Raw genomic sequence first — 115,343 nt, 5'->3', positions numbered from 1 at the left:
TTATAAACCAAGTATCGTTACTCACTCTTCGTCTCATGTGCGCGATCATAATGACATGAAGCGTATTATGATCCTGGTGTGGATGGCGGCATTGTTACCCATGGTGGTAGGAATGTTTAACCTCGGTTATCAGGCCAATAGTGCCATTGCTGCTGGTTTGCCCGTTGGTGATGGGTGGCGTGAAGCATTGATCGGGCTGTTTGCCGGGAACGATCCGACCAGTGGTTGGGATAACTTTTGGTACGGTTTCTGGTATTACATGCCTATCTATATCACTATCTTTATGGTCGGTGGTATTTGGGAAGCGATTTTCGCAGGTGTACGTGGCCACGAAATCAATGAAGGCTTTTTTGTAACATCCATTCTGTTTGCCCTTGCTTGCCCACCAAGCATTCCACTTTGGGCTGCCGCCCTTGGTATTTCTTTTGGTGTTGTATTTGGCAAGGAAGTGTTTGGGGGAACCGGTAAAAACTTCCTGAACCCCGCACTTTCAGGACGAGCCTTTCTGTTTTTCGCATATCCCATGTTTATGTCTGGTGATTCCGTCTGGGTTGCAGTGGACGGCTTTTCCGGTGCGACTGCACTCAGTGTGGCAGCTTCACAGGGCTTGGATGCTCAGGGAACTTTGAACGGATTGACTTGGATACAGGCATTTCTTGGAAATATGGCCGGTTCGGTTGGTGAGACATCTACGCTCGCTATTCTGATATCCGGTGCATTTCTGATGATTACCGGTGTTGCTTCATGGCGCATTGTCTCTGGTGTAATGATCGGAATGGTGGCAACGGCATTATTATTTAATGCAATTAGCTCAGATACTAATCCCATGTTTAGTTTGCCTCCGCAGTGGCATCTGGTGCTGGGTGGTTATGCCTTTGGTATGATTTTCATGGCGACAGATCCGGTTTCTGCCTCTATGACGAATAAGGGTAAATGGATCTTTGGTGCACTGATTGGTTTTATGGTAGTAACCATTCGGGTTGCTAATCCGGCGTTTCCGGAAGGCATGATGCTGGCTATTCTGTTTGCTAATTTGTTTGCTCCAATCATCGACCACTTTGTTGTTCAAGCAAACGTCAAGAGGAGGGCGGCTCGTGTCTGATAAGAACTCCATAGGCAATACCATAAAAATTGCTTTCCTAACCTGTTTGGCATGTTCCATTGTTGTATCTATGGCGGCAGTGTCATTAAAGCCCATACAGGAAGCTAACAAAGCAAACCAGGTTCGTCGGAGTGTTTTGGAAGCGGCTGGTATTTATAAATCCGGTCAACCCGTTGCCAAACAGTTTGAATCGGTAACCACTCATATTGTTGATTTGCGCACAGGTGAGTACACCGATGCAGTGGATGCTGGCAGTTATGATCAGAAAGTGGCAGCTAAAGATCCATCAATGAGTGAGGCTTTACCGCCGTCTGAAGATACCGCCTCTATCAAACGCCAGGAGTATTACTCCAAAGTTTATACCGTTGAAAAAAGTGGGCAGCTGCAGACAGTGATTCTCCCTGTTCGGGGATATGGTCTCTGGTCAACTATGTATGGCTTTATTGCCCTGGACAAAGATCTGAATACTGTAGTTGGTTTCGGATTTTATGAGCAGGGTGAAACTCCGGGACTGGGTGGTGAAGTAGATAATCCAAAATGGAAAGCATTGTGGCCAGGTAAAAAAATCTTTGCTGATGATGGCTCTCTGGCTATAGCGGTAAAAAAAGGAAATATAGACCCCAGCAACCAATATCAAGTAGATCATGTGGTTGATGGTTTGTCTGGCGCAACCCTGACAACACGCGGTGTTGATAACCTGGTCCATTTTTGGATGGGTAAAAATGGGTATGGGCCTTTCCTGAAGAACTTGGCAAAAGGGGAGGTGTAAGGTATGTCTTCAGCAATTAAGAAAACTCTACTGGGACCCATTCTGACTAATAACCCGATCGCATTACAGATTTTGGGAATTTGTTCAGCTCTTGCGGTTACATCCAGTATGCGTGTGGCATTTGTAATGAGTGTCGCGCTGACGCTGGTAACGGCTTTTTCCAATTTGTTTATCTCACTGATACGGAATCAGATTCCTTCCAGTATCCGTATTATTGTGCAGATGACGATCATTGCTTCCTTGGTTATTGTGGTTGATCAGATACTCAAAGCGTATGCCTTTGAAATCTCCAAACAGTTATCTGTGTTTGTAGGACTGATTATTACCAACTGTATCGTGATGGGACGTGCTGAAGCATTTGCTATGGCAAACCCGCCTGTACCAAGCTTTCTTGATGGTATTGGGAATGGTCTGGGTTACTCGGCGATGTTGATGGTGCTGGGCTTTATTCGTGAGCTTCTGGGTTCCGGAAAATTGTTTGGGTTTACCATACTTCCGGTTGTAAATGATGGTGGTTGGTATATCCCTAATGGCTTGCTGTTACTGCCCCCAAGTGCTTTCTTTCTCATTGGTCTGATTATTTGGGGTATTCGTACCTACAAGAAGGATCAGGTTGAGAAAGCAGAGTTCAAGATGACCAAACATGTTAATAAGGAGGCGATGTAATGGAAGGTTTGATTAGCCTTTTTGTCAGAACAGTCTTCGTTGAAAACATGGCTCTGGCGTTCTTCCTTGGGATGTGTACCTTTTTGGCACTTTCTAAGAAAGTTGAGACTGCGATTGGTCTTGGGATTGCGGTTATTGTCGTGCAAACCATTACTGTACCTATTAACAATCTGCTTTATAACTATGTACTGCGTGATGGTGCATTGGCATGGGCAGGCTTTCCTAATGCAGACCTTAGCTTTTTGGGGCTGTTGAGTTATATCGGCGTAATTGCTGCTATGGTTCAAATATTGGAAATGTTCCTCGATAAGTATGTTCCAGCACTCTATAACGCATTGGGGGTGTTTTTGCCTTTGATCACGGTGAACTGCGCTATTATGGGTGGTTCGTTGTTAATGGTTGAGCGCGATTATACTTTTGCTGAAAGTGCTGTATATGGCGTGGGATCTGGCTTTGGCTGGGCGCTGGCCATTGCAGCTCTTGCCGGTATTCGTGAAAAACTCAAGTACAGTGACGTGCCTGCTGGTCTGCAGGGCCTAGGCATCACCTTCATAACTGTTGGGCTGATGTCTCTTGGTTTTATGTCATTCTCTGGTATCAGCCTTTAAAAGGGAGTGATCGTATAATATGAGTACAGAAATTATTCTTGGCGTAGTGATGTTTGTGGTGATCGTGTTTGCACTGGTTGCTGTCATCCTCGCCGCCCGCTCACAATTAGTGAGTTCGGGAAATGTTAAAATTATGATTAATGATGATTCCGGTAAAACTTTAGACGTTTCTGCTGGTGGCAAACTGCTTCAGACATTGGCTAACTCCAATGTGTTCCTGTCGTCTGCGTGTGGCGGTGGCGGTACCTGTGCACAGTGTAAATGTAAGGTTCTCGAAGGTGGTGGCTCTATGTTGCCAACTGAAGAGGGCCACTTTACCAAAGGTCAGGCTCGCGAAGGTTTTCGCCTTGCTTGTCAGGTATCCGTTAAACAGGATATGAAAATCGAAGTGCCCGCCGAAGTGTTTGGTGTCAAAAAGTGGGAGTGTACGGTTGAGTCTAACCCCAATGTTGCAACCTTTATTAAAGAACTGACGCTGAAGCTGCCAGAAGGGGAAAGTGTCGATTTCCGCGCTGGTGGATATGTGCAGCTTGAGGCGCCTCCTTCGCATATCAAATTTTCAAACTTTGATATTGAAGAGCAGTTTCGTGGCGATTGGGAGCGTTTTGGTTTCTTTAACCTCGAGACCAAAATTGAAGAGCCCGTCATTCGTGCTTATTCAATGGCGAACTATCCTGAAGAAAAAGGTGTGGTTAAATTCAATATCCGTATTGCCACCCCTCCTCCAGGAAGTAGTGGGGTCCAGCCAGGTCTGATGTCATCTTTTGTGTTTAACCTGAAACCAGGTGATAAGATGACAGTGTACGGACCCTTTGGTGAATTTTTCGCTAAAGATACAGATGCTGAAATGGTATTCATCGGTGGTGGTGCGGGTATGGCACCAATGCGTTCTCATATCTTTGATCAGCTTAAGCGTCTTCATACCAAGCGTAAAATGAGCTTCTGGTATGGTGCGCGTTCGTTGAAAGAAGTTTTCTACAATGATGAGTATGACATGCTGGCTGCCGAAAATGAGAATTTTGATTGGCACCTGGCTTTGTCTGACCCACAGCCAGAAGATGACTGGAATGGCCTGACTGGATTCATCCATAACGTTTTGTATGAAAACTATCTTAAGGACCATGAGGCACCAGAAGATTGCGAGTACTACATGTGTGGTCCTCCAATGATGAACGCCGCAGTTATTAAAATGCTGAAAGATCTGGGTGTAGAAGACGAAAACATTCTGCTGGATGATTTTGGCGGATAAGAGTCTGGGAGTATTCGTGCAGATACGTTCTGTGTTAAAGCCCGTGTATGTTGTGATGGCATTTTTTGCCATCATGGCAGCCACGGGCTGTTCTGTTTCTGGCCAGGATGAAATTCAAACGTTTTATGGTCAAGCCTTGGGAACCAGCTATTCTATCAAGTACGTTGGTGGAAAAAGTAAAGTAGGCAAATATCAACATGGCGTGAATAGTGTGCTTGATCGTATTGATCAGTCGATGTCTACATATTTGAAACAATCTGAGCTTAACCGGTTTAATGACGCCGCTGTCGGTGCGCCTTTTCATATGTCTGATGATTTATTCTACGTTGTTTCACAAGCCCAGATCATCAGCGAAAAAAGTTCCGGCTCATTTGACATTACCGTGGAACCACTGGTGGACTTATGGGGGTTCGGGCCAAGTGATCGACCGGATATCGTCCCGGATAAGGCGGAGCTGAACAAAGCATTTGGTATGGTGGGCTATTCAGCATTACAGCTGGATCCGGCCACTCAAACAGTCACTAAAACAGCACCAAGAGAGATTGATTTGTCTGCAATTGCCAAAGGTTATGCAGTTGACAAGGTTGCAGAATACCTGGACAGCCTCAATATTTCTGCATATCTGGTGGAAGTTGGCGGTGAAATGCGCCTAAAGGGCAAGAAACCTAACGGCGACAGTTGGCGGGTAGCTATAGAGACCCCGGAAAGCGGTGCCCGAGGAATATATCGGATTTTACCCTTATCTGATCGGGCTATTGCGACGTCTGGGGATTATCGCAACTATTTTGAGGTCAACGGGAAAAGATATTCCCATACGATTGATCCCAAAACCGGCTTTCCGATTGATCACCCGTTGGTTTCGGTGAGTGTGATTGCGGATAGCTGTGCTATTGCTGATGGATGGGCTACAGCGATGATGGTTCTAGGTACCAAGTCTGCTCTTGAGTTAGCTGAGAAAGAGCATTTGGCTGTGTTTTTGATTGAGAAAACAGCCGATGGATTTAAAGAATATAAAAGTTCGTTGTTTGATAACTACGAGTTTAAGAGGTGATTATGAGTACATTTATTGTTGTATTTTTTGCCATGGTTATATTTACCGCATTGATGGCTGTTGGTGTAATGATGGGTAGAAAACCCATTACTGGGAGCTGTGGTGGCATGGCTGCGCTGGGTATGGACGTAGCCTGTGATATCTGTGGTGGGGATAAAAGTATTTGCGAGGATGAGGTTGAAAAAGCCAAAAGGATCAGTCAAAAAAGCGCTGGTTTGGCCTATGACGCCGCTGCAAAATAGATCTTTGGGTTTTAATAAAATGTTTTATGTTGTGATTACTATGGCTGGGAGTATCTATGGCTGAATACAGTTACGATGTTGTCGTTATTGGCACTGGGCCTGCAGGAGAGAGTGCCGCCATGAACGCCGGCAAAAAGGGAAAAACTGTTGCACTTGTAGACTCCCGGGCCGAGGTTGGGGGTGGTTGCACCCATAAAGGAACAATTCCTTCCAAGGCGCTCCGTCATGCAGTTCATGCTGTTATGAAATTTAATAGAACTCCCTTGTTCAGAGCTATTGCGGAGCCCACTTTGCTGTCTTTTTCTGAAGTTAATGCCAGTGCCCAACAGGTCATTAACAAGCAGGTAAGTATGCGGCGCCGCTTTTATAGTCGTAATCATTTTAAGATTTTTAATGGCCATGCGCGATTTATGGACCCCCATACCATTGAGGTTCAGACCAGCCAAAGTACCAAGGATATCTTACATGCAGGGCATGTTGTCATTGCGACTGGTTCCCGTCCATACCGTCCTGAAAACGTCGATTTTAATCATCCTATGGTGTTTGACAGTGACACTATACTAACGCTGGACAGAACTCCTCGCCGTATCATTATTTATGGGGCCGGGGTTATTGGTTGTGAGTATGCTTCTATTTTTAATGGTTTGGGCTGCAAGGTTGACTTGGTTAATCCAGGCGAACGATTGTTGGCGTATATGGATGATGAAATTTCAGATGCCTTGAGTTATCACATGCGTGGTCATGGAGTGTTGATCCGTCATAATGAAATGTTTGAGAGTCTTTCTGGTTACGATGATTATGTTGAATTGAAGCTTCAAAGTGGGAAAGTGATTAAAGCGGATGCTTTTTTATGGGCCAATGGTCGAGCCGGTAATACGGATGATCTTGGTCTTGAAAATGCTGGCTTGGAGGCAAATTCCCGTGGTCAGCTTGAGGTTGATCGATTTTATCAAACAAAGGTGGACAATATCTTTGCTGTTGGCGATGTAATCGGTGCGCCAAGCTTGGCCAGTGCTGCGTATGATCAGGGTAGGGCTGCTTCTGGTGCTATCGTAAACGATTCGAGCTATATCTTTTTTGAAAATATACCGAATGGTATTTATACCATTCCAGAGATCAGTTCCGTTGGTAAAAACGAACGCGAACTGACAAAGGCCAAGATTCCTTATGAAGTCGGTAAAGCCTATTTTAAAGATACAGCCAGGGCACAGATCACTGGCGAAGATGTAGGTGTGTTAAAAATTCTGTTTCATCGTGAGACATTAGAGTTATTGGGGATACACTGTTTTGGTGACCAGGCTGCAGAGATTCTTCATATTGGGCAAGCCATTATGGAGCAGAAAAATGGTGGCAATACACTTGAATACTTTGTTACCCATACATTTAACTACCCGACGATGGCAGAAGCTTATCGTGTTGCTGCGCTCAATGGATTAAATCGACTATGAAATATGAAATTGTTCCAGTGACCCCGTTTCAGCAGAATTGTTCCATCCTGTGGTGCGAAAAAACGGGTAAGGCTGCAATTGTCGATCCTGGTGGTGAAGCAGGGAAAATCCTGGCGCGCGTTGAAGCTTTGGCTATTGATGTTGATAAGGTTCTATTGACACACGGACATCTTGACCATGCTGGTGCAGCCAATGCTATCAAGAGTATGCTGAACGTTCCTATTGTTGGACCTCAGCAGGAAGAAGCTTTCTGGCTGAATCAAATAGAGAATCAGGCTTCTATGTTTGGTTTCGGCGAAGCTGAAAACGTGGTGCCGGATATGTGGTTGAGTGATTCCGACATTATTAGTATTGGGGAAGTAGAGCTGTTGGTGTTGCACACCCCTGGTCATACTCCAGGTCATGTTGTGTTTTATTGTGAGTCTTCCAGGGTAGCAGTCGTTGGTGATGTACTATTTGCGGGTAGTATTGGGCGCTCAGATTTTCCACGTGGCAATCACGCTCAATTGATCCAATCTATTCGTGAGAAACTGTTTGGGCTTGGGGATGACATACGTTTTATTCCAGGTCATGGTCCGATGTCGACCTTTGGGCAAGAGCGTCTGACAAATCCTTTTGTTGCTGATCGAAATTTTGGGTGAGTTTCGACCGGCTCTCAGCTCACTGATTCGCGTCCAGGCCGATATCGATATACTCGAATACTCGGAGCAATGGGGTCTTCCTCTAATTGATTGTCGTTTCTGATTTTGCGTTGGCGTTTTTCAGGAGGAAGAGAGTTTGGGATCGAAAAAGCAGGCATTCCTTGCTCTTTAGGGAAGAAAATCGGTAAAGCCACATTAAAAGCTGTTCGCTCTCCATTTCCATATAGTATGTTTGCTCGCATTATCGGGCTAAGATTTTGCACTAGTGCCAAAACTTCTGTGTCAGGCAGACTCCCCAGGCGATCATACTGAGCCTTGATGTGTGGAGCTAACACATCAAAGCGCATTAGTTTTTTGAGTGCGTCCTGTTTTGAAATCCTTTGAATGCTTTTTCCACTTTTGTACCAGTTAAAGCTTATTTTTGCGGGATGTTGTCGCAAGATAGGTATCGCTCGTGTGACTTGTTTGAGGTTAAGTCGGGCCAATCCCTTGGCTGCAAGCTCATTGGCCAAGTTTGGATGTCTGGAGATTAATTCGTATTTGTATCTGTTCAGGTCATTTGGAGAATCTTCTCTGATCTTTTTGATGCAGTCTGCGAAATTCGCTTTTAGTTGGTTGATCTCAGTAACCTGGTTCAGTATTTTTTCATCGCTTGCAACCAATCCGTAGTAAGAGATGGTTTCGCGACCGTCCATCCCATCCCGATACCAGAAATCAGTGATTGCTTCATGAATTCCTTGCGCAGCAGTTTGGTAGCCATGACACCAGCAGGTAACTTGGTGGTGTTGTAAATGCTGTCTGAGGGATTGAGTTAAAGACAGAAGAGTGTCGAAAATATGTTCTAGCTGCTGCATAGATACCAATGTGTTTCAATAGTTATATATCAAATTCTATTTGTGTTCTGTTGGGCTAATTGTCTTGCGATATAATTTTATTATATTCATTGTTAGGATGATCTATATTTGCTGCCAATGATAGGGTTGTGGTCATCGTTATACCGGTTTGTTTCGTACTATAGGCCTTTATTGAGATGGTGGTTAAAAAAATCGATTGTTCTTGACCATGCCAATTCAGCATTCTGTTCATCATAACGGGCTGTAGAGTCATTATGAAACCCATGGTTTACGCCAGAGTACATATAGGTTTCATAAGGTACCTTATTTTTCTTTAGTATCTCTTCATACGACGGCCAGGTTGCATTAACGCGCTTGTCTAGTTCTGCGAAATGCAACAATAAAGGGCCTTTAACCCGATCTATAATATCCTCATGAGCGGGAGTTCCGTAGAACGGTGATATTGCGTCCATTGTATCTGGAATTGTTGCGGCAAGCATATTGCAGATATATCCGCCAAAACAAAAGCCAACCGCACCGACTTTTCCGTTACCTTTTTCATATTGTTTTAAGAATTGCGCAGCAGCTATAAAATCCTGTTCGATTTTTATTTTATTCATAGAGCTCTGCATACTTCGTCCGTCATCATCGTTGCCGGGATAACCACCCAGAGGGAATAGCGCGTCTGGAGCAAGGGCAATAAAGCCTTTTTTAGCCAGTCTTCGAGCAACGTCTTTTATGTAAGGGTTAAGCCCCCGATTCTCATGTATAACCAAAACCGTCGGAGTAGGCTGCTCAAGCATAGAGGGTAGAACCAGGTAGCCGCGACCAGTTCCATGCCCTTTGGGGGACTCAAAATTCAGATAGCTTGCGGTGATATCCGGATCGTTAAAGGATATTTGTTCGGCGTGTGCATAATTGGGTAGTAATGCTGCTGTAATGGTATTTGCAGTCAAACCTGCTATGGCCAGCGTTGCAACTCTGGATACAAATGTACGGCGGTCAATGTCTCCGTGAGCGTATTCGTCGTACCAGTCAAAAGCTATTTGTGGAATCTTTGAGTTCATTATTCTTCCCTCCAGTGTCCTTATCTTGAAATATCAGATAAGAACTCATCTTAGGGTAAGAAAAGTTTCTACCACAAGTGTATGACGTCTTCAAAAAGGTCAGAGGGATGTAAATTAAAAAGGGCTGCAAGAAAGCAGCCCTTTGGGCGGAGTTACTGTTCCTGATTATCAGGCTCGGTGGCTTTTTTCTTCTCTTCGAGCATTCTCCGCTTTATTTCTCTTGGATCATTGAATGCCCGTTTGGGGGTTGAAGACTCATTATCTGGTTCTTGAGGCTTCTCGGCTTCCGATTTATTGGCTTGTATTTCTTGTGCCGGTTTTGGTTGAGCTGGCTCCTGGTTGGAGGGCGGTGTCTCGACCTTTGTGATAGAAAGGGCTTTTGTTTCCGGTGCTTTTGTTTCCGGTGCTTTGGTTTCTGAAGCATCCTGCTGCTTAACAGTATTCTCGGTGTCTCCGCTAACTGCTTTAGCAACTGGTGCTTTGGTTTCTGTTTCAGCTTTTACGTCAGGAGTTGAGGTATCAGCGTTGTTTTTCGTAGCTTTGAAATCAAAAGTTTCCGGTACGGCAACTGCATCCTGAGAAGAGGTCTGAGGATTTTGAGCTGGTGTGTCGGGACTTTGTTTGTTCTCATTGGTGTTAGGCTGTTGTCTCTGCCGGCGTGGAGCTTTATTCGATGAATTGCGCTTTTTGCGGTTAGAGCCTTTTTCTTCATTGCTAACGGTGCCGCGATTGTCGCGTTCAGGCCTGCGGTTACCCGTTTCTTTTTTGGGAGTGTTTTTCGCAGTCGAGGCTGGTTGTTGCTCCGCGTTATTGCTAGGGGCAGCCTTTGAGCGACGTTCATCATCTCTGCTTTTTGTGGTGCGTTCGGGTCTGGGCTTGTTCGTGCGTGGTTTGTTTTTGCTTGCACTGTTGTTATTGCCCTGACTACGCTGAGATGGTGTTTTTCTGGCGTCTTTTTCTGGTCTGGATCTACCAGTATTTTTGGGCTCAGGCTGAACTGGTTCTATGGTTTTTGAAGTACCACCAAATATCCCGGCAATACTGCCGATCAGGCTGCCAAGTAAGCTTTTCTTCTGCTCATCGCTCTGCGGTTGTATCTCGCGAGATGTTGGTTGAGGAGCTGGTGAGCTTGGTGTGGCAATTGTACTGATGGCCGGTTTTTCAGCAGGTTTGTGTGAATGCTCCTCTTTATCAGTGTCTCCAGTGTCAACTTCAGTAAGATGAATGGCAAAACTGGGTTCAGCAGATGAAATCAGTTCGCTGTCGTCTCTAACTCTGATGACTTCATAATGAGGAGTTTCCAGTGCGGCACTGGGAATGATCAATACCTGCGCTTTTGTACGGGCTTCGATATCTCCAATAGCTTGTCTTTTCTCATTCAGTAGAAATGTTGCAACTGAAATCGGTAATATGGCACGTATCTGAGCAGTTCTTTCTTTCAGGCTTTCTTCTTCGACGAGACGTAAAATAGCCAGGGCCAAAGATTTAACATCCCGTATGACACCCTGTCCATTACAGCGAGGGCAGACATGGCCACTTGTTTCCTCTAACGATGGTCTGAGTCGTTGACGCGACATTTCTAGCAAGCCGAATCTCGAAATACGACCAACCTGTACCCTGGCGCGGTCTGATTCCGTGGCGTCTTTCAGTTTGTTTTCGACTTCCCTTTGGTTTTTAGGGTTATTCATGTCGATAAAGTCGATAACAATCAATCCGCCCATGTCGCGCAGGCGCAGTTGTCTGGCAATTTCCTCAGCAGCTTCGATATTCGTGTTCAGGGCAGTTTCTTCAATATCTACCCCTTTAGTTGCTCTGGAGGAGTTGATATCGATAGATACCAGCGCTTCAGTTGGGTCAATGACAATGGAACCACCGGAAGGGAGCTTCACTTCCCGCTGGAAAGCCGTTTCTATCTGGGTTTCAATTTGATAACGATTGAACAAAGGGACAGATTCTGAATAGAGTTTGATTTTGGGGAGATAAGAAGGCATTACCTTCTGAACAAAGTCTATTGCATAATCATAAACGGCTTTGTTATCGATCAATACTTCGCCAATATCCTGGCGTAGGTAATCTCTAATGGCGCGGATAATGACATTGGATTCCTGAAGAATCAGAAAGGGGGCTTCACGTTCTTTGGAAACACCCGTGATACTTTCCCAAAGCTGTAGTAAATAATCCAGGTCCCATTGAAGTTCTTCAGAACTGCGCCCAATTCCGGCTGTACGAACAATGATCCCCATGCCTTCCGGCACATTAACACTTTGCAGGGCTTCGCGGAGCTGAGCGCGGTCTTCACCTTCTATGCGCCTGGATATTCCGCCAGCTTTTGGATTGTTAGGCATCAATACGAGATAACGACCAGCCAGACTGATCATCGATGTCAGGGCTGCTCCTTTGTTACCTCTTTCTTCCTTGTCAACTTGAACAATGATTTCTGTACCTTCCTTCAAAACATCTTTTATGTTGATGCGTCCGGAAACGTTTGGATCAATGAAGTATTCTCGGGAGATTTCTTTGAGAGGGAGAAATCCATGTCTCTCTGAGCCATAATCTACAAAAGCTGCTTCAAGACTGGGCTCTATTCTGGTTATTTTTCCTTTGTATATATTGGCTTTTTTTTGTTCGCGGAATCCGCTTTCTATATCGAGGTCATATAATTTCTGGCCATCCACCAGTGCAACTCGGATTTCCTCGGATTGAGTTGCGTTAATCAACATTCTTTTCATGCTGTTGATATGCTCTTAATCATGTCAAAGTCATGAAAAGCAAGAAACCAGATAGCTTTATTACCTGCTCTTGTACTACAAAATTGTCTCTGAGAGGGGGTATATGTTAAATCCCCCTCTATTTTGGCTTCGTATTATATAACTAGCCGTGCAAACAGAAGCAGTTGGCTTCCATTCTTATTGTAATACCGGGCAGTCATATGGACTACCAGCATCTAATAATCTGGTTTAGTGCTTTTCTTCTAAGTTAGCTGGTAAGCATCTGATCTACTGTGTTCAGATACTATCAATCCGTTTTTTCGTACAGTCAGCCTTCGGTAGTCTTGAGTTCTTCTCTAATGATTTCAGGATAGGCCTGTGATCAAGTTTAGGCTAAATCGTGTGCTGTACGTTTGATTTGCGATGTTTAAAAAAAGCGCCGTGTTCTTTATGGCGACTCATCTGCTAAACCTTATAAGGATGTTCGGTCATGTAGGACCAGATGCTCTCCTCAGCATATTTGCCCTATATGGGCTAAATGAATATAGCAGTTAAGTTACAGTGCTTCAATCAATGAAGAAATGTTAATATTCGCGCGCATAATTTGTAACGGAGCATACTCATTGTCAGGAGTTCAGTTTATTACTGTTCAGGAGGACCGGGCTGGTCAGAGGCTCGACAATTTTTTGTTATCACAGTTAAAAGGAGTTCCTAAAAGTTGGGTTTATCGTGTTATTAGAAAAGGTGAGGTCAGGGTTAACCGCAAACGCTGCAAGCCCCTGCAAACCCTGATGGCAGGTGATTTGATTAGGATTCCTCCGGTCAGAACTTCAGAAGCAAAGGCTCCTGTGGTTATAAAGCCAGAATTTGCCAGTTCCCTGGAGTCCCGGGTTTTGTTTGAAGATGATGGAATGTTAATTATCAATAAACCCTATGGTATGGCCGTACATGGCGGAAGCGGTGTATCTCTGGGGTTGATCGAAGCTCTGAGGGCTGCCAGGCCTGACGCACATTTTTTGGAGTTGGTTCATAGGTTGGACAAAGATACCTCCGGTTGTTTGATGGTTGCAAAGAAAAGAAGTTTTTTAAAATCGCTTCAGCAGGCAATTAAAGACAAAACGGTTGCCAAGATTTATCAGTGTCTGGTGGTTGGGGAATGGCAGGATAATATAACTAAAGTCACTGCGCCTTTGTTGAAGCTGAGCCGTCAGTCAGGAGAGCGTTATGTTAAAGTCAGTCCTGAGGGAAAGTCTTGTTTGACGACGTTTGAGGTGTTGCAGCGTTATCGTGGTTATACCTTGTTGAAGGCATCACCGGTGACTGGTCGTACGCATCAGATACGGGTGCATTGTCAGTTTAGCCGCTGCCCTATCGTTGGAGATGATAAGTATTGCTCTGAAGCTGACCTGGAATTGGCTCGCGTGATTGGGTTGGATCGTTTGTTTCTGCATGCTATTAGGTTGGAGTTGATCCACCCGTTGTCGAATGAACGAATTGTTGTTGAAGCCGATCCGGGTGAGAAATGGCATGCAGGGGTGGGGACGCTGGAGCGGCTCTGAAATATTTGATGGCGACTTAATATTGTTTAAGGGGAAATGGTTTGAATCAATGGGATGAAGCGGACACCGCAGAAGGTAGAGGTATGCAAAAGCAGCAGGAATCGGAGCGAAAGAATTGGGAGCTCTTGGAGAAAGCGGTTCTGGCTAGTACCAAAGAGGCTCGTAAAAATAGAATATGGGGAATCTTTTTTAAATTGCTGACTTTTGGGTACTTGATTGCAGTTCTGGCTATTTATTTGCAGCAGAGCAATATAAATAGTGTTTCTGCTAGTACTGGCGGGCATGTGGCGGTAGTTCAGGTCAGAGGAGAGATTGCATCCGACTCTGAGGCTTCCGCCGACAACATTATTTCTGGGTTGCGGGCGGCCTTTGATCACCCAGATTCTAAGGTTGTTGTACTAAAAATAAATAGTCCAGGGGGGAGTCCTGTTCAATCAGGGTATGTTTATGATGAGATTATGCGCCTGAAAGAGCTGCACTCTGATATCCCAGTATATGCGGTTATTTCCGATACGGGGGCCAGCGGGGCGTATTACATTGCAGCTGCGGCTGATTATATATATGCGGATAAGGCGAGTATCGTCGGTTCCATTGGTGTTACCGCTGTCAGTTTCGGTTTCCCAGAAGCAATGCAGAAGCTTGGTATTGAGCGTCGTCAGTTTACTTCCGGAGAGCATAAAGCTTTTCTTGATGCGTTTGCCCCACTTAAAGAGGATGAAAAAAAGCTGTTTGAGGCATTACTAGATAATGTGCATCAGCAGTTTATTGCAGCCGTTAAGCAAGGGCGTGGCGAGCGCTTGAAAGATGATCCAAATATGTTTTCGGGGCTATTTTGGAGTGGCGAGCAGGCTCTTGAGCTTGGGTTGATCGATGGGCTGAAGACAACCAGTCAGGTGGCCAGGGAGGCTGGTTATGAAAAGATTATCGATTTTTCACCCAAGCCTAACCCTTTTGACCAGTTTGCTGAGAAGTTTGGTGTCTCCATTGGTAAAGGGGCGGCTCAGGTGCTTGGTATGAATTCAGGTTTTGCTTTGAAATAGTAGTGGATTGGAGTTTTGAAAACTCAGGAATTCGACCAGCTTGATCATGGGTAAACCGATCAGGCTGGTTGGATCATCAGAATGAATGGCCTCTGTCAGACATATCCCCAGGCTTTCGCTCATGAAGCTTCCAGCGCATTGTGAAGGGTCTTCCATGTTCAGATAGTTTTCAATCATTGTGTCTGAGAGGTGTCTGAAACGCACTGTTGTGGTCACGATATCGCTGTAGCTAATACCGGTTGCACTGTTCAATACACAAAGGCCGGTGTAAAAAAAGACGGTTTTGCCCGATTGTTGTTTCAGTTGCCGGGCTGCATTTGCAAGATTGCCAGGTTTGCCAATAGGGTTTATTTGATCAATCGTGGCTACTTGATCGCTGCCGATGATTAAATGATTTGCAAATTCAGAGGTCAGGCTTTTGGCTTTTTCTTCCGCCAGTCTTAGGGCCAGATGGTTGGGGGATTCCCTGGAGAGTTGTGTTTCGTCGCATGAGGGAGCGGCCTGAATGAATGCTATGTTGATTCGTTTCAAAAGCTCAGCCCGATAGCTAGAGGTAGAGGCAAGAATTATATTGGTCATATTTTTTGCTTAAATAATGCTCTTTTAGGTGATAAAGGCTTTGACACTACACGGGTGCATCAATATTATACCGCGCCTATGTCAAGACCGGTGCTTCCAAAGTTGTATGAACCTTATCGTTTAGCTGATAAAGATGTCAGTTACGAAGGTTTTGTCGCCTTAGATTCTTTCGAAAGATTCACGAAGATGTTGGAGTCTAGTGAGGGAGTTCTCTCCGTCAAGCTTCATTTTTTTGTGGACGAGGAAGGAATCAGGTCATTAGAAGGCTGTGCTCAAGCCACGGTCACGCTTGTTTGTCAGCGATGCCTGGAGCCTATGGACTATAGCGTAGAGGCTGATTTTGCTATCAGTTTTGCGTTCCATGAGGATATGGCTCGCAGTATGACGGGACGGTACGATCCAATTGTATTGAGTCCCGATAAGCGAATGAGTTTGGTGGAGCTGATTGAGGATGACTTATTGTTAAGTCTGCCAATGTTCTCCAGTCATTCTGATGGTGAGTGCCAGGTTAAAACCGTATATGAAGATCAGGGTCCTGCTGTAGAAGCTGGTGATGATCAGAAAAAAAGTAACCCTTTCAGTATTCTGGCTAATCTAAAAAAACCAGAATGATATAACAGGAGACTTGTTAAAATGGCTGTTCAACAGAACAAAAAAACTCGTTCTCGTCGTGACATGCGTCGTTCTCATGATGCATTAACCGCAAGAGCGCTGTCTGTAGATTCCACAACTGGTGAAACTCATCTGCGTCATCATGTATCGCCTGAAGGTTTTTACCGTGGGCGCAAGGTGATTGCTGACAAGAGCGAAGCGTAAGGCTCGCACGCCTGTTGGAATAAAGTGAACAAACAATAGAAAGGGAGCGTTGGCTCCCTTTTTTATTTGTTCGGTATATTTTTAACTTTTATTCATGACTGGATATTATTAAGTCTTCGATCTCATAAATGTTTCAACTTCACCTTGGTTTATCGAAGAAAACTTTTAACAATAATGGCTGAGCAACAATATAAGATTTTAAAAATATGACCAATATAGCATTCGTATTCCCCGGACAGGGTTCCCAGCACACTGGTATGCTGGCTCAATTGGCTGAATCGGAAGGTCTGATTCATTCAACTTATAATGAAGCTTCAGCAGTGTTGGGGTATGACTTGTGGGAGCTGGTGCAAAGCGGCCCCGAAGAGTTGTTGAATCAGACAGACAAGACTCAGCCTGCTTTACTGGTGGCAAGTGTTGCTCTGTGGAGAATCTGGCAGGCCAGAAATGGTGCTGTACCTTTGTTTATGAGTGGTCACAGTTTGGGAGAGTATAGTGCTCTGGTGTGTGCGGGTGCTTTAAATTTTGCTGATGCTGTAAGTTTGGTTGAACTTAGAGGTCAGTTTATGCAGTCTGCCGTTCCAGTGGGTGTGGGTGCGATGGCGGCAATTATTGGGCTGGATGATAATGTTATTCTGGATGCGTGTGTCGAAGCTTCAGAGGGGCTCGTGGTTGAGGCTGTTAACTTTAATTCGCCGGGCCAGGTCGTTATTGCAGGTCAGAAAGAAGCGGTCGATCGTGCAATGCTGATTTGTAAGGATCGTGGAGCAAAAAGAGCTTTGCCTTTGTCTGTCAGTGCTCCTTCTCATTGTCAGTTAATGAAGCCGGCAGCTGAGCAGTTGGCTGAAAAGTTGGAATCTATTTCAATCTCTGTTCCTGAGATTCCAGTGGTGCAAAATGTGTGTGCTGCTGTGGAGAGTGATCCGGAAAAAATAAAGGCCAATCTGGTTGAGCAATTATTCAAGCCAGTATTGTGGGTCGACTGTGTGACTTATATGGTCTCACAGGGGGTCGAAGCCACCATTGAATGTGGACCAGGAAAAGTTCTTTCTGGACTAAACAAAAGAATTCATAAGCCGCTGCAGACTTTGGCAATTAATGATGTCACTGGTATTGAAACAGCTTTAAAGCTTGGGGAATGATATGAGTCTTAAGGGTAAGATCGCTTTAGTCACTGGTGCCAGTCGCGGTATTGGTAAGGCTATAGCCTTAAACCTTGGTAGCAAAGGTGCTGTAGTATTGGGTACTGCTACCAGCGAAGTGGGAGCGGAAAATATATCTGCTTATCTGCAAGAATCTGGAATTCAAGGTAAAGGGTATTGTCTGGATGTTGCTGATCAGGAATCTGTGAATGCTGTTTTTAAACAGATAAAAGAAGAATTTGGTGATGTTACTGTTTTGGTGAATAATGCCGGCATTACCAAAGATAATCTGATGCTCAGAATGAAGGCCGATGAGTGGGATCAGGTTATCAATACTAATTTATCCAGCATCTTCCGAACTAGTAAGGCTGCTTTGAAAGGCATGACCAAGGCTCGTTGGGGAAGAATTATTAATATCAGCTCGGTCATTGGTTCAATGGGAAATGCCGGTCAGGCCAACTATGGAGCGGCAAAAGCAGGGGTTGAGGGATTTACCCGTTCGTTGGCAAAAGAGGTTGGTTCCAGGGCAATTACTGTGAATGCTATTGCTCCTGGTTTTATCCAGACTGATATGACTCATGAGCTACCTGAAGAGCAAAAACAGGCACTCCTACAGCAGCTGCCACTGGCCCGTTTGGGAGAGGCTTCAGAGATTGCTGAAGTCGTTGGTTTTCTGGCCAGCGATGGTGCTTCATACGTCACCGGTGAGACGATACACGTCAACGGTGGCATGTACATGGGATAACGATTTATTGAGGCGGGATACAGTTCTTGCTTAATCGAAGTTCCTTTTAATAAACTAGCATGCACTTTTAACCAGTGCTAACAAGACACACACTTAGGGAGTGGAAACATGAGCTCAGTAGAAGAACGCGTAAAGAAGATTGTTTGCGAGCAGTTAGGGGCTAAAGAAGAAGATGTAGTACCACAGGCTTCTTTTGTAGACGATCTGGGCGCTGACTCTCTGGATACAGTCGAACTGGTAATGGCTTTGGAAGAAGAATTTGAAACTGAAATTCCTGATGAAGAAGCAGAAAAATTGACGACTGTTCAAGACGCTATCGATTACGTACTAGCCAATCAGTAATCGTTAGTTTTCTTTTCGGATATTAAAAAGCCGTATAACAGGATTCTGTCATACGGCTTTTTTGTTGTAGGCTTTTGGGAGATTAGTTGAATGAGTCAAAGACGAGTAGTTGTCACTGGACTGGGAATGCTTACTCCATTGGGTAATACAGTAAAAGATTCCTGGGATGGTATTTTGGCTGGTAAAAGTGGAATCAATACGATTGAACACTTTGATGCTTCCGGGTTTTCAACTCAGTTTTGTGGCGTAGTTAAAGATTTTGATCCAGTTGAATACATTGATAAGAAAGACATCAAAAAAATGGATGTCTTTGTGCAGTACGGTATGGCTGCTGCAATTCAGGCAATTACTGATTCCGGCTTGGAAGTAACCGATACTAATGCGCATCGAATCGGTATGGCATTAGGTAGTGGTATTGGTGGTTTGGCAGGCATCGAAGCCAGTCACCAAACCTTGGTGGATAAAGGGCCAAAACGGGTTTCGCCTTTTTTTATTCCATCTTCCATCATTAATATGATGTCCGGCAATGTGTCTATTCGTTATGGAATGAAAGGGCCAAATATTGCAATTGTAACAGCATGTACAACTGGAACTCATAACATTGGCTATGCCGCTAGAACGATTGCTTATGGCGATGCTGATGTCATGATTGCTGGTGGTGCAGAGAATGCCTCTACCCCGTTGGGGATTGGTGGGTTTGCTGCCTCAAGAGCCTTGTCTCAGCGCAATGATGATCCTCAGGCAGCCAGTCGCCCTTGGGATAAAGACCGTGATGGTTTTGTATTATCAGATGGTGCAGGTGTTCTGGTTCTTGAAGAGTATGAGCATGCAAAAGCCCGTGGTGCGAATATTTATGCTGAGTTGAGTGGCTTTGGTATGAGTGGGGATGCCTATCATATGACTTCACCTCCAGAGGATGGTGCCGGAGCTGCAATGTCGATGCGTAATGCGATGATGGATGCAAAACTGAATCCAGCAGATGTTCAGTACATCAATGCACACGGTACATCTACCAGTGTGGGAGATGCTGCAGAGTCTAGAGCGGCGAAGTCAATCTATGGAGCGGATTCAGATAAGATTCTGATGAGTTCGACTAAGTCAATGATTGGTCATTTATTGGGAGCGGCTGGTGCTGTTGAAGCAATTTTCAGCGTACTGGCGATTCGGGATCAGGTTGCGCCGCCGACAATTAATTTGGATAACCCTGGAGAAGGGTGTGATCTGGATTATGTTGCCAATGAGGCCCGGAATGTGAAAATTTCCCATGCGTTGTCTAACTCCTTTGGTTTTGGTGGAACGAATGGAAGTTTGATATTCAGCAAAATATAATTATCTCTAAGCCGGTGCCAGCCGGCTTTTTTTATGCAAATTTTCATTAACTACAATATTCACAATTCTCTGAACCTGCCTTCGCGCATGGCATATGGAGACGGAATTTTTGAAACCATTCGAGTAGATGGTGGACGGGTTGCGTTTCTGCAGTCTCATTTGACTCGTTTGCAGGAAAGTGCGGTTTTTTTTGAGCTTTTGCCGAAAAAATTCGATTGGACGGAGTTTTATTGTGAGCTTGATAACGTTGTTGATAAGCTCCATGACGGCGTCCTGAAAATTCTATTGGTCAGAAAATATCGGGGTCGTGGCTATCGTTATACGGCTGATTCTGGTAGTGAGATTATTATGGAATGTTACGACGGAAATATTCCATACGGATGGCAAACTGGCCCTGCTAATATAGGCGTTTGTTCTATTCCTTGTTCCATAAACTCAGTGTTGGCCGGACATAAACACCTGAATAGAATGGACTCGGTTTTGGCCGCAAGAGAGGTTCAAAAAAAAGGATGGGATGATGGGGTTATGTGTTGTCAGGAACAGGTGATTGAGACAACATCTGCCAATGTGTTTGTCGTACAACAAGGCAGTATTTTAACTCCAGAAATATCAGTGGCTGGCGTGAATGGTGTTATTCGCAGGATCTTATTGAGTGAGACGAGTTTGCCAATCAGAGTGATTCCCCGATTGACGCTCTCTGATTGTCAGAATGCCCAAGCCTTGTTTTTGACCAATGCAGCCAAAATAGTATGGCCAGTGAACTCATTAACGGTTAACGAACGGATTATTCGTTACGATCTGACCAATCCATTATTGGAGCGTGTTCTCAGCGACTTTAGAAATAGGTTGTCATGTTGAAAAAAGTTTTGTTGTCTTTTGTTGCGTTGTTGATTACCGGATCAGTTTTTTTGGCTGGTGCGGTCATTTATTTTGCAAATGAACTGAATCTGCCCATTCAGCTCCAACAAGAGCGAGTGGTTCAGGTTGCTCGTGGGAGTAGTTTATCAAAGGTCATTTATCAATTGGCAGCGGACGACATTGTCGTTCACCCCAAACCGCTTATTTTGTATGCGCGTTACAATCATCTCACCAATATCAAGGCTGGAGAATTCCTGGTGAGTCCGGGCATGACTAATGTTGAATTATTACATCATTTTGTAGGTGGTGATGTTATTAATTATCGGGTTACGTTAGTAGAAGGCAAAACCTTCAAGGATTATCTGAGTTTATTGCAGGCTCAAGATAAACTAGAGCATAAAACAGCTGGATTGACTCCAGAGGAAGTCGCGAAAAAGCTAGAGCTGGGTCAGTTTTATGAAGGCTGGTTTGCGCCGGAGACCTATACTTATCAACATGGTATGTCGGATCTGGATATTCTCCAGCTGGCATATGAGCGTCAGAAAAAACTGCTGGCTGAGGCCTGGGCGCAAAAGCAAGATGGCATTCCTGTGAAGTCTCCTTATGAAGCACTGATAATGGCCTCGTTGATAGAAAAAGAGACTGGAGCAGTTCATGAGCGGCCACTGATATCTGGTGTGTTGTCACGCCGTTTGCTGAAAGGTATGCGTCTGCAGTCTGATCCCACAACGATTTATGGTATGGGGGATCGATACAATGGCAATTTACGGCTTAAGGATTTGCAAGAGGATAATCCTTATAACACCTATAGGATCAAAGGGTTGCCACCTACTCCTATCGCCAATCCCGGTTGGGATGCAATTTTGTCGGCTGTCCAGCCGGCAGGTGGTAAGGCTCTTTATTTTGTTGCTAAAGGTGATGGCACTCATCAGTTTTCTGATACATTGGTTGAACACAATGAAGCTGTGCGCAAATATCAGATATTTAAGCGACGCAAAGACTACCAATCAGCACCGGGCCAGAATTAATGACAACAGCACAGTTTATTACGCTGGAAGGCGTCGAAGGGGTTGGTAAAAGTACTAACCTGGAGTTTATCTGTCAGTGGCTGGCTGCTCATAACGTTGACTATGTTGTTACCCGGGAGCCTGGTGGTACCCCATTAGCTGAAGAGCTTAGAAATATGGTTTTGTCACATCGTGATGAAATGGTTGATGCTCAGGCCGAATTATTGATGGTATTTGCAGCCAGAGCCCAGCATTTGAACACGTTTATCAAACCACATCTGGCTAAGGGAACTTGGGTAATATCCGATCGTTTCACAGACGCGTCTTTTGCTTATCAGGGAGCCGGTCGGGGGATATCTATTCAGGATATTCTCGCTCTTGAGCAGTTGGTGCAGAGGGGATTTCAACCTGATTTAACGGTTTATTTGGATTGCCCTCCTGAGATTGGGCTCGCGAGGGCTTGTCAGCGCGCTGAGCTTGATAGAATAGAGCGAGAGGATATTGCTTTCTTTGAACGTGTCCGGGCTGCCTATCTGGAAAGAGCGGCAGGTTTTCCGGGCCGCTTCGAAATAATCGATGCATCTGTAGATTTGCCTGGGGTTCAGGAGCAGATTGGGCAAATGCTGCAAAGCAGATACGGTTCGCATTGATGACATTCCCCATATGGTTTGAGCCTGTTTATCGGGCCCAGTTACAGAGATTCACGCAGCAAAAATTGCCTCATGCGATACTTTTGAGTGGTGGGCGTGAAAGTGGAGCTGAAATACTGGCAGACCGGCTAGCTGAAAGAATATTGTGCCAACGGGATAATCAGTTTTCCTGTGGCCAGTGCAAGGCTTGTCTGTTAGTGGGGGCTGGGAGCCACCCTGACTACCTTTCTGTCAGAGTGGATGGTGGAGCCTCACAGATAAAGGTTGACCGAATCCGGGCGCTGATTGAGTTTTCCCAGGCAACAGCTCAGGTAGGGCATTATAAGGTCATTGTGATCCATGAATGCCATAAAATGAATCTGGCTTCTGCAAATGCACTGCTTAAAGTGCTGGAAGAGCCGCCATCGAACACTTTTCTGATACTGCAGACTGATTCTGCGGAAATGTTATTGCCAACTATTCGTAGTCGCTGCTCCGTGGTGCCTGTGCCCGTGGCTAGCAAAGAGCAGGCTGCAGAATGGTTGCGCTACAGTAGCTTTGCTGACGATCGTGTGGAGTTGCTGCTGGAAATTTGCTCGCATAATCCATTTAGGGTTTTACGATTACAGCAACTGGATGCATTTACTGTCCGTGATACGATGGTCAATGGCTTTAATCAGTTAGCTAAGGGGGTGGTATCACCCGTGGAGTTGGCTCGTAGTTGGTCAAAATTCAATGGTGAAGTGCTTTATGGCTGGCTTAATCTTTGGGTTGTCCAATTAAGCTGCTTTGTTGGTTCTGGCGGTCATCGTCCAATTAGTGACCCGGACATGGCGAAGTTTCTTAAATATACGGCAAAAAAAGCGCATGCTCCAAGCATCTTTGCATTTGCAGACTATATTTTAGAATGTGTTTCTGTATTTAGATCACAACAAAACCTTAACCTGCAATTGATGGTTGAGAATACTCTTATACGGTGGCACGATCTTTTAACTGCTTGATTATATGGTAAGAATTGAATGAATATTCCGGGTGCGCGAAGTGGTATTTTGTCTCTGACAATGAAAGATAAGGCGGTTTTGTACGCAGCCTATATGCCTTTTATTATCGGAGGAGGGTTATTCATTGCCACGAACAAGAAGTTTGGTCTGGGAGATGATGTTTTTCTGTTGCTCAATCTGATGGAGGAGCCGGAAAAAATACCTGTTGCAGGTAAAGTAATCTGGATTACCCCGCGTGGAGCTCAGGGAAATAGGGCGACAGGGATTGGAGTTCAGTTTGATAAGAAAAGTTCGTTGGCGAAAGATAAGATTGAAACTTACCTCGCGGGCGCGTTAAGCTCAGAGAAGCCAACTCATACGATGTAAGCAAGAGCGTGCAATCTTATTGGTTTCCGAAAGAGTTTTGCGATCAGTTCATGAAAGACGGTTGCCTTGTTGAAGGATGATGGCGGTCGCTATCCGTAGTGTTGGCTGGTGGTAAGTGCACTCATAGCTAGCGTGGAAAGAGGACATGCTAACACCTAATGTAAAAGCCCAGACCAACGACCCCAGAGAGTTCCAGCTTCTAAATACAGCTCTCAATCTGTTTATTCGTGTTGGAATTGAAAAAGTGAATCTCCAGCACATCATTAAATCTGCAGCCCAAAGTAAAAGTACTTTCTACCGTTTTTTTGAGTCAAAAAATGATCTGATGGCCAGTATATTGCTGGCGAATGAAATGGAGCTGTCAGACCTTCTAAATACTCATTCTGATCCGAAAAAGCTCGTTGATGCTTATATTCGCTTCCGGCTCCAAAGTTTTGATAAATACATTGTCATCACCGAGATCGAGCGGTTACTGGAGGAGCAGGGGTGTCAGTTGGAGAAGTTTTTAGCCTGGAAGAGGCTTCGTGGTGTTCAGGTCGACATGATCAGCCGAACATTGTCGAGTCAGAAAATGGATAAGCGGGGAGGCGAGAGTCCGCGTTATTATTATGCTCTGATATGGGCTCTAATTCATGGTACTTCACACCTATCCCATAATACTTTCTTCCATCAGCTGGTTGAGGACCGTCGTGGGTTCACCAAGTTTTTGTCAGATGCTACGAACGGAATGTTTGGTAATTTATGAAACTTGACGATATCGCCACGCATCTTGTTGATCATAAGGTGCCTCCCGTGCACTTATGGCATCCCAGGCATTGTGGTGAAATCGACATTCGTATTGATCGCAATGGGCGTTGGTTTCATGAGGGTGAAGAAATACGGCGTACGGCTTTGGTCAGGTTATTTTCGTCTGTTCTATGGAGCGAGAATGGGGAGTTTTATCTTAAAACCCCAGTAGAACAGATGAAAATCCAGGTTGAGCTGGAACCCATTCTCGTTGTTGATGCCGAAGAACGCGTAGATGGCTGGCATTTCCGGACTCAGTTTGATGAGGATATTCGACTTGGGGCTGAGCACCCTTTGGAAATGTGTGAGTGTAACGGGGAGCAATATCCGCGGATCAAGGTTCGATATGATCTGTGGGGGATGTTGGAACGCAATCTGTTTTATCAGTTGATTGATCTTGCGCTATCCATTGATTCAGAGGATGGTCATCTCACTGAATTGTTTTTGGTCCATGATGACGATAAGTGGAGTTTGGGCTCTTTCGAAAACCCCTGATAATTTGTGTCATACCTTTTGATAAAGATGGATTCTGCGTTTGGGATTATTATTAATCCATGATTGACTGAGAGAGTGTGCTGATCGGGCAGTCTGGGCTTAGGTATATAGGCTCTCTATTTGAATCTTCGCAGTACTAGAGGCTTACCATGATCGCTAGTTTAGAGCAGAGTCAGCAGCATCGCAGGGACGTTTTGAGGTTGCTTTTATGGATTACTTTTATTGGCGGATGTCTGTTTAGTGTTGTTAATACTATCCGGGGGTTGTGGTGGCTGGCTGGCCTGGAGATTGTCTACGGCTTGTTTTCACTGGCATTGATTAGAATTATCCGAACGACGACTTATATTCAGATATGGACGTTGGCTTATCTGATTCCCTTCTTCAGTATCATGATGTATGCGCTGTACATTCCCAATACATCATCAAGCACATTTGTCTGGGTTTTGACGATACCAGTGCTCAGTTATCTCTTGTTGGGACGCAAAGTTGGATTCTGGTCTTCGCTGGTCTTTGTCGTTGCAGGTATTGTGATATATCACTTTCGATTTATGACTGGTAATTTCCCTTTGAATGTGGCGACGACTCTGAATATTACGTTGAGCTCAATCGCGATGATGAGTTTTGCTCACATATATGAACGTAATCGGGAAATGAATGAGGAGCGATTGCTTGAATTGGCTGGAACGGACCGGTTGACCGGTCTGGCTAACCGAATGAAACTGGTGGAATCATTTGCCCGGCTAAGTGCTCTTGCCAGTCGCAATCAAGTCCCGCTGGCAGTTGCATTGGTTGATCTTGATTTCTTTAAAATGATAAATGACAAGTATGGTCACGGGGTTGGGGATGAAGCACTTTGTCATTCGGCTGAGCTGCTTAGGTCCAAAACCAGAACAACCGATATGTTAGCCAGAGTCGGCGGCGAGGAGTTTGCTCTGATTATGTTGTCTGCCACCAGATCGGATGCTGTCGGTCATCTTGAAGAAATCCGAAAATTGTTTCATAAGTCTCCAATATGGGTGGGTAGTCAGAAGGTTCCAGTTACGTTTAGTGCAGGTGTTGCAGAACTCAATGCGGATGGGGTTGATCTCGATACCCTGCTGTCTAAGGCCGATGGTCGCTTATATCAGGCTAAGCGTAGTGGCCGGGATCGCGTTATCTCGGTTGATGACGTTCAGGCGGCAGTTGAATAGGTTGCAGCCATCCGTTCTGTTTATGTCCAGATGCCCAGGGCCTGTCTACACTTATTTCTTTGAACCTGTTATTGGCTAAAAAGATCGCAATTAAGTGATGTGGTATTCCGACGGTAAACGTGAAGCTTCGTCATTCTAAGTGAACGTTGACCAACGCAATGTGCGGCCTTTTTAGCCATAACCCCTCGGGCTGAGGCCAGTGTCACTCAACTCGGCGTTGCTCGTCACTCATTTAGACCTGCTACTAAAACGTCAGGAACGTTTTAGCGTGTGGGTAAAGCTCATGGATGAGCTTTACAGCATCACTCCTCGTGCCTGGATTTGAGTGAAACTGGCTCTCAGCAGGCCGATGAAATGAGTGTAGACAGGCCCTAGTCTCTTCTCAAACTTTCCTTGACTGCAATTGGATTCGGGAAGTTAAAGATTACTATGTAGCTCGAAAGCGCGAATGTGATGATTGCAGTTGCCTGGACCAGTAAAGAAGCCTTTTCGCCGATCAACAAAGAGGTGGTGGCAATATAGGCGATCAGGATCGAAAATTCACTGTTCTGCCCTAATCTGAACCCAACATCCCAGGCCAGTTTGGAGCTTTCACTTTGTTTTCCAAGTAATAACCGGAAAGCAACAGGTTTTAAACCCAGGTAAAGCAAGGCCAGTGTCATAGCGGGAATGATGACATCGCTCAGCAGAGAAAAATCAAATGAAGCGCCGATGGAGAAGAAGAACAGGATGAGGAAAAAATCCCGCAGTGGTTTTAGGCTGGAGGCAATGTATAAGCTGATTGGGCTACTGGCTATGCTGACCCCTGCAACAAAGGCACCTATTTCACTCGACAGGCCAACGGCTTCGGAGGCAGAAGCCAGGCCCAGGCACCAACCGATAGACAATAAAAAGATGTATTCCTGAAAACGATCAAATTTTTGCAGCAGCGGCAGAAAAATAAATCGGACTATCAACCATGCCCCCGCAATCAAAAGCGGTAGAGATATCAATGTAATCAGATAATCAAAAACATCCTGATTGCCTTTGCTCACACCTCCCAGTCCCAGCAATACGATAATGGCAATCATATCCTGCAATAACAGTAATCCCACCATCAGTTCTCCGGTATGACGATGATGCAATACGGTAGTCGGCAATAATTTGATCCCGATAATGGTACTGGAGAACATCATGGCCAACCCGACAATCAGGCTTTCAGTGGTTGAAAACCCGAACATATAGGTAGCAGCAAAGCCACAGGCAGCAAAAATGATACTGGAGGCAAGCGCCACGGTAACGGCTTTTTTTAGCGTATGTAGTAGATTAACCGGCTGCATATCCAAGCCGATTAAAAACAACAGAAAGATAATGCCTATTTGAGATATCTGGGAAATTGATTCTGAGGTTTCTATCCATCCGGTTCCAAATGGCCCGATGACTGCACCGAGAACGATATATGCAATGAGTAATGGTTGCCGGGTGAACAATGCAATCGTTGCAAACAGTGCCGCTCCAGTGAATATCAGGAAAAAAGAAAATACCAGCGTACCTTCATGCATGTGGATGATCCATTAACTTGAATTGTAACAAGAGTGCCAAAGGCACTCTCGATAGACAAGGAGTTTAAGTGACGGGGTAGAGAAGAGATTAATTCCGATTGGGAAGGATGTCTTTCAGTTTGTCATGCATCTCGAGAATCATGTTTTCAGTTGTTTGCCAATCGATGCAGCCATCTGTTACAGATACGCCATATTTGAGCTGGGACAGGTCGGATGGAATATTCTGATTACCAAAATTAATATGGCTTTCAATCATCAATCCAACGATAGACCGATTGCCTTCGAGGATTTGATTAACGACATTAGCTGCCACCAAGGGTTGCAGGCTGGCGTCCTTGTTGGAGTTTGCATGACTGCAGTCCACCATAATATTGGGGGCTAGCTTTGCTTTCTCCAGCGTGGCTTCGCACTGAGCTATACTGACAGAATCGTAGTTGGGTTTGCCATTGCCTCCACGAAGTACGACATGGCCATATCCGTTACCTTTGGTTTTGATAATTGATACCTGACCTTCGCCATTGATGCCAAGAAAGCTATGTGGGCTTGAAACACTTTTCAGTGCATTCACTGCCACATCAAGGCCACCATCTGTGCCGTTTTTAAAGCCAACTGCACAGGACAAACCGCTGGCCATTTCCCTGTGAGTCTGAGATTCGGTGGTCCGGGCACCAATCGCAGACCATGAAATCAGGTCCTGAAGGTACTGAGGTGAAATCGGATCCAGTGCTTCCGTCGAAGTGGGAATATCCATCTCGGCGAGATCAAGCAGTAATTTTCTGCCAATATGCAGCCCGTCCTGTATTTTGAAAGAATCATCCATATAAGGATCATTAATGAGTCCTTTCCAGCCGACGGTGGTTCTGGGTTTTTCGAAATACACGCGCATAACCAGATAAATGGTATCTGAAACCTGCTCTGATAAGCGCTTGAGTCTTTTGGCATAATCGAGAGCGGCGTCAACATCATGAATAGAGCAGGGGCCAATGACCACGAATATCCGGTGGTCTTTGCGGTCCAGGATGTTTCTGATTGTTTCGCGGCCGGTTTCGACTGTGTGGCGTGCTGTCGTAGTAAGCGGCATTTCTTTATGCAGATCAGAGGGTGTAATCAGCACTTCCTGTGATTCGACATTTAAGTTATTGATCTTAGTCGGCATGAGGGGTCCTAAATAGGCTAGTGTTAAACAATGTACGTTTGATTATTTGACAATTATTGCATTTCTCTTTGTCAATAAAAACATAAAATTAAAGTTTAGTTTTTCTTGTAAACATTGCATTACAGAGGTGTACATGACCAGAAATGCGAACAAGAGTAAAGGTTCTGATACAGTTCGCGCGATCGCTATAGTTGTAGGGGTGTTTGTTGTGATCGTTTTCTTGGTAGTACTTTTTGGTCAAGGGATAATTAGTAGCCCGGACAAGACAGTCAGTACTTCCGAAGGATCATCTATGGGGTTGGATAGCCAGGGAGCCAGTAACATCAATATTCAATATGCTCATAATATTTGTCAGGCAGAGATTCGCCGCAAATATAAAGATGAGCTGCAACATCTCAGTTTCGACGCGCGGTCGTCGAGATTCAACGAAAAAGTCAGGATGTTCCGGGTTTTTTATTCGATGGATCTGATCTCAAATGGTGTACCCATACGAGACACATGGGCTTACTGTGATGTCTCGGCAGTCACGGGCAAAATCGAAGAAATCCGCCTGAAATCTGAGTCCAACCGGCTGTTTAATATGTTTGGAAACTAACGCCTGCTTTATGTGCCTGCTCCCTTGTCTACCGTTTATAAACTCCGAGAGACAAGGGGCGACTGTGGCATATGTTGAAGGGAATCAGTATAAGCGGGAGTAGTAGCTTGACAGCATGGTATCGACGGAGAATGCTTCGTAGCAGTCGTTAATGCTCGCCTGCATGATACTGATCCAGCGATCACGGTCCTCGTAATAAGTAGGAATGACTTCCTCACTCAGTACTGCAGACAAAAATTCCGCATCCCTTACGTCCTGGTCATCTTTACTGGTTGGGACTTTGTCGTCTCCGATGGCCCACCCGTTTACGCCATGATTGCAGGCTTCCGGCCACCATCCATCCAGAATGGAGACATTGGGAACGCCATTCATTGCAGCCTTCATCCCAGAGGTGCCACAGGCTTCCATAGGGCGTCTGGGGTTATTCAGCCAGATATCGCAGCCACGGGTAAGCATGGCGCCAACCTGCATATCGTAGTTTTCCATAAAAACCACACTGTCTGGAAACTCTTTGGACAGGGCAATCAGGTCTCGGATGATGGCTTTGCCATAATCGTCAGCAGGGTGTGCTTTTCCGGCAAAAACGACCTGATATGTCCCCTCCTGCAACAATTGACGTAGCTTTTCACCGGAGCTGTAAATTAGGTTTGAGCGCTTGTAGGGGGCCGCTCTGCGAGCGAAGCCGATCAACAGTTTGTTTGCATTCAGAGTGACTTCGTTGCGTTCCTTGATGAACTCAATAAGTTCGTTTTTTAGCTGGCAGTGTCGTTCCCACAACAACTTTGGATTTTGACGGTTTTGATATATTGCATCGTCAACCCAGGTGCCATGATGGATACCGTTCGTAATCGCAATGATTTCACTTCTGTCCCCAACATCCTTCCACATTACATTGGCAGTTTCTCCGTGCAGCTGCGCTACGGCATTGGACAACCTGGAGAGATGTAAGGCAGCAACCGTCATATTAAAAGGACGGCCACCGATTTCGACCATTTCTGCCTCACTGAGATGCTGATTGGCACCCAGTCTGATCAGATAGCTTAGGTCATGTTCTTCGTTGCCGGCTTTTACCGGCGTATGTGTCGTGAATACAATTTGCTTCTTAACTGCTTCACGCGCCTGGCTGAAATTAAGCCCATGGTCTTCCATCTGTTCACGCAGTAGTTCTATGCCGGCCAGGATGGCGTGGCCTTCATTAAAATGATATGTCTGGATATCTGCGTTAACTGCGCGCAGGTATTTGATGCCGCCAATTCCCAATACCATTTCCTGTTTCACCCGTTGTACATGATCACCTCCATAGAGGCGGTCAGTAATTAGGGGCTCTTCATTTTCCGGCAGATCCGTATCTAACAGTATGAGTTCTTTAACGCCAATTTCCGGCTTCACTTTCCAGGCTTTGATCATGACCTGTCTGTTTTCAATCGTAATGGGAAATTTAATGCCAGTGTCTTCGAGCATGCTGTAGTCTGCAACTGGGAAAGAATCCATTAGCAGACCATTTTTATCGACCGTTTGGGTGACGTAACCGTATTTCCATTTAATTCCGATGGCAATTAACGGATAGTCGTTATCCTTAACTCCTTTGACATAATCGCCTGCTAATACACCCAGCCCACCTGAGTAGGTTTTTATATCATGTCTGAGTGCATATTCCATACAAAAGTAAGCTACGTTTGGTAAGTCGGACATAATGGGGTTCCCATAAGAAAATGGTAAGAAACACAGTCAGTGTAGCAATAAAAATTACTACGTTTACGATAAAAAGCAAAGCAACAAAAATTTGTAAGTTTCATTGCAACAATTGATGCCAGTGACTGATTTCAGGGAAATACAAGTACATCTTGATAGCTGGGAAATTTTTTGCCATTAAAGCTTTACGATAAATATCCATCTGACTTTGATAAACCTGACTTTCATGTTCAAGAAACTCTTCCAAAGTCTGCCCGGCTTTGGGGCAGCTGGTTTTATAATCGACCAGCCAAGTTGTATTATCGTGCACAACGATGCGATCGATAATCAATGTTCTCATCCTGCCACCTGCTTTAAACACCAGCTGATATTCGCTTCTGGAGTAGTCCGCGCCATCGGCTGTCAGTAGCCACTGTAATCTCTCATCAGCACTAATATTTGTCAGCATGCGACTGGCGCGGGACATAAATGTTGGTTGTTCAACTTGGGGGATGGCATGACGCAGAGCTTCATTTAACAGCCAGTTTTGTATTCTTTCGTTATCTGGGTTCCATCCAGCGGCGTGTTTTTCCAGGAAGCGATGGATAACCGTACCAAGGCGCCGTTCCAATGTATTGAATTCCTGTTCAGGATGGTTGAAAAGGTTTTCTGGAGGTGGCGATGCCAGACGCCAGGGGTCCAGTACTCCAGAGTGCGGCTCAGAATCTGCGGTTGCCCGATGTTTTAGGCGAGTGATTCTGGTGGAAGCAGACAGTTCTGTTGGCGCAGTAGTCAGATCCGCTACGGGGATGACGTCTATTAGGTTCTGGATTTCCGGCCAGATTTCGCCTGCCAGAGAATTTGCTGAGGGTGGTTTGAGCATTTCGGTTTCTGCGTTATATGTTGTGCAGAAACTCAGGTGAAGTGACTGAATGGCCCGTGTGCAGGCAACATAAAGCAGTCGTCCCTGTTCGAATTTCTGTTTGATTTTATTGAACTCATTGAGGTACTTGTACAAGCCTGTTTTGGTACCTCCGCGTGATTCAATGGGAGCGAGTAATAGATTTGCCCTATTATCTGACTGAACCGTTTCCTCCCACAGCAGAAACCCTGGTTCGTCACTGCGCCCCAATTTGTTTAGCCCGACTAAAAACACATGGTCGAACTCCAGGCCTTTTGATTTATGCATTGTCATAATTTGTACCGGAGTCGATTCCTGTACTGTGGTATTAATAAACAACCGTTCCAGGCGTTCATGAACTTCCCGCATTGAACAGGGTTGATCCAATTGACTGATCAATTGCAGGTAGGAATGGACGGCATTATGACTGTTGCTGTCCGGGTAAATTACATATCCTCCTAGCCGCCGCCAGATCATGTCGAGCCATTGTTGTTCAAAATAACGGGCTTTGTATTGATATGCCTGGTTAATTTCTTCGATAAAAAACAAAATCCGGGAAATTTCCGGCAAGATGATCTCTGGTGCGGAAATGTCCTGACGCAGTATGCTGCTGAGTATGCTCAGATGGGTTCTTTTTTCCTCAAGTGCCAACTGATTGATGGCAGCAATCTGATCCAGTTTTAATCCCAGTAGTGGCGAGCGCATCAGGCTCAACCAAACCAGACTATTGCCGGGATATCTTAAGGCTTCATGTAATAAGCAAATGTCATTAATCGCCGGGAGTTTCTTCAGACTGTATATGTCGACTGCCTGAAATGGGATTTTTTGCCGTCGTAACAATTCTATCGTCGGCTGCAGATGATTACGGTTTTTGGCTAGTACGGCAATGGAAGCAGAGGGTGCTTGTTGTTTGATCTGTCTGATTTGCTCGACGACATGAGCTGCCTCGCTATTGTCAGCAAAATCATCCACGGCTACGTGAACGGTGACAGGCAATGGCAGGGCGGATTTTATAGCCGTTGATGGGTGGTAAGATACTGCAGAGTACTGAATATTGTCTTGAGGCGGCAAAACCTGACTGAAAGTGCGGTTGACCCACTCTACAACCTGTTGATGGGAACGAAAATTACTTTGCAGTCGTATGCGTTTGAGTGAGATGTTGCCGATCCCATGATCACGGATATTCATGAACAGACCCACTTTGGCAGCCCGGAATCCATAAATGGATTGCATTGCATCACCCACACAGAACAGCGTTTTTCCGTCGTTTGGATGCCAGTTTTGTGTGAGTTTGTCGATCAGCCTGACCTGAGAAAAGGACGTGTCCTGAAATTCATCGACCATCAGATGCTGAAGCTGATAGTCCAGGGCCAGGGCAAGATCAGTAGGGGCATCATCATGTTCCAGCGCTTGCAAAGCCTTAAGTGATATTTCTGCAAAATCAACCTGATTGTGCTGGCGAAAAACCAGAAACAAGTGTGCCACCAGTTGTGGTAGCAGGACCATCAGGTCGCGGATGATATCCTGATCCTGGCTTTGAGTCGTCAGGTCAGGAAACTCCTGTAACTGTTTTAATAGCATTCTCAATTGATTATTTTCAGATAATTCTACGATGATGCTTTGCATCATTTTTTTATTTTGTTCATTAATGCCTTTTCCTGTGGGAAATCCCGAACGTTTATCGAGTCGTTTTTTCCATTCTCCTTTTTGGGTTAGCAGACTATTTGCCAAGAAGCGGAAAAAAACCATATTTTTGGCGTCAGGTTGAAGACTGAAATCAGTGATTTTCACTTCTGCCAATGAGTCATTTTGTTCCTGTTGTAGGTTGCTGATGCAAAACTGCATCAATGGCTCCAGCTCCGATACATTGTGCGTACCCAGTCCGGAAAATACCTGCACCAGCAGATCGGTGGCATGGACATGCAACATTTGTTGCAGTTGTTGTAAATCTTCATCGCTGGAATTCGCAGGATCAAAAATCAACGGCAGTGCGTGGAGCCATTGATCACGACTGCGCAGCATTTCGATCGCTAGTTTTTCAAAATCCGTCCAGAGGTTGTCGCGATGTGCCAGCATACGTTCAAGTGCCGGTCCCCAGTCTACGTCTGGATTTTGGTCATAGGCATGTAATAACGACCTGACTGCTTCCTGGTAAAGCGGTTGTGGATTCTCTACCGGTTGTACAGATGCACCAAAGGATGTATTCAGTGGCAGGTTTTTGACCAGAAAGGCGCAAAGGGAATCAAAGGTTCGAACACTCAAGCGCCCTGGGTTTTGAATCAGATTCCAGCCATGTCGTTGATCATTGGCCATGGCGGCGTTCGCCAGTTGCCAGTTGTTTTTTTCATGATCAACCAAAGGCTCCGGGTCATTCGCTTTTCTAAGTGAGCGGATTATCCGGTCCCGCATTTCCTGGGCGGCTTTTTTGGTAAAGGTAATGGCCCAGATTTTTTCGGGTTGGTCTACCAGTGCCAGCAATTTTAGAAAGCGTTGGGTCAGTAGTTCGGTTTTACCGCTACCTGCTGGCGCTTCACATAAAATGGATTGCTGAATATTCAAGGCATCAATTCGAGCCTGAGTGTCGATAATGTCAACCATGGTTTGGGTTCTCCAGCTCAATTCGACAAAACGGCTGCTGATCACATTGACGGCAGACAGTCGGGGAGGTGGGGCGCGCGACAATGGGCTGTGAAGGTATCTCTTCGGCCACGCGGGATAATATGGTATGCCATAGTTCGACCAGCTGCTGAAAATTTTCCGGAGATGGAATTTCTTTTGAAAATGCCTGTGTGACAGGTTTGATCGTTTCTATTTCATTAACGTGGTTGTCCTTAACACCGATGAGTTCCATGTGCCCGGTTTTCAGGCTCGCAAATGCGGCTACTTTGACTTCCTGTTGAAACACCAGGCTGTAGATCGGAACCTGGGGGTCATTGACGCGGCCATTATTCAGCCAGGCGTTCACATTGGTTTCCCCGGTTTTATAATCGACAACCATTAATGAGCCATCGGCGAGTTTATCGATGCGATCAAAACGAATGTTCAGTGTGAGTGTTCCAATGTCATACTGCTGGCTGCTTTCGTTAAAAATGACTTTGAACGGAGGGCGTTGCTTCTCTATCTCAAGCCATAACATCAGTATTTTGCACAGACGTTTGACCTCCAGGTCCCGATGGATAGGAGAAATATAGCGTCGGGACAAAACACTGTAGCGGTTGACTCTTCTTCCTATCAAACCAGCAACCAACTGAAACAATTCTTCGGGATCATATTCCAGTAGTGTCTGTTGGTCTCGTATTTGCCGCCATAGCTGTTCCATAATATCGTGTAGCAAAATACCGCGGTCCTGATAATCCAGCCCAATGACCGGGTCAGGCGGCGCTTCTGACTTCATAATATGCTTAGCCCACGCTTTGAAAGGACAGCCGATATAGTCTTTCAGAAAATGAGTTCCACCGGGTAACGGTATGTTCTGGTCCAGATGTATAAGGCTGTGATCAGCGATGGTTTCTGTTTCAATAAGGGGCGCCGAAGGTGTAGAAGAAAGCAGTGAAAGTTGGTTTTCCCCATGCTGGAATAATGGTGACAACAATTGTGTACTGTCGTTATCAGAATGAACGTAACTGACCCAGACCTCACTGCAGTGTGAGAGCCATTCGGCAGTAATCTGGCGGGCATAATTCAGTTCTTTTTCAGCACTGCACTGAGGAATATTTTTTTGCTTCTGCAATGCTACCGGTATGAATGGGTCCGGGTTGGAAGAGGGGGGCCAGTGATTATGATCCATGCCACATATCCAGATCTTATCGAACAACAGGCCGCGTGATTCCAAAACACCCAAGACTTGTAACGGGCTGTCGATGGTTTGCAGGTGAAATTGTGTCTGTTGTGCAGTTTGCTGCAGATATTGTAGAGCTGCTTCCAGGCCAATCGGTTTTTGAATAACCGCTTCCAGGCTGGCGCACTCATTCATGATGTCTTGCCAGAGGGAGGCCTGCTGATATTCATAGGTGTCCAGTTCATGGTTTCCCGGCCACCCTGTTAATGTCAACTGTTGTTGAAACAGATGTAGCCATTCCCAAAGGGTTCGCAGGACTTGGCGCTTGCTGTACTTGGGGACAGTGCTGGACAGTTTTGTCAGTGTATCATGTAGTGCTGTACAACCGGTCTGTTCAGTTATTTCGATCAGTTCCGTTAACCGGATAGTTGGGTTTTTGCGGGCGCGAATATGCCGGTCAATCATACCGGCCTGCAAAAAATCAGTGTGTTTTGGCAACAGAAAATAGGGTGAATGCAGTACCCGGTCAATGGCGTCTACCGGAATGTCCTGATGATTCAGTGCCAACAGGTTCAGCGCATCGCTGATAACCTGAAAAGAGGTTGCGCTATGGCTGGCCGATATATTGTAGCCAGGACTTTGTCGTTGCTGAAATGTGGTCCACATATCTGGGTGAAATGCCTGTTGCAGCAAACTCTCAACCTGAACAAGGTCTTCACTGAGCTGAGGTGCAATGATGGCAATTTTCTGATGACTGTTTTGCTCCAATTGAGTCTTAGCCCAGCTGATGGCGGCCTGATATTGTTCCTGAGCATCGGCGTAGTCGCTGACATACAGGTGCTGATGAGGCTTTTGTTCGACAAAGAAAACGGGGTCAATGCCTTTGAGTGCAACCTCCAAAAAACGCTGTTGCAAGGGCGTGAGTTCAGGAAATTCATAAAGAACAACCAGACGCGATATTTTGATAGGTTGAGTCAGCAGCCAGTTGGCCAGCTCATATTCACAAATACGTCGCTGTTGTTTGAGCAGTCGCTCAAAAGCTTCCAACCAGTCAATAAACTGTTCAGTGCCCTGATGTGCCGTTTGTCTCAGTTCCGCTACCGGGATCTGATAGTGAGTGATCAGGGTGCGGGTTTTTTGCAGTTGACGGGCAAGCCCTCTCGGGTTGAGCAACTGATTGTCGGCTTCTCGCAGAACCTGATTCCAGAGCAACAGCTCCTGCTGCGAACTGAGCAGAATGGGGACATCGCGACCCTTCAGGTCCAGTCGGTTATAGAGTGCATACAGCCATTGATTCCAGGCATAACTGGCTAACGGTTCCCAACAGGATTGATCCTGTAATAGGTTATATGCGGCCGTGACAGTACGGCTGAGCCGCAGGTTCGGGGAGACAAAAACGGGCTGTTCAATCAGCCATTCCGGATGTTGTTCGAATAATGAAGTCATTGGGCCCTGATGACGGTGAAATAATCTCCACTATTCGTAACGTATTCAGAATTTAAAAGAAAGCGTAACGCAAACCTAATACCAATAACATGGTTGCGAGGATGGGATTCATAACTTTGTTTGGTAGCATTCTGGAAACCTTTGCTCCCAGGTGTATTGATGGCACCGAACCCACTAGTAATGCAGCCAGCAGACCCAAATCGACATGGCCGAGCGCAAAGTGAATGCCACCGGCCACAAATGTCAGAGGTACTGCGTGGGCGATATCGGTTCCGACAACACGGGTGCCCGTGAGTTTGGGGAACAACAGCATCAAAACAGCGGTACCGATTGCTCCTGCACCTACCGATGACAGTGTCACCAGCACCCCCAGGATGGCTCCGAAAGCTGTTGCCATGCTATAGCGGTGGGGTGGGTTTTTGGCTTCATAAATTCCACCCGCCAAGCGGCTCAACTGCTTGCGAAAAATCAGTACTACAGCTGTAATCATAAGCATGACACCGAGACTGGAGGTCAGTAATCCCGCGTAATTGTTACCATGACCCAGCATGAACTTTAGCAGCAGCCCTGTTATCAATGCTGAGGGCAGGCTGCCCATGGCAAGACTGCGCATGATTTTCCAATCGACATGGCCCATGCGGCTATGACTGATTGCGCCGCTGGTTTTAGTGAATGCCGCGAACAACAGGTCTGTGCCAATGGCGGTGGTCGGAGGGAAGCCGAACAGCAACAGCAACGGTGTCATGAGGGCGCCTCCACCGACACCGGTCAGGCCTATAATAAAGCCGACTGTTGCTCCTGCTATGACGAGTTGAACGAAGTCCATCGTTATAAAAAACCGCCCTGATATGATTATTGAGTGGTAAATCTAGACATTCGTTACTATTCTGCAAAGTAATATTTGTTTATATTTTTATAACAGAAAGATGAAGTTTAGGTTGAGTACTTTTAATATGCTCTAATAAACGCTCTTCAGAGGAGGGACGGCAATCATGAAGCTTCAGCAATTAAGATACATTTGGGAGGTCGCACACCATGACCTCAATGTCTCCGCGACTGCGCAGGTGTTGTATACCTCCCAGCCTGGAATCAGTAAACAGATCCGATTGCTCGAAGATGAACTGGGTGTGGAGATTTTTGCTCGTAGTGGCAAGCACCTAACCCGGATCACTCCTGCCGGAGAAGCAATATTAAGGGTTGCCGGAGAAATTCTGAAGAAAGTTGAAGGGATTAAACAGGTGGCTCAGGAGTTCAGCGACGAGAAAAAGGGTAGTCTGTCCATTGCTACGACTCATACTCAGGCCCGCTACGCATTACCCGATGTGATTGAGGATTTTATTAAGGATTTCCCCGATGTATCGTTGCATATGCACCAGGGTACTCCCATGCAGATTGCGGAGATGGCAGCCAATGGAACGGTTGATCTTGCCATTGCCACTGAAGCTATGGAGCATTTCGCAGACATCATTATGATGCCTTGCTATCGTTGGAATCGCAGTGTGATTGTGCCCAAGTCACACCCCCTGGCTCATCGGTCAACGCTGACCATTGAAGAGCTGGCCACGTTCCCGCTGGTTACTTACGTATTCGGTTTTACCGGTCGCTCAAAATTGGATGACGCATTCATTTCCCGCGGTTTAAATCCCAAGGTCGTGTTTACGGCAGCCGATACAGATGTGATCAAAACCTATGTACGGCTGGGGCTCGGAGTGGGTATTGTTGCAAGTATGTCGATAGACCCGGAACAGGACCATGACCTGGTGACCATTGATGCCAGCCACTTGTTTGAAGCCTCTATCACCAAGGTTGGTATTCGCAAAGGGACCTTTTTGCGGGCATATATGTATAAATTCATTGAACGTTTTGCCCCACACCTGAGCCGTAGCGTTGTCGATGAGGCTATGTTGCACAACAATAAATCCGAACTCGACAGCCTGTTTGATCATATTGCCTTACCAACATACTGATGACCTGGGCTGCGGTTTATTCCGTACTTGTTTTTGTCGTTATTACTCTGGGTTTGGGTCTCAGGATACTGACACGCAATAAGTCCGTTGGTGTGACGCTGGCGTGGTTGTTTCTGATCATGATCTTCCCCATCGGCGGAGCGGTGCTCTATTTGATCTTTGGAGAGCAGAACCTTGGGTTTATCCGTGCCCGCAGGGCCCGGGAAATGTATCAATTCTATGGAAAGTGGGTATTGGGACTCAGAAGTCACCCCTCCCGTCTGGATCCGGCCCGGCATTATGCAGCCAAACCGCTATGGGATCAGAGTTACGGGGCAATTCGGTTACCTGCTTTTCAGCACAATACTCTTGAGATACTGGATACTCCTGAAGCCATTTTAACGGCTATGCATGCCGACATCGTGCGCGCTCGTTCCAGTATTCTGCTGGAATTCTATATCTGTCAGGCAGATGGTCGCATACTGGCGTTGCTGGAAGAATTGATCATCGCGGTCAAACGGGGAGTGGAGGTCAAAATGCTGCTCGACTCCGTTGGCAGTCGCCAGTTTTTTCGAACTGCTATCTGCAGGCGTTTGCAACAAGCGGGCGTGGAAGTGGCGGAAGCTCTGCACGCCAATCCGCTGCGAATGTTGTTTCAGCGTCAGGATTTGCGCCTGCACCGAAAAATTCTCTCAATTGACGGTGAGATAGCTTATACCGGGTCGATGAACCTGGCCGATCCTGAGACGTTTCAGCGAGAGGCTAATGTCGGAGTCTGGATCGATCTGATGGTTCGGGTTGAAGGGCCGACTGCTGAAATTCTACGCGGCGTGTTTTTGATGGACTGGGAGATGGAAACCGGGCAAAAACCCAGTGCAAGCTTGCGCTATCCAAGTTTTGAGCACAGAGAAAAGCCTAGCATTCCGATTCAGGTGGTGCCTTCCGGTCCGGCTCTGGCCAAGGATAATCTGATTCACCTGTTGCTGACGGCCATCTATCAGGCCCGGAAACGGATTATAATCACTACACCTTATTTTGTGCCGGATGATGCCCTGATACTGGCGCTGAAAGCGGCAGCATTACGGGGACTGGAAGTGACTATTTATCTGCCGTTCCGTAATAACTCGTTTCTGGCAAAACATGCGGGTCGTTCGTTTTTTGAAGAACTGTTGCATGATGGTGTGATTATTCGTCGTTTTACCGGGGGGTTATTACATACAAAATGCGTGCTGATTGATGACGACATCGCACTGGTAGGGTCGGTCAATCTGGATATGCGGAGTATTTGGTTGAACTTTGAGTTGACGCTCGTAGTCAACGATCTTGAAACCACCCAAAAATTATACCGGGTGGTTGCTGATTACCATCAAAAAAGCCAGCCTATCAGCTTTCAGCAGTGGTCCAGTCGTCCTTATTATCGCAAAGTGATTGAGCACTTGGCGCGGCTGATGAGTCCATTACTGTAGTCAGGCTTAATTTAATTGATGAGATTCAAAATAGTCGGCCATAAAATCCACAAACGCCCGACTTTTAGCTGATAGATAGCGGTTTTCAGGATAGACCACATGAATGGTTCTGGTTGGGAACACAACCTCAGGTAGTACGCGTACTACTTTGCCATTCTCCAGGTGAGGCTTAAGCAAATACAGGGGTAATGCTGCAATACCCATATCATTTAACATCGCTTCGCACATGGTATCGAGATCATTCACTGTAAACCGTCGCTCTTTATTCTGTAGCCCGGCTTCTTTGATGAAGCGTTTAATCCATCGGGGCTCCGCATAATCGATCCCAGAAACCATCAGTACGTGAAAATTATTTAAATCATTCAGGTCTTTTGGGTGTCCATGTTCACTCAGATAATCCTGGGTGGCGCATAAGATCACTTTCTGCTTGGCGACCGGGCGGGCTACTAGCCGGGAATCCTGTAACGAGCCGAGGTGAATGGCCAAATCAATGCCTTCGCGTACCAGATCGAGATTCTTGTCTGCCAGTATCAATTCAAAATTCACTTCAGGATATTGCTTCAGAAATGCTGAGAATATTTTCATCAACAGGGAACGGCCAAATGTCGGAGTGGCAGTAATTTTAAGAGTGCCCCGAGGGGAGGTCTCCAGATCCCTGACCATATGTTCCGCTTCTTCAAGATCTTCCATGATGCGGTTACAGCGGTTAAAAAACAGTTGCCCCGCTTCTGTTGGACTGACAGAGCGTGTCGTCCGGTTTAACAGTCGAACCCCCAGGCGATCTTCAAGCAGGGAAATTTGTTTGGAAACTGCGGATGGTGTCAGTCCCAGCGAATGTGCGGCGTTGGTGAAGTTATTGGCTTTAACAACGGTGGTAAAAATAACTAATGAGTCGAGCCTAGCCATACATCAATCCTGAATTTTTTTCATGATTTTTATAATAACGGAGTGATTAGATTGTTGGTGCCAGATAATAAGCCCTTTTACCAAATAAATCGATAATACAGTTGTGAAAAAAAAGATTTAAGTTGTCTGCGTATTGGCCGATGCAGAGGAAATACCCATAAACTTACTGCACAGGACGGGTCCGCTATGGTTTCTCAAGTCAGTTGGCAACAGCAGTATACGCAGTATCACTATTCTCAACGCAGTGCTCAAAGTACCCAACATGAAGCTTCCAGCACAGCGCCCGGCAGCCAGGCACAGGCTGCATCAGAAACTTCCGAGACAAACAGTGCACAATCTATTTTTGATGTAGATGCCGTCGTTAAAAATGTCATGAGTTTCGTCAACGCCCGTATCGCTCAGGAATCTGATCCTGAAAAACGTGATCAGTTGGTTGCTCAAGCCAGAAGTGGAGTAGAGCAGGGGTTTTCTGAGGCACGCGATATTCTGAAAAACTATGGCAAGTTGGATGATGCCATGGCCGGGAATATCGACGCTGCAGAAAGCCATATTTATGATGCGCTAGATCAGTGGTCTTCGAATGAAGACGATATCAGTTCGGCCGTTGGCCAACAGGTGACAGATGCGGTCACAGGTAGCGATGGTGGACGTTCGAATGAGAGCCGTGTTACATCTTCCCAATATACAAGTGCCTATGATGAGCTTCGAGCCAACAAGCAGCAGTTGTCACTGAGCCTGACTACGCGGGATGGTGATCAGGTCACGATTGGTTACAGTGGATTGAATGCCCAATATGGTTCGCTGTCTTCTTCAAGCTCTGGAAGCAGTGTTTCCTGGTCCAGCGTTAGCGGATCGCAGTTTTACCTGGATATTCAGGGTGATCTGGATGAAGAGGAAATGAATGCTATATCCAGCTTGCTGCAGGATGTTGATGCATTGGCTTCGGAATTCTTCGATGGTGATGTCGAGACTGCTTTCCAGATGGCTCAGGCGTTGGAAATTGACCCATCAGAGTTGAGTTCGATGAATCTTTCATTGCGGGAAACGGAGACCTATGCCAGCCGGTTGTACCAGGATAATTCCGGCGAGCAGTCCAGCACACTGCCCAGGGGACTTGAGCCGTTGCGCAACTATGCCCAGCACTTGGTAGAAACCGCCCAAAAAATGCAGCAGCAAACGAGCCTGCATTCTGCTGATTTCCTCGACTTGTTGAACCTTCACCCCGATGCCACTGAATTGCAGCGAGGTATCAACCAATCGCTGTTGGATGGCGCGTCACAAGCCTGATTCAGCACCAAAACGCCGATATGGAGATGCATTTCATATCGGTCAGTCTGATTTCCTCTTTGACCTTCTCGCTCAAATACCTATCATGGCGGCCGATTCAAGCGACAAAGACCTCATATGAATACCTTGTTTTTGTATACCACTGAAGGCTGTCATCTATGTGAGGAGGCAGAAAAAATTCTCCAGCCTCTCGCACTCGAGTTTCATTTTAAAATTGAAAAAGTAGAGATCGCTGACGACGGCTACCTTGTTGATATCTACGGGACCCGGATTCCTGTCATCAAAATGGGCACTGAAAAAGATGATCTGGGCTGGCCATTTGATCACCATGATGTGATTGAATACTTGACGGAATAACGCTGGAGGCAACCATGAAATTATCTTTATTAATGATCACTCTAGTATTAGTAGGTTGTGCCAGTGCGCCAATCACTGAGGAACAGGCCATTGCGAATGCGATCAGTGCCGATGCAACGATGCGGAATCTCGTCAGTACCTGTTATCAAATGGGTGGGCAGGCCAAAAATGTGGCTTATTCTGCCAGGAAAGCCTGGTGGGCTGCTAATGCCCCAATCGTAGAAGCAGCCGATCGCGGTTTTATCAATGCAGTGAACTCAAGTTTCGGACAACGGGAAGCGGCTCCTGTTATCGGCACATTGCGTTTTACCCAGGGGGTGCAGAACACTGCCGTGGCCAAGGTTCAGGCATTATTGGGCAACACCGATCAGGCTGAGAAATGTATCGACGTTCTGGCGCCTTATGTGGCAGGTGAAAAGGATCTGATGAATGATCCAGATTATGCACCCTTGTATAAAGAAATGATGAGTCAGACGCAGCCCGATTTATCCGTGATGGAAACCGCCAGACTGGCCAATGCCAAGCAGCGTAAGTATGGGCGCAGTCTGTATTTGGTGCAGTCAAAAGTTGTGGCGATGGGATGCCAAAATGCCGATATCACGCTGTTACGCAACCAGTGGCCATTGGAAGTCTACGATGCCCAGTGTGCTGATAAAAGCTACCTTCTGGCACGGTGTGAATGGGGTAAATGCGACATATTCTAACTCCTCGGCGGGTAATGGTATGGGCGCTCGTCGCCGTCATTCTGATTGGCCTGATCGCTGTATGGCAAATCCAACGGATATATTTGCGTGAGTTTGATCCGGATGAACGTCTGGTTGGTTTTACGCCAGATGATATCCGTCTGCCGGCTTCCAGCTTTATCCAGATTCTCGACCTGTCATGTCCATGTAATGGATTTTCCCGTGAGCATATCGCTTCTCTGGTGAAAAGTGCGAATCAGAAGGGGCTGGTTAACAGTCAGATATGGGTATTGAACAATGACCATCTGCAACCGGAGCGTCTCAAGGCTATTGCACAAGCCAATCACCTGCCAGAGTCAGCGGTGCGGGTCATTGAGGCCGGAGATTATCCATGGATTCCGGCCACGCCGGCAGCGCTGATCAGCAATGCCGATGGAACGATAGCTTATTTCGGGCCCTTCAGCAGTGGCATTCGATGTAACACCGGCAATAGTTTTATAGACAGCGTGATTCAACGAGTAGAAACAGGAAATCATGTGTTTTCACAGGTGAACGCGATTGTGGACGGCTGTTTTTGTCCCTGGCCGGGTAAAATCTTGAACTGAGCTCACACAAATCCAAATCTCTGTCTAAACTAAACGTATGAAAGAATCATAAGCGTAGGTGCTGTATGTCCAAGGTTTTAGAAAACGTAGACAGTCGAACCAATCTGGTGGGACAGAATCGTCTGGAAATTCTGACATTCAGATTGCATGGGCGTCAGCGTTTTGCCATCAATGTATTCAAAATACAGGAAGTTGTGAGGTTGCCCAAAATCACCATGATGCCACATCAGCATCCGGTCATTATCGGTGCCACATATCTTCGCGGACGCGCCTTGCCGGTCTTTGACCTGTCCAAGGCTATTGGTATGCGGCCACTGAAATATGATGAGAACTCCACCATTATCGTCACGGAATATAACAGCTCTATCCAAGCCTTTCTGATTGGTACGGTTGATCGTATTACCAATCTTACCTGGGAAAGTATTATGTCGCCTCCCAAGGGAGCAGGCAGAAATCATTATCTGACAGCTATTACTCGTCTGGATGAGCAGATAGTGGAGATTATTGATGTTGAAAAAGTCTTGTCTGAAGTAGCTCCGGCACTGACGGAGATTGACCTTAATCTGCTCGATAAAAATGTGGTTGATAAAGCCGTTGGTCGAGAGATATTAATGGTAGACGACTCTCCGACGGCCATTGCTCAGGTACGAAATACTTTTGAAGCGCTCGGCTTAAAAATTCATGAAGCTCACGACGGTCTGAGTGGATTGCGAAAACTGCAGGCATGGGCTGATAGTGGGATTGATGTCAGCAAAAAATTATTGATGCTCGTGACAGATGCAGAAATGCCGGCCATGGATGGTTACCGATTGACGACTGAAATTCGAAATGACCCTCGCCTTAAAGATCTGTTTGTAGTGTTGCATACATCTTTAAGTGGTAGTTTTAACGAAGCCATGGTTAAAAAAGTTGGATGTGACGCGTTCCTGTCTAAATTTAAGCCGAATGATCTTGCGCTATTGGCTCAGGAACGTATTAAGCAGGTAGATGGCGAGTCGTAAACAGCAGATATAACTGTTTGTTTTTCTGCACTACTCGGTTGGCTGGATAATCGGAATTCGGGCAATCAGATTGTCACCATAAACTTTTTCCAATTGAAGTGTTGGTATATGTCGGTAACCAATATAACAATTGCATTCCGTATTGCTGCAAAGCATTGGAGTCAGCATGTCTGACAGTTTGTCCCGATAAATATTGCCAAGATGTTTTGAGATAAAATGGCAGGGACTGGCGTCACCTTTTCCATTGATAAATAACGCTGTTTCGGCAGCAGCACAGGGCTTTCCCAGGGTTTTGTAGCGATTTCGGTTGAGGTGAAAGTAAGGATCTATGGCTTGCCACTGGGCAGCCTGAACGTCACTGTAATAGTCTGGATCGTCATCATATGCGTTGATCCAGAGATACGTATCTGCCGGCAGAACCCGCCTGAGTTCCTGTGCTGCTTCCAGTAGCGAATGTGCCCCTACCATGCCAACACTGTGTTGAATGCCAAGTTCTGACAGTGTGCGGGACTGGTGAATAAATTTCTTCAATGACATCTGCGAGGGGTGGTAGGTCGTCCATAGTTTCAGGGTCTCATTATTGGCTTTTTTTAACCAGTTGAGCGAGGTGCTCAGGTTAGTTTGGATGGCTACCCGATGGATGTGATCAAAATGTGATATGTTGATTAAAGCTTGTCTGTAGTAGGCGCGTACCAGTCCCTCTCCCCAGGGGGTGAACAATACGTCAAACTGATATCCTGACTGCTGTTCAAGCCAGTGGGTAAATCGGTCCAGTGCCTCGGCATCCTGTTGCAGGGTATCCCGGTTGTCGACGGTTTTGGCAAACGGGCAGTAGCTGCAGTCATAGTTGCAGCTGGATAAATAGCCCCGATAACTGATATCGAGTTTCATCGTAATTCAAAACCTTGCATGCGTTGGCGAACGTCTTTGGATATTAACCAGTCTCCAATCATATCCGCGCGTTCCAGACCGGTTTCGGTCAAACGAATATCCAGATCACTTGTCTGGGTCAGACCCAGTTTTGCCAATACTGCCAGTTCTGGTAGGTCGTTGATTACCTGGCTTCTGAACGTTTCCGTGTATTGGCGAAGGGATAGTCCTTCGGCCAATAGTAATGACTGAATAACAAAACGCCGTTGTCGCTCTTTTTCATTGAGTGTCACTCCATAGCCTGCGTAGCGAAAATCATCAGCTGTCATTTGACTATAGTGTTCGATGATGGATTTGATATCGTGGCGTCCCACGGCATATTCGCTGGAATAGTGAACGTTACGGGTGTATGACCGTGCGCCGGCGCCAAGACCAACCATGCCATCCTGCTGACAGGTGTAAATTGGCTGCTCCGCTGAGGTGGAGGTCTGGCGACGAAACATCCTCATTGAGACCTGTTCATAGCCGGCGCTCAATAATTGCTCCCTGGCAAGCCGGTACAGCTTCAGCATATGACTCTGACGATCACTGGCGATGCGATTTTTCTTGATTTTATCCAGGCCTGTCAGCTTGCGTATGTATAAAGGATAAAGATATAGCTCTTCCGGCAGATAATTCAGTGCTGCCTCAATGGAATAGCGCCAGCTTTGTTCGGTCTGACCATCAATTCCATAAATCAGGTCGATATTTAGTTCTGAAGCACTGTGCGTTCGAATGGTTTCCAGTGCAGCATGTGCTTCTGTCGGAGATTGTGGACGCGCCAGATTGCGGGTTTCCTGCTCAATAAAGCTTTGAATACCGATACTGATTCGGCGGGTTCCCAAGCTGTTCAGGTAAGTGACCTTCTCTTGATCAATGGTGCCAGGAGAACATTCAATGGTGGCCGGAGTATCATGCAGATTGAGACCGAAATGATGATACAGGGCTTCCATTAACCGTTGCAGTTGCGGCTGTGTCAGAAATGTAGGGGTTCCGCCTCCAAGCGCAAACCGGGCAAAGCGAACGGGATTCAGGATGGCCGAATATGTCTCAATTTGCCGTAATAGTGCTTCAATATAAACTTCAACCTGCTGATCATTAGGCCGTACCAATGTGAACAGGTTGCAGAAACCACAGCGCATCTGGCAGTACGGAATATGCACGTATAAGAACAATGAATCGCGTTTTTCTGAAGCCCAGAGAGGTTCCAGTTCCGTAGGGTTGGAGAGCGCCCGGTAGGCACTCTTATGAGGATACGAGTAGGCGTAAGCGCGATAGATTTCGCTTCCAAGTACTTCTTCAACAGACGGCATCAGGCTTGGCTCTTCGGTAGTAAAAATTCAATGTAGGGTACAGTCCAGACACTTTCATGAGCCAAACGGTGGCCATGGTAATGATCTTCTCCATAAGCGGTACCATGATCGGAACAAATGATAAAAATTGTGTCTGAGCGTGCTGTGAAAAAAGCAAACAGGTTTTCCAACATGTGGTCTACATATCGTAACGCTGCAGCATGTGAGTCCAGGTCGTCCTGCACTTTATCTGAAAGATAATAATGATTGGGCTGGTGTATGGCTGAGACATTCAAAAATAAAAACACGCGTTGTTGTGGGGAAATAGGCTGGATCTGCTCAATGCAGTAGTCAATCTGATTTCTGGTACTGTCAGGGTTAGTCACTCCAAATTCCGGTTGCCAGTGACTGTGTTCGAACAGGGATGGCATAACTGATCCCAATGGTGTCAGTTTATTGAAAAAGCCGACACCACCGATACACATTGTACGGTATCCAATGGTTTGCAGACCTTGCACAATGTTGGCTGTCCCAAAGGTTAAGGTCTTAACGTTTTGAGTTTCGCTGCCCGGAAACTCCAGAGCCATCAGTCTAGGGGCTTTGGGGTTGTCATAAGGGGTTGGGAAAAAACCGGCAAATATGGCCTGATGGCTGGAGTAAGTGAAACTGCCAGGTGCGTGACGTTTTTCCCAGCAATCAAAAAATTGGCTCATGACCGGCAAATTTCCGATTTTTAATTGCTGCTCAGCAACATCAAAACGGAGTGTATCCAGAGTGATCAGTACAATATCGGTTTTGCCGGCCAGGTTGTTCATATCAAGCATACGTTAACTCCGCTAATGCAGAATCCAGCAGGTTTTCCTGCGTGCTTTTGTGGTTGAAACGGTGATTGGTCAACAGGTCGCCGAAGGCATTCAGTTCCAGTATATAAGGCTGACGCAATCGTTTACTGAGTAAAATGTCGAAACCGATGTTGTCGGCTCCCGGAAATATTTCTGATACCTGTTGCAGTAACGGTTGGCACTGGCTCAGAATGTTTTGGTAATCCGGCAGTGTTGAAATGTCTTTACGATGATTGCCCAGGTGCAGGTTGGTCATTGGGCTGGTAGAGCACCTGAGTATGCCATGAGTGGCCTGGCCGGTGATACTGAGCAGACGAATATCGAACAACAATCCATCTGTCTGAGCCTTGGGCAGCCATTGTTCTGCATAGATGGTTTCGTGTATTAGGATATCCAGAATTCTGGCGATCTGTTTTTCCCGGTAGCGATGAATTTTCAGTGAGTTGTAGAGCTTTACCTCTCCATGCTCCTCCACCAGCTCAATACTGGTGTAAGCCTGGGCGGCTGAACCGTCTGCTTTCAATTGTAGTGCCATGATCCCGGAAGCCGATGAACCGTATGCCGGTTTGATGAAAACCTTGTGGCTTTTTTCATCCATCAGAATGGACTTGATATCACCATAGTCCTGAGCTGATGCAAGCTGTGGGATGGTCTTCGGAACCGGTAAATTGTTATCTGCCAGACGTGTTTGTACCTTAGGTTTGTCAAACAAGATGGCAATGGCATCCGGGGTGTTGACGTAGCGAAGCGTGAGATTGCGGTCGCGGGCCTGTTGGTTAATGTGATTACCAAGATCACTGAGCATCTTGCAAAAGCCCACGTACCATTCTTTGAGAAAACGAATGCGGCCAAAATCCTCTTGCAGACACAACGCATCAGCCGGTGTCAGGCGCTTGCTCTCCACTGCGCCGCGTGCCACCAGACTGCGCTCGATGACGAAATTTTCTCCCGGAGACTCTATTTTGATCAGTACCCGGTTGGAACGCAGCTGCTCGAAGAGTGTTGCGATAATGGTTTTACAACTGGACGAAGATAGAATGGCCGCAAATGATAATGTATGCAGGTCAATGTGTTGCTTCATTTGGGCTGCGGCCAGAAACTCTTTGCATCGGCGACCCTCAAGGTTGCCGATGAGTACAACGCTGACGATTATCGACACAGTTATTCCGAAACGGCTACATACCGATCCCCGTCGTCTTCCTGCTGCGGGTCTGTGAGGTCAACAACAATCGGTAGCTGTGATAACTGATTGCATGTGTCAGCTGAGATGTAATGGAAGTGTAGATCCAGTTTTTGCATGGATTGTATGTAGGGGCTGCTCAACAGCGCTTTGGCTCCCTCATCACCCACGGTTCCCAGGGACAGGTCGAGGGTTTGTAAGCTGGCGGTTTGTTCGGATTCTGCCAGCATTTTGGCCAGAGCATCACCGTCGTCGCTGTCACGCAGTCCAAGATACTGTAGTTTCGGAAAACGGCCTTTCATCAGAATGGGCTGTAGATCGGTCACATTTGAATCCCAACCGTAATTCTCGTCGCCCAGCCATAATTCCAGATGCTGTAGCATAGGTATTTTTGCATCCAGCACACTGGCGAGTGTTGCTTTTGCCAAACCACCGGATTCCAGAATTAAGGTTGTCAGTACATCACTGCGTATGTCACCCAGTGTTGGAGCCGCGCCGCGGATCTGCAGGTGTTTCAGGTTAGGCAAAGCTGACCATATGGCGCTGTAATCACCCTGTTCAATCCACGATATCTCACACTCTTCATAAGTCATCTCGCCGACAAATAATGCTTCCAATGAGGCGAAGTGGTGCGGGTGGGTGCAGATAAAATCGATCACTCCCTGAATACTGTTGCCCTCTGCACAACCTTCCCATTCACCAATCACCAGGGCTTTGATGTCTGAACACTGGGGGAGTCGTGTCAGCTCAGTAAGCTTGTTAATCATTTTTTCTCCCGCCTCATACGCTTCCCAGTCGATACTGAGGCGTATGGCGGTTGCAGGGTTGATTTGACCGGACTCGAACTCCTGAACCGGGAGCTGGTGAAATGATTGAATGTGTGCGGAAATTGTCATCTAGAACTCCTTTTGACAAAAAATGCAATTGCGGTAAAAAACTTCATTCTGGAAATTTTTTTGGGATGATAACGGTTATCCGTTTTTTATCCCAGAGTGAACTGTCTCAGTATTGCTATTGGTTGTGAACAATTGCAATCAGGAATCCATTTAAACCAAACTTGGTTATGCCGCTAAAACAATTCAATATCCTGATCACGTTTACTGATCTGTTCCTGTTCATATTGCAGGTAACTCTGTAACGCGGTGGCAACGGAATGTCCATTCATAACCTGATCGAAAACTATCCGCTCTGATTCACTGGTCAAGGCGCTTCGGAGTTGTAGTAACAGCGCATTTACATCCTGTTGTTCATGTTGCTGATAGTGTTCAACTTTGTCCAGAGTGTCAGTGACATGCTCCAGTCTCTGCGACATGCGGTCAAAAAACTGGAACGCGACAATGCCCTGATGAACTTTGTGATACAGCTCGTGCAGGTCTCTATCCATGTCCATTGCCTCAGACTTATCGGTTTGCCGCAGTTTTTCGATGATCTCGGCGATACCGATAAATGCATCGGTTAATTCGGCAACTGATTGATTGCTGTCAACAACGATGCATTTGATTTGCGCGACAGAAACTTTAATTAATGTTTGGAGTTGATGAGGTTGTGTCATTGTCTGTGTCTTGCCCGTTACTCTTAAACTGAGCATAGTTCACAGATTGATTTCTGTCTTGCCACTCACTGATGCTGGGTACGTCTCCAAACTGGGGGTTAAGACGAAAATCCTCATTAATCTGGTGGCTGTAAATCGCTTTATAGGTGAGTACATTTTTCACATACTCCCGGGTTTCGCTAAATGGAATGGTTTCTATCCATACGTCAAAGGGTTGATTTTCACGACCTTTAAGCCACTTCGAGACTCGATGAGGACCAGCATTATAAGCTGCTGTTGCCAGAATCAGGTTGCCATCGAAACGGTTCAGCAGGTCCTGCAAATAAGTGGCACCAATTTCGATGGATAATTCGGGCTCGAGCAGTTCTTTGGAGCTTTGATAAGGGATCTGGTACTTTTGGGCGACATGTCTGGCGGTGCTTGGCATTACCTGCATCAATCCTCTGGCGCCGGCCGGGGATATCGCCTGATAATTAAATGCACTTTCCTGACGTGTAATGGCCCAGAGCCAGGCGATGGGGACAGAGTGGCGGGTAGCGATTGTTTTAAAAGCGGCTTCATGCCCTCGTGGAAAACGCATATCAACGTAATCCCATAATGCACCAGATGATAGTGTCGAAATTGCCTGATGATACCAGTTCCAGTCCGAGGCCAGTCTGGCAGCTGTTGGTAATGTGTTCATATCAAATTTTTTGGCTGCCAGAGACCAATGATAACGAGCGTCACTGACGCGGTTCAGACTGAACAGTTCCAGAGCTTTCTGGATGTTGTTGTCTTTGAGCAACTGACCGTAGCGAGTGTCGTCTGCTGTATAGCTGATAGGATGATATTGATAGTTTACACCCACTCTATCAGCACTCAGGAAACTGTAATAGTTACGGCTGTCCGTCAATTGCTTATATTTCTCCTTAACCGTTTTGTCTGGTTGCTGGTTCATCAGTTCCGCCAGCCGGATTTTCCAATATTGATGCTGGTAATGAGGAAAGTCTGCCGATTCCAAAAAAGTTGCCGCGCTTTGCCATTGACTTTGTTCCAGCGCAGAACGGAACTGAAATGTTGAGATGGTAGCGTCTGGATTTTCGATCAATTCTAGCCATGAACTGGCCCGAGGATCCAGTGATCGAGCCAGTCTTGTGGCAATGCGATGATCAATGCCGGCGATAACCTGTTTATAGGCTGCCTGATTCAGGCTTAAAAACTGTTTTCGGTACAGTGGCCATACATCCAGGGCAGTATCGGTATCCACTGAAATCAGGCGGTTAATGCCATGAAAAATAATATCCGGATAGAATGGCGTGTTTTTAGGAAGCCAGTTCAGATCTGCCAGCAATTGAGGCTGTTCCTCTACCTTTAAAAAGATATCGGCATAGTCAGAGTAGGGGGGGTGAAAGTCTGAGCGCAGGTACCGGGCTAAGGGGATATGATCATTTTTCAGCGCAAGCACGAAGCGGTTAAATGCGACAGGTGCCGGAACCCCCTGTTTTTTAACCCAAAAGGCAAAAACATTGTCACAAGTTGAACTCTGAGGTTTGCCTACATTCCATAGTTTTTGAACATCCTTAAAATTAATGTTGTCGGGTTGTGTGTGTAGCTTCACATCCAGAGCAATGCAGCGCAGTTCGTCACCCCACAATGGAATATGGGTCTCTGCCAGAACATCCCAGTGTTGTTGTTGATATTCCTTCTTGATCCATGCCACTGTCAGGCGATCTTTCAGTCTACGGTTTTGATAACTGTTTTTGTAGAGTGTCAGGCTCTGCTTATTCAGGGCGTCGTTAGCAGACATCAGATAGTCATAGTCAAGATAGTCAAGTAGCAGATAACCATGCAGCTTTTTTCTTAGTTTATGGTACTGCTGGAGATCATTGCGGTTTAGCGCTGCGGAAGCTTTCTTAAAATACTCCCGTTGTTTGGCATAGGTTTCCGGAGAGTAGGCGATGCTCTGAACAGAACAGAAGAGGCAGTAAAAACCCAGGAGCAACAAACTCAGCCAATATCGTCTTGTCGTTGTCATAATCACTAAAATATCAACAGATTTTAGTGATTCAGCTTATCGGCGGAAAAGTATTGTTCAAGAAGAAACAGCTAAAAATGTGGGTATCGGCGGGAATTTTACAATTCCCGCCAAGAGTGAAGACGGGCTGTTGCTAAAGCTTGCTCGCCTGCTGTTGTTCCAGTCTGTCTCTTTTTCTATCAACCCGGCGCTCTTTGATGACCAGCAGAGCAGGCGTCAAAAACAGCGTCAGAATGGTTGTGAATGTGAGTCCACCGGCGATGGCTGTCGACAGTTGTGACCACATCGCAGAAGATGGGGCGCCAACGGTAAAGTCTCGATTAATGAAATCAATGTTCCATTGAAACACCATCGGCACCAAGCCCAGAATGGTTGTAATGGTGGTCAGCAGGATCGGTCTCAGGCGTTGCGCGCAAGTCAGTAATGCTGCTTCGACTGCAGGAACATTCTGCTCCCGGATAACATTAAACGTATCGATCAGCACGATGTTATTGTTCACCACAATTCCAGCCAGGGCGATGATACCCACTCCGCACATTACAATACCAAACTGTTCGCCAGTCACCAGCAGTCCTAGCAGGACGCCGGCAGTTGAGAAAAACACTGCACTCAGAACCAGAATGGTCTGATACAGGCTGTTAAACTGTGTCACCAGAACAATAATCATCAGGAATAAGGCAATACCAAATGCTTTCAGGAGAAATTGACCGGTTTCGGCCTGGTCTTCCTGGTCGCCAATGAATTTGAACGCAACTGTGGAAGGAATTTCTCCGTTGTCGTACATCTGTTTAAGTTGCGTTCCCAGGTCCGCAATTAACATGTCGACCCTTTGTCCGTTGGCAGCATTAGCATTAACTTTTAAAGACATTTTGCTGTCAGTACGGAATATTTCTCCCTTTTTGTTGCTGGCCTTGCTGACCATAAAGTTGGAAATTGGAACCTGTTGATTATTGACGGTTACCGTCAATGTATCGATTTGGTCGAGATTTCGTCCGTTGTAGGGATAGCGTAGCAGGATATCCAGCTCGTCGTCGGTGTCATCCGGCCGATAGCTGCCGATTACAAGTCCCCCGGTTACCATTTTGATGGAAGAGCCCACCAGTGACAGGCTGGCTCCGTAACGGGAAGCAGCTTCGCGATCCACATCGACCTGCCATTCAATGCCCTCCAGTGGCAGATTATCGGAAACGTCAACAAATCTAGGGTCTTCATTGAGTTTCTGGGTAATCATTGCGGTGGTTTTCTGAAGGTCTGCCAAGTTGTCCGAGACCAGTTCAAGCTGCATATCCACACTGGCAGTTGGTCCCATCTGTGCTTCATGCTTCTCGACTTCGATGCCTGGAATTCTGGATGTTCTGGCGACCATCTCATTCAGTACCTGTACACTGGGCCGGCGTAACTGCCAGTCGATCATTTCGACGTTGATAACACCTATCGTATCCTCTGGGAAATTACGAATGGGTGAGGCTGACGTTTTTGAATAGACTGTTTCGAGTTCAGGCATTCCCAGGATTTCACCCTCTGCTTGTTTGACGAGAGCATCTTTTTCCTCCAGTGACAGATTCCCTCTGGCACGAACTGCCACGGAGCCAAAACTGGAGTCCATTTCCGGGAAGAAGACGATGCCATTGTTATTGCCAACAAAGAAAATAAAAATATTCACCGCAAACAGGCAAACCAGAGCAAACGTGGTGTAAGGCTTGTTCAGAGCGGGCTTTAACAGCGATACATAAAACCGGGTTCCACCGGTGAGTTTGGATAGATCACCGTGGGCCAAGGAATTGCTTTGCGCTTTCTGTTTTTCCGACATGGGCGAAGGTTTGCCCACCAGGAAGCCAAACGTAGGAATAACCAGTAGTGCAACGACCAGAGAGGAAGTCAGCGTAACCAATATGGTTATTGGCAGGTATTTCATAAACTCGCCCATGACCCCAGGCCAGAATAGCAATGGCAGAAATACCACCAGTGTCGTGGCGGTGGAGGATATAATCGGCCACGCCATGCGGACAGCGGCTTCACGGTAGGCGGTTCTGCGCCCAGCACCCTCGTTCATTCTGCGGTCAGCGTACTCTGTGACAACAATAGCTCCGTCTACCAACATACCTACGGTCATGATAAGGCCGAACAGTGCTACCATGTTCAGGGTATAGCCCATGAAATTCAGAATCAGTATTCCGGACAAAAATGATGTAGGGATAGCAAGGCCAACCAGAAAACCTGATCTAAGGCCCAACGCGGATACGCACACAACAAATACCAGAATGGTGGCAAACAGAACGTTGTTGAACAGGTCGCTTAACTGTGATTTGGTTTCGGTAGACTGGTCCTGAAAGAAACTGGCTTTAATGCCGGATGGCCAATAGCTCTGTGTTTCCTCAACGACTTTTTTAACGTCGTCGACTGTGCCAATAATGTTTTGACCCACTCGCTTGACGATCTCAAGGGTAACGGCAGGCTGACCGTTAACTCTGGAGATGGTTTCTCTGTCTTTATAAGAGCGCTGTCCGAAGGCAACATCTCTGAAACGGACCACCGTAGTGCCATCCACCTTGACGGGGAGGTTAAGGATTTCTTCTTCTGTTTCGATCAGACCAGGCACTTTTACGGCAAAACGACCAGCGCCGGTATCCAGGTTTCCGGCAGTGATCAGCTGATTATTCGACGTAATCAGGTTAATGAGTTCCGAATGGGATAGGTTATAGGACGCCATCAGTTGTGGGTCGACGACAATCTCGGCCACCTCTTCCCGGGTACCGTTTATATTTGCCTCCAACACACTCGGCAGGGCTTCCAGCTTTTCCTGCAGATTTTCAGCAATGGTTTTCAGTACCCGTTCGTCGACATTACCGGAAATGGCAATGGACAGGATCGGAAATAGTGCCACATTGATTTCGTGCACCGTTGGATCATCGGCTTCACTCGGCAATTCGCCTTTGACCCTGTCTACTGCTTCACGGGTATCGGAGAGTGCCTGATCGATATCGACATCGGCATCAAATTCCAGTGTGATTGACGCGTGTCCTTCTGATGCAACGGAAGTGTACTTGGACAGCCCTTCAATACTTTTGATCTCTTTTTCCATGGGTGATACCAACATGGCATCAGCGTCTTCAGGTGATACACCTTTCAACGGCATGGAAATGTAAGACACCGGTATGGTGACATCTGGCATGGACTCTTTGGAAATGCTCATGAACGAGAACAGGCCGCTGATGAATAATAAAATCGACAGCAGTACCACCGTTCTTGAGCGTGCGAGCACTGATGAAATTAAGCCGTTCATGGATTCTTATCCCTGTATTTTACTGATAGTGGAATTGTCCTGTTCAGGCTCGGCATCTGCTTCAAACGTCGGATCAACTGTATCACCAACTTTGACAAAACCCTGTCCCACAGTAATCACCTTGGCGGTTGATGGTAGGCCTGTTACCCAGATACCTCGTGGGGTGGTTTCGGCGAGACCGACATTATGAAACTCGACAACGTTCTGTTCATTAATGGTTTTGATACCCAGTTGACCATTATCGTCCAGGATCAGAAGCGCTGGAGAAATAAAGTGTGCCATGGCTGATTTTATGGGTAATTCCACGGTAGCTGATGCACCGGCAACCGGGTGTGCCACTGGTGAGGTGACTTCCATTTCCACCTGAAAAGTGCGAGTGGATGGATTAGAGCTTGCTGATATAAAAGAGATTTTGCCTTCTACTTCAGTATCATCCACCAGCTTGGCTTTTGCGGTCTGTCCTAACTGGATGGCAGCAATATCGTTCTCTGATATTTGTACATTAATCAGCATCGGAGAAAAACTGATCAACTCAACGACTTCTGACCCGGTGGTTACATAGCTGCCCAATTCAATATTACGGCTATTGATATAACCATCGAAAGGTGCCTTTATGACTGTGTCCTGCAATCGAATTCGCAGGCTCTCAGTGGCGGCTTTGGCCTGTTCATAAAGCGTTAGGGTACCGGCCAGCTGAGTGGCATTTTGTAGTCCCTGTTTATTTAACCGAACAGCGCCGTCATACTCCATTTTTCTTTGGCTTTCCAAGGCTTTAGCTGATTTCAGTTGTGAGTTCAGATCGTTGGGGTCCAATTTCATTAAAATGGTACCTGCTTTGACCTGGTCACCTTTTTCGACATTCAGCTCTATTACTTTTCCAGTGGATTCGGCTTTGATACCAACAACCCGTTTGGCAGCTGTTTGTCCGTTTAAGGCCAGTGTTTTTGATATGAGTTTCGCGTTCAGAACAGCAGCCTGTACCCGAGCTGTTTTTTCTGTTTGAGTCAGCTGGTTTTCTTTATCCGCTGGGGGGGAGGTGGATGCAAAAGAGCCTGAGATAATCCATCCGGTCAGGGATAAGGCAATAACCCAGGCGACAACAACACCGACATTAATTTTCATACATACAATCTCAGTAATAGCAGGAGAGTTAGGGTGCAAGCGTCCATACAATATAGTAACAATGCTTATTTTCAAGCGAACTGCCATTTTGCTCGTTCAGGATGAGACTTCGATGGAATCCTAATCCGACGCTAATACATATATAATGGCTATTCGTCTTTTGGAGTGATACATGGCACTGATAACACTAGACCAGGTTTCCCTGGCATATGGCTCTATTCCCTTACTCAATCAAGCGACCCTGAATATTGATTCGGGAGAGCGGCTTTGTATCGTTGGCCGTAATGGCACTGGCAAATCCTCGCTGCTTAAACTGCTCACAGGTGAAAATGTCCCAGACTCCGGTATCATCCGGATTCCCCAAAGTACTCGCATTGGTTACTTGCAACAAACGCTTCCAGAGCGCTTGGACGTCACTGTCCGGACGATGGTTTACAACAGTGACCCGGAATTGATTGAGCTGATGAACGCCTGGAATTTGCTGATTGAACAGGATCCCGGATCTGCTGAAGTTGACAGGCTTCACCATGAAATTGATGTCCGGGGAGGCTGGGCGCTGGATACCAGTGTAAATCAGGTGCTGAGCCGATTGGGACTGGATGGTGATGTTATGGTTAAGGACTTGTCCGGTGGCTGGCGGCGGAGAGTTCTGCTGGCACAGGCATTGTTACGTGATCCTGATGTACTGTTATTAGATGAGCCTACCAACCACCTGGATATCGAAGCTATCTTATGGATGGAACAATTTTTTTCTTCCTATCGGGGGACGGTTGTTTTCATTTCTCACGACCGGCGCTTTATTGATGCACTGGCCACCCGGATAATTGAGCTTGATAGAGGGCAGCTGACCAGCTTCAATGGAAACTATCACGATTATCTGCAATTAAAAGCCAAACTGTTGGAAGAGGAAGAACGGCAAAACCAGCTGTTTGATAAAAAGTTATCTCAAGAAGAGGTCTGGATTCGCCAGGGAATAAAAGCACGAAGGACCCGCAATGAAGGGCGGGTGCGGGCTCTGAAGGCATTGAGAGAGCAGCGTAAACAGCGGATCGAACGCCAGGGTAAAGCCAGCCTGCAGATATCTGCCGCTGACAAGTCCGGCAAAATGGTCTTTGAGGTTGAGCAACTCAGTTTTGCTTATGCCGAGAACAAGGTGGTGGAGAATTTTTCCACGTTGGTGGAGCGCGGGGACAAAATCGCTTTTATTGGCCCAAATGGTGTTGGCAAGTCAACGTTGATCAAGTTATTGCTGGGCGAACTGGTTCCAAATACAGGTCAGGTCAAGCAGGGTACTAAACTGGAAATCGCCTATTTTGATCAGACTCAAGAGCATCTTGATCCTGAAAGAACTGTACTGGACACAGTTGCAGAGGGTAATGATCAGATTGTCGTGAATGGAGTCAGTAAACATATCTATAGCTATTTGCAGGATTTTTTGTTTTCTCCTGACCGGGCTCGTAGCCCGATAAAAGCGTTGTCCGGTGGTGAAAGAAATCGAGTACTGTTGGCCCGGCTGTTCACCCGGCCTGCTAATCTTTTGATTCTCGACGAACCAACCAATGATCTTGATATGGAGACTCTGGAGTTGCTCGAAGAGCTGCTGATTGATTTTCCAGGAACACTGCTGCTGGTCAGCCATGACCGTGAGTTTGTGGATGCTGTGGCTACGCAAACCTGGGTTTTTGAACAACAGGGTAAGATTTCGGAATGGGTGGGGGGATATAGCGATTGGTATCGCGCGCGCGCGGCTAGAAAACCGGCTGAAGTAGCTGACGCAAGTCAAAAAAATGTGCAGAAAAGTGACGCAAGGAAAAAGGCTGGTCCGATAAAAAACAGGAAGTTGAGCTATAAGTTGAAAGTTGAATATGATGAATTACCCAACAAAATCGAACAGCTTGAACAACGCTTGACTATACTTCAGGAGGAAATCAGCCAAAGTGACTTTTATACCCGGCCGCAGGACGAAGTGCAGTCTACTTTGGCGGCGATGGAGGAGACAGAGCAACAGTTGGAAGCAGCCATGGAGAGATGGGTGGAACTGGAAGATATGCAAAGTTAATGAACTATGAGTTTCGCAAGTGAATTTGGCGATTAATTCCACTTTCGAATAAAACGTAAATGTTAGTATTCAATGGCTTAATTCAACATCGGTATTTTGTTGTAACCGAGAACTTAGGGAGAACAAATGGCGATAGAGTATCGTTTTTATTTCCAGGATGACGAAGCGTGTCTGTCGTATATCATTGATCCGGATAACTCTAAAAACAGTACCACCCGAGCCAGTAAACCAGCGAGCTGGACTGAGTTGAAAAACTGTCAGTGCAGCAACTGCCCATTATCCGTGAAAGACCATAAATACTGCCCTGCGGCAGTTGATATGGAGCGGGTCATTGAGGATTTCAGTCGTTTACCAGCGATGCGGAAAGTCGATGTTCATGTGCTTACTCCAGAACGTGAGTATCGAAAAATAACCGGTATTGAAGAAGGCTTGCGATCACTAATGGGATTAATCATGGCGGAAAGTGACTGTCCCATTTTGAGCAAACTCCGGCCCATGGCATATACCCACTTGCCGTTTACCAATCAGAGTGAATTTATTATTCGTTCTGTAGGAACCTACTTATTGCGTCAGTTTTATCATCGGCAGTCCAAAAATCAGGCTGACTGGGATTTAAAAGGGCTGATTGCGCTGAATCAGGAATTGCGTTTGGTGAACCAGGCTTTGTGGCAGCGGGTGAACAACGGTTCCCCTGGAGATTCCAATCTAAAAGCGCTGCTTAGTTTTTTCGCCATGTCGAGCAGCGTCAGTTTCAGTCTTGAGGCTCAGCTGGCAAAAGTGCGACCAGCGTTTCTTGAAGAAACCGATCTCGGTCCATTTGAAGGGGAGTAGTTGTGCTCAGCATTATTATTATCGTCGTATCTATTATGTTGGTATACGGAGCGGTAATGTGGGTAAAGCCTTCAGCAAAAGACAAGCGTCTTGCAAGTCTCAGAATGCAGGCGCTTACCGACGGTATGCAGGTTCAGAGCTGTCAGATTCAGGATTTATCCATTGATGGCCGTCTGAACAAACTATCCCGGACAGTATTTAGCTATCGTCGTTACTCAAAAAAAGAGAGTGTGCATTCTCTGCTGATATTACGAACCAGCGGTGAGAGTGGCATTTATCTGCCGGATTCGTGGGTCTGGGGAACTGGACAGCGGCTTAATGAAGCGCAAACACAACAACTCACGCCATTATTGCAGCAGCTGCCGGAGTCTATCGTTGGTATAGAGCTGACTCCTGATTATGTCGGTGTTATCTGGGATGAGCGTAATCCCAATGAATATCCACTGGTTAAGCAGTTGTTGTTGTCGGATATTCCTTACTAAGTTTCAATCATCTACTGTTAATAGCAGCTTTGTTTCCATTCGCTAACAGATTTTCAAAGAGTGCTTGCCAGAAGCGACCTTTTGAGGCTAGTTTATGAGCAGATTCAAACACTTGTTTGAAACCATTGTTTGAAGTCATTGCTTTTTCCATGACAGTTTTACCCCGACTCCTTGAATCAGGCTATGAAATCCTGGTTGTGGGTGGGATTTGTCTGATCGTGACTTCTGAATAACAACTATAAATCCTTACAGGAGGCCTGTTGGATGATCTTCAATGGAGACGCTTTTTCAGTGACTTTGGGTACAGACGGCATCGCTGAACTCAAATTTGACCTGAAAAACGAATCAATCAATAAATTTACTCGAGATGCCATTACAGAGTTGAAACAGGCAGTTGAGGCAATCGCCGCCAGTTCAGAAGTCAAAGGTGTCGTTGTCACCAGTGCTAAAGAGTCGTTTGTCGTTGGTGCAGATATTACTGAATTTGGTGCCATGTTTGCGCTGTCGGAAGAAGAGATCGTCAGCGATCTTCTTAAAACTCACGGGATTTTTAACAGTTTGGAAGACCTTGAAGTGCCAACTGTGACGGCTATCAACGGTATTTGTCTTGGCGGAGGATTTGAGCTGGCTTTGGCTACGGACTATCGTCTCATGGCACCAGCAGCCAAAGTCGGATTGCCAGAAGTCAAGTTAGGAATCTTTCCCGGCTTCGGCGGTACAGTCAGATTATCCCGGCTGATCGGTGCGGATAATGCTATTGAATGGATATGCTCCGGCAGTGAAAAGCGTGCCAATGATGCTTTAAAGTATGGTGCTGTGGATGGAGTGGTTGAACTCGATGGGTTAACTGCAGCTGCTCGCCAGATGGCTATCAGAGCTGCAAGCGGAGAGCTTGATTTTCGTACTCGCAAGCAGGAAAAAAAGGCTGAGCTCAAGCTGAACAACATAGAAGGCATGATGGCATTTGAGACTGCGAAAGGGTTTGTAGCTGCAAAAGCAGGTCCGCACTATCCAGCTCCTGTGACCGCCATTAAAGCGATTCAGAAACATGCTTCTCAAACCCGTGATCAGGCTGTTGAAACAGAAGCTCGTGGTTTTGCCAAAGTGGCTAAAACCAAGGTGGCGGAAAATCTGATAGGCCTGTTTCTGAAAGACCAGTATCTGAAAAAGACCGCGAAGAAATGGCAGGCTGAAGCCGCTGGTGTAAAAAAAGCCGCTGTTCTCGGGGCTGGAATCATGGGGGGCGGAATCGCCTATCAGTCCGCTTCAAAGCACATTCCTATTTTAATGAAGGATATTAATGAAGGTGGTATCAAACTGGGATTGGATGAGGCTGCCAAGCTGACTTCCAAACAGGTGGAGCGCGGCCGCCTGACAACTATGGATATGGCCACAATTTTAAACGATATTCGACCAACACTCAGTTATGGCGATTTTGATGATGTTGATGTTGTGGTTGAAGCTGTGGTCGAAAATCCCAAGGTCAAAAAGTCCGTATTGGCTGAAGCAGAAGATCAAATTGGGCAGGATAAGGTTCTGGCCTCAAACACCTCCACTATTTCCATTACAGAGCTGTCTACTGCGTTGAAAAGACCCGAAAACTTCTGCGGGATGCATTTCTTTAACCCTGTCCATCGCATGCCATTGGTAGAAGTGATTCGTGGTCAAAAAACCAGCGATCAGACTGTGGCAACGGTCGTGGCCTATGCGCAGAAGCTTGGAAAAACCCCGATCGTTGTCAACGATTGTCCAGGATTTTTGGTGAATCGTATTCTATTTCCATATTTCGGTGGATTTGCAATGTTGGTCCGTGATGGAGTTGATTTCCAGCGTATCGATAAGGTTATGGAAAAATTCGGATGGCCGATGGGTCCTGCATATCTGATGGATGTCGTGGGTATAGATACGGGAGTTCATGCCCAGGAGGTTATGGCTGCCGGTTTCCCTGATCGTATGTCTCAGGACTTTAGCAGTGCTATCCAGGTTATGTATGAACATAAACGTTATGGACAAAAAAACAATGTCGGCTTCTATCGTTATGAGCTGGATAAAAAAGGTAAGCAGAAAAAAATTACCGATCCTGAAAGCTATGAACTGATTAAGCCGGTTCAGGTTGTGCAAGCTGAACTGACCGATGAGGACATTATCGCCCGCATGATGATACCGCTGTGTCTGGAAACTGTTCGTTGTTTAGAGGATGGTATTGTATCGACTGCAACAGAAGCGGATATGGGACTGGTGTATGGCATAGGTTTCCCGCCATTCCGCGGTGGTGCTCTAAAGTATATAGATGACATGGGCGTAGCTGAATTCCTGGCGCTGACTGAGAAATTTGCTGATCTGGGTGCCCTCTATCAGCCAACGGCCAAACTGACCGACATGGCAAAAAATAATGAAACATTCTTTTCATCAGCCAGAGGGGAGCAGTCATGAATCTCAAAGACAATGATGCAGTAATTATCGATTTTGTCCGTACACCTATGGGGCGCTCCAAAGGTGGTTCATTTCGAAATACACGTGCGGAGAATTTATCTGCTGCTTTGGTTGATGCGTTATTTGATCGCAACCCAAATGCCAATCCGGAACTCGTTGAGGATGTAATATGGGGATGCGTCAATCAGACAATGGAGCAGGGATGGAACATTGCCCGAATGATGTCATTGCTGACCCGAATTCCTCATACCTCATCGGCTCAGACTGTTAGCCGATTGTGTGGTTCATCCATGTCGGCATTGCATACTGCGGCACAAGGTATTCAGACTGGCTTTGGGGATATGTTTGTCATTGGTGGCGTGGAGCATATGGGACACGTGGAGATGATGCATGGGGTCGACCCTAATCCCACTTTGTCCAAGAAGGCGGCCAAAGCATCGGGAATGATGGGACTGACTGCTGAGCTGCTGGGCAAAATGCATGGTATTACCCGTGAGGCTCAGGACGAATTCAGTTTTCGATCTCATCAGCGAGCTCACGAAGCTACCGTTAAAGGCTTTTTCAAAAACGAAATCTTGCCGGTGCAGGGGCATGACTCCAGTGGTACGCCGTTCATGTTGGATCATGATGAGACCATCCGTGCGGACACAACTGTTGAAAAACTGGCAGAGCTTCGGCCAGTATTTGATCCGAAAAACGGTACTGTAACAGCAGGCTCGTCATCTCAGATCAGTGATGGCGCTTCGGCAATGCTTGTGGTGAGTGCCAAAATGGCCAAAGAACTGGATTTAAAACCAAGGGCGATTATCAGAGCCATGGCGGTTGCCGGGGTTGATCCTTCGATCATGGGATATGGACCGGTACCCTCGACTCTGAAAGCACTCGAGCGGGCGGGTATGTCCATCGATGACATTGATTTTGTCGAGCTGAATGAGGCTTTTGCAGCACAGTCCTTACCCGTATTAAAGGACCTCAAGTTGCTGAGCAAAATGGATGAAAAAGTAAATCTACATGGCGGTGCCATTGCGCTTGGCCATCCGTTTGGTTGTTCCGGTGCGAGAATTACAGGTACTTTACTCAATGTGATGGAGCAGAATGACGGCCAGTTTGGGCTGGCAACTATGTGTATTGGTTTGGGGCAAGGAATCTCGACTATTATCGAACGAGTATAATGTAGCGGTTCAGGATCCCGGAAAGGATTCCGGGTGTTCATTTTTTTCAGGCCTCAGAATCCTCTTTCTTATCTTCTTCAGATGCAAAAATACCTGAGATGAGTTTTGATATTCGTTTAATTTCCTGAGTTTTTCCATCATAAGAAATGTCGCTGGATAATAATAAGTCCTTTGCGTGTTTGTAATAGTTGGCTGCAGATATGTGGTCTTCCTCTTTATGGCTCTTTTCTCCTTGATTCAGATAAGCCTCGACTTCCAGTGTTAAAACTTTTTTCCGTAGGCGGTGTGTGTGGGCCATCATGTCATGGTCAGAAATGACATGGTGGTGGCGCATATAACGTAATAATTTGTAAGTTTTAACTGCATAACGCTTGAGTTCGGCGATCTGACGGTCATTGGTTGGAGCCTCAGCTTCTATAGTTCCAGCATTGAGTTCCTCGCACATTAGTCTGGCTCTTTCTAAATCTGATGTGATATTTCTGTCGTGTGGTGCCAGGGCTGCCCGTTGTTCATGCTCAGATAGAAAGTATTCACAGATGATGGCCATTAGAGCAGGGTCTCCATCATAGTGTTTGAGTACATTAATGATATCTTCGGTGTCGTTTGCCAGCTGTTTGAGTTTCCTAAGCTTGGCTTTAAGTTCGCGTTCCTGTTGTTCCCGTATTGCTGCTTTTTTAGAGATCCAAAGCCCGAATACCATTAATAGAAACAGAGTAAAAACAAGTAGTGTCAACCAAACCATGAGGACATTCTGATAAGGGTTAAAAAGGATTTTCCTTAGTCTAGCAGTGTTTTAGGGTTTCTGAACGAGTGTTTTTATTCTAACCTGAATAATTAGATCCGGCTTGACCCGGATGGCTTAAAAAGATATACCTCGCGCCTTTGTCATATTATCAGTGTTATTTTTTTTGTTCAGTTGAACTATACGGGAATCACTTATGGGTAAATCGCTGGTTATCGTTGAGTCGCCTGCGAAAGCTAAAACAATCAATAAATATCTTGGAAAAGAGTACATCGTTAAGAGTTCCATTGGTCATATCCGAGATCTTCCCGTTGGCGGTCAGGGAAGTAAGACTGATCCCAAAGAGCGTGCCAAAGCTGCGGCAGCGACCCGCAAGATGAGCCCTGAGGAGAAGGAAAAGCATCGCCGTCAGAAAGCCAAAGAACAGTTGTTTACCAGAATGGGGATTGAACCCGAAAACAATTGGGCGGCGAAATACCAGGTCTTACCTGGCAAAGAGAAAGTTGTTGATGAGCTTAAACGCCTGGCCAAAGATGCAGACACTATTTATCTCGCGACGGACTTGGATAGAGAAGGGGAGGCTATTGCCTGGCACCTTCGTGAATCCATTGGAGGGAGCGAAGATAAGTATAAGCGCGTTGTATTTAACGAGATTACCAAGAATGCCATTAAAGAAGCGTTCTCGGCACCCGGTTCGCTGGACATTGATCGAGTAAACGCCCAACAGGCCCGCCGCTTTTTGGATCGTGTTGTGGGATTTATGGTCTCGCCACTGCTCTGGAGTAAAGTTGCCAGAGGTTTATCTGCAGGTCGTGTTCAATCTGTGGCAGTGCGGCTAATTGTTGAGCGGGAACGGGAGATTCGGGCATTTACTCCAGAAGAGTTTTGGCAATTATATGCCAATACCCAGTTGCCTGGTAAGAAAGCTGAGCTGCGTCTGGAAGTGGTTAAGCATGCTGGCGAAAATTATCGTCCGACGAACAAGGCAGACAGTGATCGAATGGTGGCTCTGTTGGAAGGGTTGCCGATTTCAGTTGCAGATCGTGAGGATAAGCCTACTTCCAGCAAACCAAGCGCACCATTTATTACTTCAACGCTGCAGCAGGCCGCCAGTACTCGGTTGGGCTTCAGCGTTAAGAAAACCATGATGCTGGCACAGCGCTTGTATGAAGCGGGTTATATTACCTATATGCGGACAGACTCTACCAATCTGAGTCAGGATGCCATAACAGCTGTAAGAGACTATATCGAAGGTAATTACGGCGACCAGTACCTCCCCAAGAGCCCTGTTCAGTATGGTAGCTCTGCGAGTGCGCAAGAAGCTCACGAGGCTATTCGTCCATCTGATGTCAGCGTGTCCTCAACCCAGCTGGCTAATATGGAGCGTGATGCTGAGCGTCTATATGAGCTTATATGGAGGCGTTTCGTGGCGTGTCAGATGACGCCAGCTAAATATAAAAGCTCTACCATTACGGCCAAGGCGGGAGAATTTGAGCTCAAAATCAAAGGCCGGATTCTGGTGTTTGATGGTTATACCAGGGTTTTGAGTCAGTCTTTGAAAAAAGAGGAAGACGTTGTTTTGCCTGATGTTCAGGTAGGAGATGATCTCAAGCTATTGTCTCTGGATCCATCTCAGCACTTTACCAAGCCGGCGCCAAGATATTCTGAAGCGGCCTTGGTAAAAGAGTTGGAGAAAAGAGGGATTGGCAGGCCGTCTACCTATGCTTCCATTATTTCCACTATTCAGGAACGAGGTTACGTATCTATGCGTAACAAGCGTTTTTATGCGGAAAAAATGGGTGATATTGTTACTGACCGCTTGGTTGAGAATTTTAATGATCTGCTGGACTATAACTTTACCGCCAATATGGAGCAGACACTGGATGCGATCGCTGAAGGTGACCGTAATTGGATAGATACGCTCAACAGCTTTTACGCTGACTTTACCCAGCAGTTGGATCATGCTGAAGCGGGAATGAGACCCAATCAGGCGGTGGAAACCGATATTGATTGCCCCACCTGTGGGCGCAAAATGGCGATTCGGAATGGGAGCACCGGGGTGTTTTTGGGTTGTACCGGCTATAACCTTCCTCCGAAGGAACGCTGTAAAAGCACGATTAATCTGATACCCGGTGATGAAGTGGTGGATGCCGATGCGGATGATGAGGCTGAAAGTAAGGCGCTGAGGGCCAAAAAAAGATGTCCCGTCTGTGACACCGCGATGGAAAGCTTTCTCTTGGATGAGCATCGGAAAATTCATATATGCGGAAATAATCCTGATTGCCATGGCTACGAAATCGAGCTGGGTGAGTACAAGATCAAAGGCTATGATGGTCCCGTGCTGGAGTGCGATCGTTGTGGTTCTGAGATGCAGCTGAAAAATGGTCGGTTTGGCAAGTATTTTGGCTGTATGAATGATGAGTGTAAAAACACCCGTAAGTTGCTGAAAAATGGTGAGCCAGCGCCGCCAAAAGTAGATCCAATTCCGATGCCGGAACTTAAATGTCAGAAGGTGGATGATACGTATGTTCTGCGGGATGGTGCTTCAGGCTTATTTTTGGCTGCTAGCCAGTTTCCCAAGAATCGCGAAACCCGTGCGCCACAGGTTCAGGAGCTGATTCCTCATAAATCGGAAATAGATCCGAAATATCAGTACCTGTTGTCTGCGCCGACGCATGATCCTGATGGGAATCCTGCGACCATTCGCTTCAGTCGTAAGAATAAAGAGCAGTACGTTATGAGTGAAGTAGAAGGTAAGGCGACGGGCTGGAAAGCCTTTTACCGAAATGACCAGTGGCAAGTGGACGCCAAAAAATAAAGTCGGCCATCAAAAAGCCCTCTGGTGAAGCAATGCTGTTCATGTAAGCAGAGCAGCATTGCGATCCACTGGATAACGGGCTAACCGTCCGGGGTGTCGGGCGGTTATCCAAAAAACTTCCTACCCCGTTCTCAACTTGGATAGCCTTTCTCGTGGTTCCTGACAAGGAATTTGCCACAGCCATGACAATTAATTGCACTGCAATATAACTGGCATGTCGGCTTAAAACTCATTTCTGAAGGCACTCTGTCAAGCGCTATGGGATCTGACTCAGCATTGTGGGTCAGCAGAAGCTTTCTAATGCTTGCTCAATCAAATTGACTTTTAAGTCCTCAGTATGGTCGCATTTTGTTGTGTGGAGCTTTTGAGACCCCGAATGTCTAGTGTAGTGTCTCAAATAAAACGCACATTTAAATGGGCCGCCGAATTCATTTTGCAAATTTACGTTAAGTTCAACAAACGGCGTCCCACTCTTCGAGAAGCCCTCAAGACGCTCAAAGCTTCGTTCCAGCTCGTGACAAGGGAATGACCATTGCGCCTCGCTGTGAACATCTTGAGGTGCTTTTTTAATATAGGTCTTATTCAAGACACTACACTGGTGTAATTTTGATAAAGCATAATAACTATTTCTGTGCTGTATATTTCGAGTGAAAGAAAGCTAAACATGGTTTTGGGTGCTTTTTTAATGGGGGCGTGACACCGTGAATTTGCCAGAATTTGGGTAAGTCGGGGTTCTTCTTTCGAGTCACTACCCGGTCATTTCTTCTTTGATAAGACCTTGGTGTTTGGGGGTTGTGGCTGCCTGGGAGGGACTTAATAATAAGTCTGCATATCATCAAAATGGGTAATTGAGTCATTGGGTATTTGAGCAGGGCATTGATTGGTCGGGGGTGTCGCGATTGATTTGCGCATCCACGACAATATGAGGATTCGCATTCATCAAGGCAGTTGAAGTTGCTTGTTTCAATAGATGTAAGTGGGCTTCACCTATTTCACTAGAATATAGTGAGTAGTCGTACTTCAATCGGAAAAATTGAAATGATCACTGAGATCAAGCAAGGAGTGCTGAAAAGGCAAAAAAAATCCGATGTTATCGATAGCATCGGATTTTCTATTAGCCATGACTAAGTCTCAAGCGCTTGAGTGGCAGAATTGCCTCTAGTGATGGCTTTTTGAGTTACCAGTGTTCACCATTTTCAGGACTTGGGAACCGGGCGCAGTGTTTCTCCGGTATAGAGCTGACGAGGACGTCCGATCTTGTAAGATCCGCCAATCATCTCTTTCCAATGTGCTATCCAGCCTGGGGTTCTACCAAGAGCAAAAATTACCGTAAACATATCAACTGGAATTCCAATGGCTTTAAGGATGATTCCAGAATAAAAGTCGACGTTTGGATAGAGTTTTTTCTCAATGAAATATGGGTCTTCCAGTGCGATTTTCTCAAGCTTGCGTGCAATCTTCAGTAATGGCTCGTTTTCGATGCCGAGAAGATCCAGCACTTCGTCACAAGTGGCTTTCATTACTTTCGCACGAGGGTCATAATTTTTATATACCCTATGACCAAATCCCATAAGCCGGAAAGGATCATTTTTATCTTTGGCTTTAGCAATGAATTCTTCAATGTTGGATTCATCGCCGATTTCTTCCAGCATATTCAGAACTGCTTCGTTGGCACCACCATGGGCTGGTCCCCAAAGAGCGGCAATACCTGCAGCAATACATGCAAACGGGTTTGCGCCTGAAGAGCCGGCCAGACGAACAGTAGATGTGGAAGCATTTTGCTCATGGTCAGCGTGTAAAAGAAATACTTTGTCCATGGCGCGACCCAGAACAGGATCAACTTTATAGTCTTCGCACGGCGTCGAAAACATCATATAAAGGAAGTTTTCAGCGTATGTCAGATCATTTCTTGGATATACAAAGGGTTGGCCCCGTGAATATTTGTATACCATGGCGGCCAGGGTTGGCATTTTTGAAATCAGGCGGTGAGCGGTAATTTCACGGTGGCGTTCGTTACTGATGTCCAGCGAGTCATGATAAAAGGCTGATAGTGAGCCAACCAGGCCGCACATGACTGCCATAGGGTGGGAGTCGCGTCTAAAACCGTGAAAAAATTGATGTATCTGCTCATGAACCATTGTGTGGTGCATGATCATGTCTTCAAAGTTTTTCTTTTCTTCTGCTGAGGGTAGTTCTCCGTAGAGCAGAAGGTAACATGTAGACAGATAGTCAGAATTTTCGGCTAGGTCATCAATAGCATAACCACGATGCAACAATTGACCTTTGCCTCCATCAATAAATGTGATTTGGGACTCACAGGAGGCAGTGGAAACAAAGCCGGGGTCATAGGTAAAATAACCCTGCGCTGTCAATCCCGTTACATCTATTACATCGGGCCCGAGAGTACCTTGATAAATTGGCAGGTCTATGGGTTCTTTGCCATCGATAATCAGTTGAGCCTTTTTGTCAGCCATAAGGGCCTCCTTACATATCTCAGAAGAGCACACATCAACATAGCAGTCTATTGCATTGAGTGGCTGCGTTACTAACTTATTGATCCAAATAAATTGAAAATTATGGTTTTTTCAGCCTGAAATACTGAGTGTGTACCAAGGTAAATTTAGAATTCATCCTCACCAGGTTTCAGTGGTTATCAATCAGGTTCCACGTTGGGACCATATTTTATTGTTTCTGAAAGAAGACAAACATTTAGTTAAGACATCGCGGCCATCACACTCCCGAACAGATTGGTTACCATCAGTTCCAATTGGGTGAAGATATATGCCGAATCTCAACAAAGTGGCGCAAACTATAGGGATCTTATGAATTTGTCAATTTCCTCACAGTATTAGTAGACAATGGTCGTAGAGAGTCCCTTTGCGGAAAAAGCGGATTATGATAAACCTGCAGGTCTGTAGGTGGTTATAGTTATTTTTAATGGCGGCCATTAGCAATCGAGGTTTGTAATTACGGTCCCTGGCCTCTATAATCCCGCCCGTTTTCTGGCCTCAGCAATACCCATTTCATTGACTTGGATATATTTTTTGCTGACAAAATGATGGCACAGGTCATTTTACCTAAAACTTAACGCTTGTTTTTTGGTTAAGTGCTTGATGCTCTCATTTGCTGGTCAGTGCAGTCTAATAAAAAAACGAAGGCTACTATCAAAGAGTGCATCAGCCGTGAATAAAAATCGCCCTGTTAATTTAGATCTGACTACTATTAAGTTTCCCGTCCCCGCAATTACATCCATCCTCCATAGAATCTCAGGCGTATATTTGTTTATAGGCATTGGGTTTTTGGTCTGGATGATGAGTACATCCCTGGAATCACCTGAAGGTTTTATGGCCGTGCAGAGTGTGTTGTCCAGTGGAATTGCCAAGTTGATTCTCTGGATTACTGTATCCGCTGTTCTTTACCATTTCGTTGCAGGAATCAAACACCTGTTTATGGATATGGGTATCGGAGAAAGTAAGGAAGGTGGGCCTAAGATGGCTATAGGTGTTGTGGTAATTTCCGCAGTATTGATTGTCCTGGCAGGAGTATGGATATGGGCGTAATTGTTAGAAATGTCACAAACCTTAGCAGAAGTGGGTTGTCTGACTGGCTGATTCAAAGATTCTCAGCAGTAGTTCTTGCTGCATATACTGTCTTTATTCTGGTGTTTTTAATTGCCAGCCCTGAGTTGAGTTATGCTCAGTGGCATGCTTTGTTTGATCATGCGGCGATGAAGATTTTTACCCTGTTGGCGATGTTGTCATTGGTTGGACATGCCTGGGTAGGTCTATGGACTGTAGCAACAGATTATCTGAAACCTATGGCGATCAGATTTATTTTTCTGGCCGTCGTTGCTATTACATTATTCGTATATCTAATCGTGACCATTACGGCGCTCTGGGGTTAAACAATGGCAAATATGAGAACAATGACTTACGACGCCATTATTGTTGGCGGCGGTGGTGCAGGCATGCGAGCGGCAGTGCAGCTGGCTCAATCAGGCTTTAAAACAGCTGTCGTATCGAAAGTGTTTCCAACACGCTCGCACACAGTATCCGCTCAAGGTGGCATTACCTGTGCTATAGCCAGTTCTGATCCAAACGACGATTGGCGCTGGCATATGTACGACACCGTAAAAGGATCGGACTTTATTGGTGATCAGGATGCGATCGAATATATGTGTTCGGTCGGTCCAGAAGCGGTTTTTGAGCTGGATCATATGGGGCTGCCGTTTTCCCGTACTGAAGAAGGTCGTATTTATCAAAGACCATTCGGGGGACAGTCAAAAGATTATGGTAAGGGTGGTCAGGCTGCCAGAACATGTGCCGCAGCGGATCGTACCGGACATGCGCTATTGCATACTCTTTATCAGGCCAACCTGAAGGCCGGTACACAGTTTTTGAATGAATGGTTTGCTGTTGATTTGGTGACCAATGTTGATGGTGCTGTAGTTGGTGTTGTTGCCCTATGCATGGAAACTGGTGAGACTGTTTATATCCGATCCAAAGCGACGGTATTTGCAACGGGTGGTGCGGGACGTATCTATGCGTCAACGACCAATGCGCATATTAATACCGGTGACGGTATCGGTATGGCTCTGCGGGCTGGGTTTCCGGTTCAGGATATCGAGATGTGGCAATTTCACCCAACAGGTATCCATGGTGCGGGTGTGTTGGTCACAGAGGGTTGTCGTGGTGAAGGTGGTTACCTGGTCAATAAAGATGGCGAACGTTTTATGGAACGTTATGCGCCTAACTATAAAGACTTGGCCAGTCGAGACGTCGTTGCCCGTTCAATGATTCTTGAAATTCTGGAAGGTCGTGGTGCTGGTCCTGAAGGTGATCACGTGTTCCTAAAACTGGACCATCTCGGCGAAGAAGTGCTTAACAGTCGTTTGCCGGGCATTAGTGAGTTGTCCAAAATTTTTGCTCATGTAGACCCTGTGAAGGACATGATTCCGGTCGTTCCTACTTGTCACTACATGATGGGTGGGATTCCGACCAATGTAGGTGGTCAGGCGCTGACTCAGTCTGCTGAAGGTTCGGATCATGTGATCGAAGGTTTTTATGCCTGTGGGGAAGCCGCATGTGTTTCTGTTCATGGGGCTAACCGTCTTGGTGGTAATTCACTGCTTGATCTGGTTGTATTTGGTCGCTCTGCAGGGCTGCAGATCGAAAAAAGCTTGCGCGAGGGCTTTGATACCAAGCCGGCAAGTGATGACGACATTGATCGTGCCATGCAGCGCCTGAATCGATTGAATGCATCTACATCTGGTGAAAAAATCGCTGATGTGCGTAAAGATCTCCAAAACCTTATGCAATTGCACTTTGGTGTTTTTCGCAGAGGTGACAGTATGGACGAAGGATTGCGGAAATTGTCTGTTATTCGTGAACGAGTAGAGAATATTCATTTGCAGGATAAGAGTGCAGCATTTAATACGTCCAGGATTGAAGCGCTCGAACTCGAAAACCTGTTGGAGGTTGCTGAGGCTACTGCTGTTGCTGCTTCTGTACGGACAGAGAGCCGTGGTGCTCATGCCAGAGAAGATTATCCGGAACGTGATGACGAAAACTGGTTGTGCCATTCTTTGTTCTTCCCGGCAGACAAGCGTATGGGGCGGCGTGCTGTAAATTTCGCGCCAAATACTGTTGAGGCTTTTCAGCCTGTTAAGCGGACATACTAAGGAGATTTACAATGAAGGTTAGTATTTACCGCTATAATCCAGATACCGATAAAAAACCATATATGAAAGACTATGAGGTCACTCTGCCCGAGGGCAAAGACCTGATGGTGTTGGATGTTTTACATCTGATCAAGGAACAGGATGACAGTGTTGCATTTCGTCGTTCCTGTCGTGAAGGGGTTTGTGGCTCAGATGGTATAAATATTAATGGTAAAAACGGACTGGCCTGTATTACTCACTTGTCTGAGGTGGTGAAGCCAGGAGGAACATTGGTTGTAAGACCATTGCCCGGGTTGCCTGTTATACGTGATCTGGTTGTGGATATGGGTATTTTCTACAAACAGTATGAGCGAATTAAACCTTATTTGATCAACGAAGAACCTGCGCCGGCAATTGAGCGTTTACAAAGCCCCGCTGATAGAGCGAAACTAGACGGGCTATATGAATGTATTTTGTGCGCATGTTGTAGTACGGCGTGTCCGTCTTTCTGGTGGAATCCAGATAAGTTTGTTGGGCCCTCTGGCCTGCTTCAGGCATATCGTTTTCTAGCTGATAGTCGCGATACAGCAACGGCAGAGCGGTTGGCAGAGCTGGATGATCCATTCTCTGTTTTTCGTTGCCGTGGCATCATGAATTGTGTTGCTGTCTGCCCGAAAGGATTAAATCCGACCCGGGCAATCGGACATATCCGGAATATGCTGCTCCATAACGCAACCTGATACCTTAGATTGCTTATCCAGCAGAAAAGCCGGGCTGTTCTCAGTGACAGACCCGGCTTCTTTAAAAGCAAAGATCACTGAAGAGACGATATTTAATTTAGCAAGAGACCCACATAACTATCTATTGAAACTAAGGTTCAAAGATGCAAGACAGCATAATGGAGCAGCTCTGGGGGACATCCCATCTCGCCGGCGGAAATTCTTCCTATTTAGAAGAAATGTACGAATCTTATCTACGTGACCCTAATTCTGTGCCAGAAGATTGGAGAGCTGAATTCGATAAGCTTCCCCGTGTGAACGCTACTGTTCATTCTGAAGTACCACACTCTCCGATTAAAGATCACTTTCTTCTGCTTTCAAAAAATCAGAAAAAGCTTTCCTCTGCGGTGGTTTCACCCAGTATCACGACAGTGCACGAGCGTAAACAGGTTCGTGTCCATCAGTTGGCTACGGCCTATCGTTTTCGTGGTCACCAGAAAGCAAAGCTTGATCCATTGGGGCTCGAGCAAAGGCCTTCTATTCCAGACCTTGAGTTGCAATATCACGAATTATCGAAAGCTGATGAAGATACGGTATTTTCCTGCTCTCATTTATATGTGGGGAAAGAAGAGGCTACTCTTAAGGAAACAATCGATCTGCTGGAGCAGACTTATTGTTCCTCTGTAGGAGCCGAGTTTACTCATATTGTTGATACTGCCGAACGCCGTTGGATTGAACAGCGTATGGAGTCGGTAAAATCACATCCTGTTTACAGCAACGAAGCGCGTCTTCATATTCTTGAGCGTTTGTCTGCTGGTGAGGGGTTGGAAAAGTATTTGCAGAGCAAATATCCCGGTACCAAACGTTTCGGGCTTGAAGGAGGCGAAGCGCTGATTCCGTTGGTGGATGAGCTGATACAAAGAGCAGGGTCTTATGGAACCAAAGAAATTGTTCTTGGGATGGCTCACCGTGGGCGCCTGAATATTCTCGTTAATATTCTGGGTAAAAGCCCTAGGGATTTGTTTGATGAGTTTGAGGGAAAATCCTTTTATGAGATGGGAAGTGGCGATGTTAAATATCACCAGGGTTTCTCGTCCAATGTTATGACTCAGGGGGGCGAGGTGCATCTGGCGATGGCTTTTAACCCGTCACACCTTGAAATTGTATCACCTGTTGTTGAAGGTTCCGTTCGTGCTCGACAGGACCGCCGCAAAGACCCCGTTGGCACCACTGTATTACCCGTTGCTATTCATGGTGATGCTGCTTTTGCTGGTCAAGGGGTGGTCATGGAAACATTCCAGATGTCCCAGACCCGTGGCTATAAGACGGGTGGTACCATTCACATCATCGTGAATAACCAAGTCGGTTTTACGACCAGTCGCCGCGAAGATGCTCGTTCGACAGAGTACTGTACTGATATTGCTAAAATGGTTCAGGCGCCTATTTTCCATGTTAATGGAGATGATCCTGAAGCTGTTGTTTTCGTCACCCAACTGGCCGTTGATTATCGTCAACAGTTCAAGCGCGATGTCGTTATTGACATGGTATGTTATCGGCGTCGTGGACATAATGAGGCTGACGAACCGGCAATGACCCAGCCGTTGATGTACGAAAAAATCCGTAAAATCAAATCGACTCTAGATCTTTATGGAGAACGTTTGGTTAATGAGGGTGTGATCGATAAAGGCGGTGTGACACAAATGGCCGAAGAATACCGCACGGCCCTGGAAAATGGTGAGCATGTCGCCAAGTCGTTGGTGAAAGAGCCTAACACGTCGTTGTTCGTTGATTGGAAACCATATCTGAATCACCCGTTTTCTGATGATTTTGATACTTCACTTGATCTTCAGTATCTGAGAGAAATTGCTAATCGTATTAATACGGTCCCGGAAGGCTTTCCGGTACAGCGTCAGGTCAATAAGATCATAGAAGACCGTTTGAAAATGGCTGCCGGTGCGATGCCCATCAACTGGGGATTCGCTGAAACTCTGGCTTATGCCACGATTTTAGACTCGAATCATCCCATCCGAATCACTGGCCAGGATGTAGGGCGCGGCACTTTTGTGCATCGACATGTGGTATTGCACAGTACTAAGGATGGCTCTACTTATGTCCCGCTGCGCAATCTGTCAGAAGACCAGCCAGAGTTCGATATATACGATTCTTTCCTATCTGAAGAAGCGGTCCTTGCGTTCGAATACGGCTATGCCACAACAACACCAAATGCCCTAGTCATATGGGAAGCACAATTTGGTGACTTTGCTAATGGTGCCCAGGTCGTTATCGACCAGTTCATAACCAGTGGTGAACACAAGTGGGGACGTCTGTGTGGATTGGTTATGTTATTACCGCATGGATATGAAGGGCAGGGGCCAGAGCACTCATCTGCTCGTCTTGAGCGTTATCTGCAACTGTGCGCAGAGCAGAATATTCAAGTCTGTGTACCGTCGACTCCAGCGCAGGTATATCACATGCTGCGTCGTCAGATCACCCGTAACCTTAGAAAACCATTGGTGGTGATGTCACCAAAAAGTCTTCTGCGTCATAAAGATGCAGTGAGTACTCTGGATGAACTGGCAACCGGTAAGTTTGAAATAGTATTGGATGATCCGGATATTACAGATAAAGACGCGGTTCAGCGGGTTGTTTTCTGTAGCGGCAAGGTATATTACGACCTGCGTGAAAGATGCCGTCGTGATCAAATAACGAATGTTGCACTGGTACGTGTCGAGCAGCTATACCCGTTCCCTGAAGATCGTCTCTACCAGGTTCTTTCTACTTATCCCAAAGTAGAAGATGTTGTTTGGTGTCAGGAAGAGCCTATGAATCAGGGAGCATGGTATAGCAGCCAGCATCATTTGCGTAATGTCATTCACCGACATGATCCGGATTTGTATTTGGTTTATGTAGGTCGTGAGGCCTCTGCTGCTCCAGCTGCAGGTTATATGAAATTACATTTGGAACAGTTAAATAAATTTTTAGAAGACGCCCTGGTTTATCCAAAAAAATAGATCAGGTCCGCATATAGGAGATTAAGGAACCTAAAATGGCAATAGAAATCAAAGCACCCCAATTTCCTGAGTCCGTTGCGGACGGCAGTATCGCTACATGGCATAAAAAGCCTGGCGAACCTGTTCAACGGGACGAACTGCTGGTAGATATTGAAACAGATAAAGTGGTACTCGAAGTCGTTGCACCAGCCGATGGGCAATTGGTGGAAATTTTGAAAGACGAAGGCGATACCGTACTCAGTGTAGAAGTGATTGCAAAGTTCGAAGAGGGCACCGTAAGTGCAGCTGCCCCATCAGCATCTTCAGAAGCTGTAGAAGAAGAGACTGTTCAGGTCGGTAATGTTGCTATGAGTCCATCAGCCAAGCGCTTGTTGGATGAGAAGAAACTGGATGCCGAAAAGATTAAAGGAACAGGCAAGGGTGGTCGGATCAGCAAAGAAGACGTACTGGCATTTATCAACAGTGCGCCGGCCTCTGCTGCTAAACCTGCGAGTCAGCCGGCAGCCAGTTCGTCTGCTCAACCGGTTATCAGCATCCCTGATGGTGAGAAGATTGAAAAACGAGTACCCATGACTCGTTTACGCAAGAGTATTGCCAAGCGCTTGAAAGAAGCTCAGGAAACTGCAGCGTTGTTGACAACATTCAATGAGGTCAACATGGAGCCCGTCATGACTTTGCGTTCCAAATACAAAGACATGTTTGAGAAAGCCCATAATGGCACTCGTCTGGGGTTCATGTCTTTCTTTGTGAAGGCAACAACAGAAGCTTTGAAGCGGTTTCCTGATGTGAATGCTTCTATAGATGGCGATGATATTGTTTATCATGGTTATCAGGATATTGGCATTGCAGTGTCGTCTGATCGTGGCCTGGTGGTTCCTATTCTGCGTGATTGTGACCGCATGAATCTGGCTGATATTGAAGCTCAGATCCGTGATTTCGGGGCTCGTGCCCAGAAAGGCGGTTTGGGACTGGATGAGCTTCAGGGTGGCACGTTTACCATTACTAATGGTGGTGTGTTTGGATCTCTGATGTCTACACCGATTCTGACACCACCTCAAACGGCCATTCTTGGTATGCACAAGATTCAGGAACGTCCAATGGCAGTAAATGGTGAGGTTAAGATTCTTCCAATGATGTATCTGGCCCTGACTTACGATCACCGTTTGATTGACGGAAAAGATGCTGTTCAATTCCTGGTAGCTATCAAAGATATGCTTGAAGATCCAGCCAGAATTCTGCTGGATCTTTGATCTGAAGCTTACCGACAGAGCGGTTACATCACCGCTCTTTTGATTTAATACATGGGTAACATTTACTGAATAGGAAATTTCCAATGGCACAACAATTTGACGTGGTAGTAATTGGTTCGGGGCCAGCGGGCTATATTGCCGCAATTAAATCGGCACAGTTGGGGCAAAAGACCGCTTGCATCGAAAAATGGGTGGATAAAGAAGGTAAAACCTCACTTGGGGGAACCTGTCTTAATGTTGGCTGTATCCCATCTAAAGCATTGTTGGAATCATCTGAAAAATATCATGAGGCTCTCGCTTCTCTTGGTGATCATGGTATTTCCCTCAAAGACGTTAAAATAGACGTCAAAGCCATGATGGCTAGAAAAGACAAGATTGTTAAAAACCTGACCGGAGGCATTGCTGGCCTGTTTAAGGCCAATGGTGTGACCAGTATCGAAGGCACCGGCAAACTGTTGGAAAACAAACAGGTTGAAGTCGCCAAGCATGATGGTTCAACAGAAGTGCTTGAAGCCAAAAATGTGATCATCGCTACCGGTTCTGTACCAGTCGAAATTCCGCCAACTCCGATGCACGAAGATATCGTTGTTGATTCGACGGGTGCATTGGAATTTACAGAAGTGCCAAAACGTCTGGGTGTGATTGGTGCTGGTGTAATCGGGCTGGAACTCGGGTCTGTCTGGGCTCGTCTAGGTTCTGACGTAGTTGTCATTGAAGCTCAGGATAAATTTCTGCCCACTGCGGATCAGGCCATCGCTAAAGCGGCTCAGAAGGTATTTGAAAAGCAGGGGCTGGATATTCGGTTGGGATGTCGGGTGACTGGTTCAGAAGTTAAGGGTAAGCAGGTAGTCGTTACTTACCAGGACAGCGAAGGTGATAAACAAGAGACTTTCGACAAGCTGATTGTCTGTGTTGGTCGTCGCCCAGTAACTGATGCATGTCTTGGGGAAGGCTGTGGAGTTACTCTGGATGAGCGACGTTTTATCTTTGTGGATGATCAATGTCGCACTACCGTTCCCGGAGTCTATGCAATAGGTGACGTTGTACGTGGGCCCATGTTGGCGCATAAAGGTATGGAAGAGGGTGTCATGGTGGCGGAAATTATCGCTGGTCATGAAACCGCTCAGATGAATTACGAGACCATTCCTAATGTTATCTATACTCATCCTGAAATTGCCTGGGTAGGTAAGACCGAAGAGCAGTTAAAAGCCGATGGCGTAGACTACAAGGTGGGCAAAATGCCATTTGCAGCGGTTGGTCGGGCAATGGCAGCCAATGACACTACTGGCATGGTTAAGATTCTGGCTGATAAAGAGACAGACCGCATCCTTGGTATGCATGTATTTGGTTTGTCAGCGTCAGAAATTGTGGCTCAGGGTGTTATTTCCATGGAGTTCATGGCCAGTGCGGAAGATCTGCAATTAACATGTTTTGCTCATCCTACGCTGTCTGAGGCAGTTCATGATGCAGCTTTGGCTGTCGACAACATAGCGCTGCACATTGCGAATCCCAAAAAACGTAATTAAGAAATAATTAAGTAGGAGTAAACCGAACCAAATCTCGGTTTCTCCATGTCTTTAAAATCGGCAGTACCCGGGTCACACCTATTATAACGACAAGTGGCTGGTGGGCTGTACACAGTGAGCGGAACAGGAAATGAACCTTCACGAATATCAAGGTAAACAATTATTCAAGCAGTATGGCTTGCCGGTATCAGATGGCTATGCCTGTGATACCCCTGAAGAAGTCGTCGCAGCAGTTGCAAAAATTCCAGGAGACATGTGGGTTGTAAAAGCCCAGGTTCATGCTGGAGGAAGAGGCAAGGCTGGCGGTGTGAAGCTGGTAAAGAGTGCGGATGAAGCGAAAGCTTTCGCTGAACAGTGGCTGGGTAAAAACCTGGTGACCTATCAGACCGATGAGAATGGTCAGCCTGTTTCAAAAATCCTGGTAGAAGCGTGTACAGATATTGCCGAAGAGCTGTATCTGGGGGCGGTCGTTGATAGATCGACTCGCCGTATTGTCTTTATGGCATCTACCGAGGGTGGTGTTGAAATTGAAAAAGTGGCGGAAGAGACACCCGAAAAAATTCTGAAAGCCACAGTTGATCCTTTGACTGGTGCTCAGCCTTATCAAGGGCGGGAATTGGCGTTTCAATTAGGTTTGAAAGGTCCTCAAATCAATCAGTTTGTCAAAATCTTCACTGGTCTGGCGCAGTTGTTCCAAGACAAAGATCTGGCATTGATTGAAATTAATCCTCTGGTTATCAAGGCTGACGGTGATCTTCACTGTCTGGATGCCAAACTGGGTGTCGATGGTAACGCCTTATATCGTCACAAAGACCTGCAGGATATGAACGATCCTTCACAGGAAGACGAACGTGAATCTCATGCTGCGTCTCATCAGCTTAACTATGTTGCGCTGGATGGCAATATTGGCTGCATGGTGAATGGAGCAGGTCTTGCCATGGGTACGATGGATATCGTTGCCTTGCATGGTGGTTTTCCTGCTAACTTCCTTGACGTAGGTGGTGGCGCAACTAAAGAACGTGTTGCTGAAGCATTCAAAATCATTCTTTCCGACAGTAACGTTAAAGCGGTATTGGTCAATATTTTTGGTGGTATTGTTCGCTGCGACATGATTGCGGAAGGTATTATTGGTGCGGTTAAAGAAGTTGGTGTGACTGTTCCTGTAATTGTTCGTCTTGAAGGTACCAATGCTGAATTGGGTTCAAAAGTACTGGCCGATAGTGGACTGGATATCATCGCGGCGACCAGCCTGACCGATGCTGCTCAACAAGCCGTTAAAGCTGCAGGGGGGAACTGAGCATGTCAATTTTGATCGACAAGAATACCAAAGTGATTTGTCAGGGTTTCACTGGTGGCCAGGGTACTTTCCACTCTGAGCAGGCAATTGCCTATGGTACACAAATGGTCGGAGGTGTGACCCCTGGTAAAGGTGGTCAAGAACATCTTGGTTTACCAGTGTTTAACACGGTTGCTGAAGCAGTCGCTGCGACTGGTGCCGAGGCCTCTGTAATATATGTACCGGCCCCTTTTTGTAAGGACTCTATCCTGGAAGCTGCTAATGCAGGCATTAAGCTGATTGTGGCTATTACTGAAGGCATTCCGACGCTGGACATGCTTGAGTGTAAGGTAAAATGTGATGAGTTGGGTGTTCGGCTGATTGGACCAAACTGCCCAGGAGTGATTACTCCTGGAGAATGTAAGATCGGTATTATGCCTGGTCATATCCATAAACCTGGAAAAGTCGGTATTGTTTCCCGTTCCGGTACATTGACTTATGAGGCTGTTAAACAGACCACTGATTATGGTTTTGGACAGTCTACCTGTGTAGGTATTGGTGGCGATCCGATTCCAGGATCTAACTTCATTGATATCCTAGCAATGTTTGAAAAAGACCCTCAGACAGAAGCGATTGTGATGATTGGGGAAATTGGTGGTACGGCTGAAGAAGAGGCTGCCGCTTATATCAAGGCGAATGTTACCAAGCCTGTGGTATCTTATATTGCGGGTGTCACTGCCCCTAAAGGCAAACGCATGGGACATGCGGGTGCCATTATTTCTGGTGGGAAAGGTACTGCAGATGAAAAATTTGCAGCGCTGGAAGATGCCGGTGTTAAAACTGTACGGTCACTGGCACAAATTGGTGATGCTTTGAAAGAAGTGACTGGCTGGTAAATAAGAAAACAGGAGTGTAGTGCTGGATAATTATTCCAGTTCTCCTGTGACAACAAGTGCATCTTTGTATTGATGTCACTTTTGTACATTCACGCATCTGTGGCATAAATACATCCCTGTACAAAAAACGAAAAGCGGCATCTTGCCGCTTTTTTTATAGATATGATTAAGCAATTGACCGTTGGGATTGGTAAGTACCGTGAACTCTCAGCGCCCGGTGTCATGATGGTGGTGCTATGGTGGGCAGGTGATAAGCATTTAAAGCTATTTGCGATAGGAAAGAACCATATAAGCTATAAAGCTGTTATCATCGAACCTTTATGACCGTTAGTTGATGGAACGTAACAGTATAACAGTGAGATTTAATGATCAGAGCGTATTTCCTCTTTCTTACTAATTGGTGCAAATTATTCTTATGGCTGATATGTCATATCGGTGAATCCAGGGTGATGGGTGTTGCCCGTAATCTGGTCTTATTAGTGCTGATGCCTTTGATGCTGGTGTTATTTCATATTCATTGGTTGGGTTTTTTGTTGGATGAGATTTTGTTTTTAGGTTATCGAAAGATTCCCATCCGTCAGCCCGTGTTTATCCTGGGAGTACCTAGAAGCGGTACGACTTATCTGCAAAGAACCCTCAGTCGTGATACTCAATTTACTACGACAACGCTTGAGGAGTGTTTGTTTGCCCCCTCGATTACTCAGCGTTATGTTTTGTCTTGGTTCAAACGTTTGTTTAGCCCTGTCACTCGTCGACTGTTTCAAAATAAAAACAGCTTTACACAGAGTATGGACCATATCCACTCCTTAGGTCTGGAAGAACCCGAAGAGGACTTTTTGCTGTTGCTTCCGGTGTTATCCAGTTTTATTCAAATGGTTGTATTTCCATCAAATCCACGTTGTTGGAGGCTGGCTTACTTTGATAAGGAGCTGCCAGAACGTGAGCGGGAAGTTATTCTGAATTTTTACTATAAAATGGTTCAGCGTCATTTGTATTTTCATGGCCGGGATAAAATTCTGCTTTCCAAAAACCCTTCTTTTACTTCCTTGACCGGTAGTTTGAAACACTATTTTCCTGATTCCACAATTATTGCTTGTGTCCGGTCTCCAGAAGAGACTGTTCCGTCTCAAATCAGCTCTTTGAAGCCTGCGTTTGATCTTTTGAGGTATGACATTGCGGATACCCAGTTTCAGCAGTCAGTTTCGAAAATGCTGGCACATTATTATGCTTTGATAGAGGAATATTCTGGTATTGAGAATACTTTATATGTGTTGGATATAGGAGACTTGAAATCCCGGTTGTATGACTGTGTTCAGAGCTTGTACGGTAAAGGAGGTTATTCCTTGAGTAGCGAAATGGAACAGTTTTATCAGCAAGAAGCGGAACGTAATCTCGCATACCAAAGTGCTCATCAATATGCCAGAGAGAGCCATCCGGAAAATCATTTTGTCGATTTTGATCAGTTTTGGCCGATGTCAGGTCGAAGTCGTTTACTAAGTAATGCAGCGGAGGGTTGAGAATGACCTTGTTTTCAAACTCAGGTGCGGATCTTGATGAGTTGGCGCAGATCAAAGATATGCGTGTAATGATTATTTCTGATGCTGCTCCCGAACGTAATGGTGTAGGTGCATATTATCAGGACCTTATCCAATACCTGCAGCCTAAAGTAGGGAAGCTGGAAATCATATGTCCGATTATCCTGGAGAATGGACGTTGGCAGGGCGGTTTGAATATTCCGCTTCCTGGTGATACGACACAGAAGTTTTTGATTCCCAACTTTTGGAATATCAAAAAACGGGTCAGGCAGTTTGCTCCAGATGTTGTAATTGTTCCGACACCTGGGTTGATTGGCCTGGCTGGCGCTTTTCAGGGACGAAAACATGGAGCGACGGTTTTGCTAGGGTTTCATACTTGGTTTGAAAAACTGGCTGATATGTATTGGGGGCGAATTGAAGGAGCACTGAATCGGGCGTACTTCTGGGTTTCCAATAAATTGCTGTTCAGGTGGTCGGATATTGTCGTGGCAAACTCTGATGAAATGGTGCAGATCGCCAACGAGTTTGGGTCAAAGAAAAGCTTCAGAGTCGGTACTCCGGTTGCCTTTAATTTCCTTAATCAGCCGCAGGCTGATCCCGTCGATAAAGTTGCCAGAATCTTGTTCGCCGGTCGTCTGGCGGCTGAAAAAAACCTTCCCGCTATTATTGATGCGGCCAGAGCTCATCCAGATTTGGAGTTCAGCATCTCCGGAGATGGTCCAGAGCGTGCCCATGTCGAAAAGGCGACCCTAGAGCTTCCAAATCTAAGATATCTCGGCTGGTTGAATCGAGATGCTTTGATGGCTCAGATTGATCAGCATGACTGTTTGGTTTTGCCATCGCATGTCGAATCCTTTGGCACGATTGCGCTTGAGAGTATGGCCAGGGGACGGATTACGGTTGTGTCGCGAAATTGTGGTATCTGTCAGTGGCCTGAGTTGAATAAAGGGCTGTTTATTATTGAACCGCATTCAAATCTTGCGGATATGATCTCTTCTCTGAAAAGTATCGATTCCAAACTACTGGTGCAGAAGACGAGTATGGGTAGAGCAGCTGCTGAGCAGCTGAATAACTGGAGTATGGGGTTGTGGTATTCGTTGTTGGGTTCACTAAATAAAAAATGAGAACGATTCTTTCTATTCATGACCTTATGCCGGACACCTTCAAGCGGGTGCTGAATATTATTTCCAAGCTGACGGATGCCGGTGTTCCAGCAGACAAAGTTTATCTGTTAGTAGTACCAGGGTTGAACTGGAAGACCGAGCAGATAAACACATTAAAGTCACTTCAGCAGGATGGATTTCAGCTCGCCGGACACGGTTGGCATCATCATATCCACAAAAAAACAAGTCTGTTTCATTATCTGCACTCTGCATTTATCTCACGCAATGTTGCAGAACATTTGTCACTGAGTTCTGCGGAGATTAGTGACATGATTGAAATGAATTACGGCTGGTTTTTGGAAAATGGTATGTCTGCTCCGGAGCTTTACGTTCCTCCAGCATGGGCGATGGGCTGTATTCGACGCAGTGAGCTTATTAAGTTGCCGTTTCGTTATTACGAGTATTCAAGCGGTTTGCTGGATGTTGAAGAGAACAGTTTCAAATCGTTGGCATTGACTGGTTATGAAGCTGATCGTCTTTGGAGGATGCCTGTATTATGGGGTTGGAATCAACTAAACACCCGGCTTTTATCCCGCAATCGCCCGTTGCGAATATCGATACACCCTTATGATTTTGAGTACTATCTGTCCAGTTTCATTATTGATCATATTCGATTGAGTGATCAGCACTTGAGCTGTGCCGATATTTTCGCATAGGTAGGTCGTGTGGTTTTGGGATAGCCTGTGCGACTTCAGAATCTGGTTGGATACTTTGCTGGGGAACCTCCACAAAATGGCCTATTTTCGTGGAGGACGTTGGCAGTTTTGTTCGAATTCGTACCCTCTCTAATCCTCATTTACGCAGTAAGCTATGGTTTTGCGAGCTTGCATCAAAACTATGGCTGTTTTTCAAAAAAGCCAGGCTCATGGTTAAGACAAGCATGGTGACCTTTGTGCGATAGGTGTGGAGATGTAATACCCTTCACACCTATCACAATAGTAGACTGAACAAGGTGAGCGGACTTGGAAGCGAAGCTTTCCGCTTACTCTTCTCTGGCCATTTTCAGGCCTTTTTCCAATGGAACCAGCAAAATGGTAATAGCACCGAGTGCGAAGAATCCGACTATGACCAGTAAGCCGGATTCTCTCCCCATGGTATCAGCCACCAGGGAATAACTCAGGCTGCCAAGAATAGTAGCGCCTTTGGCGAAAAATCCCCAGAATCCAAACAATTCAGCAGAATATTTTTTCGGAGATAGTAATCCCACAATAGCGCGGCTGGCACTTTGCGTGGCCCCTAAACCGGCACCGGTCATCAGTGCGACTGCGGTAAAATAACTGGTGATGGAAATACCCAGGAACTCGGTTACCGGGCGGAGGAAGTAAATGGCTAGGGTACCGACGATCCACCAAACCAGGCTTAAAAAGATGGTTTTTTTAGGACCAATGGCACTTTCGAGGTAACCAAAAGCGACTGCACCAAACAGCGCTGATATTTGTAAAGCGAGAAAAATGTTGGTTTTTTCTGCAGTAGTGAACTTCAGTTCTGCCTCAACATAAATTCCGAAAAATTTAACGATGATTTCGATACCCGCCATATAGAGTAAAAAGACCAGAAAAAACTGAAACAGAATGGGCAGTTGGTGCACGATGGTCCAGGTATGTGCCAGGCGCTTTATAGAGGCTTTAAGTAATGTTGGAAAGTGTATGGTTTCAAAACCCGGTTGGGGTTTTGAACGTTCCTTGACCAACAAAAACGTAGGCAGTGCCGCGAGTAAAAAAAACAGCCCCGTGAACACCATGGCCAGCTGGTTCTGACTGATAAAAGCGGATGTTTCGGTATCAGGATCTGCAGTGATGACTATTTTTAAAGCAATAATCAGGCTGATCAATGCCCCCACATAGCCAACACCCCAGCCAATACCGGATATTTTTCCCATATTCTGCTGGTTGGCGATATCTGTCAGGAATGAAGCACAAAAGACCTCACCAAGCATCCAGGCGGTATTGCTGATGACCACAATGAATATGCCCAACCAGATCTGCCCCGGATTCACCAAGCCCAGCATGGCTGTAAACAGCGCACACAGCAGGGTAGTGATGCCCAGAAAGATTTTTTTACGACCGCTGAAATCACAGAGAATGCCTGTAATGGGAGCGAGCAGCATGGCCAGTACTGTGGATATGACTATCGCTATGGACCAATAACTGTCTTGCCAAACGGCTCCTTCGGGGACGAGATAATTAACGAAGAAAGCACTATAAACGATGGTTATGACCACCGTAGTGTAGGCAGAGTTAGCAAAGTCATACATGGCCCACCCGAATATTTCTCGTTTTTTGACGGGCTGATCCATGTCTTTTGTGTGAGCCCCTGCCTGGATTGTCATAATCTATCCTTTAAATGGTCTATGTTGATCAATAAACCGGCATCATGCCAAGTTCCCCACTTGAATTGAAGCAATAAACCCCTATAAACCGGCAAGTCTTAAACTAATGTCATAAGAACCGGAGTCAAAACATCCATGTCCGACAATGTAACGAAGGAAACACACAGCTTTCAGACTGAAGTCAAACAGCTATTGCACCTGATGATCCACTCTTTGTATTCCAACAAAGAAATTTTCCTCAGAGAGCTTATTTCCAATGCTTCTGATGCTGTTGATAAGCTACGATTTGAAGCCTTGGCGAATGATGCATTGTATGAAGATGACAGCGATCTGAGAGTTCGTATTACATTCGATAAAGATGCTAAAACGGTCACCATTGATGATAATGGTATCGGTATGACCTATGACGATGTGATCAGTAATTTAGGGACTATCGCCAAGTCCGGAACCGCTGAATTTTTGAGCAAATTGTCTGGTGATCAAAAGAAAGACGCTCACTTGATTGGTCAGTTTGGTGTTGGTTTTTATTCCTCTTTCATCGTTGCTGACAAAGTAACGGTTGTTACCCGCAGGGCCGGGCAGCCAGTAGATCAGGCAGTTGTCTGGGAATCGGCTGGAGACGGTGAATTCTCTGTGGAAGTAACAGAAAAGGCCTCACGTGGTACCTCTATCACGTTGCACCTTAAAAATGATCAGGAAGAGTTTGCAGATGGCTGGCGTTTGCGCAATCTGGTGCGTAAATATTCCGACCACATCAGTGTATCGGTTGAGTTGCCTAAAGAGCACTATGGTGAGGAGGAAGAGAAGCCGGAAGTTCCTGAGTTTGAGAAGATCAATACAGCGACTGCCTTATGGACCCGTTCAAAAGCGGATATTCCAGACGAGGAGTATCAGGAATTCTATAAACATATTTCTCATGATTTTGCCGATGCTGCCAGTTGGTCTCATAACAAAGTGGAAGGTAAATTAGACTATACCTCGCTGTTGTATGTGCCAAGTAAAGCGCCTTTTGACCTGTGGAATCGTGATGTTGCCAGGGGACTGAAGCTCTACGTGCAGCGGGTATTCATTATGGATGATGCTGAACAGTTTCTGCCGTTGTATCTCCGTTTTATCAAAGGTGTCGTGGATTCCAATGATTTATCTTTGAATGTCTCCCGGGAGATTTTGCAAAAAGATCAGGCGGTAGATTCCATGAAATCCGCGTTAACCAAGCGGGTTTTGGATATGCTGGAGAAAATGGCGAAAAAAGAACCAGAAAAGTACCAGCAATTCTGGGATGAATTTGGTCAGGTGTTGAAAGAAGGGCCGGCCGAAGATTTTGCCAATAAAGAGAAAGTTGCTTCATTGTTCCGGTTCGTTTCCACTCAGTCTGATTCAGACAAAGCGACTGTGGGCCTTAAGGACTATGTAGAACGCATGCCGGCTGAGCAGGACAAGATCTACTACATTGTGGCTGACAACGTGGCGGCGGCAAAGGCGAGTCCTCATATGGAGGTTTTCCGCAAGAAGAATATCGAAGTGCTGTTATTGACCGACCGTATCGATGAATGGATGACGGGGCATCTGTCAGAGTTCGATGGTAAAAACCTGGCGGATATCACCAAAGGCGATTTGGATCTGGGTGCTATCGAATCAGAAGAAGACAAAAAAGCACAGAAAGAAGCCGAAGAAAAGCTGGAGCCGTTGCTGAAGCGGGTTAAGGATCTGATGCAAAGTGAAGTTCAGGACGTTCGCCTGACTCATCGTCTTACAGAATCGCCGGCGTGTCTGGCAGTAGGCGAGCATGATATGGGAGAACAAATGCGCAAAATCATGGAAGCAGCTGGCCAGGCTGTACCAGACAACAAGCCTTTCCTTGAACTGAATCCGGATCATCCTATGGTCAACAAAATTGACCAGGAAGTGGATGAAGATCGTTTTAAAGACCTGGTTTGGTTGATTTATGAGCAAGCCCGTATTTCGGAAGGCCGTACCCTGAAAGACCCCTCAGCCTATGTTTCCAGGATCAATAAGCTGATGCTGGAGCTTTCGGCATAACCTTTAGCTGAATCTCTGCTGTAAAACTGTCGCCGTCTGCGTGATTTCAATCACACAGACGGCTAGAATGCGCGGATAAATTGTGCATTCGGAGTTTTCATGAAAAAGATAACCTGGTTCGTTCTTCTGATTGGTCTAAGTGGTTTTGCGTCAGCTGGCGGTTCGCTCGATATTGGGCTGTCGCAGGAATCAATTCGTGTGGAGCATGATGCCACTCGTATTGGTACTGGGATGCATCTTACGGCCGGGATGTTGTATCAAGAAGAAGACGGTTATGCCCTATCTGCTGGATTCAATGCTGTGGATGTCAGTGATCCGGATTCCGATCTGATTGGTGGATTGGGTATTAAAGGGTTCGTGTATGACAGTCATGAAACAGCTTTTTCTGCAGCGGTGGGTGGTTTTGTTCGTTATTCGCCGGATTTCTTGAACGGCCTGGGATTTGAGGGTTTGTTGTACTATTCTCCAGACGTTATCTCATTTAATGACACTAGGTCTTTTTATGAGCTGGTGGCGCGTGTCACTTACAAAGTAATGCCCCAGGCACGAGTGTTCATCGGTTATCAGGATGTGACAGCCGATTATAAAGAAGTTGGCGAGAAGCCCATTGACCGTGCCTTCACGATTGGTTTCAGGATTAATTATTAATGATCTCCAGCTCAGCCAGAACCAATCATCAGTTCTATCGAGTCAAGCAATTACTGGATTTTATGAATACTCAGGCGGCGGTTGATGGCCCTCAGGAAATATTGCTGGATGCTTTGGCCGTTGAAGTCATGAAAGCATTTTTCGCTCTTGTGGCGGAGTTGGCGGATATGTACAAAGTCAGTGGCAATCATCTGGAAAACCTGAGAGAGTACAATCCGGATATGGCTGAGCTGCAAGAGATAGAAGCGGAGCTGGCTGACCAGCATTCATGGCTGAGCAGGCTGCATAAATATTATCAGGCTGCTATAGGGCAAGAAGCTGATGTGTCTGGCGAGGTTAATCTGTTAGCTTCAGATCTACCAGCTGACACAAATTTTTACTCGACTTGTATCCAAAACCTGCAAGTATGGATGCAACAATTCCGACAACAAGGGCAATTCTGGTAATTACATGTATTGGGAAATTATCGAACTCGAAGATGGTGCCATTGCACTCAGGCAAATGGATGAGAGCGGCGAGCCCATGGTAACAATACGCTTTAGCGAAGAAGCCAAAGCTAGGCTGAATGATCGCCATATTGATGTCGCTAAGGCAATGTTTTCTGCCGGTATGCAATGGGTATCTCAAATCGAAGACCCATTTGAAGACCTGGATGAAGAAATGCCTGAAATTCCTGTTGTGCATTAATTGAAAGTCGCTGATGGCTTTCTTTTTTTGCTTTTCTGTTTACAAAACAGAAATTTTCTCTTTTTTTGGATAACATCGCATAAGCAACGCTATTTTAGATAGAGCCAAAACATATCAGCTTTTTTGACTCTGTTGTGATGAGGTTGTTATAAGTTCCCGTTGCAAATAAACAGAGCGGTTTTCTGTCCGAATTCTCAAATAACTATTTTCATTAGCATCCAAACTTCCTTATGCCGAATCTTTTTGATATATACCTTTCTATCGGGTTTTGCTACGGCATGTTCTGAAGATTTCTACGGATATGCTAGAAAATTACTATCCGTTGTGGCCAGACTGATATTGATATATCGCTTTTAGTGTACTGATGTGCTCAGTAAGTCATTCTGAGATCGATAGTGGATACATTCGATTCCAAAAATGAGCTTGATGACAGGGTTGTGGGGATGAAGAAAATCGGTTTGGTGCTAGGCAAATTTGCGCCACTACATAAAGGACATCAGCTCCTGATAGAGACGGCCCTGGCAGAAATGGATCTGCTTAAACTGATTATCTATGACTCTCCGGAAGTGACAAGAATACCTCTAGCGGTTCGTTCTGGCTGGATCAGATGTTTATATCCCGAAGTGGAAGTAATTGAGGCTTGGAATGGCCCCAGTCAGGTCGGTTACAGTCAAGAGCTTATGCGTCAGCATGAGCGCTATGTGATTGAAGAATTAGGTGTAGCCGGTATTACCCATTTTTATTCCAGTGAGCCTTATGGCGAACATATGAGTCATGCACTTGGGGCTGTTGACAGACGAGTCGATGTCGAACGGATACAAATTCCCATATCTGCGACGAAAATTCGCCGGGACAGTCATGGTTACAAGGATTATATGGAATCATTGGTGTATCGAGACTTGATTACCAATGTTGCCATATTAGGAGCGCCTTCTACTGGAAAAACCACTCTTAGTAGGGCTTTGGCCGGCTGCTTTAATACTCAATGGATGCCAGAGTATGGTCGGGAATATTGGGAAAAATACCAGATAGACCGTAAACTCCAACCACATGAACTTATTCATATTGCAGAGCAGCATTTGAATATGGAAACCACACGCCTTAATGTTGCCAACCGGTATCTTTTTACAGATACGACAGCTCTAACCACTGCTACATTTTGTCGTTACTATCACGGCTATGTGCCGGAGCGTTTACAGTTGCTGGCAGATATGTCGCCCAGCCGATATGATCTGACGTTTCTATGCGATATTGATATTCCTTATGAAGATACCTGGGATCGCTCCGGAGATGGCCAAAGAAATGTTTTTCAGCGGCAAATAGTTCAGATGTTGGGCTACTACAAGATTCCCTACATCGTGTTGTCGGGAACTTTGGAGCAGAGAGTGGCTACTGTTTCTTCTGTGTTAAGTCGCTATCAAAAATATACGAACATACTTGAGGTGTTAAATTGCAATCCTTTGTGAGTTTGTTTGACGTAAATACGGTGTTTTTTACGGTCATGGAATACCCAATGAGTTATCTGGAGTTCTTTGGGACGATTTGTTATTTACTGTCGGTTTTATTGATTGCCCGGCGCCATATGTTGACTTGGCCAATTGGTATCATCAGCGTCGTTCTTTATATGATGCTGTTTTACCAGTATCAATTGTATTCAGATACTCTTGAGCAGATATACTATATTGGGGCTAGCGTATACGGTTGGTGGTATTGGCAGGCCAGTCAATCTAGTTCACAAACAAAAACTCCCGTTATTGTTGGCTCAAAAGGCAATGTTCTAATTTGGGTTCTGTTTACTTTGGTATCATCTCTGGCCGTAGGCAGAATCATGAGTGGTATTCATCTACACCTGCCCAAATGGTTTCCTGAACCGGCTTCATTTCCATACCTGGATGCTCTTACGACAGTGATGAGTTTTGTGGCGATGTGGTTGATGGCCCGACGTCGACTAGAAAGCTGGGTTTATTGGATTATTGTTGATGTAATCGGCATTTGGCTTTACTACACCAAAGGTATTAAGTTCGTTTCATTGCAATATGTTTTACTCTTAGCCATTGCGATTGCAGGTGTTGTTAGCTGGTTTTCTGCCTACCAGCAGGAAAGAAAGAGTAAAATAATGTTCATATAATGGTTTTCGTGCCATGGGTTATCAGAAACGGTTCAGACAACTCTCAATAACTATTTTTTGAACCGTTTGTATCTGTACTATTGGTCTGACAATCAAGTAGATCGTTCTGATCTTTTTAATTGCCGTCTTGAGAAGCTTGGCAATGTCGCGCAAAGCACCTGGATTTCCAGGGCCCGCATTGGCTGTGCCAATAGAGTGGTCTCAATATCCTGGTACATCCCAATACCACAAGATTCACCCCGCATGTTTAGCGGCCGGGTTAGGCGTTACTCCCTGGGTTTCACAAGCTTTACTCGGTTATCAAATCGAAGTTCAGACTTTGTTTGCTTGTTGGGAAAGGAATTATTTACTAGAGATGCAAGTCAGTCCATGCCCGGACATAAACGCCAAAAACGACCAATGGCCAGCTGAGTCCAAGCTGGCCATGGTGATTGAAACCATGCCTCCGTCTGATACACAACGCCCTCAATAATGCCGCTCTGATACCAAAGAGCGCTTCATTTAGGCGTTTCAAGAGAAAATTCTTAAATCTCATGGTCTGAATTATAGAATGCAATTTACCAGGCCCTCTGGAGCTAGTGTAGTTGAGTCTGCTGTAAAATTGGTTCGAAAATATGCTGGGCGACGAAAACTTGTTGCATTCACGGATGCTTTTTATGGAGTGTCAGCAACGTTGTTAAGCTTAAACATCAGGTTTCATAGTACTGTCACTCATTTGCCAGTTGATGGTTACCTGGGAGCAGATTTTGACTGCATTGGTGACCATCGAAAGTTACTTACGGATCAAGGTTAGGGGGCGATTTGCCGGTTGTCATTATTCTCGGGACTCCTCGGGGAGGGGGGGGGTAAACCAGGAAAGCATCAGTTGACTTGGTGGTGTTCATCAATTGTGTGATGGTTTCGATATCATGCTTATTATTAATGATATCCGGGTCGTCTGTGGAAGAAGCGGAAGATTTTTCAGCTATGAATATGCCGAAATAGTGCCAAATATGGTTTGTGTGTCGAAATTCATGGGGACGATTGGTTTGCCTTAGTCATTTTGTTGTTTTCAACTGAAATGGAGGTATGGCTAAAAGGAGGGGATAACGACATGTCTGGAGCAATAATTTGGCCCTTGTTGCAGCTGACAAGATAATTCAGTTGTATGGGTGATCATGAGTTTGAATGAATGCTTGAACGAAAAATCAGGGTTGTTGCGAGCCTTTTGCGAAGAGAGACAGGAGTCATTTTTTGACAGCATTGCCTCTGCGGGAAGTTCTGGACTGGGCAGGTACCGCTGCTGTTGCGAAGGTTTGTATGAGTGCTGGTTTGATAATTGAGACCTGTGGATCCAGAGATCAAACAGTTAAAGTCACGCCGGCATTGGCTATTGAGGAGAAGACCATTCTGGAGCAGGGAATGGTCGTCATTGAAAATGCTATTAGGTATTGTCTGAATCTATTAGTGGCTGATTCCGGCTTTTATTGGCTTTCTTCATAAAGCAGACAGTTACGACTGATCAAGTCAATAGCGAGTTGTCTGCCTGCATCATTCTCAAGCCATTTGTTGAATTGAGATGCTTCAGCGATCGTATGATTCAAGACAAAATCAATCAGCTCACTGTTGAGTTCTTGGCGTGCCCAACTTTCTCCATTTATAAATAGATATTTATCATCAACTGCTGCTCTGGCACCGGGATGTAACTGGAAACAGGTTGCTGTGTTAATAATATCTTGCATGACCTCCCAGGAAGGAGTGGGTTGTTCAGGAAAGTGCTCAGGATACTTGGGTTCGGTCATGAACTCGCCCAGCCATTGACTGAGTAAGGTCTCATTATTGGCGTATTGTCCGACAATGGTTTTTAACTTTGAAACCGCATCTACAGTCACGGCATGTGGATTCTTTTGCATCTGGATTGCAGGGTCAGTGTAGCGCAGGCTCTGGTCTATACGTGCGCTGAGGCGACCGAAGTAGTCGTCCAGAATTTCACTGTGTGCCGGTGCCCGGAATCCCACTGAGATCGTCATGCAGTCATCGGTCAGAGCTGTGCCATTGTGTGTGATTCCTGGCGGTAGATAGAGGATATCACCGGGTGAAAGGTCCCACTGATGATCTACTTGCATATTCTTTAAGATACTTAATTCACAGTTTTCCAGCAGGGCAGAGTTACTGTCCCCAACCGGACCAATTTGCCAGCGCCTCTGACCGCATCCCTGAATTAAAAACACGTCATATTGATCAAAATGAGGTCCGACGCCGGCCCCGGTCTTTGCCAGGCTTACCATGATGTCGTCCAGCCGCCAACTGGGGACGAAATCAAACATCTTCTTTAACTGATTTGCTTCGGGAATAAATTGATCAACCGCCTGTACCAGTAAGGTCCAATCTTTGGTGGCCAAGCGTTCATAGTCGTCAGGCTCAAAGGGACCGCGATGAAGGGTCCAGTCTTGTTGATCCTGACTGCTGACAATCCGTGACTCCACCCATTCCTGTGCAGCAAAATCAAATAACTCCTCTTGGGAAATCTGTAACAAATCAGGATCAATCGCCTGCCTGATCAGCAATGGCTTGCATTGCCAGTAATTTTTCAGGAAATCATCGATATCAAAGTTAAGGGTTTGTTGCACGAAAGGTCTCAGTGTTTATTTGATGTGTTGAATGGAGGTGGGAGAGAGGTTGTCTCTCCCGGTCAAAAAATATACTAGATTTTTTTGGCTTGCTGAGCAGCATTGCCGATGTAGGATGCAGGTGTCATTGCCAGCAGGTTTTGTTTGGCATCTTCCGGTAACTCGAGGGAATTCACGAAATCCTGGATAGCAGACTGGGTAATCGCTTTTCCGCGAGTAAAGGCTTTTAATTTCTCATAGGGCTCAGAAATGCCATAACGACGCATTACGGTTTGGATGGGTTCCGCCAGAACCTCCCACGCATTGTTCAGGTCTTCGGCCAGTTTGTGCGGGTTGGCCTCTAGTTTGGAAATGCCTTTTAATGTGGCTTGGTAAGCGATCAGGCTGTGGGCAAACCCGGTTCCGAGAGTGCGTAATACTGTTGAGTCTGTCAGGTCGCGTTGCCAACGGGATACCGGGAGTTTGCTGGCCAGGTGTTGTAACAAGGCGTTAGCCACCCCAAGGTTTCCTTCAGAGTTTTCAAAATCAATTGGGTTCACTTTATGTGGCATTGTGGAGGAACCCACTTCGCCGGTAATTGTTTTTTGCTTGAAATATCCCAGAGAGATATAGCCCCAGACGTCACGGTTAAAGTCGATCAGTATCGTATTGAACCGGGCAAAAGCATCAAATAATTCTGCAATATAGTCATGAGGTTCAATCTGAGTTGTATACGGATTCCAGTTCAGCCCCAGTGATTCTACGAATTCCCGGGCATTTTGTTCCCAGTCAATTTCCGGATATGCAGATATATGTGCATTGTAATTGCCGACAGCGCCATTGATTTTGCCCAGTACTTGTGAGCTTTTAATGGTGTTCAGTTGTCTGGCAAGGCGATGGGCGACATTAGCCATTTCCTTTCCCAGGGTGGTCGGAGAAGCGGTTTGGCCATGGGTGCGTGACAACATGGGGATATCAGCGTGGTTCAGGGCAAGCTGTCTGATGCTTTCCACAATAGACTCAAGCACTGGTACCAGAACATTTCGTCCTTCTATCAGCATTAATCCGTGAGACAGGTTATTGATATCTTCAGATGTACAGGCAAAGTGTACGAACTCGCTGATATTGCTGAGTTCTTCAGAAGCAGAGAATTTATCCTTTAGAAAATACTCGACCGCTTTGACATCGTGGTTGGTGGTTTTTTCGATATCTTTGATGGCTTGTGCATCAGCTTCACTAAAATTGTTGACCAGTTGATCGATAAAGTCATTAGCACCTGCAGAGAGTGGCTGTAGCTCCTGTATCGCGGGATGTGATGCCAGTTTTTGCAACCATCTTACTTCAACAGTGACCCGGGCCTTTATTAACCCGTATTCGCTGAATATGGGTCTGAGTGATTCTGTTTTACTACCGTAACGACCATCAACCGGCGAAATAGCTGTAAGCGATGATAATTGCATGAAATGACTCTCGTGAAGTTAGAAGAACGTCTTGTGAAGGGCGTGCATTATACAGGGATCAGAAGATCATTGGAGTCCCTGTGTCTGGATTTGCCGTGCTGTTCTGAGTATCAGGCCGCGTCGAAATAAAAAATGCCAGCGATGTCCGCCGCTTTGGTGCCACAAAAAGGCACTGCGGATACCGGCAAGCAGTAATGTCCTTATACGACTGGCAATGCGCTCATCCTGCAGCAGAGTAGGGTTTCCAGTCACCTGAATTCTAAAAGATAAGGTTGATATAGTATCTATGTAGGTATTTGCCAGTGAACCAATAACTGAATCGTGGATAAGGTTGTCAAAATACTCTTTTTGTCCGCGCGAACGTTCAATTCCCTCTGATAATTTGTTCAGTAGCGCCTTGTTTTCTCGGACTTTTCCTTCAATGTGCATGATGCCCATTGCGTATCTGACTACATCTTGGGGGAGGCCTTTGGTGTCACGACTTAACAGCGCTCTGATACCGTTCAGGCCTTGGCGCAGGTTAGAGACTTCCCCGCTGTATATGTCTATAGCTGACTGGGGCGCGGTATTGAAAATGCTGCTCACCGCAATCTCAAGGTCTGTAGGTGAAATTTGACCTTGGCGGGCAAGTTCGTCCACTAACAGGGCTGATTGGAAAACCCCTGCAATTGCCAGAGTTTGATCCTGAACTGATTTTGTCATTTAGATTTCTGTATATTCAGTGAGTTATTGGTTATGTCAATTCTATTAGTTCCAGGTTTTTTCGATTACTCCACCACCCAGACAAATATCCTCCCGATAAAATACCGCAGACTGGCCGGGAGTAATGGCTCGCTGGGGTTGATCAAATTCGACTATATATTTGTTCTTCTGTCGAATAATAGTACAAGCCTGATCGGGCTGGCGATAACGATGTTTGCAGTTTAGCCGGCTGCCATCAATGGGGCCAACACCATCTACCCAGTCATATTTATTCATGCTCAGGTACTGAGTGTAGAGGAGTGGATGATCCTGTCCTTGCACAACAGTGAGAACATTGCGATTCAGATCTTTGGCTGCAACAAACCAGGGAGCTTCAGTATGGTTTTTCAAGCCACCTATGCCAAGGCCCTGTCGTTGTCCAATTGTGTAGTACATCAAACCGCTGTGCTCGCCAATTACTTCTCCCTTGTCCGTCTCAATTTGTCCGGGTTTGGCTGGCAGGTATTGTTTTAGGAAATCGCTGAAGCGGCGTTCTCCTATAAAGCATATACCCGTACTGTCTTTTTTTCTGGCAGTGACAAACTGGTGTTTCTCTGCCAATTCCCGGACCTTTGGTTTTTCAAGTTCACCAATCGGAAATAACGATAGATCAAGCTCCGCAGCTCCAACAGCATGCAAAAAATAAGATTGATCCTTGTTGGGATCCAGGCCTTTGAGTAGTTTTGTATCGTGACCAGTGCCGGATTTTCTGACGTAATGACCGGTGGCTATTTTATCGGCACCTAAAACCTGAGCATACTCAAGAAACGCTTTAAACTTAATTTCTTTGTTGCAGAGAATATCTGGATTGGGAGTGCGACCTTCCCGGTATTCATCCAGAAAATGTTCAAAGACGTTATCCCAGTACTCCGCAGCAAAGTTTGCCTGGTGTAGTTTTATCCCCAGACGGTCACAAACAGCCTGCGCATCTGCAAGATCTTCCTTGGCGGTACAGTATTCTGTACCGTCGTCTTCTTCCCAATTCTTCATGAACAGACCTTCAACCTGATAGCCCTGTTCCAGTAGTAACAGTGCGCTGACAGAAGAGTCTACTCCGCCTGACATGCCAACGATGACTTTGGTATCTTTATTCATAATAATCTTTCGCTCAGAAGGGGGCGGATTAGAACTCATCTCAAAACTATAGGCAATGGATGGTCGTTGTGATTAAGTTACGGTCAAGTTGTGACTTATCAAGAGGCTGTATTGCAAAAGTGAACACACTTGTGACTTATTTGGCTTCTTATCCGTCTTACAAGCTCTTAGACTGCCGGCGATTCGTTGCCAGAGAAAATATCGAAGGATAATTCTTTTATGATCATTAAGCCCAAAGTTCGTGGTTTCATTTGTACAACTGCCCATCCGGCTGGATGTGGGGAGCATGTGCGTGAACAGATTGAATATGTAAAAGCCAATAAGCCGACCGGGAGTGGCCCTAAGAATGTGTTGGTTATAGGGTGTTCCAACGGCTATGGCCTGGCTTCCAGAATTACCGCAGCTTTCGGTTACGGTGCCAACACGCTGGGAGTTATGTTTGAAAAAGAGCCTACTGAAAAGCGTACTGCTTCAGCTGGTTGGTACAATACCAAGGCATTCGAATCATTTGCACATGAAGCAGGTGTTTATGCCCGATCGTTTAATGTTGATGCATTTTCAAACGAAGCAAAGGCGGCCGTCATTGAGGCAGTTAAATCTGAAATGGGACCGATTGATTTGGTTATATATAGCCTTGGTTCGCCGCGACGTACGGATCCCAAAACCGGCATCACTTATTCTTCTTCTCTGAAGGCCATTGGTGAGCCGGTTACCCGCAAAAACCTAAATACTGATACCCGTCAGGTTGGAGAGTTCACCCTTGAACCGGCAAATGATGAGGAAATTGCCAACACTATAAAAGTGATGGGGGGTGAAGATTGGGAATTGTGGATGGAAGCACTTGCTGAGGCAGGTGTGTTAGCTGATGGCGTCAAGACTACCGCATATAGCTATATCGGCAAGGAGTTAACCTGGCCGATATATGGCGGTGCTACCATTGGCCGTGCCAAACAGGACGTTGATCGTGCCTGTAAAGTGATTGCTGAACGCCTGAAACCTCTCAATGGTTCTGCCTATGTGTCAGTTTTAAAAGCAGTTGTTACACAGTCCAGCTCGGCAATACCTGTTATGCCTTTGTACCTGTCAATTCTGATAAAAGTTATGAAAGAACAGGGCACCAATGAAGGGTGTATTGAACAGGTGAGTGGGTTGTTCAACAATGAATTATATGCTCAGTCTGCTTTGACGCTTGATGAAGAAGGCAGAATCCGGATGGATCTCAATGAGTTGAAACCTGAAGTTCAGGACAGGGTGGCTGCTATTTGGGGTGAGGTTAATACCGACAACCTGGATGAAAAAGCCGACTTCACGGCTTATCAGGAAGAATTTTTCAGGCTTTTCGGTTTTGGCTACGCCAGCGTCGATTACGACCAGGACGTTGATCCAATCGTCTGATTTTATTTCTTGGGTTTTCTGATATCTGCTCGGGAGCGTCAATCTGAAGCTCCCGATACTCACCTGGCAGTAGCCCCTCAAGGTTCCATTCGCCAACAGTTGTACGTATCAGGCGCAAAGTCGGGTATCCCAACGCAGCGGTCATGCGCCTTACCTGGCGATTTCTGCCTTCACTAATAGAGATTTCTATCCAGCTGGTAGGTATTGATTTTCGTTCACGAATGGGCGGAGTACGTTTCCATATATCAGGCTCTGGGATGCTCTGCACTTTTGCTGGTCTGGTCATGCCATCTTTCAGCGAGATTCCACGAGACAGTTTCAGAATGCTGGCTTCATCAATCTCACCCTCTACCTGGACCCAGTAGGTCTTCCATTTTTGGTATTTTGGATTGGAAATCTGTTGTTGTAATAGGCCGTTATCTGTAAGAACAATAAGGCCTTCAGAGTCATAATCCAGGCGCCCGGCTACGTTTACTGTTGCATCTTTCACAAAGTCCGCTAAAGTCTTGCGCTCATCGTTTTTTCGAAACTGTGACAGTACATTAAACGGTTTATTTAATAAGATGATTTTGGTCATGTTTCCTAATTCACACATGTGGTCTGTTCAGGGCTTATATTGTGTCGGCACCTTACACCAAGGTCGCTATTCGATACTTGAATGATGCGATATACTCCACGCCCCCAAAACAATACCAGTACTAGCTAATGGAGCGAACATATGGGTTACCAAAAAATCCAGGTGCCATCAGAAGGCAGCAAAATCAGCTTTAACGCTGATGGTTCATTGAATGTCCCCAATAATCCGATTATCCCTTATATTGAAGGTGATGGCATTGGTGTTGACGTAACTCCGCCAATGATTGAGGTTATCAATGCGGCTGTAGAAAAAGCCTATGGTGGAGAAAAGAAAATCTCATGGATGGAAGTGTATGCCGGAGAGAAAGCAACTACTGTTTATGATGCCGATACTTGGTTGCCTGCAGAAACTCTTGATGCGTTTAAAGAGTTTTGTGTTGGTATTAAAGGTCCTCTGACCACTCCTGTGGGGGGTGGTATCCGTTCTTTGAACGTAGCCATCCGTCAGGAGCTTGACCTGTATGTATGTCAGCGCCCGGTTCAGTGGTTCACTGGAGTTCCCAGCCCGGTTCTGAAGCCAAATGACGTCGATATGGTGATTTTTCGTGAAAACTCCGAAGATATCTATGCAGGAGTTGAGTGGAAAGCGGGTACGCCTGAAGCAGACAAAATTATCAAATTCCTGACAGAGGAAATGGGTGTCACTAAAATCCGTTTCCCTGAGAATTGTGGTATTGGTATTAAGCCTGTTTCTGAAGAAGGTACCAAGCGTCTGGTGCGTAAGGCATTGCAATACACTGTCGATAATGATCGTGATTCATTGACGCTGGTTCATAAAGGCAACATCATGAAGTTTACTGAAGGCGCCTTTAAAGATTGGGGCTATGAAGTGGCTAAAGAAGAGTTTGGTGCTGAGCTTCTTGATGGCGGACCATGGATGCAGTTCAAAAATCCAAGAACTGGTAAGCAGGTCATTGTTAAAGATGTAATCGCTGATGCAATGTTGCAGCAGATTTTGCTTCGTCCAGCTGAATACAGCGTTATTGCAACACTGAATCTGAATGGTGACTATTTGTCTGACGCATTGGCTGCAGAAGTCGGCGGAATCGGTATTGCACCGGGTGCTAATATTTCTGATGAAGTTGCTGTGTTTGAAGCAACTCACGGTACAGCACCTAAATATGCAGGACAGGACAAAGTTAACCCCGGTTCATTAATCCTGTCTGGTGAAATGATGTTGCGCCATATGGGTTGGACTGAGGCTGCTGATTTAGTGCTTAAAGGTATGGCTGATGCAATCGCTGCTAAAACAGTTACATACGATTTTCATCGTTTGATGGAAGGTGCCACTTTGGTCAAAGCTTCTGAATTTGGCAAAGCCATTATTAAAGCAATGGCATAATTTTGAAATAAAAAAAGCCAAAGCCCCTAAAAATAGGGGCTTTTTCTTTGCCCTGAGTCTATGCTCGTTTTTCTATTTCTGTCGAGGTCTGATCTAACTCCACCGCTAATTCCCTTGCATGGGTCTCATCTTTTGCAACATGGACATCAATAGCATGGGTGCCTCGATTGGCTTTGGTTGTTCGAAATGCAACCGGTTGTCCCGCTTTCAATGTTTTATATCCATCCATCATAATGGATGAATAATGTACAAAAAGATCTTCATCACTTCCTTCTGCTAATACGAATCCGTACCCTTTGGCGTTGTTAAACCATTTAACTTTCCCTGCAGGCATTATGAAACTCCTAAAATGCTGGGTTAAGCCTCAAGCTGACTGATTTGTGAGCAGTCTGGCCGTTACAATGTTGTGGATAGAGCTTGTATTAGTCAACAAATGCCATTATTAATCTGGACAGACTTGGTAAAGTTTGTAACAGAGTTAACAAGGTGTTTGTCTAAAGCCTCCACTTTAAGGCACATTATCATTGTTAATGTAACGGTATTGATTACCTACCAATTACATAAACTGACTGGCCTAATGAAACGACAGTATATTAAATTGGATGAAGCACGACTAATGGCAGATCATAATCCTTTAGAAGGAGATAATGGGGGTGGAGTTGCAGTTGAGACCTCAAAACCAGAGTTAAAACGACCTTCGCAATATCGAGTCATTCTTTTAAATGATGACTATACTCCTATGGAGTTTGTGGTACATATACTTGAATTGTTCTTTGGTATGAATCGTGAAAAGGCAACTCAAGTAATGCTTACAGTCCATACACAGGGCAAAGGTGTGTGTGGGGTCTATACTAAGGATATCGCAGAGACCAAAGCGGCAATGGTTAATGAATATTCGCGTCAAAACGAGCATCCGTTAATCTGTGAAGTAGAGCGTGTTCTGTAGCGCCGTCTATGGGATCAAAGAAAGAGGAAGGGTGAAAAATGTTGAGTAAAGACCTTGAGCAAACCCTAAATAACGCGTTTAAAGATGCGAAAGCAAAACGCCACGAGTTCATGACGGTGGAGCATTTATTATTGGCGTTGTTGGATAATGAGTCGACAACCAGTGTGCTGAGAGCATGCGCAGCCGATCTTGATAAGCTCCGAAAAGAACTGATTGAGTTTGTTGACTCAACCACGCCACTAATTCCCGCAGGTGATACAGACAGGGATACGCAGCCTACGCTTGGTTTTCAAAGAGTGTTACAGCGGGCTGTCTTTCATGTTCAATCTTCCGGAAAAAAAGAAGTAACGGGTGCTAACGTTCTGGTTGCGATATTCAGTGAGCAGGAAAGTCAGGCTGTTTTTTTTCTTAAACAGCAAAATATTAATCGTATTGATGTGGTTAATTTTATCGCTCATGGAATTTCCAAGGTGCAGAACCCTGATTCCGAGTCGAGTCCTGATCCCAGTTCTCAGCATGGAAATCCAGATGATGATTCTGGTGAGTCCATGGGGCAGCATCCTTTGGAAAGTTTTGCCACAAATCTGAACGAAATGGCCAGAAATGGCAGAATTGATCCTCTTGTCGGGAGAGAGAAAGAAGTTGAGCGGGTGATTCAGATTCTTTCCCGCAGAAGAAAAAATAACCCTTTGCTGGTTGGCGAAACAGGGGTTGGCAAGACTGCGATAGCAGAGGGTCTGGCCAAGCGTATTGTTGACCAGGAGGTGCCGGAAATTATTGACAAGGCAACAGTTTATTCCCTTGACCTTGGAGCCTTGCTTGCAGGAACCAAATATCGAGGGGATTTTGAAAAGCGTTTGAAATCTCTGTTGGCTGAGTTAAAGAAAAAACCCAAGTCCATTTTGTTTATCGATGAAATTCATACGATTATCGGAGCAGGTGCTGCCTCAGGTGGCGTCATGGATGCCAGTAATCTGCTTAAGCCTCTGCTCAGTTCTGGAGAGTTGCGATGCATCGGCTCTACCACGTTCCAGGAGTTCAGAGGCATCTTTGAAAAAGACAGTGCGTTAACACGCCGGTTCCAGAAGATTGATGTATTGGAGCCGAGTGTTGATGAAACCTATAAAATTTTGAAAGGTTTGAAAGAGCGTTTCGAGCAGCATCATGAGATCAAATATCATGACACAGCGTTGAAAGCTGCAGCTGAACTCGCGGCTAGGTACATTTCTGATCGACATTTGCCGGATAAGGCCATTGATGTCATTGATGAAGCTGGAGCGGCGCAGAGGCTGGTTTCTGAGAGCAAGCGCAAAAAAGTAATTAGTGTTAACGATGTAGAGAAGGTTATTGCCAGCATTGCTCGCATTCCTGCAAAAACAGTTAATCGTTCAGACAAGGAATTACTGAAAAACCTGGAACGCAACTTAAAAATGACAGTTTTTGGGCAGGAAGAGGCTATTGAAACACTGGCCGCTTCTATAAAGCTGGCGCGGGCCGGTCTGAAGCCTACTGAGAAACCGATAGGTTCTTTTCTGTTTGCGGGGCCTACAGGGGTTGGTAAGACGGAGGTTACCAAGCAGCTCGCGGAAAGCCTGGGGATACAGTTGATACGTTTTGATATGTCTGAGTATATGGAGCGGCATACCGTGTCTCGTTTAATAGGGGCTCCTCCAGGGTATGTGGGTTTTGATCAGGGAGGTTTGCTGACTGATGCAGTTACTAAGCATCCTCATGCGGTGCTGTTGTTGGACGAAATAGAGAAAGCCCATCCAGAGGTCTTCAATTTACTATTGCAGGTTATGGATCATGGAGCGTTGACCGATAATAATGGCCGTAAAGCGGATTTCAGAAACATTATATTGGTAATGACCTCGAATGCCGGTGCTGAGGAAATGGGGCGTCGAAGCATGGGCTTTACTACTCAGGACCACACTACAGATGGTATGGAAATCATCAAGAAGGCATTTACTCCCGAATTTCGCAACAGGCTCGATGCAATCGTTCAGTTCAAGCCATTGAACACTGGCATTATTATGGGGGTTGTGGATAAATTCCTGACCGAATTGCAGGCCCAGCTGGATGAGAAGAAAGTTCAGATGGATGTGGACGAAAGTGCGAGACAATGGCTGTGTGATCACGGGTATGACGAAAAAATGGGAGCTCGCCCGATGGCCAGGTTGATTCAAGACAAGATTAAGCGTCCATTGGCTGAAGAGCTGTTGTTTGGTCGTTTGATTGGGGGTGGCACTATTCGCGTTACTGTCGAGAACGATGACATCGCGCTGGTAGGAGAGGAAGTTGCAGAGCCAGCCTAAATGGTTTTGCTGCAATATAAAACAAAGGGCACCAGTATGGTGCCTTTTTGTTATGTGTTACTACATTAATCGTTGATTCAACAATTATTGGCTCAACTTATGTAGGCTATAGATTTAACGGGCTCGGTAAGTAATACGACCTTTACTAAGGTCATAAGGTGTCATTTCAACTTTCACTTTATCTCCCGTTAAAATGCGAATGTAATTCTTACGCATTTTGCCGGAAATATGTGCAGTTACAACATGACCGTTTTCGAGCTTGACTCTAAACATGGTATTGGGAAGGGTTTCGAGGATTTCGCCTTCCATTTCGATGACATCTTCTTTTGCCATAGTTGGTCTATTTAATCCAAAGCAAATTATTTACAGGCGCGGCATTCTGCCTGAAAATTGCCCATCTTTCAAAGGATTATCAATGTTTTTCAATAATTGCCACTGATTTTGAAGAAATACCTCTAAAGGTTGGAACCGGGTCTTGTAGTTCATTTTGACTGAATCTTTAATCCAATAGCCTAAATAGACAAAAGGAAGACCGTGAGCCTGTGCCAGTCTGATCAGGGTTAGAATTGCCAGGGTTCCCGGGCTTAACGGTTCCAGTTCCGGTTCGAAGTACGTGTAGATTGCACTTGGGCCACTTGAAAACCAGTCTATAACTGTTGTGGCAACCAGTTGTCCGTTGCGGCGATACTCTACAAACCGGGCCTGAGGTTGATCTGAGACAAGAAAGTCGTGGTAATGCTCGGGTGAAGGAGGGTACATGTCTCCATCCTGGTGACGAAGTTCCAGGTATCGACTGTACAGGTTGTAGTGTTCGTCACTGAACAGTGGTTTTACGATTTGGATTTGGATGTCGCTGTTTTTCTTTAGTATACGACGAAAAGATCGTTTCCAGACAAATTGAGACACTACAATTCGACAGGAAAGGCACTGCTGGCAATCCATGCAGTCAGGTCGATATATATGGTCGCCAGAACGCCTGAAGCCAACCAGTCCCAGGGCCTCGTTAATCTCTGGTGTCGGCCTGGTATCGGGAGACAAAAACAATGTTCTCGCCTTCTGGTCTGGAAGGTAGCTGCATTCATGTTCGTGAGTGCGATAGAAAACAAAATTATTCATGGTGCTAATGATAGTAGGTCAGAATGACTAAGCACAGTATCGCTGATGAATACGTTTGGTTCATAGCTGGCTTTTAGATGTTGCTGAAAATCTGCACGATCAATCTCTTCACCACCCATGGATTTTAAGTATGCTGTTTTCATCTGACAATCAATCAGGCTGAGCTCGGTCTGGGCCGCTGTAAGTGCCAATAAAGCATATTTTGAGGCATTGGTGGTCAGGCTGAACATTGATTCACCGAAAAAAATACTTCCCAGGTTTACCCCATACAGTCCGCCAACAAGTGTATCGTGTTGCCATACTTCAACAGAATGGGCAAACCCTTGTCGGTGTGCTTCGCAATACGCTGATATCATCGAAGGCACCAGCCAGGTACCAGTTGTGTTTGCTCTGACCTGGGCGCAATGATTGATGACATCTGCAAATCTGCGATCAAAACTTACATGAGTGATGGCATTTTTTTTGAGATGTTTTCTCAGAGACCTGTTTATCCGTAGCCTTTCGGGATATAGAACCATGCGGGGAGATGGTGACCACCAGATAATCGGTTCGTTATCACTAAACCAAGGAAATATGCCCTTATGATAGGCTGCCTTTAACCAGTCAGGCGTTAGCTGGCCCCCAACTGCCAGTAGGCCATTAGGCTGTTTTAGAGCCTTGTACACGTCAGGGAAGTATGGTTGTTCAGTGTTTAGCCAGGGAATATCCATTAGACTCATCAGTTTTGAGAAATTTCCCCGTATTTTCAAAGGGTTGTCTACAGAAGACAAGGGCTTTGAGATACACTTGGGGTAATCTGCTCATCAACGGGCTTTTAGTAAAATCAAGGTACCTAGTTTGGCAAAGACCGAAAAATCGACAACCAGCTCCCACTGGCAGCATTTGAAAGAAAGAGGAATAAGGGAAGGAGGGATGATTGCTCTCCTGGCGTTGGCTGCTTACCTGGGACTGGCTCTTTTTAGTTATTACCCTAAAGATCCAGGTTGGTCGTATGTGGGGCATGATCTGACGGTGCATAATATGGCCGGTCCGTCAGGTGCCTGGATTGCCAATGTCATGATGAGCCTCGTTGGTGATTTGTCCTATATTCTGCCATTGGTGCTGATCTATCGCGCCTGGTCATTGTTTCATGATCGTCACGATGAGAAAAAATGGAGTGGTCTGGTGTTTGCTGTCAGGCTTCTGGGGTCCATTATTCTCATGCTGTCTGGGGCAGGACTTGCAAGCCTGCATTTTCCGTCGACCAACCCTGCTACAGCCGGTGGTTTTTTGGGGCAATGGATTTCGGATATCTTTTTTAGCAGTTTTAATCTGGTTGGTAGCACGCTAATTCTGGTTGCTGCGTTTATGTTTAGTCTTACGGTTGCAACCAATCTTTCATGGCTAAAAGTGATGGAGACCCTTGGTGGGGTGGTGTTGTGGTTATCGGAGCGAGTGGTCAGTCGTATTCGGGTTTGGAAAAGCAATCGTCAGGAAGCTGCGTATTCACGTAATGCTTTGGAGCAACGGAAGGCTACGCTTGAGGTGGCATTACAGAAAAAAGAGCAAAAGAAACCGCCCAAGATCCAGCCGATGAAGCCAAAGCCTGAACCTTCCCAGCGTGCGGTCAAGGAAAAGCAGCCATCTTTGTTTGACTCCAGTTCTCTTGCACAACTGCCTTCGCTGGGATTGTTGACCCAACCAGATGCCAACCGAAAATCCGGATACAGTAAAGAATCTTTGGAAGCAATGTCGCGGCTTTTGGAGATCAAATTGAAGGACTTCGGAGTTGAAGCAGAGGTTGTATCGGTTGCTCCTGGCCCTGTGATTACCCGCTTTGAAATCCAGCCTGCTGCAGGTGTGAAAGTTAGCAAAATCAGTAATCTTGCGAAGGACTTGGCCAGGTCAATGGCCATGACCAGTGTGCGGGTGGTGGAGATCATTCCAGGTAAAACAACGGTCGGTATTGAAGTTCCTAATGAGAACAGGGCGATTGTACATCTCAGTGAAGTTTTGTCTTCGGCGATCTATGACCGCTCGCATTCTGTTCTGACGATGGGGTTGGGGCATGATATCGGTGGGACGCCGGTGGTTGCAGATTTGGCCAAAATGCCTCACCTGTTGGTGGCAGGTACAACTGGATCCGGTAAGTCTGTAGGTGTGAATGCCATGCTTATCAGCCTGCTTTACAAAGCGACACCGGAACAGGTACGGCTGATATTGGTTGATCCCAAGATGTTGGAATTATCTGTGTATGATGGTATCCCTCATTTGTTAACTCCAGTTGTTACAGATATGTCAGACGCTGCCAACGCTTTACGCTGGTGTGTTGCGGAAATGGAGCGTCGTTATAAGTTAATGGCGGCAGTAGGTGTTCGGAATATTGCTGGTTTTAATAAAAAGATCAAGGAGGCTGAGGCGCAAGGGGATGCTATTAAGGACCCTCTTTGGAAGGCGGAAGATCATATAGAAGGTGAAACTGCGCCGGCGTTGGAGTCATTGCCATTTATCGTGGTTGTCATTGATGAGTTTGCTGACATGATGATGATCGTCGGCAAAAAAGTTGAAGAGCTGATCGCTCGTCTTGCGCAAAAAGCTCGTGCGGCTGGTGTTCATTTGATACTTGCAACGCAGCGGCCATCAGTTGATGTGATTACTGGTTTGATCAAGGCCAACGTACCCACTCGAATAGCCTTTCAGGTCTCCTCAAAAATTGACTCCCGAACCATTTTGGATCAGGGCGGTGCAGAGCAGCTGTTAGGGCATGGGGATATGTTATATATGCCCCCGGGCACCAGTTATCTGGAGCGGGTTCATGGTGCGTTTGTGTCTGATGAAGAAGTACACAGTGTTGTCGGTGAATGGAAGCAAAAAGGTCAACCTGTATATATTGATGAAATTACTGATGGTGGGTCAGATGATTCTATTCCAGGCATGACGTTATCTGGTGGTGATTACGAAGGAGAAGCAGATGCGTTTTTTGATGAGGCTGTCGCATTTGTTACTCAAACCAGGAAAGTATCTGCTTCTTCTTTGCAAAGAAAGTTTCGTATAGGTTACAACCGTGCTGCTCGATTGGTTGAATCTATGGAAGAAGCAGGAATTGTCAGTAGTGCCGGCCATAATGGTAATCGCGAAGTTTTGGCTCCACCTCCTCCGGAATAATAGGAATCTTATGAATATAAAAATTGCTTTGTGTTTGGTGTGTATGCTTCCGGGAGCTGTTTTTGCCTCGGAAAGTAATCTTAAGCAATTTATTGCTTTGTTGACGCAGTATGACAATTTTAAAGCGGGTTTTGTCCAGTCCACGGTATCAAGTGATGATTCAACCCTTGAATCTGTTGAAGGAGAGGTTCTAATAAAACGGCCGAATCAATTTGTCTGGCTTAGTTATCCTCCAGTAGAGCAGGAAATTGTGTCCAACGGGAAAACTCTGTGGATATATGATCGGGATTTGGACCAGGTCACCATTCAGCCGGCTAAATCAAAAATTCAGGATAGCCCAGCTGTGATTCTTTCTGGAGACGAGCAGCAAATAAAGCGGTTGTATGATGTTTCGCTGAACAGTGATGGGGTTTATGTATTGACTCCGGTAAAAGAGAATTCAGGGTTAAGTTCAATCCAGGTTTCTTTTAAAGAAAAAGTTGTCAATGCCCTGTTGTTTGAAGACTCACTCGGTCAAAAAACCATTATTGAATTGTTTGATACCAAAACCAATGTTGCTCTGGATGGTCATGAATTTGATTTTGTTCCTCCAGATGGTGTTGATGTGTTGGAACAGGCAGAATGAATGATCTGTTTGATCAGGACGAAAACCGTTTTAGGCCTTTGGCAGAACGTTTGAGGCCAACTTCGCTCGACCATTATTTTGGTCAGTCGCATGTTCTTGGTTCAGGTAAGCCTCTACGTCGAAGTATCGAAAATGATCAGTTGCAATCTATGATCCTTTGGGGCCCGCCTGGTGTTGGCAAAACTTCTCTGGCTAAGCTTTTGGCACGATTGACTGCATGTCATTTCGATACTTTGTCTGCCGTTATGGCGGGTGTCAAAGATATTCGAAGCAAAGTCGATAAAGCGTTGATGTACCGTTCTCAGGGTCGTAGAACGGTGTTGTTTGTGGATGAAGTGCATCGTTTCAATAAGTCCCAGCAGGATGCTTTTTTGCCGTATGTAGAAGATGGTACTTTTATTTTTATAGGCGCAACGACTGAAAATCCATCGTTTGAGCTTAATAGTGCTTTGCTCTCCCGTGCGCGGGTTTATAAATTGCAATCCCTGGCAGAATCAGAGTTGTCTCAGCTGTTAGATCATGCATTGAAATATGATGAACAGCTGCAGCGTCAGGAACTGAAATTCTCTAGTGAAACCAGCCAGCTGGTAGTCGCTGCGGCAGATGGTGATGCACGCAGGCTGCTCGGTATGGTCGAGATGATTGCTGATATTGCGGAGCCGGGAGTAGAGGTGAGCCATGAGCTGGTTCGGGAGATTATCGGCGGATCTGTTCGTCGCTTCGATAAAGGTGGTGACGTTTTTTACGAACAGATATCTGCTTTGCATAAGTCTGTAAGGGGAAGTGCGCCAGATGCGGCATTGTATTGGTTTTGTCGAATGATTGATGGCGGTTGTGATCCTTTATATGTAGCAAGGCGGGTGGTTCGCATGGCATCAGAAGATATTGGTAATGCCGATCCCAGGGCCTTGACGTTGGCTTTGAATGCCTGGGACGTCCAGGAGCGATTAGGGTCTCCTGAGGGTGAGCTGGCTATTGCCCATGCCGTCATATATTTGGCTTGTGCTCCCAAAAGCAATGCTGTTTATAAGGCTTACAAGAGCGCGATGTCGCTGGTTGTTGAGTCGCCATCGGAGGAGGTTCCGATGCATTTGCGTAATGCACCGACAAAGCTGATGTCAGACATGGGAATGGGAGCGGAATATCGTTATGCCCATGATGAGCCCGAAGGGTATGCGGCGGGGGAAAATTATTTTCCTGAAAGCCTTAAAGATCAGACGTTTTATGCTCCTGTCGCCCGTGGGCTGGAGGGAAAAATCAAGGAGAAACTTGAGTATTTGTCCAACCTTGACCGTCATTCGAATAGGAAACGTTATTCATCATGAGTCCTTATCATTGGAGTTTTTTGCTGGCAGTTGCTGCTGGTGGTGCCTGTGGTGCAATGTGCCGTTATATGCTGGCGCAGCTTACGCGTAATTGGATGGCTCATGGGCTACCCGTTGGAACCTTGCTTGCCAATATCATCGGTAGTTTTGTTATGGGCTTGGCATTTATCTGGTTCACACTAAAATACCCCCTGCTGGGACACTGGCGTACTCTTATACAAGTTGGATTTCTTGGAGCTTTGACCACTTTTTCCAGTTTTGCACTGGAATCTGTGTTGCTGTGGGATCAGGGTAACAATACTATGGCGTTGATGTATGGCATTGGTAGTGTTGTCGGGTGCCTTCTGGCTGTCGTCATGGGTATACAAGTTGGAAAATTATTCGTTTAATCTTTTTAGGATCAATCATGCTGGATATCAAACTGCTGCGTACAGAGTTGGAAGATGTGGCTCTGAAATTGAAGAAAAAAGGCTTCACGCTCGATGTGGATACTTTTCAGTCGTTGGAGGCAGAAAGAAAATCGTTGCAGGTTGAGTCTGAGTCTTTGCAGGCTGAGAAAAATAAGGTCTCCAAGGAAATCGGGCAGTTGATTGCTACTGGTGTTCCTGTTGATCAGGCGAAGCAACAAGTTCAGGAGAAGCTGGCTGAGATATCTGACCGTCTGGATGATTCCGGCGAAAGACTCAAGGACGTTCTGGGTAAGCTGGATGATATGCTGGCGCGCATTCCGAACATCCCTGATGAATCGGTGCCCGAAGGATTGACTGAAGACGATAATGTTGAGGTTTTAACCTGGGGAACGCCACGAGAGTTTGACTTTGAAGTTAAGGATCATGTCGACCTGGGCAGTGGTTTGGATGGTCTGGACTTTGACATTGCCGGAAAAATAACCGGTAGTCGTTTTGCGGTGATGAAAGGCAGACTGGCTCGTCTTCATCGTGCGCTGGCCCAATTCATGTTGGATACCCATGTCAATGAGCATGGGTATACTGAATTAAATGTGCCTTTTATCGTAAATGCAGATTCCATGTTCGGTACCGGTAATTTGCCGAAGCTGGAAGAGGATTTGTTTAAGCTGCGGGGTGATCAGAATTATTACTTGATCCCAACAGCGGAGGTCCCTGTCACTAACATGGTTCGTGATCAGGTATTGGATGCCGAGGCCTTACCATTCAAATATTCCGCGCATACACCTTGTTTTCGCAGTGAGGCCGGTAGCTATGGCCGAGATACCCGCGGAATGATCCGCCAGCATCAGTTTGAAAAAGTTGAAATGGTTCAGATTGTTCATCCTGAAAAGTCTTTCGAGGCACTGGAAGAGCTGGTGGGTCATGCTGAAGCGATTCTACAGAAGCTGAACTTACCATATCGAAAAGTTGTTTTGTGTGGTGGAGACAGCACGTTTGGGTCCGCCAAGACCTATGACCTTGAGGTCTGGTTGCCTGGACAAAACAAATACCGTGAGATTTCAAGTTGTTCCAATCTGACTGATTTCCAGGCGCGCCGTATGCAGGCCCGCTATAGAAACCCGGAAACCGGCAAGCCAGAGCTGGTGCATACTTTGAACGGGTCCGGGCTCGCGGTTGGTAGAGCCATGGTTGCCGTTCTGGAGAACTATCAGCAGTCCGATGGATCAATTGAAGTGCCGGAAGTGCTGGTGCCGTATATGGGTGGGGTTACCGTTTTACATCCATGATTAATCCGCTGTCAGGTGAGCAGCCTGACAGTTTTTTCCTTTCAATATTGTTATCCTGAGCAACCACCGCAACAGTTCTTGTTTGCGCATGGTGGTGCCTCAGGATTTTTCAGCGCACTGCTTTTCACTAGGCCAACGGCAGTTAGCACCTTATTTACAGGTGTATCTCCTGGTATTGATTTGTCTTGAGCACCTGTCAGATGTTCCAGTTCGCTCCAGGTCGTGAGTGTTGTATTCATGGAGTGTCTTACCTCGTAGATCTGTTGATTGGCTTCACAACGATAACGATAGGTTGGCATGGCTGTTCTCTTTATTCGAACGATAAGGGTGCACAAATATATAGGATATGAAATGGAAAGTTGAAGAGGCTGGAATTGCTTCAGGTCAAGCTATATGCGTTTGGTGGGGTAATTCACAGAGAGCCCGAAGGCTCCCCATGCTTTTAAGGTTTACTGACTCAACAGTGCTTCAAGTTTTTCGATATCGGCGATGAATGAGCGGATTCCTTCGGCTAGCTTTTCAGTCGCCATTGCATCCTGGTTCATCTCCAGACGAAATGCTTTTTCAGTGATGGGGGTTGGTGTGGCTGTCGTATTGCTCGCAGGTTTGAGCATGCGGGTCAGTTCACCTTGGTCACCGGCAAGGCTATCTAGTAGGGCGGGGGATATGGTCAGCTTGTCGCAACCGGCCAAGTTCTCAATTTCGTCTTGGGTACGGAAGCTGGCGCCCATCACAACAGTCTTGATGCCATGCTCTTTGTAGTAATTATAGATACTGGTAACAGATTGAACTCCTGGGTCATTGGCGCCACTGTAGTCAGCATCGGGCTGGCTTTTTTTATACCAGTCCAGGATGCGGCCTACAAATGGTGAAATCAGAAATGCACCGGCATCTGCACATGCTTTAGCCTGGGCAAATGAAAACAGAAGTGTCAGATTGCAATGAATGTTTTCCTGCTCAAGTACTTTGGCGGCTTGAATGCCTTCCCAGGTGGATGCAATTTTTATCAGGATCCTGGATTTATCCACACCGATCTTAGAATAGAGATGAATAAGGGTGCGGGCTTTTTCAATGGTTGCCTCGGTATCAAAAGACAGTCTGGCATCCACTTCAGTGCTAATCAGTCCTTCAATATTCTCGCTGATCTGCGCACCCAGGCATACTGCCAAGCAGTCAGCCAACTGCCCGGAAGAAGGAGTCCCGTATTCGCTTTCACCAAGGGTTTTGGCTTTTTCAATCGTTGCCTGATATTGGCCGGACTGGATGGCCTTAAGGACCAGTGTTGGATTGGTTGTAGCATCTTCAGGCTTTAGACGCTTGATAGCATCCAGTTCCCCTGTATCTGCTACCACGGTTGTCATTTGTTTCAATTGCTCGAGCTTGGAAAGACTCATCGTCTACAGTCTCCTGATTAAATAGTTTGGTTGAGCTGCAATCATTGTATCAGCTTAAGAGCCTGGGAAAGAAGATGACTATTCTGCGGGGTTTTATGCATATTCTGGCTAAGAAACCTGCGAAAAGCACGTGCTCCGGGCTTTCCCTGCACAACGGCCAGCAAGTGTTTCAGGATAAATTTTACTGGAATATCCTGGCGGGCCAGTTGGTCGACATAAGGGATCATGGCGTGAAGTAACTGAATGTCCGTCATATCATGACCTGCTGAACCGTAAATCTGGTCATCAACATCTTTCAATATCATTGGATTGTAATAGGC

Annotated in this window: 104 protein-coding genes (2 of these 104 cut by a window edge); 68 read left to right on the top strand and 36 right to left on the bottom strand. The window is 46.0% G+C overall.

Annotated elements, in window-relative coordinates:
* The 9 genes in view from ACQY6I_RS08205 to ACQY6I_RS08165 are tightly spaced (at most 56 nt apart) and all read left to right on the top strand, a layout consistent with a single transcriptional unit that may run on beyond the window.
* Positions 1-1,102, top strand: the 3' portion of a protein-coding gene (locus ACQY6I_RS08205) for an NADH:ubiquinone reductase (Na(+)-transporting) subunit B (RefSeq protein ID WP_428240987.1). 101 nt of this gene lie to the left of the window's left edge; 1,102 of the gene's 1,203 nt are visible here — the last part of the coding sequence; its start codon lies beyond the left edge, outside the window; its stop codon occupies positions 1,100-1,102.
* Positions 1,095-1,871, top strand: coding sequence for a Na(+)-translocating NADH-quinone reductase subunit C (locus ACQY6I_RS08200; protein WP_428240986.1), 777 nt, complete (start codon positions 1,095-1,097; stop codon positions 1,869-1,871). The genes ACQY6I_RS08205 and ACQY6I_RS08200 overlap by 8 nt, the downstream gene beginning before the upstream one ends.
* A gap of 3 nt (positions 1,872-1,874) precedes the next feature.
* A complete protein-coding gene (locus ACQY6I_RS08195) occupies positions 1,875-2,537 on the top strand; it encodes an NADH:ubiquinone reductase (Na(+)-transporting) subunit D (RefSeq protein WP_428240985.1) in 663 nt (220 codons plus the stop codon).
* Complete coding sequence (gene nqrE, locus ACQY6I_RS08190) at positions 2,537-3,145, top strand: NADH:ubiquinone reductase (Na(+)-transporting) subunit E (RefSeq protein WP_428240984.1); 609 nt, start codon at positions 2,537-2,539, stop codon at positions 3,143-3,145. Before ACQY6I_RS08195 ends, nqrE begins: the two co-directional genes overlap by 1 nt.
* Before the next feature lie 19 nt (positions 3,146-3,164).
* On the top strand, positions 3,165-4,394 hold the full coding sequence (gene nqrF / locus ACQY6I_RS08185; RefSeq protein ID WP_428240983.1) for an NADH:ubiquinone reductase (Na(+)-transporting) subunit F: 1,230 nt from the start codon (positions 3,165-3,167) through the stop codon (positions 4,392-4,394).
* Between the two features lie 16 nt (positions 4,395-4,410).
* The gene (locus tag ACQY6I_RS08180) at positions 4,411-5,445 is read left to right on the top strand and encodes an FAD:protein FMN transferase (RefSeq protein ID WP_428240982.1); all 1,035 of its coding nucleotides are present in this window, start codon (positions 4,411-4,413) and stop codon (positions 5,443-5,445) included.
* Between the two features lie 2 nt (positions 5,446-5,447).
* A complete protein-coding gene (gene nqrM, locus ACQY6I_RS08175; protein ID WP_428240981.1) occupies positions 5,448-5,687 on the top strand; it encodes a (Na+)-NQR maturation NqrM in 240 nt (79 codons plus the stop codon).
* A 56-nt stretch (positions 5,688-5,743) separates the two neighbouring features.
* Positions 5,744-7,135, top strand: a complete 1,392-nt coding sequence (gene sthA / locus ACQY6I_RS08170) for a Si-specific NAD(P)(+) transhydrogenase (protein WP_428240980.1) — start codon at positions 5,744-5,746, stop codon at positions 7,133-7,135.
* Positions 7,132-7,776, top strand: coding sequence for an MBL fold metallo-hydrolase (locus ACQY6I_RS08165; RefSeq protein ID WP_428240979.1), 645 nt, complete (start codon positions 7,132-7,134; stop codon positions 7,774-7,776). Before sthA ends, ACQY6I_RS08165 begins: the two co-directional genes overlap by 4 nt.
* A gap of 14 nt (positions 7,777-7,790) precedes the next feature.
* On the opposite strand, the gene ACQY6I_RS08160 is transcribed toward ACQY6I_RS08165, so the two are convergent.
* The 3 genes from ACQY6I_RS08160 to rne form a co-directional block, all read right to left on the bottom strand.
* Positions 7,791-8,630 carry a DNA replication terminus site-binding protein gene (locus tag ACQY6I_RS08160; protein ID WP_428240978.1) on the bottom strand — a complete coding sequence of 280 codons (840 nt, stop codon included), beginning with the start codon at positions 8,628-8,630 and terminating at the stop codon, positions 7,791-7,793.
* Positions 8,631-8,788: 158 nt separating this feature from the next.
* A complete protein-coding gene (locus ACQY6I_RS08155; protein ID WP_428240977.1) occupies positions 8,789-9,676 on the bottom strand; it encodes a dienelactone hydrolase family protein in 888 nt (295 codons plus the stop codon).
* A gap of 152 nt (positions 9,677-9,828) precedes the next feature.
* Complete coding sequence (rne, locus tag ACQY6I_RS08150; RefSeq protein WP_428240976.1) at positions 9,829-12,405, bottom strand: ribonuclease E; 2,577 nt, start codon at positions 12,403-12,405, stop codon at positions 9,829-9,831.
* 602 nt (positions 12,406-13,007) lie between these two features.
* Here rne and rluC point away from each other — a divergent pair.
* On the top strand, positions 13,008-13,943 hold the full coding sequence (gene rluC, locus ACQY6I_RS08145; RefSeq protein WP_428240975.1) for a 23S rRNA pseudouridine(955/2504/2580) synthase RluC: 936 nt from the start codon (positions 13,008-13,010) through the stop codon (positions 13,941-13,943).
* A gap of 83 nt (positions 13,944-14,026) precedes the next feature.
* Entirely contained in the window at positions 14,027-14,983 is a 957-nt protein-coding gene (locus ACQY6I_RS08140; RefSeq protein ID WP_428240974.1) for a S49 family peptidase, read from the top strand.
* On the opposite strand, the gene ACQY6I_RS08135 is transcribed toward ACQY6I_RS08140, so the two are convergent.
* The gene (locus tag ACQY6I_RS08135; protein ID WP_428240973.1) at positions 14,963-15,562 is read right to left on the bottom strand and encodes a Maf family protein; all 600 of its coding nucleotides are present in this window, start codon (positions 15,560-15,562) and stop codon (positions 14,963-14,965) included. The two genes, ACQY6I_RS08140 and ACQY6I_RS08135, sit on opposite strands and share 21 nt — an antisense overlap.
* A 186-nt stretch (positions 15,563-15,748) precedes the next feature.
* On the opposite strand from ACQY6I_RS08135, the gene ACQY6I_RS08130 reads away from it, so the two are divergent.
* The 14 genes from ACQY6I_RS08130 to ACQY6I_RS08065 all read left to right on the top strand — a co-directional run bounded on the left by ACQY6I_RS08130 (position 15,749) and on the right by ACQY6I_RS08065 (position 26,268).
* A complete protein-coding gene (locus ACQY6I_RS08130) occupies positions 15,749-16,174 on the top strand; it encodes a YceD family protein (RefSeq protein ID WP_428240972.1) in 426 nt (141 codons plus the stop codon).
* Positions 16,175-16,195: 21 nt separating this feature from the next.
* Positions 16,196-16,378 carry a 50S ribosomal protein L32 gene (gene rpmF, locus ACQY6I_RS08125; protein WP_044617645.1) on the top strand — a complete coding sequence of 61 codons (183 nt, stop codon included), beginning with the start codon at positions 16,196-16,198 and terminating at the stop codon, positions 16,376-16,378.
* 206 nt (positions 16,379-16,584) lie between these two features.
* Positions 16,585-17,520: an ACP S-malonyltransferase gene (gene fabD, locus ACQY6I_RS08120; RefSeq protein WP_428240971.1), complete on the top strand. Its 936-nt coding sequence runs from the start codon at positions 16,585-16,587 to the stop codon at positions 17,518-17,520.
* 1 nt (position 17,521) lies between these two features.
* Positions 17,522-18,265 (top strand): 3-oxoacyl-ACP reductase FabG, encoded by a 744-nt coding sequence (fabG, locus tag ACQY6I_RS08115; RefSeq protein WP_428240970.1) that lies wholly within the window; start codon positions 17,522-17,524, stop codon positions 18,263-18,265.
* Positions 18,266-18,373: 108 nt separating this feature from the next.
* On the top strand, positions 18,374-18,607 hold the full coding sequence (acpP, locus tag ACQY6I_RS08110; protein WP_044617648.1) for an acyl carrier protein: 234 nt from the start codon (positions 18,374-18,376) through the stop codon (positions 18,605-18,607).
* A gap of 90 nt (positions 18,608-18,697) precedes the next feature.
* Positions 18,698-19,936, top strand: coding sequence for a beta-ketoacyl-ACP synthase II (gene fabF / locus ACQY6I_RS08105; protein WP_428240969.1), 1,239 nt, complete (start codon positions 18,698-18,700; stop codon positions 19,934-19,936).
* 33 nt (positions 19,937-19,969) lie between these two features.
* Entirely contained in the window at positions 19,970-20,794 is an 825-nt protein-coding gene (pabC, locus tag ACQY6I_RS08100) for an aminodeoxychorismate lyase (RefSeq protein ID WP_428240968.1), read from the top strand.
* Positions 20,788-21,822, top strand: coding sequence for an endolytic transglycosylase MltG (mltG, locus tag ACQY6I_RS08095; RefSeq protein ID WP_428240967.1), 1,035 nt, complete (start codon positions 20,788-20,790; stop codon positions 21,820-21,822). Before pabC ends, mltG begins: the two co-directional genes overlap by 7 nt.
* Positions 21,822-22,451: a dTMP kinase gene (gene tmk / locus ACQY6I_RS08090; RefSeq protein WP_428240966.1), complete on the top strand. Its 630-nt coding sequence runs from the start codon at positions 21,822-21,824 to the stop codon at positions 22,449-22,451. The genes mltG and tmk overlap by 1 nt, the downstream gene beginning before the upstream one ends.
* Positions 22,451-23,431, top strand: a complete 981-nt coding sequence (gene holB / locus ACQY6I_RS08085; RefSeq protein WP_428240965.1) for a DNA polymerase III subunit delta' — start codon at positions 22,451-22,453, stop codon at positions 23,429-23,431. The genes tmk and holB overlap by 1 nt, the downstream gene beginning before the upstream one ends.
* An 18-nt stretch (positions 23,432-23,449) precedes the next feature.
* Positions 23,450-23,797 carry a PilZ domain-containing protein gene (locus ACQY6I_RS08080; RefSeq protein ID WP_428240964.1) on the top strand — a complete coding sequence of 116 codons (348 nt, stop codon included), beginning with the start codon at positions 23,450-23,452 and terminating at the stop codon, positions 23,795-23,797.
* 145 nt (positions 23,798-23,942) lie between these two features.
* A complete protein-coding gene (locus tag ACQY6I_RS08075) occupies positions 23,943-24,542 on the top strand; it encodes a TetR/AcrR family transcriptional regulator (protein WP_428240963.1) in 600 nt (199 codons plus the stop codon).
* Positions 24,539-25,078: a DUF1285 domain-containing protein gene (locus ACQY6I_RS08070; RefSeq protein ID WP_428240962.1), complete on the top strand. Its 540-nt coding sequence runs from the start codon at positions 24,539-24,541 to the stop codon at positions 25,076-25,078. Before ACQY6I_RS08075 ends, ACQY6I_RS08070 begins: the two co-directional genes overlap by 4 nt.
* Positions 25,079-25,227: 149 nt before the next feature.
* On the top strand, positions 25,228-26,268 hold the full coding sequence (locus ACQY6I_RS08065; protein WP_428240961.1) for a GGDEF domain-containing protein: 1,041 nt from the start codon (positions 25,228-25,230) through the stop codon (positions 26,266-26,268).
* Between the two features lie 371 nt (positions 26,269-26,639).
* Here ACQY6I_RS08065 and ACQY6I_RS08060 read toward each other — a convergent pair whose 3' ends face one another.
* Both ACQY6I_RS08060 and ACQY6I_RS08055 read right to left on the bottom strand, forming a co-directional pair.
* A complete protein-coding gene (locus ACQY6I_RS08060; protein ID WP_428240960.1) occupies positions 26,640-27,809 on the bottom strand; it encodes a cation:proton antiporter in 1,170 nt (389 codons plus the stop codon).
* Positions 27,810-27,897: 88 nt separating this feature from the next.
* On the bottom strand, positions 27,898-28,965 hold the full coding sequence (locus ACQY6I_RS08055) for a 3-deoxy-7-phosphoheptulonate synthase (RefSeq protein ID WP_428240959.1): 1,068 nt from the start codon (positions 28,963-28,965) through the stop codon (positions 27,898-27,900).
* A 133-nt stretch (positions 28,966-29,098) separates the two neighbouring features.
* On the opposite strand from ACQY6I_RS08055, the gene ACQY6I_RS08050 reads away from it, so the two are divergent.
* The gene (locus ACQY6I_RS08050) at positions 29,099-29,560 is read left to right on the top strand and encodes a hypothetical protein (protein WP_428240958.1); all 462 of its coding nucleotides are present in this window, start codon (positions 29,099-29,101) and stop codon (positions 29,558-29,560) included.
* Positions 29,561-29,644: 84 nt separating this feature from the next.
* Here ACQY6I_RS08050 and glgP read toward each other — a convergent pair whose 3' ends face one another.
* The 4 genes from glgP to ACQY6I_RS08030 form a co-directional block, all read right to left on the bottom strand.
* Positions 29,645-31,252, bottom strand: a complete 1,608-nt coding sequence (glgP, locus tag ACQY6I_RS08045; protein WP_428240957.1) for an alpha-glucan family phosphorylase — start codon at positions 31,250-31,252, stop codon at positions 29,645-29,647.
* Positions 31,253-31,352: 100 nt separating this feature from the next.
* Positions 31,353-34,730 (bottom strand): UvrD-helicase domain-containing protein, encoded by a 3,378-nt coding sequence (locus tag ACQY6I_RS08040; RefSeq protein WP_428240956.1) that lies wholly within the window; start codon positions 34,728-34,730, stop codon positions 31,353-31,355.
* Entirely contained in the window at positions 34,723-37,356 is a 2,634-nt protein-coding gene (locus ACQY6I_RS08035) for a PD-(D/E)XK nuclease family protein (RefSeq protein WP_428240955.1), read from the bottom strand. The genes ACQY6I_RS08040 and ACQY6I_RS08035 overlap by 8 nt, the downstream gene beginning before the upstream one ends.
* Before the next feature lie 52 nt (positions 37,357-37,408).
* Positions 37,409-38,182 (bottom strand): sulfite exporter TauE/SafE family protein, encoded by a 774-nt coding sequence (locus tag ACQY6I_RS08030; RefSeq protein ID WP_428240954.1) that lies wholly within the window; start codon positions 38,180-38,182, stop codon positions 37,409-37,411.
* Positions 38,183-38,348: 166 nt separating this feature from the next.
* Here ACQY6I_RS08030 and cysB point away from each other — a divergent pair, with 166 nt between their 5' ends.
* Both cysB and cls read left to right on the top strand, forming a co-directional pair.
* A complete protein-coding gene (cysB, locus tag ACQY6I_RS08025; protein ID WP_428240953.1) occupies positions 38,349-39,323 on the top strand; it encodes an HTH-type transcriptional regulator CysB in 975 nt (324 codons plus the stop codon).
* Positions 39,323-40,768, top strand: a complete 1,446-nt coding sequence (gene cls / locus ACQY6I_RS08020; protein ID WP_428240952.1) for a cardiolipin synthase — start codon at positions 39,323-39,325, stop codon at positions 40,766-40,768. Before cysB ends, cls begins: the two co-directional genes overlap by 1 nt.
* A gap of 6 nt (positions 40,769-40,774) precedes the next feature.
* On the opposite strand, the gene ACQY6I_RS08015 is transcribed toward cls, so the two are convergent.
* A complete protein-coding gene (locus ACQY6I_RS08015) occupies positions 40,775-41,674 on the bottom strand; it encodes a LysR family transcriptional regulator (RefSeq protein ID WP_428240951.1) in 900 nt (299 codons plus the stop codon).
* A 186-nt stretch (positions 41,675-41,860) separates the two neighbouring features.
* Here ACQY6I_RS08015 and ACQY6I_RS08010 point away from each other — a divergent pair, with 186 nt between their 5' ends.
* The 5 genes from ACQY6I_RS08010 to ACQY6I_RS07990 all read left to right on the top strand — a co-directional run bounded on the left by ACQY6I_RS08010 (position 41,861) and on the right by ACQY6I_RS07990 (position 45,607).
* On the top strand, positions 41,861-42,961 hold the full coding sequence (locus ACQY6I_RS08010; RefSeq protein ID WP_428240950.1) for a DUF5610 domain-containing protein: 1,101 nt from the start codon (positions 41,861-41,863) through the stop codon (positions 42,959-42,961).
* A gap of 117 nt (positions 42,962-43,078) precedes the next feature.
* Entirely contained in the window at positions 43,079-43,318 is a 240-nt protein-coding gene (locus ACQY6I_RS08005) for a glutaredoxin family protein (protein WP_428240949.1), read from the top strand.
* Positions 43,319-43,332: 14 nt separating this feature from the next.
* Positions 43,333-44,022 carry a hypothetical protein gene (locus ACQY6I_RS08000; RefSeq protein WP_428240948.1) on the top strand — a complete coding sequence of 230 codons (690 nt, stop codon included), beginning with the start codon at positions 43,333-43,335 and terminating at the stop codon, positions 44,020-44,022.
* On the top strand, positions 44,007-44,606 hold the full coding sequence (locus ACQY6I_RS07995) for a DUF6436 domain-containing protein (protein ID WP_428240947.1): 600 nt from the start codon (positions 44,007-44,009) through the stop codon (positions 44,604-44,606). Before ACQY6I_RS08000 ends, ACQY6I_RS07995 begins: the two co-directional genes overlap by 16 nt.
* Positions 44,607-44,671: 65 nt before the next feature.
* Positions 44,672-45,607: a chemotaxis protein CheV gene (locus ACQY6I_RS07990; protein ID WP_428240946.1), complete on the top strand. Its 936-nt coding sequence runs from the start codon at positions 44,672-44,674 to the stop codon at positions 45,605-45,607.
* 30 nt (positions 45,608-45,637) lie between these two features.
* Here ACQY6I_RS07990 and ACQY6I_RS07985 read toward each other — a convergent pair whose 3' ends face one another.
* The 9 genes from ACQY6I_RS07985 to ACQY6I_RS07945 form a co-directional block, all read right to left on the bottom strand.
* Positions 45,638-46,498: an STM4011 family radical SAM protein gene (locus ACQY6I_RS07985; RefSeq protein WP_428240945.1), complete on the bottom strand. Its 861-nt coding sequence runs from the start codon at positions 46,496-46,498 to the stop codon at positions 45,638-45,640.
* Positions 46,495-47,829, bottom strand: a complete 1,335-nt coding sequence (locus ACQY6I_RS07980; protein WP_428240944.1) for an STM4012 family radical SAM protein — start codon at positions 47,827-47,829, stop codon at positions 46,495-46,497. Before ACQY6I_RS07980 ends, ACQY6I_RS07985 begins: the two co-directional genes overlap by 4 nt.
* Positions 47,829-48,632, bottom strand: coding sequence for an STM4013/SEN3800 family hydrolase (locus tag ACQY6I_RS07975; protein WP_428240943.1), 804 nt, complete (start codon positions 48,630-48,632; stop codon positions 47,829-47,831). The genes ACQY6I_RS07980 and ACQY6I_RS07975 overlap by 1 nt, the downstream gene beginning before the upstream one ends.
* Complete coding sequence (locus tag ACQY6I_RS07970; RefSeq protein ID WP_428240942.1) at positions 48,625-49,809, bottom strand: STM4014 family protein; 1,185 nt, start codon at positions 49,807-49,809, stop codon at positions 48,625-48,627. The genes ACQY6I_RS07975 and ACQY6I_RS07970 overlap by 8 nt, the downstream gene beginning before the upstream one ends.
* A gap of 2 nt (positions 49,810-49,811) precedes the next feature.
* The gene (locus ACQY6I_RS07965) at positions 49,812-50,726 is read right to left on the bottom strand and encodes an STM4015 family protein (RefSeq protein ID WP_428240941.1); all 915 of its coding nucleotides are present in this window, start codon (positions 50,724-50,726) and stop codon (positions 49,812-49,814) included.
* Between the two features lie 173 nt (positions 50,727-50,899).
* Entirely contained in the window at positions 50,900-51,382 is a 483-nt protein-coding gene (locus ACQY6I_RS07960; RefSeq protein ID WP_428240940.1) for a hypothetical protein, read from the bottom strand.
* Positions 51,348-53,396 carry a transglycosylase SLT domain-containing protein gene (locus ACQY6I_RS07955; protein ID WP_428240939.1) on the bottom strand — a complete coding sequence of 683 codons (2,049 nt, stop codon included), beginning with the start codon at positions 53,394-53,396 and terminating at the stop codon, positions 51,348-51,350. Before ACQY6I_RS07955 ends, ACQY6I_RS07960 begins: the two co-directional genes overlap by 35 nt.
* 133 nt (positions 53,397-53,529) lie before the next feature.
* A complete protein-coding gene (locus tag ACQY6I_RS07950; protein ID WP_428240938.1) occupies positions 53,530-56,679 on the bottom strand; it encodes an efflux RND transporter permease subunit in 3,150 nt (1,049 codons plus the stop codon).
* 6 nt (positions 56,680-56,685) lie between these two features.
* On the bottom strand, positions 56,686-57,801 hold the full coding sequence (locus ACQY6I_RS07945) for an efflux RND transporter periplasmic adaptor subunit (protein WP_428240937.1): 1,116 nt from the start codon (positions 57,799-57,801) through the stop codon (positions 56,686-56,688).
* Between the two features lie 172 nt (positions 57,802-57,973).
* Between ACQY6I_RS07945 and ACQY6I_RS07940 the strand changes: the two genes are divergently transcribed.
* The 3 genes from ACQY6I_RS07940 (at position 57,974) to ACQY6I_RS07930 (ending at position 61,173) form a co-directional block, all read left to right on the top strand.
* Positions 57,974-59,860: an ATP-binding cassette domain-containing protein gene (locus ACQY6I_RS07940; RefSeq protein ID WP_428240936.1), complete on the top strand. Its 1,887-nt coding sequence runs from the start codon at positions 57,974-57,976 to the stop codon at positions 59,858-59,860.
* A 126-nt stretch (positions 59,861-59,986) separates the two neighbouring features.
* Positions 59,987-60,691, top strand: coding sequence for a DUF6901 family protein (locus tag ACQY6I_RS07935; RefSeq protein WP_428240935.1), 705 nt, complete (start codon positions 59,987-59,989; stop codon positions 60,689-60,691).
* Positions 60,692-60,693: 2 nt separating this feature from the next.
* Entirely contained in the window at positions 60,694-61,173 is a 480-nt protein-coding gene (locus ACQY6I_RS07930; RefSeq protein ID WP_428240934.1) for a hypothetical protein, read from the top strand.
* A gap of 7 nt (positions 61,174-61,180) precedes the next feature.
* On the opposite strand, the gene ACQY6I_RS07925 is transcribed toward ACQY6I_RS07930, so the two are convergent.
* Positions 61,181-61,324 carry a hypothetical protein gene (locus tag ACQY6I_RS07925; protein ID WP_428240933.1) on the bottom strand — a complete coding sequence of 48 codons (144 nt, stop codon included), beginning with the start codon at positions 61,322-61,324 and terminating at the stop codon, positions 61,181-61,183.
* Between the two features lie 113 nt (positions 61,325-61,437).
* Between ACQY6I_RS07925 and fadB the strand changes: the two genes are divergently transcribed.
* Together fadB and fadA are read left to right on the top strand one after the other, a co-directional pair.
* Complete coding sequence (fadB, locus tag ACQY6I_RS07920; protein ID WP_428240932.1) at positions 61,438-63,606, top strand: fatty acid oxidation complex subunit alpha FadB; 2,169 nt, start codon at positions 61,438-61,440, stop codon at positions 63,604-63,606.
* Positions 63,603-64,778: an acetyl-CoA C-acyltransferase FadA gene (gene fadA, locus ACQY6I_RS07915; protein ID WP_428240931.1), complete on the top strand. Its 1,176-nt coding sequence runs from the start codon at positions 63,603-63,605 to the stop codon at positions 64,776-64,778. Before fadB ends, fadA begins: the two co-directional genes overlap by 4 nt.
* Positions 64,779-64,824: 46 nt before the next feature.
* On the opposite strand, the gene ACQY6I_RS07910 is transcribed toward fadA, so the two are convergent.
* Positions 64,825-65,520 carry a hypothetical protein gene (locus tag ACQY6I_RS07910; RefSeq protein WP_428240930.1) on the bottom strand — a complete coding sequence of 232 codons (696 nt, stop codon included), beginning with the start codon at positions 65,518-65,520 and terminating at the stop codon, positions 64,825-64,827.
* A 196-nt stretch (positions 65,521-65,716) separates the two neighbouring features.
* On the opposite strand from ACQY6I_RS07910, the gene topA reads away from it, so the two are divergent.
* On the top strand, positions 65,717-68,338 hold the full coding sequence (gene topA / locus ACQY6I_RS07905; RefSeq protein ID WP_428240929.1) for a type I DNA topoisomerase: 2,622 nt from the start codon (positions 65,717-65,719) through the stop codon (positions 68,336-68,338).
* A gap of 1,196 nt (positions 68,339-69,534) precedes the next feature.
* Here topA and gltA read toward each other — a convergent pair.
* Positions 69,535-70,812 (bottom strand): citrate synthase, encoded by a 1,278-nt coding sequence (gene gltA, locus ACQY6I_RS07900; RefSeq protein ID WP_428240928.1) that lies wholly within the window; start codon positions 70,810-70,812, stop codon positions 69,535-69,537.
* Between the two features lie 639 nt (positions 70,813-71,451).
* Here gltA and sdhC point away from each other — a divergent pair.
* The 12 genes from sdhC (at position 71,452) to ACQY6I_RS07840 (ending at position 86,029) form a co-directional block, all read left to right on the top strand.
* Positions 71,452-71,898: a succinate dehydrogenase, cytochrome b556 subunit gene (gene sdhC, locus ACQY6I_RS07895; RefSeq protein WP_428240927.1), complete on the top strand. Its 447-nt coding sequence runs from the start codon at positions 71,452-71,454 to the stop codon at positions 71,896-71,898.
* Entirely contained in the window at positions 71,898-72,242 is a 345-nt protein-coding gene (sdhD, locus tag ACQY6I_RS07890) for a succinate dehydrogenase, hydrophobic membrane anchor protein (RefSeq protein ID WP_428241016.1), read from the top strand. Before sdhC ends, sdhD begins: the two co-directional genes overlap by 1 nt.
* A gap of 3 nt (positions 72,243-72,245) precedes the next feature.
* Positions 72,246-74,018, top strand: a complete 1,773-nt coding sequence (gene sdhA, locus ACQY6I_RS07885) for a succinate dehydrogenase flavoprotein subunit (protein WP_428240926.1) — start codon at positions 72,246-72,248, stop codon at positions 74,016-74,018.
* An 11-nt stretch (positions 74,019-74,029) separates the two neighbouring features.
* Positions 74,030-74,737, top strand: a complete 708-nt coding sequence (locus ACQY6I_RS07880) for a succinate dehydrogenase iron-sulfur subunit (RefSeq protein WP_428240925.1) — start codon at positions 74,030-74,032, stop codon at positions 74,735-74,737.
* 143 nt (positions 74,738-74,880) lie between these two features.
* Entirely contained in the window at positions 74,881-77,727 is a 2,847-nt protein-coding gene (locus tag ACQY6I_RS07875) for a 2-oxoglutarate dehydrogenase E1 component (protein ID WP_428240924.1), read from the top strand.
* 35 nt (positions 77,728-77,762) lie between these two features.
* Entirely contained in the window at positions 77,763-78,977 is a 1,215-nt protein-coding gene (gene odhB / locus ACQY6I_RS07870) for a 2-oxoglutarate dehydrogenase complex dihydrolipoyllysine-residue succinyltransferase (protein WP_428240923.1), read from the top strand.
* Between the two features lie 83 nt (positions 78,978-79,060).
* A complete protein-coding gene (lpdA, locus tag ACQY6I_RS07865; RefSeq protein WP_428240922.1) occupies positions 79,061-80,503 on the top strand; it encodes a dihydrolipoyl dehydrogenase in 1,443 nt (480 codons plus the stop codon).
* Between the two features lie 130 nt (positions 80,504-80,633).
* Positions 80,634-81,800, top strand: coding sequence for an ADP-forming succinate--CoA ligase subunit beta (sucC, locus tag ACQY6I_RS07860; RefSeq protein ID WP_428240921.1), 1,167 nt, complete (start codon positions 80,634-80,636; stop codon positions 81,798-81,800).
* Positions 81,801-81,802: 2 nt separating this feature from the next.
* Positions 81,803-82,675 (top strand): succinate--CoA ligase subunit alpha, encoded by an 873-nt coding sequence (gene sucD / locus ACQY6I_RS07855; RefSeq protein WP_428240920.1) that lies wholly within the window; start codon positions 81,803-81,805, stop codon positions 82,673-82,675.
* A 449-nt stretch (positions 82,676-83,124) separates the two neighbouring features.
* Positions 83,125-84,192, top strand: a complete 1,068-nt coding sequence (locus ACQY6I_RS07850) for a sulfotransferase (RefSeq protein ID WP_428241015.1) — start codon at positions 83,125-83,127, stop codon at positions 84,190-84,192.
* 2 nt (positions 84,193-84,194) lie between these two features.
* Positions 84,195-85,334: a glycosyltransferase gene (locus ACQY6I_RS07845; protein ID WP_428240919.1), complete on the top strand. Its 1,140-nt coding sequence runs from the start codon at positions 84,195-84,197 to the stop codon at positions 85,332-85,334.
* Positions 85,331-86,029 (top strand): DUF2334 domain-containing protein, encoded by a 699-nt coding sequence (locus ACQY6I_RS07840; protein WP_428240918.1) that lies wholly within the window; start codon positions 85,331-85,333, stop codon positions 86,027-86,029. The genes ACQY6I_RS07845 and ACQY6I_RS07840 overlap by 4 nt, the downstream gene beginning before the upstream one ends.
* Positions 86,030-86,355: 326 nt before the next feature.
* Here the strand turns inward: ACQY6I_RS07840 and ACQY6I_RS07835 are convergent, their stop codons facing one another.
* Entirely contained in the window at positions 86,356-87,702 is a 1,347-nt protein-coding gene (locus ACQY6I_RS07835; RefSeq protein ID WP_428240917.1) for an MFS transporter, read from the bottom strand.
* 135 nt (positions 87,703-87,837) lie between these two features.
* Between ACQY6I_RS07835 and htpG the strand changes: the two genes are divergently transcribed.
* The 8 genes from htpG to ACQY6I_RS07795 all read left to right on the top strand — a co-directional run bounded on the left by htpG (position 87,838) and on the right by ACQY6I_RS07795 (position 94,687).
* Positions 87,838-89,742: a molecular chaperone HtpG gene (gene htpG / locus ACQY6I_RS07830; protein ID WP_428240916.1), complete on the top strand. Its 1,905-nt coding sequence runs from the start codon at positions 87,838-87,840 to the stop codon at positions 89,740-89,742.
* 99 nt (positions 89,743-89,841) lie between these two features.
* Positions 89,842-90,390, top strand: a complete 549-nt coding sequence (locus ACQY6I_RS07825; RefSeq protein WP_428240915.1) for a YfaZ family outer membrane protein — start codon at positions 89,842-89,844, stop codon at positions 90,388-90,390.
* Entirely contained in the window at positions 90,390-90,836 is a 447-nt protein-coding gene (locus ACQY6I_RS07820) for a DUF6586 family protein (RefSeq protein ID WP_428240914.1), read from the top strand. Before ACQY6I_RS07825 ends, ACQY6I_RS07820 begins: the two co-directional genes overlap by 1 nt.
* A 4-nt stretch (positions 90,837-90,840) precedes the next feature.
* Entirely contained in the window at positions 90,841-91,077 is a 237-nt protein-coding gene (locus ACQY6I_RS07815; protein ID WP_044617701.1) for a hypothetical protein, read from the top strand.
* Positions 91,078-91,472: 395 nt separating this feature from the next.
* On the top strand, positions 91,473-92,543 hold the full coding sequence (locus tag ACQY6I_RS07810) for an AAA family ATPase (protein WP_428240913.1): 1,071 nt from the start codon (positions 91,473-91,475) through the stop codon (positions 92,541-92,543).
* 47 nt (positions 92,544-92,590) lie between these two features.
* Positions 92,591-93,205 (top strand): nicotinamide riboside transporter PnuC, encoded by a 615-nt coding sequence (gene pnuC, locus ACQY6I_RS07805; RefSeq protein WP_428240912.1) that lies wholly within the window; start codon positions 92,591-92,593, stop codon positions 93,203-93,205.
* Between the two features lie 887 nt (positions 93,206-94,092).
* Positions 94,093-94,242, top strand: coding sequence for an aminotransferase class III-fold pyridoxal phosphate-dependent enzyme (locus ACQY6I_RS07800; RefSeq protein ID WP_428240911.1), 150 nt, complete (start codon positions 94,093-94,095; stop codon positions 94,240-94,242).
* 196 nt (positions 94,243-94,438) lie between these two features.
* Positions 94,439-94,687, top strand: coding sequence for a hypothetical protein (locus ACQY6I_RS07795; RefSeq protein WP_428240910.1), 249 nt, complete (start codon positions 94,439-94,441; stop codon positions 94,685-94,687).
* Here the strand turns inward: ACQY6I_RS07795 and ACQY6I_RS07790 are convergent.
* The 4 genes from ACQY6I_RS07790 to mnmA all read right to left on the bottom strand — a co-directional run bounded on the left by ACQY6I_RS07790 (position 94,669) and on the right by mnmA (position 99,089).
* Complete coding sequence (locus tag ACQY6I_RS07790; protein WP_428240909.1) at positions 94,669-95,814, bottom strand: JmjC domain-containing protein; 1,146 nt, start codon at positions 95,812-95,814, stop codon at positions 94,669-94,671. The two genes, ACQY6I_RS07795 and ACQY6I_RS07790, sit on opposite strands and share 19 nt — an antisense overlap.
* Before the next feature lie 74 nt (positions 95,815-95,888).
* A complete protein-coding gene (purB, locus tag ACQY6I_RS07785) occupies positions 95,889-97,253 on the bottom strand; it encodes an adenylosuccinate lyase (RefSeq protein WP_428240908.1) in 1,365 nt (454 codons plus the stop codon).
* A 66-nt stretch (positions 97,254-97,319) separates the two neighbouring features.
* Positions 97,320-97,955, bottom strand: coding sequence for a high frequency lysogenization protein HflD (gene hflD / locus ACQY6I_RS07780; RefSeq protein WP_428240907.1), 636 nt, complete (start codon positions 97,953-97,955; stop codon positions 97,320-97,322).
* Positions 97,956-98,000: 45 nt separating this feature from the next.
* Positions 98,001-99,089 (bottom strand): tRNA 2-thiouridine(34) synthase MnmA, encoded by a 1,089-nt coding sequence (gene mnmA, locus ACQY6I_RS07775; protein ID WP_428240906.1) that lies wholly within the window; start codon positions 99,087-99,089, stop codon positions 98,001-98,003.
* Positions 99,090-99,308: 219 nt separating this feature from the next.
* Here mnmA and fabV point away from each other — a divergent pair, with 219 nt between their 5' ends.
* Positions 99,309-100,484, top strand: a complete 1,176-nt coding sequence (gene fabV / locus ACQY6I_RS07770) for an enoyl-ACP reductase FabV (RefSeq protein WP_428240905.1) — start codon at positions 99,309-99,311, stop codon at positions 100,482-100,484.
* Here fabV and ACQY6I_RS07765 read toward each other — a convergent pair.
* Positions 100,420-101,061 carry a pseudouridine synthase gene (locus ACQY6I_RS07765; protein WP_428240904.1) on the bottom strand — a complete coding sequence of 214 codons (642 nt, stop codon included), beginning with the start codon at positions 101,059-101,061 and terminating at the stop codon, positions 100,420-100,422. The genes fabV and ACQY6I_RS07765 overlap by 65 nt on opposite strands.
* A 141-nt stretch (positions 101,062-101,202) precedes the next feature.
* On the opposite strand from ACQY6I_RS07765, the gene icd reads away from it, so the two are divergent.
* Complete coding sequence (icd, locus tag ACQY6I_RS07760) at positions 101,203-102,462, top strand: NADP-dependent isocitrate dehydrogenase (protein ID WP_428240903.1); 1,260 nt, start codon at positions 101,203-101,205, stop codon at positions 102,460-102,462.
* A 58-nt stretch (positions 102,463-102,520) separates the two neighbouring features.
* On the opposite strand, the gene ACQY6I_RS07755 is transcribed toward icd, so the two are convergent.
* Entirely contained in the window at positions 102,521-102,796 is a 276-nt protein-coding gene (locus ACQY6I_RS07755) for a cold shock domain-containing protein (protein ID WP_428240902.1), read from the bottom strand.
* A 282-nt stretch (positions 102,797-103,078) separates the two neighbouring features.
* On the opposite strand from ACQY6I_RS07755, the gene clpS reads away from it, so the two are divergent.
* Positions 103,079-103,408 (top strand): ATP-dependent Clp protease adapter ClpS, encoded by a 330-nt coding sequence (gene clpS, locus ACQY6I_RS07750; protein WP_428241014.1) that lies wholly within the window; start codon positions 103,079-103,081, stop codon positions 103,406-103,408.
* A gap of 38 nt (positions 103,409-103,446) precedes the next feature.
* A complete protein-coding gene (gene clpA, locus ACQY6I_RS07745; RefSeq protein ID WP_428240901.1) occupies positions 103,447-105,723 on the top strand; it encodes an ATP-dependent Clp protease ATP-binding subunit ClpA in 2,277 nt (758 codons plus the stop codon).
* A gap of 114 nt (positions 105,724-105,837) precedes the next feature.
* Here clpA and infA read toward each other — a convergent pair whose 3' ends face one another.
* From infA to aat, 3 genes are read right to left on the bottom strand one after another with little or no spacing between them, the layout of a single operon-like run.
* Complete coding sequence (gene infA / locus ACQY6I_RS07740; protein ID WP_044617713.1) at positions 105,838-106,056, bottom strand: translation initiation factor IF-1; 219 nt, start codon at positions 106,054-106,056, stop codon at positions 105,838-105,840.
* Between the two features lie 30 nt (positions 106,057-106,086).
* On the bottom strand, positions 106,087-106,839 hold the full coding sequence (locus ACQY6I_RS07735) for an arginyltransferase (RefSeq protein ID WP_428240900.1): 753 nt from the start codon (positions 106,837-106,839) through the stop codon (positions 106,087-106,089).
* Positions 106,836-107,558 carry a leucyl/phenylalanyl-tRNA--protein transferase gene (gene aat, locus ACQY6I_RS07730; RefSeq protein WP_428240899.1) on the bottom strand — a complete coding sequence of 241 codons (723 nt, stop codon included), beginning with the start codon at positions 107,556-107,558 and terminating at the stop codon, positions 106,836-106,838. Before aat ends, ACQY6I_RS07735 begins: the two co-directional genes overlap by 4 nt.
* Positions 107,559-107,676: 118 nt before the next feature.
* On the opposite strand from aat, the gene ACQY6I_RS07725 reads away from it, so the two are divergent.
* The 5 genes from ACQY6I_RS07725 to serS are packed head-to-tail and all read left to right on the top strand — an operon-like array spanning position 107,677 to position 113,629.
* Positions 107,677-109,983: a DNA translocase FtsK gene (locus tag ACQY6I_RS07725; protein ID WP_428240898.1), complete on the top strand. Its 2,307-nt coding sequence runs from the start codon at positions 107,677-107,679 to the stop codon at positions 109,981-109,983.
* Positions 109,943-110,608: an outer membrane lipoprotein chaperone LolA gene (gene lolA, locus ACQY6I_RS07720; RefSeq protein ID WP_428240897.1), complete on the top strand. Its 666-nt coding sequence runs from the start codon at positions 109,943-109,945 to the stop codon at positions 110,606-110,608. The genes ACQY6I_RS07725 and lolA overlap by 41 nt, the downstream gene beginning before the upstream one ends.
* Complete coding sequence (locus ACQY6I_RS07715) at positions 110,605-111,933, top strand: replication-associated recombination protein A (protein ID WP_428240896.1); 1,329 nt, start codon at positions 110,605-110,607, stop codon at positions 111,931-111,933. The genes lolA and ACQY6I_RS07715 overlap by 4 nt, the downstream gene beginning before the upstream one ends.
* The gene (gene crcB, locus ACQY6I_RS07710) at positions 111,930-112,322 is read left to right on the top strand and encodes a fluoride efflux transporter CrcB (protein WP_428240895.1); all 393 of its coding nucleotides are present in this window, start codon (positions 111,930-111,932) and stop codon (positions 112,320-112,322) included. Before ACQY6I_RS07715 ends, crcB begins: the two co-directional genes overlap by 4 nt.
* Positions 112,323-112,339: 17 nt before the next feature.
* Complete coding sequence (gene serS, locus ACQY6I_RS07705) at positions 112,340-113,629, top strand: serine--tRNA ligase (RefSeq protein WP_428240894.1); 1,290 nt, start codon at positions 112,340-112,342, stop codon at positions 113,627-113,629.
* 50 nt (positions 113,630-113,679) lie between these two features.
* Here the strand turns inward: serS and ACQY6I_RS07700 are convergent, their stop codons facing one another.
* The 3 genes from ACQY6I_RS07700 to dusA all read right to left on the bottom strand — a co-directional run.
* Positions 113,680-113,928 carry a zinc ribbon domain-containing protein gene (locus ACQY6I_RS07700; RefSeq protein ID WP_428240893.1) on the bottom strand — a complete coding sequence of 83 codons (249 nt, stop codon included), beginning with the start codon at positions 113,926-113,928 and terminating at the stop codon, positions 113,680-113,682.
* 150 nt (positions 113,929-114,078) lie between these two features.
* Positions 114,079-115,023 (bottom strand): transaldolase, encoded by a 945-nt coding sequence (tal, locus tag ACQY6I_RS07695; protein WP_428240892.1) that lies wholly within the window; start codon positions 115,021-115,023, stop codon positions 114,079-114,081.
* Positions 115,024-115,064: 41 nt separating this feature from the next.
* Positions 115,065-115,343, bottom strand: partial view of a tRNA dihydrouridine(20/20a) synthase DusA gene (gene dusA, locus ACQY6I_RS07690; RefSeq protein WP_428240891.1) — the 3' portion only. 690 nt of this gene lie beyond the right edge of the window; 279 of the gene's 969 nt are visible here — the last part of the coding sequence; its start codon lies beyond the right edge, outside the window; the stop codon is at positions 115,065-115,067.

Origin of the sequence: Gynuella sp., assembly GCF_050297175.1 — a bacterium.
Lineage (GTDB): Bacteria > Pseudomonadota > Gammaproteobacteria > Pseudomonadales > Natronospirillaceae > Gynuella.
Note: the sequence above shows the minus strand (reverse complement) of the source record. Positions and strands in the feature narration are given on the sequence as shown.

What these genes read in the sequence shown, in the direction of transcription:
- purB (WP_428240908.1), bottom strand. Translation starts at nt 97,253, where the DNA reads ATGCAATTATCATCGCTTACAGCTATTTCGCCGGTTGATGGTCGTTAC.
- ACQY6I_RS08055 (WP_428240959.1), bottom strand. Translation starts at nt 28,965, where the DNA reads ATGCCGACTAAGATCAATAACTTAAATGTCGAATCACAGGAAGTGCTG.
- ACQY6I_RS08080 (WP_428240964.1), top strand. Translation starts at nt 23,450, where the DNA reads ATGAATATTCCGGGTGCGCGAAGTGGTATTTTGTCTCTGACAATGAAA.
- tmk (WP_428240966.1), top strand. Translation starts at nt 21,822, where the DNA reads ATGACAACAGCACAGTTTATTACGCTGGAAGGCGTCGAAGGGGTTGGT.
- ACQY6I_RS08070 (WP_428240962.1), top strand. Translation starts at nt 24,539, where the DNA reads ATGAAACTTGACGATATCGCCACGCATCTTGTTGATCATAAGGTGCCT.
- ACQY6I_RS07765 (WP_428240904.1), bottom strand. Translation starts at nt 101,061, where the DNA reads ATGACCAAAATCATCTTATTAAATAAACCGTTTAATGTACTGTCACAG.
- ACQY6I_RS07700 (WP_428240893.1), bottom strand. Translation starts at nt 113,928, where the DNA reads ATGCCAACCTATCGTTATCGTTGTGAAGCCAATCAACAGATCTACGAG.
- rne (WP_428240976.1), bottom strand. Translation starts at nt 12,405, where the DNA reads ATGAAAAGAATGTTGATTAACGCAACTCAATCCGAGGAAATCCGAGTT.
- icd (WP_428240903.1), top strand. Translation starts at nt 101,203, where the DNA reads ATGGGTTACCAAAAAATCCAGGTGCCATCAGAAGGCAGCAAAATCAGC.
- ACQY6I_RS07990 (WP_428240946.1), top strand. Translation starts at nt 44,672, where the DNA reads ATGTCCAAGGTTTTAGAAAACGTAGACAGTCGAACCAATCTGGTGGGA.
- ACQY6I_RS07875 (WP_428240924.1), top strand. Translation starts at nt 74,881, where the DNA reads ATGCAAGACAGCATAATGGAGCAGCTCTGGGGGACATCCCATCTCGCC.
- ACQY6I_RS08035 (WP_428240955.1), bottom strand. Translation starts at nt 37,356, where the DNA reads ATGACTTCATTATTCGAACAACATCCGGAATGGCTGATTGAACAGCCC.
- ACQY6I_RS08075 (WP_428240963.1), top strand. Translation starts at nt 23,943, where the DNA reads ATGCTAACACCTAATGTAAAAGCCCAGACCAACGACCCCAGAGAGTTC.
- ACQY6I_RS07910 (WP_428240930.1), bottom strand. Translation starts at nt 65,520, where the DNA reads ATGGTTTGGTTGACACTACTTGTTTTTACTCTGTTTCTATTAATGGTA.
- infA (WP_044617713.1), bottom strand. Translation starts at nt 106,056, where the DNA reads ATGGCAAAAGAAGATGTCATCGAAATGGAAGGCGAAATCCTCGAAACC.
- ACQY6I_RS08040 (WP_428240956.1), bottom strand. Translation starts at nt 34,730, where the DNA reads ATGGTTGACATTATCGACACTCAGGCTCGAATTGATGCCTTGAATATT.
- pabC (WP_428240968.1), top strand. Translation starts at nt 19,970, where the DNA reads ATGCAAATTTTCATTAACTACAATATTCACAATTCTCTGAACCTGCCT.
- sdhA (WP_428240926.1), top strand. Translation starts at nt 72,246, where the DNA reads ATGGCAAATATGAGAACAATGACTTACGACGCCATTATTGTTGGCGGC.
- aat (WP_428240899.1), bottom strand. Translation starts at nt 107,558, where the DNA reads ATGAGTCTAATGGATATTCCCTGGCTAAACACTGAACAACCATACTTC.
- ACQY6I_RS07825 (WP_428240915.1), top strand. Translation starts at nt 89,842, where the DNA reads ATGAAAAAGATAACCTGGTTCGTTCTTCTGATTGGTCTAAGTGGTTTT.
- clpA (WP_428240901.1), top strand. Translation starts at nt 103,447, where the DNA reads ATGTTGAGTAAAGACCTTGAGCAAACCCTAAATAACGCGTTTAAAGAT.
- ACQY6I_RS08000 (WP_428240948.1), top strand. Translation starts at nt 43,333, where the DNA reads ATGAAATTATCTTTATTAATGATCACTCTAGTATTAGTAGGTTGTGCC.
- ACQY6I_RS08195 (WP_428240985.1), top strand. Translation starts at nt 1,875, where the DNA reads ATGTCTTCAGCAATTAAGAAAACTCTACTGGGACCCATTCTGACTAAT.
- ACQY6I_RS07835 (WP_428240917.1), bottom strand. Translation starts at nt 87,702, where the DNA reads ATGACAATCCAGGCAGGGGCTCACACAAAAGACATGGATCAGCCCGTC.
- sucC (WP_428240921.1), top strand. Translation starts at nt 80,634, where the DNA reads ATGAACCTTCACGAATATCAAGGTAAACAATTATTCAAGCAGTATGGC.
- gltA (WP_428240928.1), bottom strand. Translation starts at nt 70,812, where the DNA reads ATGGCTGACAAAAAGGCTCAACTGATTATCGATGGCAAAGAACCCATA.
- fadA (WP_428240931.1), top strand. Translation starts at nt 63,603, where the DNA reads ATGAATCTCAAAGACAATGATGCAGTAATTATCGATTTTGTCCGTACA.
- ACQY6I_RS07950 (WP_428240938.1), bottom strand. Translation starts at nt 56,679, where the DNA reads ATGAACGGCTTAATTTCATCAGTGCTCGCACGCTCAAGAACGGTGGTA.
- sucD (WP_428240920.1), top strand. Translation starts at nt 81,803, where the DNA reads ATGTCAATTTTGATCGACAAGAATACCAAAGTGATTTGTCAGGGTTTC.
- fabG (WP_428240970.1), top strand. Translation starts at nt 17,522, where the DNA reads ATGAGTCTTAAGGGTAAGATCGCTTTAGTCACTGGTGCCAGTCGCGGT.
- hflD (WP_428240907.1), bottom strand. Translation starts at nt 97,955, where the DNA reads ATGACAAAATCAGTTCAGGATCAAACTCTGGCAATTGCAGGGGTTTTC.
- ACQY6I_RS07985 (WP_428240945.1), bottom strand. Translation starts at nt 46,498, where the DNA reads ATGAAACTCGATATCAGTTATCGGGGCTATTTATCCAGCTGCAACTAT.
- mnmA (WP_428240906.1), bottom strand. Translation starts at nt 99,089, where the DNA reads ATGAATAAAGATACCAAAGTCATCGTTGGCATGTCAGGCGGAGTAGAC.
- lpdA (WP_428240922.1), top strand. Translation starts at nt 79,061, where the DNA reads ATGGCACAACAATTTGACGTGGTAGTAATTGGTTCGGGGCCAGCGGGC.
- ACQY6I_RS08015 (WP_428240951.1), bottom strand. Translation starts at nt 41,674, where the DNA reads ATGGCTAGGCTCGACTCATTAGTTATTTTTACCACCGTTGTTAAAGCC.
- glgP (WP_428240957.1), bottom strand. Translation starts at nt 31,252, where the DNA reads ATGTCCGACTTACCAAACGTAGCTTACTTTTGTATGGAATATGCACTC.
- ACQY6I_RS08130 (WP_428240972.1), top strand. Translation starts at nt 15,749, where the DNA reads ATGTTGGAGTCTAGTGAGGGAGTTCTCTCCGTCAAGCTTCATTTTTTT.
- nqrM (WP_428240981.1), top strand. Translation starts at nt 5,448, where the DNA reads ATGAGTACATTTATTGTTGTATTTTTTGCCATGGTTATATTTACCGCA.
- tal (WP_428240892.1), bottom strand. Translation starts at nt 115,023, where the DNA reads ATGAGTCTTTCCAAGCTCGAGCAATTGAAACAAATGACAACCGTGGTA.
- ACQY6I_RS07735 (WP_428240900.1), bottom strand. Translation starts at nt 106,839, where the DNA reads ATGAATAATTTTGTTTTCTATCGCACTCACGAACATGAATGCAGCTAC.
- ACQY6I_RS07955 (WP_428240939.1), bottom strand. Translation starts at nt 53,396, where the DNA reads ATGACAACGACAAGACGATATTGGCTGAGTTTGTTGCTCCTGGGTTTT.
- ACQY6I_RS08155 (WP_428240977.1), bottom strand. Translation starts at nt 9,676, where the DNA reads ATGAACTCAAAGATTCCACAAATAGCTTTTGACTGGTACGACGAATAC.
- ACQY6I_RS08050 (WP_428240958.1), top strand. Translation starts at nt 29,099, where the DNA reads ATGACCAGAAATGCGAACAAGAGTAAAGGTTCTGATACAGTTCGCGCG.
- ACQY6I_RS07975 (WP_428240943.1), bottom strand. Translation starts at nt 48,632, where the DNA reads ATGCTTGATATGAACAACCTGGCCGGCAAAACCGATATTGTACTGATC.
- nqrE (WP_428240984.1), top strand. Translation starts at nt 2,537, where the DNA reads ATGGAAGGTTTGATTAGCCTTTTTGTCAGAACAGTCTTCGTTGAAAAC.
- ACQY6I_RS07925 (WP_428240933.1), bottom strand. Translation starts at nt 61,324, where the DNA reads ATGGAAAAAGCAATGACTTCAAACAATGGTTTCAAACAAGTGTTTGAA.
- ACQY6I_RS08030 (WP_428240954.1), bottom strand. Translation starts at nt 38,182, where the DNA reads ATGGACTTCGTTCAACTCGTCATAGCAGGAGCAACAGTCGGCTTTATT.
- ACQY6I_RS07995 (WP_428240947.1), top strand. Translation starts at nt 44,007, where the DNA reads ATGCGACATATTCTAACTCCTCGGCGGGTAATGGTATGGGCGCTCGTC.
- odhB (WP_428240923.1), top strand. Translation starts at nt 77,763, where the DNA reads ATGGCAATAGAAATCAAAGCACCCCAATTTCCTGAGTCCGTTGCGGAC.
- sthA (WP_428240980.1), top strand. Translation starts at nt 5,744, where the DNA reads ATGGCTGAATACAGTTACGATGTTGTCGTTATTGGCACTGGGCCTGCA.
- ACQY6I_RS08060 (WP_428240960.1), bottom strand. Translation starts at nt 27,809, where the DNA reads ATGCATGAAGGTACGCTGGTATTTTCTTTTTTCCTGATATTCACTGGA.
- ACQY6I_RS07935 (WP_428240935.1), top strand. Translation starts at nt 59,987, where the DNA reads ATGGCGATAGAGTATCGTTTTTATTTCCAGGATGACGAAGCGTGTCTG.
- ACQY6I_RS07850 (WP_428241015.1), top strand. Translation starts at nt 83,125, where the DNA reads ATGGGTGTTGCCCGTAATCTGGTCTTATTAGTGCTGATGCCTTTGATG.
- ACQY6I_RS07965 (WP_428240941.1), bottom strand. Translation starts at nt 50,726, where the DNA reads ATGACAATTTCCGCACACATTCAATCATTTCACCAGCTCCCGGTTCAG.
- ACQY6I_RS08005 (WP_428240949.1), top strand. Translation starts at nt 43,079, where the DNA reads ATGAATACCTTGTTTTTGTATACCACTGAAGGCTGTCATCTATGTGAG.
- fabV (WP_428240905.1), top strand. Translation starts at nt 99,309, where the DNA reads ATGATCATTAAGCCCAAAGTTCGTGGTTTCATTTGTACAACTGCCCAT.
- ACQY6I_RS07845 (WP_428240919.1), top strand. Translation starts at nt 84,195, where the DNA reads ATGACCTTGTTTTCAAACTCAGGTGCGGATCTTGATGAGTTGGCGCAG.
- pnuC (WP_428240912.1), top strand. Translation starts at nt 92,591, where the DNA reads ATGAGTTATCTGGAGTTCTTTGGGACGATTTGTTATTTACTGTCGGTT.
- ACQY6I_RS07715 (WP_428240896.1), top strand. Translation starts at nt 110,605, where the DNA reads ATGAATGATCTGTTTGATCAGGACGAAAACCGTTTTAGGCCTTTGGCA.
- fadB (WP_428240932.1), top strand. Translation starts at nt 61,438, where the DNA reads ATGATCTTCAATGGAGACGCTTTTTCAGTGACTTTGGGTACAGACGGC.
- clpS (WP_428241014.1), top strand. Translation starts at nt 103,079, where the DNA reads ATGGCAGATCATAATCCTTTAGAAGGAGATAATGGGGGTGGAGTTGCA.
- serS (WP_428240894.1), top strand. Translation starts at nt 112,340, where the DNA reads ATGCTGGATATCAAACTGCTGCGTACAGAGTTGGAAGATGTGGCTCTG.
- holB (WP_428240965.1), top strand. Translation starts at nt 22,451, where the DNA reads ATGACATTCCCCATATGGTTTGAGCCTGTTTATCGGGCCCAGTTACAG.
- nqrF (WP_428240983.1), top strand. Translation starts at nt 3,165, where the DNA reads ATGAGTACAGAAATTATTCTTGGCGTAGTGATGTTTGTGGTGATCGTG.
- mltG (WP_428240967.1), top strand. Translation starts at nt 20,788, where the DNA reads ATGTTGAAAAAAGTTTTGTTGTCTTTTGTTGCGTTGTTGATTACCGGA.
- crcB (WP_428240895.1), top strand. Translation starts at nt 111,930, where the DNA reads ATGAGTCCTTATCATTGGAGTTTTTTGCTGGCAGTTGCTGCTGGTGGT.
- fabD (WP_428240971.1), top strand. Translation starts at nt 16,585, where the DNA reads ATGACCAATATAGCATTCGTATTCCCCGGACAGGGTTCCCAGCACACT.
- ACQY6I_RS07820 (WP_428240914.1), top strand. Translation starts at nt 90,390, where the DNA reads ATGATCTCCAGCTCAGCCAGAACCAATCATCAGTTCTATCGAGTCAAG.
- ACQY6I_RS08135 (WP_428240973.1), bottom strand. Translation starts at nt 15,562, where the DNA reads ATGACCAATATAATTCTTGCCTCTACCTCTAGCTATCGGGCTGAGCTT.
- topA (WP_428240929.1), top strand. Translation starts at nt 65,717, where the DNA reads ATGGGTAAATCGCTGGTTATCGTTGAGTCGCCTGCGAAAGCTAAAACA.
- ACQY6I_RS08160 (WP_428240978.1), bottom strand. Translation starts at nt 8,630, where the DNA reads ATGCAGCAGCTAGAACATATTTTCGACACTCTTCTGTCTTTAACTCAA.
- ACQY6I_RS08165 (WP_428240979.1), top strand. Translation starts at nt 7,132, where the DNA reads ATGAAATATGAAATTGTTCCAGTGACCCCGTTTCAGCAGAATTGTTCC.
- ACQY6I_RS07940 (WP_428240936.1), top strand. Translation starts at nt 57,974, where the DNA reads ATGGCACTGATAACACTAGACCAGGTTTCCCTGGCATATGGCTCTATT.
- ACQY6I_RS08140 (WP_428240974.1), top strand. Translation starts at nt 14,027, where the DNA reads ATGCAAAAGCAGCAGGAATCGGAGCGAAAGAATTGGGAGCTCTTGGAG.
- ACQY6I_RS07880 (WP_428240925.1), top strand. Translation starts at nt 74,030, where the DNA reads ATGAAGGTTAGTATTTACCGCTATAATCCAGATACCGATAAAAAACCA.
- acpP (WP_044617648.1), top strand. Translation starts at nt 18,374, where the DNA reads ATGAGCTCAGTAGAAGAACGCGTAAAGAAGATTGTTTGCGAGCAGTTA.
- lolA (WP_428240897.1), top strand. Translation starts at nt 109,943, where the DNA reads ATGGTAATCGCGAAGTTTTGGCTCCACCTCCTCCGGAATAATAGGAAT.
- ACQY6I_RS07840 (WP_428240918.1), top strand. Translation starts at nt 85,331, where the DNA reads ATGAGAACGATTCTTTCTATTCATGACCTTATGCCGGACACCTTCAAG.
- ACQY6I_RS07960 (WP_428240940.1), bottom strand. Translation starts at nt 51,382, where the DNA reads ATGACACAACCTCATCAACTCCAAACATTAATTAAAGTTTCTGTCGCG.
- rpmF (WP_044617645.1), top strand. Translation starts at nt 16,196, where the DNA reads ATGGCTGTTCAACAGAACAAAAAAACTCGTTCTCGTCGTGACATGCGT.
- ACQY6I_RS07755 (WP_428240902.1), bottom strand. Translation starts at nt 102,796, where the DNA reads ATGCCTGCAGGGAAAGTTAAATGGTTTAACAACGCCAAAGGGTACGGA.
- ACQY6I_RS08010 (WP_428240950.1), top strand. Translation starts at nt 41,861, where the DNA reads ATGGTTTCTCAAGTCAGTTGGCAACAGCAGTATACGCAGTATCACTAT.
- htpG (WP_428240916.1), top strand. Translation starts at nt 87,838, where the DNA reads ATGTCCGACAATGTAACGAAGGAAACACACAGCTTTCAGACTGAAGTC.
- cls (WP_428240952.1), top strand. Translation starts at nt 39,323, where the DNA reads ATGACCTGGGCTGCGGTTTATTCCGTACTTGTTTTTGTCGTTATTACT.
- ACQY6I_RS07815 (WP_044617701.1), top strand. Translation starts at nt 90,841, where the DNA reads ATGTATTGGGAAATTATCGAACTCGAAGATGGTGCCATTGCACTCAGG.
- ACQY6I_RS07980 (WP_428240944.1), bottom strand. Translation starts at nt 47,829, where the DNA reads ATGCCGTCTGTTGAAGAAGTACTTGGAAGCGAAATCTATCGCGCTTAC.
- ACQY6I_RS07945 (WP_428240937.1), bottom strand. Translation starts at nt 57,801, where the DNA reads ATGAAAATTAATGTCGGTGTTGTTGTCGCCTGGGTTATTGCCTTATCC.
- sdhC (WP_428240927.1), top strand. Translation starts at nt 71,452, where the DNA reads ATGCTCTCATTTGCTGGTCAGTGCAGTCTAATAAAAAAACGAAGGCTA.
- fabF (WP_428240969.1), top strand. Translation starts at nt 18,698, where the DNA reads ATGAGTCAAAGACGAGTAGTTGTCACTGGACTGGGAATGCTTACTCCA.
- ACQY6I_RS08065 (WP_428240961.1), top strand. Translation starts at nt 25,228, where the DNA reads ATGATCGCTAGTTTAGAGCAGAGTCAGCAGCATCGCAGGGACGTTTTG.
- cysB (WP_428240953.1), top strand. Translation starts at nt 38,349, where the DNA reads ATGAAGCTTCAGCAATTAAGATACATTTGGGAGGTCGCACACCATGAC.